This window comes from Aminobacterium colombiense DSM 12261, assembly GCF_000025885.1.
Lineage (GTDB): Bacteria > Synergistota > Synergistia > Synergistales > Aminobacteriaceae > Aminobacterium > Aminobacterium colombiense.
Genome location: NC_014011.1, coordinates 1,843,701 through 1,959,043, shown reverse-complemented (window position 1 = coordinate 1,959,043; position 115,343 = coordinate 1,843,701). Strand labels below are relative to the sequence as shown.

Below are 115,343 nucleotides of genomic sequence, written 5' to 3'. Positions count from 1 at the left end.
GTAAAGTAATAAATACAATAAAACTTCAGCAGGTGTACGGGAAGTCCGGTGAAAAGCCGGCGCGGACCCGCCACTGTGTGCTTGACGATGGGACCAAATACCACTGGAAAGAGTTTTTTCTGGGAAGGGGTTCCAAAGAGTGAAAGCAAGCCAGGAGACCGGCCTGATGAAGAGATGCAAGTTCCCGCGAGGATTCGGGAAGGCTTGTGGAAAAACCCCTCTTAAAATAAAGGGGCAATTTCGCTTTTGAACTCTTAGCCTTTGGTGGCCGTCCTCGGGGACGGCCATTTTCTATTATAGGAGGATGAGAGTTATGAAGCGGGAGCACGTGGATTTGTTCCAGAACTTCTTAACCCCAAGTGGGGTTACTTTGCTTGAGCAAACGGTGAATGCACTAGAAACAAACTGCCCATCTCTTCCAGAAAGAGAAACACACAGCACGATCTTCTCTCCCATAGATCGATATATTTCCTATGTAAATGGATCTTTGAATAGGGATGGAAATATCGTGATTTCCGCAGATTTTCTTGAGAATACGCGTTTACTCATTAATACATTGCGAAGAGATATTGAGGCTGTTTCTGTTCCCCACGAAGAAGATCTTCAACTCAGGAGCGGGGAAAGGGCTCTTTTTGTTGAAGCCCACTTTAATCTTATCAATGCTGCTCGAGATTGGATGAGTGCCGTTGCTTTAGAGTCTTCAAGCGAAATAACAAAGATCTACCTTTTGTATTGTCGAACCTGCCTTCGTTCTTTGAGGCTTCTAGAGCCTTTATGGTCTAGTAGCGAAAAGGAGGCTATTGCATAATGAATTGTCAGAACCATCACTTATCCCCTCTTTTTACACCTCGAAGTATAACCATAGTAGGGGCATCCGCTGACCTTGACAGCTTGACTGGCCGTACGCTGAAAGCAATGCAGCGTTTTGGATATAGCGGTACGGTGTATCCGGTCAACCCTAAATACGACCAGGTGGGGGGGCTCCAGTGCTATCATGACCTCTCTGAAATTCCGGCAGCGACAGATGTGGCGCTCATTAGTATAAAAGCTCATTTGGTGCCGTCTGTGCTTGAGACTTGCGCTGAGAAAGGAATACATCACGCCATAATCTATTCCTCAGGTTTCGCTGAGACTGGGGATGGGTCTTTACAACAACGAATAATAGATATCGCCCGGGAAGGAAAAATCAGAATTCTGGGCCCTAACTGCCAGGGCCTCCTCAACCTGGCAGCTGGAATCCCCCTAACCTTCTCGGGCGCCCTTTATAATATAGAACCTCCCGCGGCAGGGCACATAGCTTTTATTTCTCAAAGCGGGGCATTCGGATTTTCCTCATTTGGAGTAGGTCTCAATCATGGAGTTCGGTATCGATATGTTGTTACAACTGGCAATCAGGCGGATATCGATGCTGTGGAGTGCGCTGGCTATGTCATTCGGGATCCGGAAGTTCGCCTTCTCATGATGTATCTTGAAGGTATTGATGAAGGAGAACGTTTTTTACAGGTTGCCCAAGAGGCAAGGGAACGAAATATTGCCGTTGCCGTTTTAAAGGCAGGACGTTCTCCCTCTGCCCAAAAAGCAGCACGGAGCCATACTGCCGCGTTGACCGGAGACGAAGCCGTATGGAAAGCTATTTTTGAGCAGTACGGCATAATCCAGCTGGAAGACATAGACGATATTATAGGAGTAGGCCAGCTCTTCGGGGCTTCTCCCCGAACGAATGGGAATAGCGCGGCCATTCTCACCACATCGGGAGGAGCCGGCATTGTCATGGCCGATAGCCTGAATGATTTAAAAATGAGCGTTCCGGAATTTTCAGTGACAAGTAAAAAGAGGATAGAGGAAGCGATTCCTGATTTTGGAGCGTCTCGAAATCCTGTGGATATGACGGTTCAAATCTCGGAAAAACCAGAGAACTTTCGCCATGTTCTCGATACGGCCCTTGAGGACCCGGATATTCATATGGTCGTTACAGCCTTATCCATGATTGTGGGAGAAGCGGGTCAAGTTATGGCAGAAGAACTGATTCGGAGTTATCAAGATACGCCAAAGCCCCAGGCCGTGGTGTGGATGATCGATGATGAGCATGGCAAGAATTTCATTGAACAGCTAAAAGGCGCCGGGGTTCCTGTTTTTCAAAGTTTTAGACAGTGTCCCCGCGCTTTAAAGGCCCTTGTGAATTGGGGCAGCGAAGGGAGTTGTCTTCTCACAAGATCGAACTGAAATCGTCTCTTTTGAGTTCTTTCCCCTCACAGTTGACAGAGTACGATGCGAAACGTTTTTTGGCTCGATATGATGTCCCTGTAACACGGGAATATCTTTGTCGTGATATGGAAGAAGCCTTTGATGCAGCCGAAGAGCTCGGCTTCCCAATTGCCCTTAAAGGGATGTCTGGTGAGATTCTTCATAAAACGGAAGCGGAAGTGGTACATCTTGATATTCGATCCTTTGAAGAGTTGCGCCACAGCCTTAAAAAAATACGAAAGAACATGAAAAAGCACGTTTCAGAAGAAAAGATTCAGGGTTACCTTGTTCAGGAGATGGTTAAAGGCGGCATGGAATGTATTGTAGGAATGAAACGAGACCCCATATTTGGCCCTGTTGTCGCAGTTGGGCTCGGCGGCATTTATGTCGAAGTGCTGGGTGATATATCACTGCGCCACGCTCCTGTGAATGAAGAAGAAGCATTGGGGATGATTCAAGACCTGAAAGGATTTGGATTTCTTTCAGGGTCGCGGGGACAACGCCATAGAGATGTTTACGCCTTGGCAAAAATTGTAAGTCAGGTTTCCCAACGTGCTTGTGCAGAGGAAAAATTGCTTGAACTAGATATAAACCCAGTTTTTGTAATGCCTGAAGGAGAAGGAGCCGTAGCAGCAGACGCACTTGTGATTCGAAAAAATGAAAATTGATCCCTTTGATTGCAACATGAAAAACGTTATACTTTTGAAATTGGCGAATGAAATGAAAGGGGGCTGTTTCTGATGACAGCCTCCTTATGGTGTTTAGAGCAGGCTTTTCTACATAAGGAGGGTGATTTTATGAACAACAGAGTCAAAGACGTTCTAAAGCGGGGAGGGGTCGTTATTGGCAGTTTTGTCGGCCTTAATTGCCCAGACCTCGTGGAGATCATGGGACTTTCCGGTTTCGACTTTTGCATTATCGATACGGAACATGGTCCCATGAATCCGGAATCCATACAGCATATGATACGGACTGCCGAGCTTTCGGGAATGACCCCTATTGTCCGAGTCACCCAAGGGGCAGAAACAGATATCTTACGGGTTCTCGATGTGGGGGCCCAGGGAATTCACGTTCCTCAGGTGAACGATTGTGAAAGAGCTAAAAAGGTCGCGGCATGGTCGAAATACTTCCCCGAAGGAACCCGGGGCGTGGCTCTTCCCCGGGCACTGGGATATGGTCTTCGTCCACTGACCGAAGCCATGAAAGAAGTTAATCAGGAGACCCTGGTTATAACTCACTGCGAGAACGTGGCGTGTCTTGATTGCCTTCATGAAATAGCTTGTCTTGATGGAATTGATTTGATCTTTGTCGGCCCCTACGACCTTTCCCAGTCACTGGGCATACCTGGCCAGATAGACCATCCCTTAATGAAGGAAACTGTGGCCAGAGTCTTGCGCATTACCCGTGAGGCAGGTAAACCCGCGGGAATTTTCGTTACATCCGTGGATGAAGCCCTTCGACGCATTGAAGAAGGTTTTCAATACATAGCTTATAGCATTGACATGATTCTGTTCAGCCAAATATGTAAACAAACCATATCTGATTTGAAAAAAAAATGAGTTAAGCAAGCTGTTTTTCTCCGTTTCGTGTTTTTCTAAAGGCTTCTTGTGCAGCCATGACCAATAATTGCAGACGGTTGTCATTGTTTGTCTGGCTTGTCCCAGGGTCGAGGTCAAGGCAGAGCATGTCAAGTTCGGGGTGTAGATGGCGAAGGGCACCTTCTATACCCTTTCCTGTAATGTGGTTAGCGAGGCAGCCGAAAGGCTGTAGACAAAGGATATGGTTCACTCCTTTTTCTGCCATGTCAATGATTTCTGCCGGCAGTAGCCATCCTTCACCGGCCTGATTCGCGAGACTTGCCACGTGTGTTACTTTTCGAGCCAATGCCTGAAGAGGTTGTCGCGGCGACCCAAAACGAAAGTCTTCAAGCACCTCCTCTACTTTTTTCTGGTAATAACCAGTGAGCCGCTCGATAAAGAATTCTTTGACCACGGAGGAAAAGTCTGGCTGGCTTAAATAAGACCGTCTATTAAATGCGTTGCTCTGGAATTTCATAAAAAAGAAGGAAGACAACGGTGGAAGCACAGGTTCTATTCTTTGGGCGATAAGCTTGTCTACAATATAGCCCTGAGCATATTCGTTATAGTTCACAAAAATTTCTCCCACGATACCAATAGAGGGAACACGCTCCACTGCTACAGGCAATGCATTGAAGTTGTAGACAGCATCTTTAAGGAGGTGGATAAGCTCGTAGAGCGAGCCCTTTTCCTTGAGCAAAATGCCAAGACGATTTAAAAATCGCTCATGAAGGATTTTTGCACTCCCTTGAATCTTTTCTCTGGCAGCAGTGGAAAGGTAGAGTGAGGCAAGGATGTCTCCTCCCAGAATGCCGTTGAGAAGTCCCTGGGCTGCCTCTATTTTGTTAACGGAAAATCCTGCTGTCTCAAAATCCTCAACGCCGAAGGTGGGAACATCTACTCCTGGAAAACCAGCAGCTGCTAAAGCTTTTTTAGCTAATGGAACATAATTTGTCGCCCGGCACTGTCCACCTGTTTGTGTCATCAAAACGGCAGTGGTCTCAGGAGCGTATCTTTTTTCCACAAAAGCTTTCAAGACATCCCCTATAAGTACAATGGCTGGATAGCACATGTCATTATGTACAAATTCAAGGCCAATATCGGTAGAGCGCTGATCCTGTGGCGGAAGCACGGAAGCATCAATGCCAAGTCCTTCAAAAAGAGGTGGCAGCAGAGGTGAATAGAGCTTTGAGAACCATGGCACAATAAGTTTTTTCAGATCTGTGGATTCTCTGTGCGGTTTCTTTATAGCAGTCGCTTGAACCTCTGTTTGTCCGAACTCAAGTATGGAACGTACTCTGATACGGGCTGCCCCGAGATTCGCAATTTCATCTATTTTGACAAGGGAGTAGTTGCATCCTCTTGTGCGCATTATATTTTCAAGCTGGTCAATGGTCACAGCATCTACTCCGCAGCCGAAGGATGAAAGGTGAAGGAGGTCGAGACCTTCTTTTGCAGCTGCTTTTGCCCCGGCGTAAAGTCTGTTTGTATAGGCCCACTGGGTGACCACCTGGCAGGCGTCAAGTTTAAGGTCAAAAATATCGCCAGCCAGAAGATCTGCCGGAATCGCGTCGGCACCTAAATCGGCGATAAGTTGTGGAATGCCGTGGTTGATGAGGGGATCCAGATGATAGGGGCGGCACGCTATGGCAAGAACAGGGCGGCGGGCTGCTTTTGCTTCTTCAAGAGCCCTTTGTGCTTCATGCCACATCCTTTGTTCATATTCCCGCTGAGCTTCTCTGGCACGCCTAAAGGCTCTCTCTACTATGGGGCGATCAAGGCCAAGGTCAAGGCCATAGTAAAAAAGCTGTTTATGAAAGAGAAAGGGGTTGCGCAGAGAAAATACAGGCGAGTCAAAGGGGACTCCCAAGTATTTTTCGGGGTTGATAGCACTTCTGATCACATCGCTATAACTACAGACAATGGGGCAGTTAAAGCTGTTGTTTGCTGTTCGGATCTCTCTTCTTTCGTGAACGATAAGGGGCATAAAGATGCGGTCTACCCCCTTTTCTGCCAAAGCCATAATATGCCCATGAGTCAGCTTCGCAGGGAAGCAGATATTTTCGGACATAACAGAAGAAGCCCCCAATTCGTGTAACCTCTCGCTCGACGAAGGAGAGAGCACTACCCTGAAGCCACTTTCTCTGAAGAAGGTACACCAGAAGGGGTATAGTTCATAGGTGTTGAGAATTTGGGGTATTCCAATGACCCCGCGACATTTACCCAACGGTTCTGTGGGGCGGTCGAAAAGGGCCTTGAGCCGAATGTCAAAAAAATTGTGCCCCCGTTTTTTCATTCCGCTATTGCTGAAGATTTTTTGACAGCGGTTCCCTGTATAGAATTTTTGCCCGGACGGGAAACTCAAGCTGGTAACGGAACATCCGTTTCCGCAGCCTTGGCAATTAAAAGTTTTGGCAGAAGGGTCATGCCATGTATCAAGAACATCAAGAATGTTGCGCTGGGATATAGTGTTGTGGTCTTTTTGCCATTGCTCCATTGCATATATGGCAGCTCCCCAGGCTCCCATAAGGCCCGCTTCTACTGGGCGAATCACCTGACGTCCCGTTATTTTTTCCATAGCCCGCAATATGGCGGGATTCTGGAATGTTCCGCCCTGAACAACCACAAGGGGGCCAAGTTCATTATAATCACGCATTTTTAGCACTTTATGAAGAGAGTTTCGAATGACGGAGTATGCGAGACCTGCTGCGATGTCAGCGACAGTCCGCCCTTCGTTAAGGGCTTGTTTAACGCTTGAGTTCATGAAAACAGTACAGCGGGTCCCCAAGTCGCAGGGATGGGTCGACTTGCAGGCCATCTGGGCGAAGGAATCCATTGTCAATCCCAGGGATTCGGCAAAAGTTTGAATAAAACTGCCGCATCCTGATGAACAGGCTTCATTAATTTGGATAGTGTCAAGATTATTTTCTTTTATTCCCATAGCTTTCATGTCCTGTCCGCCGATGTCAAGAACAAAAGAAACGTCAGGGCATAATGTACGAGCCGCCTTGAAGTGTGCCATGGTTTCTACCAAACCATAGCTGAGGTCAAGGGCCTTACGAATAAGGTCTTCTCCATAGCCTGTGCTGGCCCCTTCCGTTATAACAAGATCATGGCGGCCAGCCTCCGCAAGTACTTTTCTAAAATGAAGGAGAGCACGATGAGTTACTCCAAGAGCATCTCCCCGATTGGGTTGATAGTAAGAGCAAACAAGTCTTTTTTGCTGATCTACGCAGATAAGTTTTGTGGTGGTGGAACCAGAGTCTATTCCTAGAAACAGAGGCCCCTCTGCCTTTTGCGGGCATATACAGGGAATACCCCATTTGTTATGATGACGGACCCATTCCTCTTGTTCTGATTCGTCTTTAAAAAGGGGAGGCAAATCCGGTTCTTTTATACAAATGCGCTCTTTTCCTTTCTCAATGTTCCCTATCAGTTCCTGTAGAGAGAGAGGGTTTCCCTTATCATGGAAAAGTGCCGCTCCAAGGGCAGGCAAAAGTCGTGGAAACTCGGGAAGAGTCACGTCCCTTGCGCTGTCGAGAGCGAGGTTGCTGATAAAAGCTTGCCTCAGGGCAGGAAAGAAAGAAAGGGGGCCGCCGGCAAATAGAATCTGTCTTTTTATATTACGTCCCCTTGATAGAGCTGTAATCACATGAAGAGCAATTGATTTAAACACAGAAGCGGCAATGTCTTCAGGTTTTGCACGTTGGGCAAGAAGGGATTGAATATCTGTCTTAGCGAAAACACCACAACGGGAAGCGATAGTATGTATGGCTTTTCCCCTTAGGGCCAGGTCATTCAAAGTATCGAGCTCTATTCCAAGGAGAGAGGCGACCTGATCAATAAATGCCCCTGTTCCTCCAGCACAGGCTCCGTTCATATTCATGTCGGGATTAAGGTTTTCATCGAAGAAAATGATCTTTGAATCTTCTCCGCCCAACTCTATCATCGTGCGGACATGAGGAGCCTTCTGCCGTATATACCGTGCGGCAGCCACTACCTCCTGAACGAAGGGAAGGGAATGGCATGATGCCAGGTTCATACCGGCAGAACCTGTGATGGCCACGTCGAGCAATAAGTTTTGAGCTTTTGAAACGTAAGAACGTAAAATTGACAAAAGAGTACCGGAGGGATCTGCGTTATGACGTTCATAAGCAGAAAAAAGCAGCTTTCCTCTCGGATTACATACAACAACCTTAACCGTAGTTGAACCTAGATCAATGCCCGTGGGAAAAGCTCTTTCCAATCTGTATCACCTGCTTGTAATTAGCTGCGATTATAAGGGTACGCAACATTATATCCTATTGTAGACCTTGTGGAGAAAATTGCATAATTTTTTAAATGGCGTGGCGGGTATTTAGGGGCAGTAGGCGTTTAAAAGCTCCGGCGAGCTCCCTTTCTATATTGTATAAAGCCGCTCTTTTTCACTTTTGAGGTTGCTCTCTCTTTTTAGGAAAGAAACATTGTGTTCTCTTTGTTGAATGTAATCGTTACTTTTTCACCTACTTCCCATTTTCCATCGTTTCGGCTTAGAATATCCGCTTCTATTATTTGGCCTTCCAGGTCAATAAAGTAGGTAGTCATGGCCCCTTTGAACTGATGGCCAAGAATTGTCCCTTCATATGAATCGGACATTTTAGGTTGTTGTAAGAAAGTGATATCTTCAGGATGAACAGCAATCTTTGTTCCGCCTGGCAATGTGATAATATTGCTTCGTCCTATAAAATCCGCAACAAATGAGTTTTGTGCGTGAAAATAAATATTTCGAGGGGTATCTATTTGTATAATCTCTCCTTTCTCCATAACTACGATTCGATCTGAAAGAGCAAGGGCTTCTTCCTGGTCATGGGTTACGTAGATAGCAGTAATACCAATCCCCTTTTGAAGCTGTCTGATTTCCCTTCTCATCCGTATCCTGAGCTTGGCATCGAGATTACTCAGAGGTTCGTCAAGAAGCAGAACCTTTGGCTCTGTCACAAGGGATCTGGCAAGGGCCACGCGCTGCTGTTCCCCGCCGCTCAACTGGTCGATAGATTTGGAGGCTGAATCGGGGAGGCCGACCTTTGCAAGCATTTCATCCCCCATCTGCATTGCTTTCTTGCGGTCTATTTTTTTGAACTTGAGACCATAGATGACGTTCTGAAGTACTGTCATATGAGGAAAGAGAGCGTAGCTTTGAAAAACAGTGGCGGTAGGTCTTTTCTCAGGAGGAAGATGCGTAATATCCTCTCCCTCGAGGATGATGCTTCCTTCATCGGGTTGGAGGAAACCGCCGATCATACGCAAGGTTGTTGTTTTTCCACACCCGCTTGGGCCTAAAAGAGAAACAAGTTCTCCTTCATTTATGTCAAAAGAAAAATCACGAACTGCATAGGAGTGTCCAAATTTTTTATTGAGCTGTTTCAATTGAAGGTACATAACTTTCCTCCGTCTTTTGTGGGTCTGTTGTTTTTTTTCTCAAGAAGAACCATGAAAATCCAACATTTACAATCATGACAACAAGGATAATAACAGAAGCCATTACAGAGCTGACCCCGATATCCCCATTCTGAATAGCATCGAACATTTCTGCAGTAGCGACCTTTGTGTAAGGCGTAACGAGGAAAATGATCCCACCAACAGTAGTCATAGTAAACGTAAAAGTATTAATGAAGCTTACAAGAAAGGCTGGCTTGAGCGAAGGCATAATAATATCTTTAAAAACGTCCAACCCTTTTCCACCCTGATCTCGAACGGCATCCTCAAGTTCAGGATTGACTTGGCTCAGCACAGAAACACCGCTTTTTATTCCTAAGGTTAGCTGGCGGTACACGCAATTCGCAACGATAAGAAACCCCGATCCAAGCAAAGCTTCCGGCATCCAGTTAAAGGCAAGGAGATAGGCAATGCCAAAAAAGGGGCCGGGCAATATAAATGGCAGATCAGCGATAAAATCTATGGTCCGGGTCAAGGGGCCCTTTTGCCTTCCTAAAAACCATGCCAGGGCTGTTCCCATAATTCCGGCAGTGAACGCTGACAGTGTTGCATATTTAATGCTGCGGAGCAGGCAGTGAAGTTTAGAGAGCTTTAATGTCTGGAGGTGGTGGAGGGTTAATGAAAAATTGACGCCCCATGTTTTGACAATGGCCCCGCAAAAGATTGTTCCATACTTTAGAAGTTCAAAAAGAATAAAGCTCCAGGTAACGGTGAAAACCACAGCGTTTACCCACGAGGGCAGACGCGATCCTTGTGTATCTGCTCCTGTTACCCTTTTCGAGAAAAGAGGAGTTTTAGTCATCATTTTTCTATAGATAAGAAAAACAACGAAAGCTGGGATAACAAGTAGAGTTGAAATGGCAGATGCCTTGGGAAGATTGTAGATGCCTATAGCTGTCATGTAAGCTTGCGTGGCCAGGACATTATAATTCCCCCCAATAAACATGGGAGTTCCAAAGTCTGACAGAGAGCGAATAAAAACAATAAGTGCGGCGGTTACAATCCCCGGGCGCGCGAGAGGAAGGGTAACATGGCATAATGTATTCCACTTGCTTCCCCCTAAATCAAGAGATGCTTGTTCCAAACTGCGGTCAATCCCTCTTAACACAGCTATAATCAAAAAAGCAGCAATGGTGGCCAGCTCGATGGATTCCATCATAATAATGCCGTGGGGACCATAAGGACTCCAATGAAGTCCCAATAGTTTCCATGTAATAAGTCCCCTACGGCCAAAAAGCATAATATAGGCCAGAGATGAAACAAATGGAGGGGATATCATAGTTAAAAGGAGCACCATGACGAGGGCCTTTTTGGCTTTAAATGAGGTGTGGGTTATATAAAGGGCACAACACACCCCGATGAACAAAGCTAGAATCGTGGTCCAAAAGCCTACAACGAGACTGTTTTTCAAGAGAGTCCTGTTTATGACGAGCAGATTCCGATAATGCTCGAGGCTAAAAGCCCCATCGAAATAAACACTTCCCTTTAATATGCATACTGTTGGCCAGAGAATAAATACGAGGACACTGGCTGCCATTAAAAGATAGATATAAAAGGGGGCACCTTTCGATGCCCCACCAAAGCTGTCTTTACTGTTCTGCCTTGCTGCCAAATTCTTTCTGCCACCTCTCAATAATGCTCTTTCTCATTTCTCCGGATTTTACAGGGTCAACGACAATGATCTTGGCTTCCTTAAGACCTTTCAGATATTCGGGAGCATCGGCATCAGGTCGAGTCCCCACTTTGGCGGTATTGGCCATCTGCACTTCTTGTCCTCGTTTAGAAAGGCTCCAGTCAACAAAGGCTTTAGCTGCTTCCATGTTTTTTGCCCCCTTCAGAATAGCAATGGGGGAGAGAAAACCGGGACTTCCTTCCTCTGGAAAAACTGAGACCACTGGATAGCCCTGTTCAATAATCTTTACGCCGCAATCGTATGGATCGATGCCAATGGCAACTTCTCCAAGGGCAGCTTTATTGGGAGGAGCAGCTCCACGCTTTGTGTAAAAGGGAATGTTAGAGTCAATCTTTTTTATTAGATCCCAGCCTTTTTCTTCACCGAAAAGCTGGATGAGGTGAAAGAGAACAGAATAATTTGTTCCAGAAATAGAGGGGTTGCTCATGATGATCTCACCTTTATACTCTGGTTTTCCCAGATCAGCCCAGCTTGCGGGCATAGGCAAGTTTTTCTCTTTTGCCACATCTTTGTTAATGATGAAGTCTACAGCGCACACTGAAAGACCAGCCCAGTATCCATTGGGATCTTTGTATTGGGCAGGAATTTTCTCTGCTTCCGGAGATATATAAGGTTCAAGAAATTCCTCTTCCGCGGCCTTTACATAACTATCGACACCCCCACCGAACCAGGCATCGGCCAGGATCTTTCCGTTGGCGGCACGAAGTCTTGTAAGCACTTCTCCTGAAGACATATTCAAGTAATTCACCTTTATCCCTGTGTCTTTGGTGAATTCTGCCATGATCTCATCAATTCCCGTAGCGGCGATAAAAATGCTGATAGTCTGTCCGGCCAGAGGTTTATCGGCACTGGCAAAGGCTGCCGATCCTGCAGCAACAATTAGACAGACAAGTAAAAGTACTGTAAAAAAACGTTTCACCTTTCATCCTCCTTGAGCTATCTCTATGTTTTGGAATAGATTTTATTCCAAAAAGCAATAATACATAAAAGTAACATGAGAGTCAATGTTGTAATGCACAATATGAGGAGAAGAGAGGGGAAACAAAAAGAGGCTCCCTTTGAGTGGGAGCTTCACGTCTAAACACCCATTGCGATGGATCCGCTAATGATGAGAGCCATACCGGCCCAATGGGAGGGTAAGGGATGTTCTCGCATAAAAACAAGAGCGCCTATGGCAGTTAAAAAGGGACTTGATGCGGTGATAGGGGTTGCTACTGATGCAGGGGCGTAGTTCATAGCCAGGGCAAATACGTATCCCCCTAGCCTAGGCCATTATAAAAAGGTTGGGGATTAAGTCCATGGCGACAGAAAAACATAGGGGGATCTCCATTCATTTTTTGAAGAAGATCCTTTTACTTTTGCACTCAATCGCATGTTTAAATCAAATTTGAGAGAAAGATCAGTAGATGTAAAGAGTGGAGCGTTCTTTGTGAGAAATGCTCCACTCCATTAAAAGTTAGTCCCTATAGTTTTTATCTCTTTTCCCAGGCTCCCTCCACGGTTTTCTCAATAAGTGCGTTGTCAGGAATGAATGGAAGGGTGAGATGATAGTCTTCAGCGTATTTTGTGTTTATATCCATAGCAACTTCTATGGCGTGACCGCAGCGACTCCAGGCTCTGCGGGCGACGCCGCCGAGAACATCCCACATCATGGCTGACCTGATGATGTCATCAATTTCTGTTGAACCATCGAGGACCAATCCAAAGCCGCTGTTTATAACTTTGCCGATGCCTACTCCCCCGCCATTGTGCAGGGCAACAAGAGACATCCCCCGGGCGGCGTTTCCCGCGAAGCAATGAGAGGCCATATCCGCACAGATATTACTGCCGTCTTTAATGTTGGATGTTTCTCTGTAAGGGGAATCTGTTCCTGAAACGTCGTGGTGGTCACGGCCAATCATGACGGGGCCGATTTTTCCTTCCCGTACCATTTTGTTAAAGGCAAGGGCAATGTTCCTCCGGCCTTCAGCGTCCTGATAAAGGATCCGGGCCTGGGTACCGACGACGAGTCTGTTTTTTTCAGCGTCTTGGATCCAGATATAATTGTCGCGATCCTGAGGGCGGCGATGGGGATCGATGCAGGCCATAGCGGCATGGTCGGTCTTTGAAAGATCTTCAGGCTTTCCGCTTAGGCAGACCCAGCGAAATGGACCGTATCCGTAATCGAAGAGCAAGGGGCCCATAATATCTTCCACATAGGATGGGAAGATGAAGCCTTCTCTGGTGTCCTGCCCGTTCTTACATATCTCTTTCACGCCAGCATCAAAGACGGCCCTCATAAAAGAGTTGCCGTAATCGAAGAAGTACGTTCCTCTTTCAACAAGGGCCTTGATCAGTTGAAAATGTTTTTTGAGGCTTTTATCCACAAGAGCCTTGAATCTGACAGAATCTGAGTGAAGCATTTCAGTCCTCTCGGCAAAGGTCAATCCTTGGGGGCAGTAACCTCCGTCATAGGGGGCATGGCATGATGTCTGGTCTGAAAGAAGTTCAATATGGATATTGTTTTGTACGGCATATTCCAGCAAATCGACGATATTTCCGTGGTAGGCGATAGAGAGAGTTTCCTTCTTGCCCATGTGTTCTTTGGCCAGGGAGAAAGCTTCCTTTGCGTCATCTGTGATCCTCGATACCCAGCCCTGGTCGTATCGTGTCTGGATGCGAGAGGCGTCCACTTCCGCGACAATGCCAACCCCTCTGGCTATTTCTACCGCTTTGGGCTGAGCGCCGCTCATTCCTCCAAGGCCTGAAGAAACGAAGAGATGTCCCGCGAGGTCATCGTTGTTTCCAAGGCCGAGATGGAGGCGTCCGGCGTTGATAATGGTGTTGAAGGTGCCGTGGACAATGCCTTGAGGGCCAATATACATCCAACCCCCGGCGGTCATTTGTCCGTAGTTGGTGACCCCAAGCTGCATGAGGCGATGCCACTCTTCCTGGTTATCGAAGATTCCTACGAGAAGGCCGTTTGTGAGAATGACCCTTGGCGCGTCCGGTTTTGATTTAAAGAGCCCCATGGGGTGGCCGGATGCCACAACGAGGGTCTGATTTTCTGTGAGTTCTTCAAGATATTTTTTTAGAAGACAGTATTGCATCCAGTTTTGGCAGACTTGTCCTGTTTCACCATAGGTGACAAGCTCGTAGGGATAGAGGGCAACATCGAAATCCAGATTGTTGTCGATCATAACCTGAAAGGCTTTGCCCGCAAGGCACTTCCCCTTGTATTCATCAAGTGGTTTGCCGTAGATGCGTCCTTCCGGTCTGAAGCGGTATCCATAGATTCGTCCCCGTGTCTTGAGCTCTTCCATGAATTCAGGGGCAACTTTTTCATGGAGTTTCTCTGGAATGTAGCGGAGCGCGTTTTTCAATGCGAGCTCCGTTTCTTTTTTTGTAAGGGTCCAGCCCCTATCGGGGGCTCTTCGAATATCTTCCCTGAACTTCGGGTAGTCTGGAAGTTCAGATTCCATCTTGATTGTCATGGCCTGAGCGACCAGATTATTTGTGGATTCCATATAAAATCCCTCCTCTTGGCAGAAAGAAACTTTTAGGCGACCAAAACACCTTTTTTATACACTGAAACAACAGGCGATACTCCGGCGTGGTAGGCAAGGATAGCCGGGGAATCTCCGTCTAAAAGCAGGAAATCAGCTTGTTTTCCCACTTCAAGGCTGCCTACGGAATGTTGCATCTCAAGGGCCCACGCGGCATTTATTGTTGATGCCACAAGGGCCTCTTGTACTGTCATATTCATATTCATAACGGCAAGGCCGAAGACAAAGGGCATGGATTCCGTAAAGCACGATCCGGGATTGCAGTCTGTAGCCAGAGCCACAGGAACATTAAGCTCTATCATTCTCCTGGCTGGGGCATAAGGTTTGCGAAGACTGTAGGCAGTGGCAGGCAGAAGGTTGGCTATAACTTTTGCTTCTGCCATGGCTTTCAGATTTCTTTCTGAAGCGGCGAGCAGGTGCTCCGCAGAAACTGTCTGAAGTTCGGCAGCTAAGCCCGCTCCCCCCGTATCATAAACCTCATCTGCATGAATTCGCGGTTTAAGGCCGTGTTTTTGTGCCGATTGCAGAATCTTTCGGCTCTGTTGAAGGGTGAAAACACCCTCTTCGCAGAATACGTCGCAAAACCTGGCAATTCCCTGTTTTGCTACGGCGGGAATCATTTCATCGGTGAGAATGCTGACAAAGGTGTCAGGGTCTTCTTTGTATTCATGGGGAACAGCATGGGCTCCCATAAAGGTAATGGCCACGTCAAGGGGAGTTTCACGTCTGATGCGATCAATGACCCGAAGCATTTTCAGTTCTGTTTCAGTGTCGAGACCATAGCCGCTTTTTATTTCTATTGTGGTTGTGCCGAAAGACAGGGCAGAAAGCACGTTTTCAAGGGTTGTCTGAAAAAGTTCTTCTTCACTTGCCTCCTTGACAGCTCGGACAGAAGAAAGAATTCCACCTCCAGCCCTAAGGATGTCGAGATATGGAGTGCCGGCAATACGCTGAGAGAACTCCCTTTCCCGTCTGGCGGCGAAACAGATGTGAGTGTGAGGGTCGACAAAGCCTGGGATAAGGCAACATCCTTCGCAATCGATCTCTATGTCCACATCGTAAAGAGAGAGGTCTTTTATTACGGCATGCTCCTCCCCTATTTTTTCAATGAGGCCGTTACGGCATAAAAGGGCTCCCCGAGCTATAGAGTCAACCTTCCCCTGGCTATCTCCTGACAGTGGAGTCTGGCTTGATGCCGGGGTATAAATAGCCGCATTTCGAAAAAGGGAAGTGATCATTTTTGCTCCTCCTCTGCCATGTTGGGGTAACGTTCATGGTTTCTGACCTCTTGTAAGATGGCATCCATTACATGTTGGCGGCTCCCCTCGCTTAAATTTAAAACATACTCTATGAGTTGTGTCATAGTTAAATCCCCCCGTTTCTTAGAGTTGGGATGATATCTGTGCTCCACCTTCCCTCAAAAGGGTAAGAAGCTCTTCCACGTGCCCGTCAAAGCTGGAAGAAAGGCCAGCGATTCCCAGCTGGCAGACAAACTGTCCGTTCCGATCAAATATGGGGATACTCAGGTCGCCCGCATGGATCATCCATTCTTCCTGGCTAAAGGCATATTTTTGTTTTTTGATGATTTCGATCTGATCTTTGAGCTCTTCAGGGTCAGTTGTTGTTTTTGAAGTGAATGGCACAAGTTCTTGGGAAAAAACTGTTTGCTGATTTTCAGGCTTAGCGAAGGCGAGAAGAATTTTTCCAGTGGCTCCGGCATGAAGAGGGATAGCCATTCCCTTATGGGCAACGAATTTTAATGCCGTTGCCGGTTCTACAGAGTGGATGCATCTCCCTTCCGTTCCATTGAGAACAGAAAGAAGAACGGTTTTGCCGGTCTTTGCCGAAAGCTCTTTCATATAAGGGTCGCAGCGTTGAATGAGTTCATGATAAAAGGCGTGCCGGTCAAACGAGAGGAAAAAGCGGATGCCTGTACGAAAATTTTCAGTGATTGGATCTTGGTAGACCCAGTCTTCCTGTTTCAGAGAGCGAAGAAAACGGTGAACAGTGGTGCGTGGAATGCCAGTACGTTCTTCTATATCCCTGATGCTCAGCAGGTCATCAGCCCTGCTAAGAGTTTCCATAATGCGAACAATGCGAGAGATGACATCATGACGGGAAGAAGGTGCCATTCATACTCTCCTTTCTTAGCGGGACAGGTTGTCCCATAATATGTTATTAAAATTTACCCTAATGCAAATGAAAAGTCAACCGAAGAAGATTTTGCTATACTAGACAGAAATGACTGAAAGGGGGAAAGGAGATGCAGTATAGACGTATGCCTGGAATGACAGAAGAACTTTCTATTCTCGGCTTTGGATGTATGCGATTTCCTGTAACACCAGAGGGGAATATTAATGAAGCAGAAGCCACCGAAATTCTGTGTTATGCCATTGACAACGGTGTGAACTATGTAGATACGGCCTGGTCTTACCATAACGAAATGAGCGAACCTTTTGTGGGAAGAGCGCTGCAGAATGGTTATAGAGAAAAGGTTAACCTTGCCACGAAGCTGCCATCGTGGCTCGTCGAAAAACATGAAGACATGGATTTTTATTTAAATGAGCAGCTGCGGCGTTTAAAGACAGATACCATTGATTTTTATCTGGTCCATTCCCTCAACAGACAGCGTTGGGACAATATGGTGCAACATGACGTCTTCTCTTTTCTTGAACGGGCGAAAGCAGACGGGCGCATTCGCTACGGAGGTTTTTCCTTCCATGGAGAGTATGAGCTTTTTGAAGAAATTCTCAATGCCTGGCATTGGGATTTTTGCCAGATCCAGTACAACTATCTTGATGAAAACTATCAGGCAGGGACCAGAGGATTAAAAGAAGCGGCATCCCGGGGCCTTGGCGTGGTTATTATGGAACCTTTAAGGGGTGGAAAGCTGGCCGTAAATGTGCCAGATACCATTCAGGGCATCTGGAAGGAAGCAAGGGAGGAAATGAGCCCTGCTGCCTGGGGATTGCGGTGGGTCTGGAACCATCCGGAGGTGTCGGTGGTCCTGAGTGGCATGAATTCTATAAACCAGGTGAAAGAAAATATCGTGGCAGCTGCGAAGGGTATCCCCGGTGCCTTGTCAGATCACGATCTTGATGTTGTGGCAAGGGTTAAGGAAGAGTATAAAAGGCGGATGAAGGTGGATTGCACGAACTGCCGTTACTGTATGCCCTGCCCTCAGGGAGTGAATATCCCAGAATGCTTCAACCGCTATAACATGGCCTTTATGTTTGATGATGAGAAGATGGCCAAAGATACCTATTTTGTGTTTGTAAAAGACTATGAAAGGGCGAGCCTATGTGTTGAGTGTGGAGCCTGCGAAGAGGTTTGCCCTCAGAATCTTCCCATCCGCCAGCAGTTAAAAGAGGTAGTGTCCCTTTTTGAAAAAAATAAGGAAGAGAAATAGAGTTGCCATCTATAGTTTTGAAGATAAGGCGGAGGAAGCGCTAAGCGCCCCCTCCGCCTTATCTTTGGGGTTTTAAAGAACTGCTTTTACCATTCCTCCGTCGGCAAGTATGGTTTGCCCCGTGATGTAACTGTTTGCCTCTGAACAAAGGAAAACGGCAAGCCGGGCATATTCGTCTGGGTGGCCATATCGGCCGAGAGGTATTTGATTCATGGCTTCACGGCTTATTTCATCTGCGGAAACCCCTCGTTTGACAGCTAAAGCCTGATCGAGCTGGCGTATTCGCTGGGTATCGAATCGCCCGGGCCCAATGGCGTTGATCAGAATATTATAAGGGGCAAGCTCCTGGGAAAGAGTTTTTGTGAGGCCGATAACACCGAGTCTCAGAGTGTTTGATAGAATAAGGTTTTCTATTACCTGCTTAACGGAAGAAGACGTGGAATTCACGATCCGTCCCCACTTTTGAACCTTCATAAAAGGAAGTACCTCCCGGGTGGTTCTAACGTAGCTGAGAAGGTTGAGTTCGAAGGCTTTTTGCCACGCTTCATCGTCAAAGGTGTCAAAGGTTCCTGCAGGAGGCCCCCCCGCGTTATTTACAAGAATAGAAATGGGACCGAGCTTTTCTGTCGTTGAACGTACCAGATTTTTAATCTGCTCTCCTTTGGTTATGTCACATACTGTGTAATAGGGAGTTACGCTAGTGTCATCGGTAAGTTCCTGAACTGCGCGGTTAAGCATTTCTTCGTTGCGGCTGGCCAACATGACTGTTGCGCCTTCCATAAGGAATCGTCGAGCTATAGACTTCCCCAGGCCGCTGCTTGACGCCATAATGAGGGCAACTCTGTTCTTAATACCTAGATCCATAACCATACCTCCTTTTCTCTAAGCCTTATTATAGTATTCTGTAAATTCAGTCTTGAATCAATAGGTAAAAAGCACTTTCAGCATTTTATCGGATTAGGCAAAGTGTTTTTCATGATAAACTGACTTTTACATAATGAAGGATACATTCTTTGAAGGAGAGATTGGTATGTGGAAGCATATATTTCTTGCTGTTCTTGTGACGGGAATTGCCGTTGTCATTTTGATGTGGAATGCTGGAAGCCTATGGGCTCTCCCCCGCCAAATTCCTCTTGAAGATTTCTTTAGAAATCCTGAAAAGGTTTCTTTTTCCCTTTCCCCCAATGGAGGATATTTAGCGTATATGCAACCGTGGCAACGGCGCATGAATGTCTATGTGCAAAAAATTGGATCTCATGATGAGCCTTTGCGCCTCACAGAAGCCACGGCCCGAAATGTAGCCGGGTACTTCTGGAAGGGAAATGATCGCATAATATATGTTCAGGACGCTGGCGGGGATGAAAATTATCACCTCTTTTACGTAGATATTACCGGCAAGAATAAAAAGGAACTTACGCCCTTTCCTAACGTGCGGGTTTCAATTGTCGATGATCTGGAAGATGTGGAGAACGAAATGATCATTGCCATGAATCGGCGGGATTCTCGTCTTTTCGATGTGTATCGAATCAATGTTACCACAGGGGAAATGGGCCTTGTTGCTGAAAACCCTGGGGATATTGCCGGATGGCTGACAGACAATGAGGGGAAGCTTCGGGCGGCAGTAAGAAGCGATGGCGTTCAGACAAGTCTTTTATACAGAAAAACTGAGGATGAACCTTTCCGCACAGTTATAACGACTAATTTTAAGGATTCGGTGAGCCCCCTCTTCTTTACCTTCGATAACCGCTATCTTTATGTAGCCTCTAACCTCCATCGGGACAAGAGCGCTATTTATCGTTATGATCCCGAAACAGGAGCCTTCCTTGATTTGGTTTACGAGCATCCAGAAGTTGATGTTTACAGGCTTCTTCGATCTAAAAAACGCCAGGTTATTACGGGAGTTCGCTTTGTCACAGATAAGGGGCATTACGCTTTTTTTGATGAAGAAAGAGAACAATTGCAAGCAACGCTTGAAGAGAAGCTTCCCGGGTATGAAGTTGGGATAGCGAGCATGAGTCGCGATGAAAATAGAATGCTTGTATATGCGGGCAGTGATCGAACCCTTGGCAGCTATTATTTTTATGATCGTAACACAGGGGATTTCGAAAAACTTGCTGATTTAAGCCCGTGGTTAAAAGAAGAAGAAATGGCGCCGATGAGGTCTATTGCGTACACATCCCGTGATGGGCTGGCCATTCACGGCTATCTTACCCTTCCTGTAGGAGTAGAGCCGAAAAATCTGCCAGTGGTTGTTCATCCCCATGGAGGTCCGTGGGCCCGGGATGTTTGGGGCTTCAGCCCTGAAGTTCAATTTCTTGCCAACAGAGGGTACGCGGTTCTGGAGATGAATTTCAGAGGATCCACAGGGTATGGCAAAAGTTTCTGGGTTGCTGGTTTTCGGCAATGGGGACGTAACATGCAAAATGACATTACCGATGGGGTGAGTTGGCTCATAAAAGAGGGTATAGCCGATGCAGAGAGAGTTGGTATTTACGGCGCTTCCTATGGCGGTTATGCTGTTTTAGCTGGACTGGCCTTTACACCAGATATCTACGCTTGTGGCGTTGACTTTGTAGGGCCATCAAACCTTTTTACTCTCCTCGAGACGTTGCCGCCATACTGGGAACTGGGGCGGCAAATGATGTATGAACAGATTGGCGATCCCGAAAAAGACAAGGATTTACTTCGCTCAGTTTCTCCTGTGTTTCACGCGGATAAAATACGGGCGCCTCTTTTTGTTGCCCAGGGAGCAAATGACCCGCGGGTCAAAAAGGCTGAGTCAGATCAGATTGTGGAAGCGTTGCGTAAGCGCAATATAGATGTAGAATATATGGTTAAAAATAACGAGGGACATGGTTTCGCAAATGAAGAGAACCGCTTCGATTTTTACCGGGCTATGGAAACTTTTTTAAGCAGGCACTTGGGAAAACCCACGAAGTGATGTTCGGTCTGAAGAATTTTTGTGAAACTTGCTGGGACTGCGTTTAAATGGCGTAAAGTCATGTTAGCAACATGGGAAATATCAAGATATCGAGGAGGGGGCTGTGAGAAGCCCCCTCTGTTGCTATTTTCTAGTTCTAAAGTCCGAGGAAATTTGGAAGCCAGGTTACAATTCCCGGGACGTAGGTTATAAGGAGCAGCAAAATTAGTAGCGGAACGAGCATGAGGATGAGATCCTTGAACATTTCCCGGAGAGTCGTTCCGGCAATTTCGCAAGATACGAAAAGACACACGCCCAGAGGGGGGGTGCACATGCCTATTGTGAGGTTCACTGCCACCATTACGCCAAAATGGATAAGGTCTATCCCGAAGGTCTTCACCAGAGGCAGGAAGAGGGGTACAAAGATGGTGAGAGCGCTCGTGGTGTCGATAAAAGTTCCAGCGATGAGAAGGATGATGTTCATTACCATAAGGGCTCCCCATTTTGAAGTAACCACCTGAAGAAGACTCTGGGTGATGGATTGAGGAATCATTTTTACAGTCATGAACCAAATAAAAAGGCTTGCAGTCATGAGGACCGTAAGGATGATGCCGGTGGTAACAGCCGCTTCAATGAATGCCCTGGTGATATCTTTCCATGAAAGCTCCCTGTAGACTATGGTGCCGAGGAATAGGGAGTATGCTACTGCAATGGATGCCGATTCAGTGGGAGTGAAAATTCCTCCCACGATTCCTCCGATGATGATAACCGGCATGAGGAGGGCAAGAATAGCGTCTTTAAGCCCTTTTCGGAGTTCGGCAGCGCTTGATTTTGTTTCCCGCCCAACATAGCCACGTCGCTTACTGATCATCCAGTTTGCGATCATGAGGAACACCCCCATGAGGATTCCGGGTATTATCCCTCCCATGAACAGCTTCGCAATAGAGCTGCCAACGATGACCCCGTAGACCACAAGGGGAATGCTGGGAGGAATGATAGGCCCAATGGATCCTGCGGTTGCCACCAGTGAGGCTGCATATGCTTTAGAATACCCCTTGGAGATCATTTCGGAGATTAAAAGAGCGCCTATGGCTGCTGTGGCGGCGATGGCAGAGCCTGTAACGGCAGCGAATATCATAGATGCGACAATGGCAACCATTCCAAGGCCGCCTGGCCAGTGCCCAACAAGTGCTTCCGAAAAAGTGGTAATACGTTTCGATATCCCTCCCACAGCCATAAGATTTCCTGCAAGGATAAAAAGAGGAATAGCAACAAAAGCAAAGTTATCTACCCCAGTGAACATTCTCTGAACGAGAACCTCCATGGGAAGTCCCGCTCCTGCTAGTCCTATGAGGGTCGTTATACCTAAGGAAAAGGAGATAGGTATCCCTAAGAGAAAAATTCCGAAAAGAGCAGCTATCCAAAGCATATATATCTCACCTGCTCCCCGAATTAGTAAATTTGTCTCTTCCGAAAAGAGTGACAAGCAGTTTTGCTGTATCTAAAAAGAGAAACAGAACCATAAAGGAAACGGCAATAGGAATGATCATATAAATATAACTCATGGGAAAGAGAAGATATGGCGTCACCTGGTCAGCATTTGCTTTAATGAAAGGGATGCTGAAGTAGAGGACAAAACTCAGGAAGATGGACACTACAACATTTGAAAGAAGGTCGAACCAGGGTTTGGCCCATGAAGGAAATACCTGTACAAGGACGTCGATATTCAAGTGGGCCTTCTTAAAAACCCCTACACCCATGCCTAAGAAAATGGAATAGACAAAGAAGATACGAATCACGTCTGTTGCCCAAGGCATGGGAAGCTGGAAGACGTAGCGTTGGATTACCTGTCCAAAGGTTACAATGAAGACCACTGCGAGACTAATTCCTGTGAGGACAGAAAAAATGTTTTCAATTTTTCTCAAAGGGATCACTCCTCGATTTCTCTAAGAAAAAACTCTGGGGGAGAAATCCCCCAGAGCAGAGAGACATTATTTTACCTTCGCTGCTTCGTCCTTGATCTTTTGAACAAGAGCTTCGGGTACCACATCAGCGAGAACTTTATAAAGATCTTCTGTCGCTTTTGCGAAAGCTTCCTTATCAGGATTCTCCTCCACCTGAACTCCGGCCTTCTTTATGATCTCGAAACGTTCCTTATCCATCTCGGCGAGGGTCGCCCGTTGGTAGGCTGCTGCTTCGGCCGCTGCTTCCACCAATATTGCCTGATGTTTCGGGTCGAGACCGTTGAACCATTTCGGATTTGCTATCACAATGGCCGGCTCATAGGTGTGGCCGGTCAGGGAAAGATATTTCTGGACTTCGTAGAATTTCATGGAATAGATTGTAGCTACAGGGTTCTCCTGGCCGTCCACAACTTTTTGCTGCAATGCGGTGTATAGTTCGCCAAAGGGAATCGGTGTGGCAATTGCGCCAAGGCGTTTCATGAACTCGATCCAGATCTTTGATTCCTGCACCCGGATTTTTAGCCCCTTCATATCTTCAGGTGTTTTCACCGGGCGGACGTTGTTCGTTATATTCCGGAAGCCCACTTCCCAGATGGAGAGGTTCTTGAACCCCTTTGCAAGCATGATGTCGGCGAGGTCTTTGCCAACAGTTCCGTCGAGCACTGAGTAGACCTGCTCACGGGTCTGAAAAAGGAAGGGAACGCCGAAAACCTGAAGCTCCGGAACAAACCCTGCCAGGTTGCTGGCTGCTACCGAACTCATTTCGATTGTCCCCATGCGGACACCCTCAGCAAGATCCCGTTCCCCGCCAAGCTGGGCCTGGGGGAAGATGTTTACCTTCAGTTCTCCTCCAGATTTTTCCTCAACTACCTTCTTGAAGTGCTCTGCGCCAATCTGATACTGGTGCTCTAGGCTTCCCGAATGAGCGAACTTGAATTCAACTGTGTTTGCAAATACCGCACCTGACCAGAGTATCGCCGCCATTACGACTAGCGCCAAAAAAAATCCCCTTCTCTTCATTGTCCTTTCCCTCCTATTTAGTTTGTGTATCATAGATCTCAGGAACCCTGTCATTGAAAACTGTTATGAATTTCCGAATTTCTGAAACCGCTTTCAGGTTGAGGGTGACGAACCCGGCCTCTTCCCCTTCACTGCCTTCAAAGAGAATCTCCCCTTTAGGGCCGATGACCATTGATCCTCCGGCAAAATGGGTATTTCCCGTAGTTCCGCATCGGTTGCATGCTACCACGTACATCTGATTCTCGATGGCTCTGGCGCGAAGAAGGGTCTTCCAGTGGTCTACCCTTGAGCTCGGCCATTCTGCACTTACGAAAAGAACCTCCGTTCCTCTCAATGCATAGGTACGGAGCCATTCGCAAAAGCGGATGTCATAGCAGATGACGCATCCGGCCTTTATCCCCTCCAGATCGAAAAGGCAGTCTTTTTTGCCACTGAGGAGGTATTTATCCTCATCCATGAGTCGGAAGAGGTGGACCTTGTCATACCAGGCCACAAGTTCCCCCTGAGGGTTGATAGCCTGCGCCCGATTGGTATGCCCCTCTTCAGTGGAAACAAGAACTGACCCGCCCACAAACCAAACGCCATATTTCTTGGCCAGGTTGCCGAGAAAGGCAGCAGTTCTTTTCCCTTCAGTATCTGCCAGTTCAGTGGCTCGTTCCAAGGCGTACCCTGTATTCCAGAGTTCAGGAACCACGATGGCCGTTGGCACATCTGAAGGAACGTAGGTCTGGGACATCCATCTTTCGATATTCTCACGGTTTTTCTTCTCATCGCCGAGGGCGATGTCAAGCTGCAGTACTCCTACTCTAAGCTTCATTCCATACCTCCTTAGTTGCGGTCAGGCAGAATACGGACAGAGTATTCATGACGAATCTCCCTGTTCAGAAGGGGGTCTTTAAGAGAGAGAACGTATTTTTCGCCATAAATAAGCCCCTCTCCGAGGGTAGGAAGGGTACCGCTAAAGAGGGCAATCCTGCAGGAAGAGCATGGTGAATCCTCTTGAGCCAGTTCAAAGAGCTTTTCTGGCTGTAGCATTTTCCCAAGGGTTCCTTCCTGATAAAGTTTTCCGTCTGCCCAGCACCGGAGTTCAATGCTGTCCCAGTGTCCACGAATTTCGTCCATCCGCCAGAAAGCGGCTCCCACAATCTTCGAACATATTTGTTTGGCTTTTGCCACCGATACTGTTTCAAGGGCCCTATCTGTATGATCGCTTGCCACTGTGACGCAGAGCTCTCCTTCTTCGGTCCGCGCCAGGAACACTTCTACTTCTCCGGAAGTGAAATCTCCCACCACCCACAGAGTATTCGACGAAGAAACCCGTTCTGGCTCCACCCAGTACATTGAGGGAACTTTATCAGGTGCGGGCACTCCTATCTTTCGAAGTTCCTCAACGTGAGCAAGGACACTTGCTTGATCTCTCCCAGTGTAGCCCGCAGCGACACAGGCATCCCATTTCAGGGTCTTTTTTTCGCATACCCCGTTTTCCCTTAATACAGACACATCCATCAGCATGTATTTCCATTCCTCCTTCCATATCATGAAGTAATGGTCTCAATTTTTTTAATCAGTACATCTTCAGTGATTTCAAGATGATCCTGAAGGGCATCTTTAGCGTCTCTTTTTCTTCTTGCAATAAGGGCTTCTACAACTCGCCCATGTTCTCCCAATACAGCTTCGTATCTTTTCTCGTTCATGGCGAGCATGCCAAGCCAGATCATTTCCTCGCTAACACTGTTCCAGAACCTCTGGAGCCTGGAATTTCTTAAAATTTGAAAGAAAATGGCATGGAAGGATTGGTCTGCCAGAATAAAGTCGTGCAAATTATTCTGTGACTCTTTCATGAATGAGAGCATATTGGTCATATGCCGTCCTGTTTGTCGAAAAAGATCACCGGAAAAGATAAGATCAAGAGCATCCCGCTCTAGAAGCCAACGGGCCTGAAAGACCTCTCGTATTTCCACGGGAGAAACAGAGCGAACTTCAATATTTTTCCTGGAATTTACAGTAATCCATCCCTCCTGAGATAAGCGGTGCACGGCTTCTCTCACAGGAGTTCTGCTTACTCCTAACTCTTCAGCAAGGGCCCTTTCCTGAAGCAAGGATCCAGGTGGGAATTCCAGAGAAAGAATCCCTTTTTTAATGCGATCATAGGCTTGTGAAGCGAGATTTTTTTTCTCCATTTGGTATACCACATCCTATAGTTGGTATACCAAAAGAGTAATTTAAGAATTGCGACTTGTCAATATACAAAACAAAAAGAGAGAAAAGGCCGATCTTTTTCGAGAACGGCCTTTTTGCGTGGGATTCTTTTTCGTTAAATGTTACAGGAGCCCAAGACGCTCCAGGGTCTCCTGGGAAGGAACTCCCTTTTCATCCCAGCCCCGCAGCTGATAATATTCAGGAAGCATTTCCGGAACTCTGCTTAACTTCCCCTTTCCTGGCCCTTCGGGGATAGGTTCTTTCAAAAGTCGCGGCGGAAGAGTGTCTTCAGTCTTGGGATCAAGCCCTTCTCTTAAATTGAAAAGGCGCTCGAGGTTCCATATTCGGTCTCCGCACGTCATGATTTCGTCCGCAGAATAGTCAAACCCTGTCCCTGCTTTCAAAAAAGCGGCGTAATCTGCGGCATCAAGAGCAAAGGATGTAAAGAGGCACATTCCCGAAGAATCGATGGCAGCGGTGAGATCGTGAAAGATTTTTCCCCACAAGGGTTTTTTCGAAATATCGTCAGGGTCTAGTTTTTCGGGTGATCCGAGAATTTCTGGGGAGATGAGGTACCCTCGTACGTGGCAAGCTCCACGGTTGCTTACGGCATAAGTCAGCCCGATTCCCTGGATAGCTCTGGCATCATAGGCTGGCATTTCCTGCTTTTTTACTGTCATGGACAGTTCGGGATGTCCGTACATGTCACAGAGACGCCAGGAGCCAAGGGCAAGTTTTTTGCCAAGCCCCTCCCCTTTTCCCATTTTCTCTATCCAATACACGAGGGCTTCTGTATTGCCAAAGGTGAGATCGGGACCGCTTTCAAGCTCCTCCTTTTTGATGTATCCTTTTTCATATAGCTCCATGGCAGCTGCTATGGTGACGCCTGTGCTTATGGTGTCAAGTCCGTATTCATTGCAAGTATAGTTGGCCATTATTATGGGTTCGATAGGCGCGATGCCGCAGCATGCGCCAAGGGCGAAGATACTTTCGTACTCTGGCCCTTCTCCGGCTATATCGTTAACCTTTGTAATACGTCCACAGCCAATAGGACAACCAAAGCAGTGGTAATTGTCTGTTAGATATTTTGCTGCAAGAGTTTCTCCAGATTGTTTATCAGCGTCCTCCATATAGGCTCCTTGCCAGTTGCGGTAAGGGTAGGCCCCGGTCTGGTTGATGATATTCACCAATATGGCTGTTCCATAGGCCGGCAATCCTTGACTTGTGACAGGATGAGCCTTGAGTTTGGCTGCTCTTTCTTTTAACACAGCAGAGAATTCTTCAGAGTTGGCGACATAGGGTCGGGATGTTCCTCGCACGGCGATGGCTTTAAGGTTTTTTGATCCCATAACTGCGCCTACTCCGCTTCGCCCAGCGGCTCTGTTCTTTTCGTTCATTATGGACGCAATGGGGGAAAGATGCTCTCCTGCCGGACCGATGCAGAGGACCCTGGCCTTTGGGTCTTGAATGTCCTCGAGGATTTGATCGGTGGCGATGTAGGTGTTTTGTCCCCAAAGGTGGCTTCCATCCCGAATCTCCACCTGATCATCGCGGATGTTAATGTAGACTGGACGATCAGCTTTTCCTTCAATAATAAGCATGAACCAGCCGGTTTTAGCCAGCTCGGCTCCCCAGAATCCCCCGGAATTGCTTGATGCAATATAGCCGGTGAGGGGGCTTTTGGTAACAACCATATATCGGCCTGCAGCAGGTGCTGCTCGTCCCGTTAAAGGTCCGGTTGCGATGATGAGGCGGTTTTCTGGGCTCAGTGGATCAACATTGGGAGGATTTTCATCGTAAAGGACTTTGGAGGCATAGCCGCGGCCTCCGATATAATTACGAAGGAGCCTTTCGTCCAAAGCTTCTTTTGTCATTTTACGAGAAGACAGGTCTACTCGCAAAATGGCGCCAAAACGGCCTTCCATTGGGTTCCCCTCCTTCTCTCTTCTCTTCACATGAAAAATTACTCTTTTTAAAAGTTCCTCTCTCTTCTTCATCTATCCCTTAAAACGTATTTGTTGTTTTTTTGTCAAGATCCCTCCTTAATCAGAGCATGGGCGGCTCGTATAGATTTTGTTCTTTCCAGTACTGCTCAAAAGTCTCAAAAAGGGAAGTTACCTGGTCACCAAGCTGCTGAGAGATGCTGAGAATGATGCAGTTCAAAACACTCATAGGGGCCGCAAAAGAATCGATAAAAGAAATGGGGGAATAAGGAACAGCAAGTATGTGGAGGGCATGATTTGCCAAAGGACTTGTGTGTTCGTCGGTAATGGCAACGGTTTTTAAATTATGTTCTTGGGCTCGACGGAGCACATCTACTGTCCACGTAGAGTATCTTGGAAAGCTTATCCCTACAACTACGCTTTCTCTAGGGGCATTTACGAGCAATTCATAGGGAGAGTCCAGGGGCATGAGCTTCACTGCCGGCAAAAGCCATGATAGATAGAAGGAAAGGTAATAGGCAAGAGTATAAGAGCTGCGATAACCGGCAATATAGACGGCGGGGGCTTCAACAAAAGTCTTTGCCAGATCGAGAAGCACTTTTTCATCGAGACGGAATTGAGCCATTTTCATGGCGTTAATATCTTTATCCATAGCCGTGCCAAAGATTCCCTTTTTTCCTGATGACCGATATTTTTCTAGACGGGCAAGGGTTGAGAGGTCATCTATCAGCATGTGGCTTATGGATTGGTGGAGTTCCTGATACCCTGAGAGTCCCAGCGTGTAGGCGAAACGTATCACAGTGGCTTCGCTGACTCCCACATGGGCTCCGAGCTGAGAGGCTGTTAAAAAAGCCGCTTCCCGCGGTTTTTCAAGAATAAAGCGCGCTACTTTTCGGTGTCCCGGAGACAATTCGTTGATTTTTGCTGTAATGCGCTCTCTTAACATCAAGGGTTCTCTCCTTAATCATGTTTTTTCATAAAAAGATCTGTGTAAACAGCATAAAAAAACCTAGGTCATTCTTTGTCAATGAATAAACCCAGACTCTTAAGATTGAAAAAAAATGAAGGTTGATATATTATAAGAACATTCTAACATATTTCTAAATTTTAATTTTTAGTCATCCCTGTTTAATAAACCATCTGTTCTTTTCTTCGCACCATGAAGCAGCCACCGAATGAGAGGTCTTCTAAAATTAGCAGAATTTTCCCTTTTTATACAATTAAGAGTGCATTGACGGTTAAAGAAAGACGTGAGGCAGGTAACGTTTTTTTTGTGAAGAGAGGGAAAAGATGAAAGAAAACAAATGGGAAGAAAGAGAATATGCAAGAAGTTGCAGACAGATTTCCCTTCCCTTTGAAGATGGATTAAGTTTTCTGGAGCGAAAAGATGACAGTATGTTTCAGGACTTTTCCATATGGTTCAATGCCAGTCTCGATCATCCCGATCTTCTTTTATCGCTTATCGATGAAGATGGATGTCTCCGTTTTTGGAATAGCACTGCAGAACGAATCAGCGGTTACAGCTCGGATTCTCTTTTAGGCTCCAGAAAATGGCTGTCACTTCTCTATCCGGATAGCGAATATCGCCAGCGGATGCTTTCCTCTTTGCGAATGATAGCCTTGGTGAAGGGAGCTTCGGTAACTGTCGAAACGAAGATTCAGGGGAAGGATAGTCGGTTTCATACGATCCTATGGGTGTGCAGCAATATGACCCCCATGTTGGAAAATCATCTTGCCGGGGTGGTCTGTCTTGGTGTGGATATAACGGCCCGATGGGAGAGAGAAAAGAATTTAACCGAACGTGTGGCTACAATGTCGGCGCTTTTCGATAATATGGCAGATGGCGTTTTTCTTCATGAGGTCGACGAGGATGGATGCCCGGGCCCCTTCATTGAAGTGAATGAAGGAGCCTGCCGTATGCTCGGCGTGAAGCGTGAGGATCTTCTTGCTATGTCCCCCATCAGTATTGATGCCCAGATACAGAGAGAAGAAATGCCTTCTGTTGTCATAGATATCTTTAGGAAGGGACACCATACCTTTCAAACTTTATTGAAAAAGCGCGGTGGTGATATTGTTCCTGTAGAAATTCATTCCCACCTTTTTTCTTTTCAGGGTAAGCCGTATATTCTCTCTATAGCTCGTGACGATTCAGAACGAAGAAAGAACGAAGAGGTGCTTTTGGAAAACCATAAGTTTTCTTCATCCATCCTCGACAAAAGCCCAAATGCCGTGTTTGTAATTGGGCCGGATACCCGCATTCAATATGTGAACGAATCCTTTGTAAGACAGTTTGGTTTTCAGGCAGAAGAAATTGTGGGACGGCCGGCTCCATATCCCTGGTGGCGAAGTGATTACTGGATCAATATGGGCGAACTCCGCGTTGCCATGCACGATGGGATTGTAGGTAAAGAGAAGCATTTTATTCGAAAAGATGGGGAAGAAATATGGGGTGAAATAACTGCGGTGCCCATTCGCGAGGAAGATTCCCGTCTCCGGTTTTGTGTCCTCACATGGAAAGATCTGACTACGTATAAAAAACTGCAAGAAGAGTTGCGTCTTAACCAGCACCAGCTGCAATACTTGTCTTCCGAGCTCTATGTGGCAGAGGAACGGGAGAGACGGCGAATCTCAACCGATCTTCATGACAGTGTGGGTCAAAACCTAGCTCTTTCCCGCATTAAGCTTGAGATGCTGAAAAAGAGAACAAAAGGTCGAGATCACCAGGGAGCTATCGATGACGTTCTTTCTCTTATCAACCGTTCAATTCAGGAGATGAGAACCCTTATTTTCGAACTGAGCCCTCCCATGCTTTTTGAATTAAGCTTTCATGCCGCTGTTGAGTGGCTGGTGGAAAAAATGGAAGAAGAGCACGGACTTTGTATCCTGTTCAAGGATCTTCTAATGTCAGATGAAATTCCCATGGATATAAAGATATTTCTTTTCAGGGCTCTGCGGGAACTTGTAATGAATATTATTAAACATGCGAATACAACGGAAGCTGTTGTTACATTATCCCGATTCGATCCTTGGACAATAACCCTTGAAGTCAAGGATAATGGCGTGGGCTTTGACCTTTCCTCGTTAAGGGAACTGGGGCGGGATCCAAGCAACTTTGGGTTATTGAGCATCCGGGAGAGAGTGAACTATCTTGGCGGTTTTATGCAGATCCAGACCCTTCCCGGAGAAGGGACAAAGATATCCCTTTTTGTTCCTGTAGAGGGAGAGGAAGAAAGGTCTAGTGAAATCGATGAAAAAAGTCAGGATTCTGCTTGCTGACGACCATCAGATTCTTCGTGATGGTCTGAGAACGCTCTTAAATACTCAGGAAGATATGGAGGTCATAGCCGAGGCTGATACGGGCAGAAAGGCTATTGATCTGGCATTATGCCATTGTCCTGATGTTTTGGTTATGGATGTGGTAATGCCCGAACTGAATGGGATAGAGGCGACAAGCCGGCTTAAAAAAGACCTTCCTGAAATTAAGGTCCTGGCCCTTTCAATGCATGCTGACCGCCGCTTTGTCGCTGAAATGCTTAAAGCCGGAGCGTCAGGTTTTTTGCTGAAAGAATGTGCCTTTCAGGAGCTCGCAGAGGCAATCCGTTCAATTATAAAGGGGAAAATGTACTTGAGTCCCAGCATTTCAAAGTGCGTAATCGAAGAATATGTGGGGTTTCTTTCAGGGGATGAAAAGGAACATACAGACTCTGAGTCTGCCTTAAGCCATAGAGAAAAGGAAGTTTTGCAGCTGATCGCGGAAGGCAAGGCAAATCGAGATATTGCCAAAACCCTTCATATCAGTGTCAAAACAGTGGAAACCCATAAGTATAATATAATGCGCAAGATCAACCTTCATTCCGTTGCCGAGCTGACGAAGTACGCTATCAAGAGCGGACTGACACCTATCGACTAAGTGATATCCCTGATCCCCCCAGGAAAATCACTTAGTTTCTCTGGAAAGCTTCTTATGCCTTTTTCAGGCACATAGCCTTTTTCAGCAAGGGGATTACGCAGCCCCTTTCAGTTTTATCCCGATATCCTATTTTAATTAAGTTGAGTAATCTTTACAAAGAGCTATTCGGCTCCAGCTCTTTCGCTGGGAAGGGGGTCGTAAAGGTGCCCGCGTAATGCGGGTTTGCCTGATAAGTTCTTACTTTCCGGCAGCGTAAAAGGGTATATGGGAGATAAGGCTATCTGCAAAAAAAGGGGGAAAGAAAGATGAAAAGACTATTTCTTCTGCTAGCAGTAGTCGCCATGGTGGTCTTTGTGGCAGGTGCAGTTTTTGCCGAAGAGGCCCCCATGACACTGGAAGAGGCGGGCTTTAACGTCAATTGCGATCCTGTTATGTGCACACCTTTCGACACTTTGAAAATCAACTGGAAAGTTATTCCCATCAACTGCCTGCAGATTAAACAGGAAGAGATCTGCATGCAGACCTACATCGGCTGCACATATGGCTGGTGTGATGAGGAGTGCATCTGGTACTCAGTCATGGCGACTGGAACCGATGTGAGGAAAATAGTGGGCAAAATCAATGCTAACATGCCCGATCACGTCTCTCTGTGGGCCAAACTGAACGCTCCTTATGGAACGAGCGCTGTTGGCACACCTCACTGGACAATTCTTTCCACAGAGTATGTGGACCTTGTAACAGGTCTTTCCAAAGTCTGCGGGAACTGGGGCAAGGGCGGACTCAAGCTTTGCGCTGGCCCAGATGCAGAGAAAGCAGCGGGAACCCGTATCCTGACCCTTCTCATTCAGGACGCATAGTGGTTGTACTTTAGGGCGGCGCTGGGGGGCGCTGCCCTTTTTTATCCCTTGAGAAAGGAGATTAAAAATGAGTGGAACCACGGCAATCTCACGAGCTGTTCTTCTTGTGTTTCTCGTTATTTATTCTCCTTTGAGCGATCGTTCAGAGGCCATGGAACTCATTGCCCTGGGAAGTTGGTCTTCTCTTGTTATCGGGGCATCGGCCTCAGGGGGACGAGGCATGAGGGAAAGCGACCCCTCCATTATTTCTTTAGCGGTAGTCAATGCAAGAGGACAGGACGCACAGTGGAATGTAGAGGCGAAACTTGTAGAAGGCACCCTTTTGCCAGAGGGGGTCCAGATCTGGATTCGCCGTACAGACGGCGGCATGGGTGCAGGTTGGGTACGGGGCGGAACATCGTATCAGATAGTAGAACCTGCAGGAACGACTCTTTTCACCGGAGTTGGGGATCGAAATCGTATATGCCTTCAATTGAAAGTTACAGGTATTACGTCAGAAACACCCAAGGGAGTCTATGCTCCCCATATTGCCTTTACGGTGGTGGATCTATGATGAGACAGACAATAAGAAGGGCACTTTTGACGATAAGCGTGATGGTATTTTTTTTCTTTGTCATGGGAACTGGAGTTGTTCTGGCGAGCACTGTGGACATAGAAGGAGATCTGACCTATCGATTTGCGGTAACTCCTGGCCAGGAGATCCGGGGACAGCTTGTTATAAGGAACAACGATAAAGAACAGCCTGTTCAGGTTGCTATCAATCAGTCGGACTATCTCACCTATGCAGATGGCAGAAATGACTATGGCCAGCCAGGGAGCACCAGCCGGTCCAATGCGTTATGGATGGCTTTAACCCCTCGCCAGCTTACTATCCCTCCTTCTGGAACCGGAATGGTTAACTATGTAATTCAGGTTCCTCAGGATCCATCCCTTTGTGGAACCTACTGGAGCATGATTATGGTGGAACCCCTCGATCAATTTATGTTGGAACCACCAAAAGGACTCGACAGTAATATGGCTTTTAACGTTATGACAGTTTTTAAGTATGCCGTACAAATGATTACAGATATTGGGAACACAGGCATACGGAATATTGAATTTGCTGATAAAAAGCTTATAAGTGACGGGAGCAAATCCGTACTCGCTCTCGACATCGTGAATACAGGAGAACGTGTTATCCGCCCCCTGGTGTGGACGGAGCTTTACGATGAGCAGGGAAACCTTGCCGGACGCTTTGAAGGGGGTCAAAGGTGGATTTTTCCAGAATGTTCATGCCGTTTTGAAATACCCTTTCAGGGGGTAAAGGCAGGAGAGTATAAGGCGTTGGTCATAGCGGATGGCGGAGAGGATGAAGCTTTTGGTGCTCAATATGCCCTGGTACTCAAATAAAGAGGGTGGACGCTATGACAAAAATCGGGCAGAAAGGAGTTATTAAGGCTCTATTTTGTTTTGTTTTGTTTATATGGCTGTCTTCGAGCCTGGCTTGGGCTCAGGCGAAAGGATACGGAGTGGAGGTTCGGGCCAGATCGTCACTTCATACAAGTACCCAGCCGGGAAGAATTATCAGCGTAAGCGTTCTTATCACAAGCTATCAGCCAAGCCTTGAAACTTTTATAGAAGAGATAGGTCTTCCCGAAGGATGGCAGCCCCTTATGCCCCCAGGACGTTTCTCTATTCCGGCCAGGGGAAGCGTCTCTCGTGTCGTGGCTTTCCAGATTCCTCCTTCGGCTCAGGCAAAAGATTATGAAGTGGTGTATTCCGTAAAGAGTCGTAGGGATTACGGTGTTCATGACGAAGAGATATTTACAGTGTCAATTCTCGCTGTAGAAGGAACGGAGATCGTTCTGGTAAAAAAACCGGTGGCCATTATAGGAGGACAGCACTATGAGGTTGACCTTCAGCTTATCAATAAATCTAACACGACTCGAACCTACTTTCTCCACCTTCCTGACAGAGACGAAAGGTATCCGGCAACAATTACCCCTACGGAAACCACTCTTGATCCAGGCAAGAGCGCTGATCTTAAATTGAAGGGACGTATTTTCGAGGGAACCACCTCCAGATATCATTTCGTAGAAGTTCAGGCTGTGGCTACCGGGGATGAAGGTCCCATTTCCACATCAGTGATCGTAGATCTTGATGTTATTCCCAGGGGCGGAGGGGAACTTGATATTTTTCATGTTCTGCCCACCGAACTGGTGATCAGCGCTATGGGCAATAGCGAAGGAGACGGCGCTAACATTGAGTGGAGCGGGTGGGGCTATCTCGATGAGGAACGGACGAGATGGATAGAATTCCTTTTTAGAGGACCTGATGTCAACGAGTATGGAATCTATGGCGATATTGACGAGTATTGGCTGAATTACTTTACTGAAACTTTCGACCTGTACCTTGGCGATCAGGGATATCCCTTGTCTCGCCTTACGTCATTAGGGTCTTATGGACGGGGGCTGGGATTTGCCATAAAGCCTGTTGAATTAGGTTGGGGCGGCGGGGCTCACTTTCTCAAAAGCCGCTGGGGCTATCCCGATAAAAAAGAGTTTGGATTCTATATCAGCCAGAAAATAAGAAGCGATCTTGAGGTGCGGCTTAATATGCTCCAGAAAGAAAGGAAAGCCTATGGGAAAAAACCCGACATGAAAGACACGTTATGGACTGTCAGCGCCGAATACAGGCCCTGGGCCCATACCCTTCTTGAACTTGAGTATGGATTATGCGATACAGACAGGGTGGAGGCCCTCGATGACGATAAAGCCTATAGAATTTATTTACGGGGGCGTATGAATGGCAATATCCCCTACTCTATCGCAAGAATTCGTGCAGGCACCGACTTTTGGGGCTATTATCACGATTACGATTATACAAGCGCAACCATAGGTTACCCATTCAGTGACAGGCTGCAGGGAAACATTTCCTGGTATCAGTATAAGGATAACCTGAATCTCAGGCGGCCGGAAGGAACCACTCAGACCTATGAAGAGCTTTTACAGGTTTATTTTGATTATGAGCTGGCCAACGGCTGGTATTTCACAGTAGGATACGACTCTTTTTCAATGGAAGATCGTTTACTGCCGGCCGAATACGACTATTGCGAAGATTCGTGGTGGCTTCGAATTGGGCGAACCATGGATCGCTATAGCTACTCCTTCGAGGCCCGTTATGCCGACCAGGAGGATCGCTTTGGCGGAGAGAGCGGATCGGCTTGGAATTATAATGTTTTCATAAGTTACCAGTTGACTCCAGATCTCTATGTTTCCATTTATGGCGGTTTCGGTGATAACGAAGTTCTTGCCGCTAGTTATCTCATGAGGGCTTCAGATAACCGGGGCATTTCTCTCGTGTGGGATGTAAATCCCACCCTCAAACTCTCTTTCTGGTATACACGATACTCCTATGAGAGAGACTATGCTGATAACAGCGAGCAATACGAATTTATCGCCGAACAGACCTTTAAAAACGAGAACGTTCTTCGGTTTCGTATACAGCGAAACGATTACAGAGGAGATATGGAAACGTCTTACTCGGTGTCCTACGTCATTCCTATTGATATCAAGCTTGCGAAAAAGAAAAATGTGGGAGTGTTGCAAGGCCTTGTCTATGAAACGGTAGATGGAGAGAAAAGGGGAATTTCTCAGGTGGTTCTGAAGCTTGAGGGGGAGACATCCGTTACAGATGAAAAAGGCATGTTCCTTTTCCCTGCCTTGCTCCCTGGAACATATTTGCTGGAAGTTGATCGGGCTTCCGTAGGGAACCGGGTTCCTGATCAGCGGGTTCCTATTACTGTAGAAATTGCCGGATACGGCGAAATAACCTCCATGGACATTGGCATTACTGACGGCGCATCCCTTAATGGCATGGTGGTTCTCGTAGATCCGGATTCGGGAAAAGAGTCGGTATCGTCCATAGAGGGAGAAAAAGGATACGTCGTGGGTGATACATTGAAACAGGATGGAACATTAGAAGCTGGCGGATTGCAAAGCGTTCTCGTAGAAATGGCCAATGGAGACGAAGTGCATCGTAGGCTTACTGATAGTTGGGGACGGTTCCTTTTTGAAGGGTTGCGTCCAGGAAAGTGGGTTTTGAAAATTTACGATATAAATATTCCGTCATCTTATCGCCTTGAAAAACCCGAGCAGACCCTCGAAATTGCTCCTGGAGACAATCTGATCCTTGAGGCGAAGGTGTTGCCCCGTAAAAGAACCATACGGTTTATTGAAGAGGGGCGCGTTGTTATGAAACGTGGCGAGAAGTGAGGTGAACGATTATGAGGAAGCTGCTTGTTTTGATATTCCTTGCAACCTTTCTTCTCTCCTGCGGAGTGTCTGAAGGGGTAGACAGGACTGTTGCCGTTGTGAGCATAAAGATAGAGATAGTGGAACAGAACGCTATTTCCATCCTCCAGCAGCCCCTTTCTTTACATAGTTATATTAATGACAGGGGAGAAACAGCTCAGTTGTTATACACCATAACGGCTACTGGGCAGACATTCCGTAGCGTTACAGGCCGTCTTGAAGGGAGTTTGCCTGAAGGCGTTCAGATCTTCGTTAGGCTTGATTCTCCTATACGAGGCATATCCACAGGACTTCAGGAGCTTGGTTCTCAAGAAGTGGAACTGTTAACAGGTGTGTGGGGAATATACGGTGTGCGGGGAAGCGGCGTGGTTCTTCTTAAAGCCGCGAATGAAGCACCGCGAAGTTTAGGGCATATCAGGATTCGTCTTGCGATCCAGGAAACATAAGGAGGCGTTAGAAACATGGGAGACCTTTATTCTCTTAGAAAGGAGCGAGATTATCTCTCTCGTGAATCTACGCGAAAGAATATGGACAAACGTGAGTGGGAGATTCGTTATTTGAAGATCCTTGAAGATATATATAGAGAGGAACAGAAACTTCGAGGACGTCCTGCGCCAAAGAGAAGAAACCACCGAGACAACAAGCCCTATCCAGATTGAAAATGCAGAGGCCTTCCACGATATAAGGGAAGGTCTTTTCTCTTGTTTTATTGGTTTTTATGTAGAATAATACAATAACGAATGAAGGCTTGATCATTATAACGAGGTGACAACCATGTCTCATGGAGGCGTAATGAAGGCAGTGCTCTTATTCTGTTTGCTTTCTCTCTCATTTTTCCACAGAGGAGCTGTTTATGGGTCAGAATACATGGATGTGGCCGTATCTATTCCTCCCCAGGCCTATTTCGTGCAGCAGATCGGTGGAGCCCGTGTCAATGTCCAGGTGCTGATCCGTTCTGGCGATGACCCCCATACCTACGAACCAAGGCCGGCTCAAATGGCAGCCCTTTCTAAAAGCCTTGTCTATTTTTCTATAGGTCTTCCTTTTGAAGAGCCCTTGCTTTCAAGGCTTGTTTCCTTAAATCCCTCGCTGCGTATTGTGGAAACCTATGCAGGAATTGAACGAATGCCTGGAGATCCTCACATCTGGTTAGCACCTTCTCTTGTTAAAGTTCAAGGGATAGCTATTCGTGATGGTCTCATGGCCGTTGACCCCGGACATAAAGAGGAATATTCAAAAAACTATGATCAGTTTTGTCAGAATGTGGATGAGCTTGACCATACGATAAGGGAGCTTTTAGAAAGGGTGAGAAAAAAGGATTTTGTGGTCGCTCACCCCTCATGGGGTTATTTTGCCAGGGAATACGGGCTTCATCAGATATCTATGGAAAGGGAAGGAAAAGAGCCAAAAGCTTCTGATTTGGCAGCTCTTATTCAATTGATGAAAGAAAGGAATATAAAAAGTATCTTTGTATCACCTCAATATTCAAGAAAAATGGCAGAAAATCTCGCAAGGGAAACAAATGGAACGATCATAGCAATAGACCCCCTCCCCTGGAACTGGATGGACGATATGGCAGAAACAGCGAGGGCTATTGGAGGGAGCCTGCAATGAATCTTGCCCCCGCGGTTGTGTTCGAAGACGTGTCTTTCGGCTATGAAAATGGAACCATGGTATTGGATCAGGCTTCTTTCCAGGTTCCCCAGGGAGAGTTTCTTGTGATTATCGGGCCTAACGGCGGCGGTAAAACAACGTTGTTGAGGCTCATCCTTGGTCTCGAGAAACCAGCTAGGGGGAAAATTGAAGTTTTAGGCACAACGCCGGACAGGGCTGTTACTTCTGTTGGTTATGTTCCCCAGGAAGGAGTACGGGACAAAATCTTCCCCGTATCTGTCTTCGATGTTGTTCTCATGGGACGTCTTGGCATTGGTCGAAGGAAGATATTTACTGAAGAAGACAAAAAAATTGCCATGGACGTTCTTGAACACATGGGCCTGGCAGGAAGGAGAAATGATCCTATGGGGGATCTTTCCCAAGGACAGCGCCAGCGGGTTCTTATTGCCAGGGCATTAGCCTCCCGTCCTCGAATTCTACTGATGGACGAACCTCTTGCCAGCATTGATCCAGAAGCGAGAGGGGTTTTATATGAGGACTTGGCTTCCTTTGCCGGAAACGTCACTATCATTTTAGTAAGCCACGATCTCTCCGTTATTGCCAATGGTGCTACGGCTGTTGCCTGCGTGTGCGGGGATGTGTATTATCATGGGTCAGGAGAAATTACGGAGGAAATGCTGAAAATGGAATATGGCGGCACATGCCCAATAGAACTCGTTGCCCACGGTGTCCCTCACCGGGTTCTGGCCCGCCACGACCATCTGGACAGGCATCGTCATGATTGAACTTCTGCAGTATGAGTTTATGCAAAATGCTCTCTGGGCAGCTTTTTTCGCAAGCATCATCTGCGGCATGATGGGCAGCATTGTAGTGGTGAGGCGCCAGGTTATTGTTGCAGGCGGGATCGCCCATGCTGCCTATGGCGGCGTGGGGCTGGCCTTTTTTCTGAAGATCTCTCCCTCTCTGGGAGCGATGGGATTTTCTCTCGTAATGGCTTTTCTCATCGCGTGGGTCACATGGCGAAGGCCGTGGCGGGCCGACTCTATTATTGGCGTTCTCTGGGCGGTGGGAATGGCAGCGGGAGTTATCTTTATAGACTTGACTCCTGGATATGCTCAAGACCTCATGAGCTACCTTTTTGGAAGCATCCTCTCGGTGTCCCGCGTCGACCTTATCTCTATGGCAGGGTTGATTTTTCTCTCTTTATTGCTGGGTATTCCCTATCACCGGGAATTTTTAGCCTTTGTCTATGATACGGATTTCGCCAAGACCAGAGGAGTCAATGTTGCCCTTATGCATTATGTTACAGTAATTCTCATCTCTATGGCCGTAGTGCTTCTTATTCGGGTGGTAGGCCTTATTCTCGTCATTGCTCTTCTTACCATACCCCCTTCTATTGCCGAAGGCTGGAGCCGTTCTCTTTTTTCCATGATGGCCGCAGCCTTTATCCTGAGTCTGATCTTTTCTGTAGCAGGATTGTGGCTGGCAGTTTTCTTCAACCTTACAGCGGGAGCCATGATTATTCTCGTAGCAGCGGCGGGGTATGCTCTTTCATTGTTAAGAAAATAGAGAGCAAGGGCAGATCCTGTTCCATCTGCCCTTGCGGAGAAGTAGAATTTATCCCTTAACAGCTAGTTTTATTGCCAATTCAGAGCGAAGTGGGCAAAGATGGCTGATCCAATCCAAAGAGTCTCTTCATCTATATCGAACCTGGAGTTATGGTGAGGATAGGTTTGTCCTTTGTCAGGGTTGCTCCCAACATGGAAGAAGAAGGTCCCTGGCACTTGCTCAAGGAAATATGCCACGTCCTCCGCCCCCATAGATGGTTCTGGTATTTCCCGAACGTTATCATTCCCCAGAAGTAAAGCGGCAGAGGCTATGAGTTTATTGGTCATGGCTTCATTGTTAATCACCGGCGGCGGGCCTGGCGTATACTCCACCATTGCCTCACCCCCCATGCTTTCAGCCGTAGATACGGTCAGTTCACGAATGCGTTCTTCAACCATCTTTCGTGTGGCTACGTCAAGAACTCGAACGGTTCCCTCTAGGATACATTCGCCAGGGATGATGTTATAGGCTGATCCTCCAGCTATTCGTCCAATAGTGAGAACTGCCGGGTCTACCGGATTTATCTCCCTGCTGAGAATTGTCTGAAGGCGGCAGATAAGCTGACCAGCCATGGAGATGGGATCCACTGTCAGATGGGGGGTCGCTCCGTGGCCCCCCTTCCCTTTTAGCGTAATAAGGAAACGGTCGGCGGAAGCCATCATTCCGCCGCGGGAATATCCAATCTGTCCGACGGAAAAGTCTTTCCAGAGCAGCCCTGTATGAAGGGCAATGAGTGCGTTAACCTTGGGATTTTCGAGCACTCCGTCATCAATCATGGCCTTGGCTCCTATAACGGTTTCTTCTGCTGGCTGAAAGATGAACTTAACGCTTCCCTTCAATTCGCGGCGATGGTTTATGAGCACCTTGGCAGCTCCCAAAGCCATGGCCGTATGGGCATCGTGGGCGCAAGCGTGCATATTGCCATTGGTGGCGGCAAAGGAAAGCCCTGTTTCTTCCTTTATGGGTAGTGCATCAAGATCGGCGCGAATTGCCAACGTTTGTCCAGGAATGTCTCCTTGCAGAACTGCCGCTACTCCGTGTCCCCCAATGCCTTTTTTAATGGATGAAGAAGGGAACCCCATCCCCTCAAGCGCTTTGACAATATAAGCCTCTGTTTCCGGTGTTTCAAGGCCTAATTCCGGATGAGCATGGATATGCCGTCTCCACTCAACAATTTGAGGCAAAATTCTTTTAGCCTCGTCTTTTATGTTTGCCATGATACAGTATTCTCCTTTCCCGAAGTTTTGAATGTAGAATACAGTGTGGCGCATAAAAAGGGGACGGGCTTTAAAGGTCTGTCCCCAGAGTTTTATTTATGTTTTTTCAGCCACTCAATAGCCATGGTGGACATAACTGCCGGGCCAATCCACAAAACGTCTTCGTCTATGGCGAAACGGGAATTATGGTGGGGATAGATCTGTCCCTTTTCCTCGTTGCAGCTGGGGTGGAAGAAGAAAGTTCCTGGAATTTCCTCAAGGAAGTAAGCGATATCCTCTCCGCCCATGGAGGCATTCTTGATTTCCTTTACGTGTTCTTCTCCAAGAATTTCCACAGCTACCTTGCGAAGCTCCTCGGTGACCTCAGCGTTGTTCATTACGGGGGAAGGGCCTTCCCATCCATAACGTAATTCTATGTCGCCACGCATTCCCCGGGCTACTGTTCGGGCGATTTCCTCAATCCGGCTGGCCATAAATTTTCTGGTCTCAGTGGAAAGGGCTCTCACTGTCCCGCTGATGCGGCACTCTCCTGGAATAATGTTGAAGGCCGTACCGGCGTGGATTTCACCAATGGATATAACGGCTGGTTCCACTGGATTCATCTCTCGGCTCACGATGGTCTGGAGTTCAGAGATTATCTGACAGGCAATGCTGATGGGATCTATAGAGCCGTGAGGATAGGCACCGTGGCTTCCCTTCCCTTTTACCAGAATCTCAAATCGATCCATGCAGGCCATAATGCCGCTGTAGTGATAGCCGATGTCTCCCGGCTTAAAATTCTCCTTCCAGATAGCGCCGGTGTGAAGCCCTATGAGCACGTCAGGGCGAGGATCTTCTAAAGCGCCGTCGTCGATCATGCGCTTTGCGCCGCCGTAACCTTCTTTGCATCCCTCTTCGCCGGGCTGGAAAATAAATTTAACCCTTCCTTCGAGTTTATCCTTATTGTCAGCAAGTATCTTAGCCGCTCCAAGGGCCATAGCGGTGTGAACATCATGCCCGCAGGCATGCATGCAACCGTTAGTGGAGGCAAAGGGAAGATCTGCTTCTTCTTTTATAGGCAGACCATCACAGTCGGCCCGTATGGCAAACACCTTGCCGGGCTTTGACCCCTCCAATACAGCCACTACTCCATGTCCTGCTACGCCCTTTCGGTAGGGAATGCCCATCTCGTCAAGGCGTGCACAAATGTAGGCTTCAGTCTGGACTGTGTCCATTTCAGTTTCGGGTATCTGATGAAGATCCCGCCTCCATGTGACTATCTGCTCCTGCAGCGCCAGTGCTTGTTTTTTCATGATTTCCATAAGGGAATACCCCCTTTAATGTTGATAGTATGTTAAGAATTGCATAGTGGGATGCTATGAGGGTTGCTGTATTTTTAATGAAGCAGTCCCTTTTTATAGAGGATTCGCCCCACGAGAATAGTTCCAAATACAGAGGCTACGATGACAACCCATGTCTGTGTCAAAAAAGGCATCCCAATAGCAGGACCTACAATGCGCAGAAGCATGGGAATAGCAATTCCGACAAAGGCCAGTTTAGGGAACTTAAGGGTAAACTGGCCAAAGACAGCACCGAAAATAGCGGCTACAGTGTACTGTTTAAAGGCAATAGCGATGGGTTCGGGGAAGATGGCCAGAAGGGCTGCTCCTGCCACTGCTGCTAAGGTAGTAAAAAAGAGATTCGTAATAACAGAACCAGCCACACCAAGAGTAGAAACGATCTCTGCTTCAGAGGATCCGGCTTCTACTCCCACTACTTCCTGAGCCACAGCAGAGCAAGGCAGACGAAGGTTGCCTATGTTTCCGCTCAAGAATGAGATGTATGTGCCAGTCAAGCCGAGAACGGGATAATACGATATAGGTTCAACAATGTAGAAGGCGCCAAAAATGGCGGCAATCATGCCCCATGCTTTCAACGCCACGGAAACGGGCGGGAAAACTCCAAATTTGATATACAGGAACAAGTTTGGTAAAAAGCACATAAACGTAGGAATTAAAACAGTGACAACACCTATTTTTATAACTGGTTTTTTCCATATATTGTCAAATTCAGCTTTAGATACCATAAGAAGAATCCTCCTTCAAAACTAAACGAGAATGACGGCTACGGCCATTCCAATAAGCATGGCTATTCCAAGGGTATACTCTCTGAGCCACGTTAGTTTTTTAGCAAGGGTCAGCATTAACACCATGCCCAAAAGCCCTCCGATAGCCGCATAAAGAGGACCGCCGCCGCCAGCTGCACCAGCCTTGAGTCCCTTGTACCCGGCCATTATGCTGTTAGAGTTGAGGAATCCGAAGCAGCCAAGCATGGCTGCCCCAGAAACGATGGCAAGCCATTTGGGGTCGCCTCCGCCAATCTTTTCCCGTACGTCTTCAAGCTTATGGGTGAAAAGGGCCGTTACAAGAAGCCATCCTGTGCCGTTAATAGCCATGGTCCACCATGAGGTGGCAAGGGCCATAACGTCATAATCCGCGCCGCCGAACTTTACACCAAGGGCCTCGGCTCCAACGGTAGCAGCAGTAAGTTCTGTAGGTGCCGCACCGATAATTGAAAGTCGAAGCCAGGTTATAGGACCGCCTACTACTGACATCATGCCTACCATAACGATGAAGACAGCAATAGAAGGGCCTATGGCTGAAATGGCGCCAGCCCGGAGACCCTGAACACATTTTTCTCTGGGAAATCCGATCAGGTCTGCAGTTTTGAAAGAAAGACGAATATAAAGGAGAGACTGAATGAGAACGATAACTACGATTGCGATAGCTATTAACCATACACCCCAGCTATTCGCCGCTTGAAGTACTGCTTCTGGCATAAATAACACCTCCATAAAAATATGAGCGACAGATGTTTATAATGAAGAAAAAAGGAAATAAAAGCCTCCCCATTAGCATTGCGGCATAATGACCCCGATACCGCTATTGATAGAAAGTTCTAAATTTTATTTAAACAACAGAGCTTCTGGGAATTTAATTTAGTTTCCTTTTTCACGAGGTGATTTTATACTATGAAACGGGGTGTTTCATCGTCATTTAAGAACATCAAAGGGGATAATAATATGTTTATGGTTACCATAAAAAAGTGTTTATGTAGAGCGATAGAAATACATAGACAATTAAACGTCCAAATATTTGTCCATATAGTATAGTTTTAATGAAAGCGCAACATTCAGGCGTTGCTCGCTGTCATTAACGTCAAATTCCAGAAGGTCGCAGATCTTTCGAAACCTATATTTCAGCGTATTGTAATGAATAGACAGTTCTTCTGCGGCTGGTTTCAGTTGCCAGTTGCACCGAATGATCGTTTCAAGGGTTTCGATGAGCTGGTTTTTTTTCTTTTTATCATGGTCGATGAGCTTTCCAATATAATCGTAGTAAAAATTAACCGCGTCTTTTATATTGTAGAGATTCCCTAGAAGTTTGTACACACCAAGGTCTTTCCAGAAGATGGAGTGTCCCCTTCCGCAGGTTCTTCGAATCATTTCAAGGGCCTTTCGAGCTTCATCGTAACTTTGATAACAACTGAAAACGCTGTCTTTAACACTTCCCACTCCAACTGTTACAGAGAATTGGGTTTTCTTTAGAACTTCCTGCTGTATGTAGGCTATGGTTGCGTTTAAGTTTTTTTTGAAGACCTCATATTCGTTGAACGGCGACGGAAGGATGAAGACTATAGAATCGCTCATCTCTGCATGGGGAACATTGGGAAATTTCATTTTCACCAGAGAGATAGCGATATAGTAAATGCGCTTCTTTATCTCCTCAAGATTGGATACGGCTTCGTCTATTTGTTGTGCGATTCCAAATTGATGTTTGTAATTGTCGATATCTATGACAACGACTGTCTGGGGTCCTCTGAGATCCCAATTGAAGAGCTTGGCCCGGTTCCAGACCTCCTTTTCAAAACGGACATTTTTGAGAAGTATGTCTTGTACAAATTCATCTCGATATCGTTTTTCAGCTTCGCTTTTTGCGAGTTTTTTCTGGATACAGATAAGAAGGGCCGAGATGGCATGGTAAAGGGAGGTTTCCCAGCTCTTTTGAATGTTTGTGGAATCTACATCGAAGAAAAGATACCCATACACTTTGTCCCCAATGGCTACAGTCCGGTTAGGAACCTTTCGAATAAGCCGGGGCAGGTCAGTTTCCCGAATCAGCTCGATAAAGCTGTCAGATTGAGCGCAGAAATAACTTTGCCCGAAAATGGAGTCCACAAAGGCAATGTCTACGTGAATAAAGTTATGGAGGTTGTTGAGAATAGGATCAACCTCTTCTCCATTGATAATGAGTTCAAAAAAAGATTGACTCACTTTTTCTGAAAAACTGAGTTCATGGGCCTGGGCGTTGACAACCCTTGAAAGGACAGGGTTGATAATATCACTGAATGCATAGTCGATGGGAATATCAATAACAGGAAAATGAAGACGGTCAGCTGTTTCCTTCGCACTTGCCGGGAGAGTCTTTAAAAAACGTTCAAATTTGATGCCGATAGCAGCCATACCCCCGCGGCTAAGACATTCAATTATCCGTGCGAGAGAGTCAGGATCGTCTTTAAGAATGTATCCGGAAGTTATGACAAATTCTCCCCCATGAACCCACCTCTGAATATCCGGGGCGTCGAGAACGGTAACAGTGGTTACATAATTAGTGTCAAGGCCGCTTTCTCCGGCAATAACTTTCATCCTGTTCAATTCGGGTATTCGCAGCATTTGACGTACAGTAATTCCCATAAGAATGACTCTCCTCCTCTACTTATTATTGCCCGTTGGGGGACGTAGTTCCATTTTCTCGTTCCGGATATGTTATTGTTGTATCTTCTTCGCCAGGTTTAATAATCTGTTTTAAAAGATTTTCCATAATCTGTTTTTTCACTTGTTCCCCCGGGGTAAGAGAGCTATCTTTTCCCTCCCCAGTGGGGAAAGATAGCTTTATTTTAATCTCGTCCTCATCTTCAGTTCGTTTTTCATCAAGGGGAGAGGGTGAAGAAATGGACGTTGAGTATGCCGGCTGAGATACTTTTAAGTCATACATTTTAATGTTATTCCACGTCCCGGACAGCGTAAAGCTTGCTTCCCGAAAATCCCGAATTGAGGAATAACCTCCGACTAAACCAGATAAGAACCTTTGAAGAAGCAAGGGGTCAGTGATATTATCTCCTACGCTCATGAGGCCGCTAATGGCTCCTAAAAAAGCATTTAAAGCCTTGAGATTTATGTCCCCTACACATTTTAAGTTGATTGGTTGGTTTCCAAGACCTACAGCGCCGCTGGCTGTGAAATAACGATACGTAGTATCCTCTGGATATGCTGCGACACGGCTGCCAGGGAGAAGGTAGACGCTTCTTCCATCAAGGTTGAAATTTGCGAGGATAGTCTGGTAGCGGATTTCGTCATTAGAACTAATCTTTGTAACAAGGGGGAACTCTGAAACCGCCCCCTCTTTTGCAAAGAGAGAACCATTCCCGAAAATAAGTTTCAATTGTCCCATGGTGCCTGATACATTGAGATTCAAAGTGCCCGTGCCGGTAATTTTTCCCTGGGGCGGCAGCCAGTCTGAAGAGGCTTTCTCAAGATCCATATTTTCAAAATTCAAAAAGCCTTCCCAACGAAATTTATGGGGGTCAAAGGATCCGGAGATGGCTCCCTTGCCGTCGTAGGCTTTTGCTTTCCCATCAGCAATGACAACCCTGCCCTCCGCAGTTGTTTCAAAAGGCAGATCGAGGTTAGAAAGGGTAAATCCGTAAAATTTTACCTTAGGGGATGTAAGTATCCCTTTTCCAGAAATTCCTTTCGATGTAATCTTTCCTTCACATAACAGCTGAAGAGTGCCGAAGAAATGTTGCTGCCCATTTCCATTCGCTGTCAATTTTTCAAGGGGCAGCCCCTCTGGGCCGGAGGAAAGGGAAAAAAGCCATCCGTCTGAAGATGGAGATCCCTCTCCAGTAAGGGATAGATTAAACTTTTTATAGATACTGTCGAGAGAAAATTGAATAACCCCATTTTTTTCAGGTTTCGCCATAAGGGCGACATCATTGAGCGCCAGTCCCCCAATGCGTAGCGTGGGCAATGTCCCCTTGACATCCATTACCGGATTTGAGAAGGGGCCTGAAAAGGCAATTTCGCCAGATACAACCCCATCCACCGGGGTGTTAGGATACCATTGGCTTATGATCTTTTGAATATGGGTTGGTGGAATGGTAATATTGATATCCAGTCCCTTTTCAAAAGACAAGAGCCCTGACCCTGTCAATAAAGAGTCTCCAAGGGCTATCTCAGCCTTTTCAATAGAAAGGTCCCTGAGCGAGCCCGCAAATTCCATAGTTGTGCGATCAAGCAGAAGTCCCATAAGGGAAATTTTTTCCCCATCCAGAGTGGCTGTTATCCCGGGGGAGTTCAAGGGGCCTGACAAGGAGAAAGAACTCGATACTTGTCCCTTCAGAGAAGGCCAATTTGGGGATATTTCCGCAAGGCGTGATAGATGGATTTTCTCAACGTTGCCCTCAAGCTGCAAGAAGGGCGTGTCCTTTTGCATGTTGAAAACTCCTGCACAAGAAAGGATTCCGTCCATTATCCTTGCATTGATTTTTGTCAACGCTAATTGTCCCTTCTCATACCGGCCGGATAAAAGGAATTGTTCAAGAGGAACAGTATCAAATATGGAGTTGCTGGTTCCTTGAATGTTTATGTCTAATGCTGCATTTTGCGCCGGGCCTGTTAATTTCCATTCCAGAGAAACTGGTCCTCTCATTTTGAGAGTTTTTATAGCGGGGAAAACTTGTTCAAGGAACGATGGCTGCAATTTTTCTCCTCGCCCTTCAAAGTTTACATAAGTTTCTTCTTCAGAAAACAGGTTTGTAAGATGCCCCTTTCCCTGTATTGGGGTTTTTCCAAGAAAAGCTGAAAAGGAAGATACCGTTGTTACATTTTCTTTCTGTTCAAAGGCTATAGAAAGTTTTTCCAAAAGATTTCCGCCGAGGCGAATCCGTTCAGAGCCAAATTGGCCTGTTATAAAAAAAGAAGAAGAAGGCCCCAATAATTTTATCGTGCCAGCTACATCTCCTTCCAGAGCCAACGAGCGAAGGGGGGCTTTTGTACTACGGATGTTTTTCAGCGCGAGACGAGATGTTGAAAGAGCAAGATCAAGCATTGGATCTTTGCCGAGAGAAACCGTTCCCTCCCCCACAACCCGGGCTTTATGCCATTCCCCATGAGTTTTGACTGTCAGCGTGTTGTCAGGATTGAACGCCACTGTCCCTGAAACATTTTCTAAGGGAATGCCGGACATGGCTGTGGCCGGGCTGGAAAATGTAACAGTGCCATTTTTGTTGCCGCCTTGCATAGCGAGATCCAAATGGAGCGTTTCCAGAGGACCTTGGGCAAACTTCAACCAAGGAAATACTCCGTACCATTTCGAAGGGACAACATCCTTGCCGGAAAGGTCAAAATGGACAAAATTGTTTTGTGCCAGAATGATAGAACCTGTAATGGGAGATTGAAAAGCTTCTCCTTTAATATCTAAAAAACTTATGTTTTTTCCATCCCACGACCAACGGCATAGAGTTTGAGAAAGATCAAATCCGGCAAGGTTTGCCTTTTCTGCGTAAAGGCCACCTTCTGCGACGAGATTAGGCCACCTTCCTCGTATAATCAGACTCGACGCACCCTGACCGGATAAAGAAACCTCCTGCCCTTTTTCGGAAGATGGCAGAGCTTTCTGTATGTCTGCTAAATATATAGACTCTATTTTTCCCGCAAGACCAATTTCATGTGTAAGGCGTCCTGAGAGGCGGAGAAGGCTATCTTCAGTTTTTGCCGTAAGATTTTGCACAGATATCCCATCTTCTCCATATTTGCCGGTTGTTTCTATCTCAATAAGAAGATCGTTAAACTTGCTTTGGATTGTGGCTTCAAATTGATTTCTTTCTAGATGAAGGTGCCCTTTTTCAAGGAAAACACTACCAATGGGAGAGCCGGTTACCCGTCCTTTTTCCATATCCACTTCCAATAATGGAAGGTTTTGAAGTCTATTCCCTTCTTTTGTGTTCATTGACACCCGTGAAAGGGTATCAGCAAAAATAGTAAAGGATTCAATGCGAAGTTTATGAATTGCCGGGCGTCTTGCAATAAGAGAAGAGAGGGACGGACGGGCAAACATCATTTCTGCTTCATAAATGGGTGAAACAGGAGTGGAAAGAGCGAGATTGTAAATAGTATAGCCAGATACGGGATTCCCTTTTATCTCTCCCACCGAGAGAACGCAAGGAGATTCAGGGCCAAAACTTTTTTCAAGAACGGAGCGAAGAGTTTCAGTTCCAAAGTTTATTCCACTAAGAGCGTATAAGGAAACAGCGCCTATAGCAAACAGGGCTGCTAAGGATAGGAAAAAAACACGTCGTTTCTTCATAGTACACCTCGAATCTTCTCATAAAAAGAAGCAATTCAAATCTTACAATACCCTTTTCCAGGTAATTTGTCATCGGCAAGAGTGCTGACAGAATACTAAACAGATAATTTTAATAATTCAAATAAGAGCTGCCCACATATAGGGTCTTCTCTAATTTTTTGATGGTGTGGATAAGTGGATAAGATAGTGGAAAACCCGTGGATTTGTCAACTGTTTAATGAGATTATATGGGATATGTGGATAACTTATCTCTCTGTGGAGAGTTTTTTTAATGCCACTAGACAAAAGCCCTTTAAAAATTAAATTTAATAATTTGTAAAGGATCGCTAATGATCATTTCACTTCCACTGTAACTAGTTTCAACTTTTCCCATAACAGTTAGATTTGCCCCTTTACCCAAGTTAAGATGACGGAATTTGTGTATGTCGCTTTTATAAATGACGAGAAAAAAAGCCCCGTCTTTAAGGAGTATTTTTGAAGGTGTGGATTGCATAGAATCAACGGTAACCGAAGCAAATATAAAATTTCCCTTCAGAAAGGGAAGGAATGTCCATATTTCCTTCGAAGTAAAAAGCCTGTTTGAGGCTTGTCCCCATAGTCCGGCCTTTTCTCTTCTGGCATGGGCAAGGGCCCTTTGAATGCAATGGGTATATTTTTTATTGGGAGGAATAATTAAAGGCATAGCCGCTCCTCTTCTGACAAGCTCCTCGTTAATGAGAAACATCCCTTTGCTGGAATGGCACCAAACATAGGCGAGGAGCCGGCCGTAACGGTCTCTTTTTTCAACATCGAATTCCAGTAAGATATCTCCGAGCTCTAGGAGCTGGCCGTTGAGGCGGCATGCCCTTTCGCTGAATTCCTCTTTTCCATGAAAAGGATGATGGAGTTCCGGCGTATCTATAAGCAAATATCGAACTCGCTCTACTTTCCCACTAGGAAGGGAGACAGTGATCGTATCACCGTCAATGACATTTAAAACGGTAACGGGAATGAGATTGGGCGAAGTATCTGCAAATAGAATAACGCTTTTAAATAGAACAAAAAAAAGAAAAAGAACAACACCTTTTATAAAATTCTTGTATGCCACGAGTAATACACCTGCCTGATTATATTGGGGCAAAATAATCTTTATTTATTTGGATATCTCCTTTGTAAGGGTTATGATATCAGAAAGATATCTGTTTGTTATCGTTAGGAGGATAGCCAGTGTTCCAGCATTTAAATGAAAATATCGTTGCTGAAATAGCGGAACATAACAGAAAAGCTCTAGAAACATATATAGATGGACTGGTGTCATTCTCTGGCAGAGTCCGCCTTACAGGGCCTCAGGATAGAGAGACCCTTTGGTCGGAACATATTCTCGACTGTCTTTATTCAGTTCCCCTCCTCCCCCAGGAGGGAGATATTATCGATGTAGGGACAGGCGGCGGGCTGCCGGGGATGGTGTGGGCCATTTGCCGGCCGGATTTACATATCACCCTTCTCGATAGCGTTAAAAAAAAGTGCGTGGCTCTTGAAGAACTATCGGGTCTTCTCCACTTGAAGAATGTTACCATCATCTGCTCCAGGGCTGAAGAGTTCGCTCTGTCCCGGAGAGAAACATTTTCTCTGGCAGGCGCCAGAGCTGTCAAGGGAGCTGGAGTGTTGCTTGAATATCTCTCCCCTTTTGTTGCTCAGGGCGGGAAAGCCCTTGCCTTTAAGGGACCATTATATAAAGAGGAAATAGAACCCCTGGCTGGTCAGGAGTATCGTCTCGGCCTTTCGGCTCCTGATATTTTCTATTACAGCCTTAACGGGAAGGAGCATTTTCTTTTAACATGGCAAAAAAAGAAGCCATGTCCAAAAGAATTTCCTAGGAAAACGGGAATGGCAGAAAAGAAATTCTGGTGGAGGTGACATTGTGCTTTCTATAGCTGTAACGAACCAGAAAGGTGGCGTTGGCAAAACAACAACGTGCGTAAATCTTTCTGCAGAACTGGGGCGTTTAGGTTACTCTGTTCTTGCTGTGGACATGGATCCTCAGGGAAATTGTACGAGCGGCCTGGGCATAGAGGCGAGGGCTATTGAAGTAAGTTTGTATGATGTGCTATTGGGGGGTGCTTCCGCACAAGATGCCCTAATGGCTACTTCTTGGCAAGGTGTTTCTCTTCTCCCTGCCACAATCGATCTTGCGGGGGCGGAAGTTGAGCTTGCCTCTGTCATAAGCAGAGAGACCTGTCTTCGAAGGCATATGGCGAATCTTAATCAATTCGATGTTGCAATTATAGATTGCCCTCCTTCCCTGGGGTTGTTAACAATCAATGCTCTTGTCGCGGCCCATAAGCTGGTTGTCCCCATTCAGTGCGAGTACTACGCCCTCGAAGGCGTTGGACAACTTGCCCATACTATAGGGTTAGTGAGAGATTGTCTTAATCCTGATTTGGCTGTTGATGGGGTTCTTCTAACAATGTACGATTCGCGAACCCGTCTTGCCAATGATGTTGTTGAGGAAGTTCGCAGGCAATTTGGTGAGATTGTCTTTTCTACCATTGTTCCCCGTAATGTAAAATTATCTGAAGCGCCAAGCCACGCAATGCCAATTGCCTATTATGAGCCAACATGTACAGGTGCCAAGGCGTACATGAACTTTTCCATGGAGGTTGCGGAGCGATGGTTGCAGCAAAAGGAAAGGCATTAGGACGGGGTCTTGGGGCCCTTATTCCTGGGGCGGGCGATCTTGCTGGAGAAAAAGGGAAGCAAAATGCAACAAGCCTTCCTCTCTCTCTTCTGCAGCCCAATATTAACCAGCCGCGGAAAACATGGGATGAAGAAAAATTGCAGGCCCTTGCCGACTCTATCAAGACCCACGGCGTTATCCAGCCGCTTGTTGTTCGAAAAATAAAAGATGGATACCAGATTGTTGCTGGTGAACGGCGATGGAGAGCTGCGCAAATGGCCGGATTGAACGAAGTCCCGGTTTTTTTCTTCGAGGGTACAGAAAAAGATGTTCAGGAAATTTCTCTCATTGAAAATATACAACGGGAGGATCTTTCACCTCTGGAAGTTGCACGGGCCATTCGAGAACTGCTTCAAACCTTTGAGCTCACTCAGGAAGAGCTTGCGGGGCGCATAGGCTGGAGCCGCACCCTTCTCACGAACAAATTACGATTGCTGCAGCTGCCTGAACGGATTCATCAGATGATAGAGAATGGAAGCATAACAGAAGGTCACGGAAGGGCTCTTTTGGCTCTTGAAACAGAAAATCAGATGGAAGCTCTTGCTCTTCGCGTAATGCGAGAAGAAATGTCAGTCAGGAAACTGGAGAAACTGATACAAGAAATTAAAAGAACAGATTTTATTCAAAATAAGACACCATATTCAAAGATTTCTTATTCTTCGCCGTTTATGCAATCCATGGCTGAACGTCACGGAATCAAAATAAAGGTGACGGGAAATGGAGTTAAGAAAAAGCTATCAATTGACGGACTCACAATAGAACAGATTGAAAGGCTGGAAACGCTTTTGGAGGACTCAGCTTCGATTTTATTTCCCGGGAAATAAAAAGGGGGAATTACCATACTAAAAAGAGCTTCTGATCTGATCAACTTCGGAAAAGTCATATCTACAGCTCTCATAATAGCAGGCTATATCGTCTTGGGTTATATTATAGGGAAAAAGTTAACATCTAGAGGATACCCAGCAATGGTAATAGTAGTGTGTGCAACTATAGGGGCCGCTATTGGGCTCTGGCAGGGCTGGATAACATTGCGCCCTTTATGGAAAGCTAATAGCAAAGGTAAAGATAAAAAAACTAAAGGAAGCTAGGTGTAATATTTACATTTACGATTCTCACAAATAATGTTTCACGTGAAACATTATTTGTATTTGTCTATGGGGGTGTTTTTACGTTGGAAAGCATTTTTGCACCATGGAGAATGACATATATAGCAGATGCAGACAAACAAAAAACGTGTATTTTTTGCGAGTTCCCTAAAAAAAACGAAGATGAAAAAAATCTTATTCTCCATCGAGGGACAATGTGTTTTGTCATCTGTAATGCTTTTCCCTATAATCCTGGGCACCTTATGGTTGCTCCTTATCGCCATACGGCAGTTTACGAGGAGTTATCCGATGAGGAGCTTTTAGAAATGCATCGCCTGGGCGGAGTTTGTTTGAAGGTGCTCAAAAAAGTGATGCATCCTCAAGGGTTTAACCTGGGTATAAACCTAGGCAAGGTTGGCGGTGCTGGTTTTGATGGACACCTGCATCTTCATATTGTCCCCCGCTGGAATGGAGATACTAATTTTATGCCAGTGCTCGCTGAAACACGTGTTATAGCAGAGAGTCTAGAACAAACATATAAGAGATTAAGGGATGAGTGGCCTTTGAATGATTGTTGATGAGTTCTGGGAGCCAGCCGAAAATATAAGTGCCGAAATAAAAATAAAACGCTCTATTTTTATAGCCCATATTTCTGTCGCACGGACCGAAGAAGATGCCCGCCAGTTTGTTACCCATATTTCACAAAAGCATAAGCAAGCCACCCATAATTGTTGGGCCTACCGTATAGGGGTCGACCCGCCACACGAATATTCTTCTGATGATGGAGAACCGAATGGCACAGCCGGGAAGCCGATTTTAGGCGCTATACAGCGGTTTGACGTAACAAATACAGTTTTAGTGGTAACAAGATATTTCGGCGGAATCAAGCTTGGAGTCCGCGGGCTTATAGAAGCTTATGGTGAGGCTGCATCCAACGTTCTGGAAAACGCTGGCAAAATAAGAGGGCGCCTGGGAAGCCGCTGCAATATACAAATAGATTACCCTTCTTATAGCGCGTTCTTATACCAGTTAAAGGGGTTGGGGGTCGAAGAAGGCTCTTGTAATGTGACATTTGAAGAGGACGTAAGAGTGAGTTGCTTTGTTCCCCTTTCCCTATGGGGGAGAGTAGAAGCATTTCTTTGTGAAAGTCAAAATAGATCCTTTATAAAAGGATGGAGCAGAGAATAGAAGGTCAGTACAGGTCAACATCTTGGCACTCTTTATAGCCAAAGATTGCTTGAAGGCGGCGCTTTACACCTCCTATGTCAACCCATATAATAGCAGGGTTGACATAGGAGGTGGTTTTATGAGGTTTTCAGTTCGCGCAATGGTTCTGGCTTCTCTTTTTGCCGTGTTGATGGTGGTGAGCGCTTATATCCGTATTCCTTTTCCCTTTGTCCCTATGACATTGCAAACGTTATTTGTTTTTCTTTCAGGAATGCTTTTGGGGCCGAAACTCGGCAGTTTATCTCAGGTACTATATTTTTTCCTTGGATTATTAGGGCTGCCTGTTTTTGCTGGCGGTTGCGGCCTTCAGATTTTTGTGTCTCCCACCGTTGGTTTTATATTGGGCTTTATTGTTGCTGCCTATGTTGTTGGCCGTATAAGTCATGACGACACATTGCCTCTTTTTTTCCGGTACGGTGTAGCGCCCTTTCTTGGTATTACCCTGATTTACCTTTTAGGATCGGTTGGTCTCTATTTCAACTTAAATGTAGTGGCAGGAAAGAGCATTAGTTGGCTGAAAGTGCTGCAAATAGGGGTTTTCCCCTTCATCACGGCGGATATTCTAAAAGGCGTGGGTGCGTCAATGCTTTCGTGGAAGATTGTTCCGATTCTTAATAGATCTGGAATCTTGCAAAAATCTTCAACTCAGATTCGCCATAAAAGAGAATCAAGAGGTTGATCAAAGCTGACCTATTGGGTTTGATGTAATGCTTTCTATATATTGTTTCACGTGGAACTTTCTTTTTGCGCCGCTGTCATTCATATATCGGATTTTTCCAAATATTTGCCGCTCTGGCCAGGCTCGATCATGGACGCCGCCAATGCTCCATGCGATTCCTGCATAGCCGTTAGGGTCTCTGCCGTCTATTTCATAGCAATCGTTGAGATAAATGGCTGCCTTCATGGCTTCTTCAGGAGATTTGCTCCATTCGAGTATCTTTTTTGCCCAGTACATGCGCAACCAGCTGTGAAGCTTACCGTGGAAAAGAATGTCTAACTGGCAGGCGTTCCATAATTGATCATGGGTTTTGCCGTGTTCAAGTTCCTCGAGGGTATATGTAAATTTTCGAGGGTCCCATCTGTGCTCATCCAGGGTTTTCTGGGCCCATTGGGGGAACCCTTCAAAACAGTCGTAAGAAGGGGTATAAAAGCAAAAATTATCGGCTAATTCTCGTCGAACTATCAGTTCTTCTAGAAAACTGTCAACAGAATCCCGTATTGATTCGTGATTCTCCCCATGTTTTTTTATGACAATGGCCACTCTTTGAGGGGCTATTTGACCAAAATGTAAGAAGGGGGAGAGTTGGGAGAGAACATTATTAGTAGGGTCGTTACGCAACTCTTTATATACGCGCAATTTTTTTTTGATAAATTTTTGAAGGCACTCCATCCCTGCAGTGTAACCAGCTTTACCTCCATAAAGGGGCAGCGTTTTTTGGGGATAATGATATTTGGTAAGCATTTCCAATGGGGCGGCAGTCTTCAAAGCTAGTGTTTCATTATAAGGATGGCGGATCAAAGAGGGGATAGGCGTAAGAAAATCTGGCACTTTTTTTAAAATCCTCGGTCTGAAAGTGCGGGCGGAGTACTCTTTTTTTGTCGATGCCTCCCAACACGGAACAATGTTATGGGCGTCTATTTCATAAAAGGGGATAGCAATATCCTTTTTTATCTGTTCTACCCACTCTTTTTTAATTCTTAGAGGGCTGAAATCAGTGAAGAGGGCTGATACATCAATTTTTTTTATTAAATTCGGAAGAGAAAGAGGCGCTTCCTGTTCTAACAGAATAAAGGGAATGTTTAAACCTAAAAGCCCTTGCCTTACTTCGTGCAAACCATGGAGCATAAAATGATATGCTCGGTATGAAGCCGATAAAAAATGAGGGGTTAAACAAAAAACTACTAGAAGGGGTTTTTTATTTAATAGCGCATACTTTTGCGCCTCTAGTAATGCCCAGTTATCTTCCACTCTTTGGTCACGATTCATCCAGTATGCAACAGGTCCCTCTCCCGGTATGCCATTTTGAAGTATTCGCCCACGTTCTTTCACTAGATCACCTTCTTCAAAAAAATTTTTCAAAGGCCTCTCTTTTTGCTGTTTTCGATTTTCTTGAATATGCTATTATCCAGCATAGAAGGGTGGCGTTTGTCTTGTTTGCATATGTAGCACTTGCAGGTCGAATCGTTATGCTTGGTTTCGAGAGGATCGTAGTAAAAAAATTGGGAACAGGAGCTAATCCCAAGGCCGCTTTAATGCTTTTTGTCGGCTTAGCCGCCTTATTTCTTCTGCCATTTGCCGTAAATACGGTTTATGGCGGCCATATAGATTGGGCTTTTATTAAATATGTTGCGGCAAGCAGTCTAATCTATGCTTTAGCCTTTCTTTTATACATTCGTGCCCTTTCAGAAGGGGAGGCCTCTCTTGTCGCTCCCCTTTCTAATTTTAACATTCTGTTTTTGCTTGTCCTTTCCATACTTTTCCTTTCTGAATCCTTTTCTTTTGTGAAAGGAGCCGGGCTGCTGGTCTTGCTTTACGGAGCAACCTTTCTGAACAGGCAGAGAAACATGTACTTATCCCTTAAGGCGTTACTCGCTGACAAGCCTTGTCAAATGATGATGGCTTCCTCTTTTTTAGTTGCAATTGGCCGTATTATTGACAAGGGTGGCGCCGCTTCCACATCCCCTGTCCTTTACTCCTTTTTCCTTTACTTTTTTGTAGCTCTCTATTTAGGCCTGCTGATGTTTTTAAGAAAGAACTTAAAGGAGGTTTTTGTCCTCTTTAAAGATCGTCCCTGGATTTCTCTCGCCAGTGGCTTTATAAACGCCTACGCCTATTTATGCCTCCTTATCTCCTTCAAATCTATTGAAGTAAGCATTGCGGAACCCCTTTCAATGTTGAGCATGGTTGTTACCGTCATGCTGTCATCAATTATTTTGAAGGAAGACATTCGTTACAGGCTTAAGGGAGTGTTCTTCATGTTTATCGGGGCGAGTCTGCTTTGTATGGCATGATAAGAAAAAAGAGGCGAGAGGAAATAAGTTTCTCCTTTTTCGCCTCTTTTTACAATTTTTCTATTCGAGCCACTCAACAATGGACGAAAGATACACTTGATGTAAATGTTTTGTTAACTTGCCAGGAACGCCATTTCCAATAATTTGATCCCCTATTCGTACTACCGGCAAAAGTTCCTTGACTGTTCCTGTAATAAAGGCTTCTTCTGCCTCTGGGAGTTCTGTCAAGAGAGGGCATCGTTCTTCAACCTGGATGTTTCCCCGCCTGGCGAGCTCGAGAACGATCTGCCGCGTTGTTCCTGAAAGGGCTCGACTGGTGGGTGCTGTAATGAGGTGTCCGTTTTTTATAAGAAAAAAAGTACTATGGGATCCCTCTACAATTTCCCCTTCAGGACAATAGAGGATTTCGTAGGCTCCTTTAGAGTCTCTTTGCCCAGTGAATGAAAGCATATAGTTTATGCTTTTTGTGCTTGGCAAATATCTCTCTGCATTAATTGGATGTAAGGCGACCCCCTTTTCATAGAGTATTGGATCTGGTTTTCGGATTTCTTCAAAGATCACAAAATATCTTGAGGAACTGAAAAGATGATCCTTTCCAAAAGAGTCCCCTCCGGTAATATACGGGCGAACCATGGTCTCACAGCCCATTTTTTTAATTCCCTCCCGTATAATTCGGGCCATTTCATCAAGAGTGGCAGGCATCACAATAGAAGAAGCGGTGGCTGATCCTTCAAGACGTTTCAGATGAGGAGTCAACATAAGAGGTCTTCTCGAGTGAGTACTTATGGTTTCAAAAACTCCGACGCCACGTTGAATAATAAGGTCTGTTACAGGGAGCTTTGCTTCCTCTAAAGGAAGAAATTTTCCATCGATATAACAAAGATTCATAAAAATGTCACCTCTTTCAATCTCTGACACCGTTTGCAAGTATATCGTGAAATTCTTTATTGTGCATTAGTTTCTTGAAGAGGGTCGAAAGTGGTATGATTACACAGTATATGAGAACCTCAGGGGGGGAAAGCTCCTGCTTCTTTTTTCCAGAAGTAAAAGAAAATGTAGGATAGCAGCCTTTCTCGTGGATAGGACAGGTAAATTTCGTTTTTTTTTGTTTGTCCTGCTGATGTTTTTTTGTTTTTCAAAAGTGGCTTTTGCAGAGGAAACCATACTTGTTCTTCATTCCTACCATAACGGATACCCATGGACTGATGCCATAAGTCGAGGAATAGCAAAGGTCTTTGATCAGCGAGACAAAGAAGTCAATATTTATGTGGAATATCTTGATGCTAAACGTGCCAGTCCCAATCGTTTCACCCTCTTTCTGGAAAATAGCCTTCGTTTAAAATACAAAAAGAAGCCGCCAGATATTATCCTTTGTGGCGATGATGATGCTTTTATCTTTATGAACCACGCGGGGCGGCGCCTTTTCCCCAAGGTCCCTGTTGTATTTTGCGGAGTTAACAGCAGAGAGTCCCTGACGGAAGAAATAGACAGCCTCACTACCGGTCTCATAGAACGGCTTGACATAGAGGGAACCATAAATCTGGCTTTAAGGTTATTCCCTGTCACAGAAAACGTGGCGGTCATCAGTGACTTGTCTTTAACTGGAATGTGGATCATTAACCAGCTTCGAGAAAGCATGAAGTCCTATGAAGGAAAAGTCAACGAAATTAACCTTATGGGTCTAGGTCCTGATGACTTAAAGAAATCGTTACGAGAACTCCCTCCCCAGACTATTATTCTGTTACTGTTATATGCCCAGGGCGGTGAGGGAGAATATTATTCTCCTGACGAAATCCTTGCCATAATACAGGATGCTACTGACCTGCCCATTTTTTCAGTATTGGAGATGATGATCGAGAGGGGAACTCTCGCCGGGAGTGTTCTCAGGGGAGAAGCCCACGGAGAACGAGCGGCTAAACTGGCTGTTGAAATCCTGGATGGCAAGGCTCCCTCATCTATCCCAATCAGAGAGGATGTGCCGGTGTCCATGGGCAACTACACCGGGCTTAAAGATTTGAAAAAATCCCTTCAGAGCCTTCCAGGGGATATGATCCTCTTTGGTGAACCAGAAACTTTCTTTTACCGGCATAGACGGCTTATCGCTATTAACGTGGCTATCACATCCGTTCTTGCCATTCTCGTCATTGCTCTCCTCTGGAATGACAAATTGCTCAAAAGGGAAGTATTGAACTTACAGTCCGAAACAGAGCACCTGGAGAAACTTTTTGAAAACTCCCCCCATGGAACCATTCTCATTAATCCAAGAGGAGAGATAATGAGGGCCAATCGCGCTTTTCTGCGGATGTTTGGATATGGTCGGAAAGATGTTAAGGGAAAGGATGTGGATTCCCTTTTGGCAAAAGCAGGAGACCTGCTGCGCCACGCCCAGGATTTGACCATAATCACAGGTCTGGGCGGTGTGGTTTCGGGGCGGGAAAGTTTAAGACTGCGTAAAGATGGTTCCCTTCTTCCTGTTATGATTTCTGGGTACCCTCTTGTAACGAAAGGCATGTATCGAGGGAGTTATGGAATTTATACTGATATCTCCGCCCGCAAGAACAATGAGGGAGCTATTCGTCAGCATCTCAGGGCAGAAGAAATTATCTCGTCCCTTTCAGCGGCTCTTGTCAAAGAAAAAGATTTTGAGCAGACGATTCTTTCTTCTCTCCATGACCTGAGACTTTTTTTTCGGGCTCGATATATGTCCGTTTTCCTCTTTGACAGGCCAGATAAAGGAAGAGGAACAGCTTTTATTCGTTATGAAGGAGAAAAAGAAATGGGCAGGAAGGTTTTTCCCCTTACCTTTGGGGAAACTGAACCTCTTAGACGAACGATCCAGTCTCAGACCGTGTTTTTTTTAGAAGGGAAAAGTCCCTTTACCTGGGACACAGAAGAAAAGAAGCAAATACTTGAAACTACACCTGACGAAACAGTTATTCTCCTTCCTCTTTTGCGAGATGAAGCCATGGCAGGATGTGTCTGTTGTGTTTTTGTGCGGGAAAAGGGAAATGACCATGAAGAACATATATCTGAAGGCCTTCTTGGCATCTATTCACTTTTGTTAGGTTCTGCTCTCTCGCGCTACGAAACAGAACTGGCCCTGGAGAAAAATTTACTTTTGTTATCAAAGACATTCAAGGAAACTTTTCATCTCATGAGCCGTCTCCTTGAGATAAAAGATCCTTACACTGCGGGACATCAGCAGAAAGTAGCATACCTCGCCAAAGCAATTGCCGAAAGGATGGAGCTTCCCCATAACAGGGTAGAAGCCGTATTTTATGCGGCTCTCGTGCATGATATCGGAAAAATCCCTGTCCCCTCATCTATTCTTAGCAAGCCCGGACGTCTCAGCGAAGCTGAGTTTGCCATTATTAAGAACCACGCCCGTTTTGGCGCGGAAATATTATCTGCAATAAATTTCCCATGGCCTATCGCAGATATTGTTCTTCAGCATCATGAGCATGTTGACGGTACAGGGTATCCCCATGGCCTGAAGGGTGACGAGATCTCCCTTGAAGCAAAGATTGTTTGTGTTTCTGATGTGGTGGAGGCCATGTCCTCTTTTCGGCCCTATCGGCCGGCTCTCGGCATAGAGGAAGCCCTGGAAGAGATACAGAAAAAACGGCAAATATGGTTCGATAGCAGGGTTGTTGACGTATGTCTTCATATTTTTAAGGAAACAGGAGGAGAGTTTTGGAAAGAAATCACAAAGTCATCCCATAATGTATAATGTAATTTGGTAAAAAAGTATGGGGCAGAGCACCTTTAGAGGGAGGTCGTTCCATGGTATTTCAAGTGTTAGCCATCAATCCTGGCTCCACAAGCACTAAGATCGCCTGGTTCTATGATGAAGAAGAACAGTGGAGAGAAACGGTTCGCCATGATCCTGAAGAACTGGCTCGTTTTGAAGCCATTGCCGACCAATTTGAATTTCGCCTTGCTACGATTCAGGCTGCCGCTTCCTCTCACGGTTCATCTTTCTATAGTCTCAGTGCCGTTGTAGGGAGGGGTGGGCTCGTTGAGCCGGTACCTGGCGGAACCTTTATTGTAAATGATGCTTTGCTGGAACGCTTGCACGTTGGAAAACCCTGGGAACATGCTTCTAATCTAGGTGGAATTATTGCGGATGCCATAGCTTCTCCCCGTAATATTCCCGCTTTTATTGTGGATCCTGTTGCTGTTGATGAAATGAATGACGTGGCGCGTATTACCGGCCTTCCGGAATTGCCGAAGATCTCTTTAGGGCACGCTCTCAACATAAAAGCCACTGTCCGCCGGGCAGCGAAAGACCTTGGGCGAGGTTGGGAAACACTGAATGTTGTAGTAGCCCATATCGGCGGAGGCTCCACTGTTTGTGCCCATTGTCAGGGACGGATGATCGACCTCAATAGCGGGAACGATTTTGGCCCCTTTTCTCCGGAACGGGCTGGAGGTTTGCCTGCAGGGGATTTGGTTCGCCTTTGCTTTAGCGGAAAATACAACGAAAAAGATTTGCTTCGAAAGATGGTGGGTAAGGGGGGTCTCATGGGCTATCTTGGAACAAGTGACGTTCGCGAAGTAAAAAGTAGAATTGCTGAAGGGGATAAGGAAGCAAGACTTGCCTATGAAGGAATGGCCTATCATTTCGCGAAAGAAATAGCAGCCCAGGCTGTTGCCATGTCCGGCGATGTAGATGCCATACTTATAACAGGCGGAGTTGCCTTTGATAGTGATTTCATAGCGTTGCTCCAGAGTAGGGTCCAGTGGATTGCCCCAGTGCTTGTATATCCCGGCGAGGACGAGATGAAAGCCCTGGCGGAGGGCGCTCTACGGGTCTTATCTGGCGAGGAGGAACCTAAAGATTATGAACAGTGTATTGCAGGAGGTAGAAAACAATGATGCATGATCTCGACTTTCTGCTCGAAAAATGTCAGGCAGGCAAGCGGATGAACCTTGCAGTGGCCTGCCCTTATGGAGACGATGTTCTTGGAGCGGTTTGTGAGGCTCACGGAAGAGGGCTGGTCAACGGTATTCTTATTGGGGATTCAGAGCAGATAAAGAAAAAAGCACAGGAACATCATTTTGATATTGAAGGCCTCACTTTTGTAGAAGAGAAAGACGACTATTCCGCTACTGAGAAGGCCGTTCAGATGGTTTCTTCACAAGAAGCAGATCTCCTCATGAAGGGACTGGTAAAAACGGCAGTTCTCCTTCGGGCAGTCCTGAACAAGGAATGGGGGCTTCGAACGGGGTCGTTGCTCTCTCATTTGTTTCTTTTCGAGATTCCCCTCCTTAATCGGCGGATCATAGGCTTGTCCGATGGAGGTATGAACATGTACCCGGACCTGAACGCAAAAGTTGGCATCATCGAAAACGCGGTAGAATGTTACCATAAAATAGGGGTGGATAATCCTCTTATCGCAGCCTTAGGTGCGGTAGAAGTTGTGAATCCTGACATGCCTGCGACTCTCGACGCGGCAGCGTTAACTCTTATGAACAGCCGGAGCCAGATCAAGGGCTGTACTATCGACGGCCCTTTTGCCCTTGACAATGCAATCAGCGAAGAAGCTGCCCAGATTAAAGGAATCGAATCTCCAGTTGCGGGAAAAGCAGATATGCTGCTTGTTCCTACTATCGAATCTGGAAATCTCATAGGAAAGGTACTGTTATATATGACTGGCGGTCGAGGTGCAGGTGTCATTCTTGGCGCACGGAAGCCCATAGTTCTTACCAGTCGTTTTGATTCAATGGAAACGAAACTGCTCTCTATCGCTCTGGGAGCAGTCGTCGCCAGTAAAGAGTGATTTTATATTAAATAAATCTATTAAGGAGGTTTTTTACTCTCATGGAACAAATTCGTTCTTTGTCTCAACTGCTTGAGTATGCGAAAAAAATAGGTGCAGAAAAAGGGCCCAAAAAAGTATCAGTAGCCATGGCTGAAGATGCAGGCTTGCTTTCTGCTATAGAGGAAGCCAGGGTTGCCGGTTTTGCTGAGGCTATCCTTGTGGGGCGTAAGGAAAAAATGGAAGAAGCGGCGAAAGCTGCAGGAGTGGACCTTTCCAATTACGAAGTAGTGGATGAGCCCAGAGGTGAAACAGCAATGGCTATGACCTCTGTTGAAAAAGTATCTTCCGGCCAAGCCCATATTTATATGAAGGGGCAGCTTCACACCAATAACTTCCTTCGAGGCATGCTTAATAAAGAAGTAGGGCTTCGCAAAGGCAAGAATACCATTTCCCATTGCTATTTTCACTCTGTGGAAGGATTCGACAGAGTATTTTTTGTGGCTGACGCTGCCTTTAATATGTATCCTGACCTTTCTGCCAAGGCGGATATCCTTCAGAATACGGTGAATTTTGCACGCGCCTTTGGCGTACAGGAACCAAAAGCCGCAGTCCTTGCAGCCGTGGAAGTTGTCAATCCAGACATGCCCTGCACCCTGGAAGCAGCAGCTCTTACGGTTATGAACCGCCGTGGCCAGATCAAAAACTGTATCGTTGACGGCCCCTTTGCCCTTGATAACGCAGTGAGTGAAGAGTCTGCCAGAACGAAGGGTATTGTTTCTCCTGTAGCGGGGAATGCCGATGTCCTTCTAGTTCCTGACATTGAAGCAGGAAACATGATGGTTAAGGCCCTCGTTTATTTCTCCAAGAATGAAACAGCAGGCCTCATTCTTGGTGCAGCGGCTCCTGTCATTCTTACAAGCCGGGCCGATACGCCAAGGGCCAAAATGCTTTCCATCGCTGCAGCAGTGGTCCTCTCTTCTTTTGAAGAAAGATAACTTTCGTGATTAAGGAGCTGCATTGCGCGGCTCCTTTTTCATATTTTGATAACGGAAGGGGAAAACTATGAAAATACTAGCGATTAACCCTGGTTCTACGAGTACTAAAGTTGCTCTTTTTGAAGACGAATCACAACTTTGGAGCGATACCCAGCGGTACGATGTGGAAGTTATCAAACAATTTTCCTCCATTCCAGACCAGGAAGAATTTCGTCTTGTTGAAATAAAAAAAGCACTGGCCGCCCACCATACTGACCTTACATCCCTGGATGCTGTTGTAGGGCGTGGGGGGCTGTTAAAACCCATACCTAGCGGAACCTATATTGTCAGTGAGCCCATGTTGGAAGACTTGCGTTCATGCCGGTATGGTTCCCATGCCAGTAATCTTGGAGCCCCCCTGGCCTTTCGGCTGGCCCAGCAGGGAAGCTGTAATAGGTCTTATATTGTTGACCCTGTTATCGTGGATGAAATGATACCTGAAGCCCGTCTTTCGGGCCTGCCTGAAATAAAGCGGAGATCGATTTTTCATGCCCTAAACCAGAAGGCAGTAGCACGACGGGCTGTAGCGGAACTTGGCAAAGAACCTGGCAGTTGTAACCTTGTGGTGGCGCACATGGGGGGAGGCATATCAGTGGGAGCTCATGATTGCGGCCGGGTTGTGGATGTCAACAATGCCCTTGATGGAGAAGGGCCCTTTTCACCGGAACGGGCTGGATCCCTTCCATCCGGCGGGCTGGTGCACCTTGCCTATAGTGGTGAGCATGATCTGAACGGTCTTTTAAAACGGATCGTAGGAGGCGGCGGCCTTGTTGCTCACCTCGGGACCAATGATTTGAGGGAAGTTCAAAGAAGGATCGATGAAGAAGGGGACGAAAAAGCAGCCCTTCTTTTTGAAGCTCTTGCCTATCAGGTGGCAAAAGAAATAGGGGCCTGCTCAGCTGTTTTGAAGGGGCGGGTGGATGCCATCGTTTTGACAGGAGGATTAGCCTATAGTGATAGACTCGTCGGGAAAATACGCCAACGCATCTCTTTTATCGCGCCGGTGCTGGTCTACCCGGGAGAAGACGAAATGAAGGCCCTTGCCGAAGGAGCACTCCGGGTTCTTCAGGGAGAAGAAAAAGGCAGAGAGTACAGGTGAGACCTCATCAACGCTCACAAAATGGATTTTTAGGGGCTGTTTTCAACAGCCCCTTTTTTATTGTTTACAAAAAAATGAAACTGTGATACCATCATTTTGGTTTCGCACAATAGATTATAAATCCATGGAGTGGAACAAATGACACAAAATCAGAGTCAAATACGAGTTATTGATCGGGCTTTTTCCATTCTGTTCTTTATGGCCCGCCATAAAGAACCTATAGGTGTTACTGATGTAGCACGAAATGTAAATCTCCCCAAGGCAACGGCATATCGTATTCTTGATAGCCTTATAACGCAACGGATGGTGACAGAGCGGGAGGGTCTATACGAAATGGGCCCTGCCACGTTGTTTTTGGCCGATGCCTATCGCTCTCAAGTGGCTTTCTCTGAAATCGCAAGGCCCTTTCTTGAGAGGCTTAACAGAGAAACAAAAGAAACGGTTCATCTTTTCGTTTTTGAACATGGGGAGTTCTTTTACCTCGATAAACTTGAAAGCCCGTATCAGGTGCGAATGCATTCCCGTGTGGGTGTCAAGGGGTCTTTGCTCCATCTCTCCGCGGGGAGAGCCCTTCTTTCCGCCCTTCCCCAGCAAGAGGTCAGTCGTATATTAGGGGATGAGGCGACGCCCGATGTATTTAACGAACTGGAGGAGATTCGCAAAAGAGGATTCGCTATTGATGATGAGCAAAATGAAAAAGGCCTTCGTTGTGTGGGGGCTGTTATATTAGATAGCTATTCCCGACCTGTGGGAGGACTGAGTGTTTCTGCGCCCGTATATCGTTTCAGCTATGAAATGATCGCTAAATATGGCGAGACGGTTTATCAAACTGCCCAGGACATTGGCGCCGCATTACTTCACTATGAACGTGAAAGAAAAATTAAAAAATAGAGCCTTATCGGCGAAGGAGGAATATGAAATGATTAAAACCCCCAAACTCGTTATGATTCCAGGACCAACTCCGGTGACCCGCTCGATTCAAGACCAGATGGGTCGAGAGACAGTAGCTTTTGGCGATCCTTTTTTTGTTCAGGACTATAAAGATGTTCTGGCAGATCTGAAAGAGCTTTGGAAGTGCAGCGGAGAGGTTTTTGTCGTTGCCGGTTCAGGAACCCTTGCCATGGAAATGGCTATTGCCAACATAACCAAACGAGGAGATAGCGTTCTCATTTGCTCCAACGGTTATTTTGGCGACCGCTTTATAGATATGTGCCAGAGAAAAGGCCTTGAAGTTGATGTTCTCTCAGCCAAATGGGGCACATCTGTTACCGCGGAAGAAGTTGAGAAAAAACTATCTGAGAAGAAATATGATGTGGTTACTGTAACCCACGTGGAAACGTCCACTGGGGCGGCGGCTCCTATCGACGCCATTGGGAAGGTTGTAAAGGCTCACGGAGCCCTTTATGTAGTAGATGGTGTCGCGGCTTCGGCTGGGGCCGAGGAATATATGGACCCCATGGGGATCGACGTACTCCTTAGCTGTACTCAGAAAGCTTTTGGAGTTGCTCCCGGCCTGGCTATCCTCTGGGCAAGCAAAGAGGCTGTCGAAAAGAGACGTTCTCTCGGAACCATCCCTGAGTCCTATGCGGATTTTGAAAAATGGCTTCCCGTTATGCATGATCCTTCTAAGTATTGGGGAACCCCGGCGATCAACCTTGTATGGGCCCTGAAAGAATCGATCCGAATTATCAAAGAAGAGGGCATCGAAGAACGATATAATCGCCATCTTCGTCAGGCAGCTCTCGTTGATGCCGCTCTTGAAGCCATGGGATTCAGGGTTGCCGCGGAGAAACCTTTCCGCGCTCCCACCCTTTCCGTCTATCTCTATCCAGAAGGCGCCAATGTGAATGATGCCGAATTTAGAACCGTATTGGCCGAAGAAGGGGCCCAGACAGCAGGATGTCTCGCGGATTTTGCAGGAAAAGGCTTCAGAATGGGACATATGGGCAACGTTGACAAGCATATACTTGTTTCGGCAGTGGCAGCGGTGGAACGGGCAGCAATGCGTTGTGGCATAGACATTGAGCCTGGCAAGGGCCTCGGTGTTCTGCAGAAGGGTCTTGCTGAAGAGCACTAAATCACATAAGAAAACAAAATACTTTTTACGGTAAGGGGTTCCCTTTAAAGGGAACCCCTTTTTATATATGGTCATATTGACAATTGTGAAAGGAGTAGCTATGATAGCGCTATTGTTTCATTTACAGAGATAGCGTCTTACTATGCAAGACGCATTGCTCTATATTTTGAAAAAAGGAGACAAGACCATGGAAAAAGATCGATACCTGAATCAATCAATTATCCGGGCCCTCCGTATTCTTGAGCTTTTCGCACAGCGGGAAGAACCGCTTGGTGTCACTGAAATAAGCCGTTTGGTAGGACTCCATAAAAGTACAGTTCATCGCCTTGTCATTACCCTTGAAACTTCAGGGTGGCTACTTCGTATGCCGGAAACAGATAAATATCGTATTGGCTTGAAGCTTATAGCCGTTGGCAAAAAGGCCGTGTCCGATGCGAACTCCATAACAGCCATTCATCCCATCCTTGAAAAATTGACGCAAATTACGGGGGAAACATCAATTTTAACAATGGTTATGGGAAATCAGGCCATTTGTGTCGATAAGGTTGAAACATCTCAACGTCTTATGATCTCATCTCAGGTAGGCCAGAGTTCTCCACTTCACGCAGGGGCTACCGGATTCGCTGTTCTTATTGGCATGCCTGAAGAAGAGGCCTTTAGAACTCTTTCCCACGATCTGCCTCTTCCTGTCTATACAGACAAGACCCCAACGTGCATGGAGGAATTGAGAGAACGTTATAAAGAACGAAGAGAGAATGGGTACGTTATCGCTTCCGGCGAGGTTGACCCAGGGACTACGGGTATTGCGGTTCCTCTTTATTTCCCCTACGAGCGATGTTACGGAAGCCTTGGCGTTGTTTTGCCTGACTATCGTGCGGACGAAGAAAAGATTCAAAGAGTTCTTGCTGCTGTTCAGCAAGGAGCCTGCGAGGCTCGAAAACGCCTTGATTGGGGATTTGAAGGGCCATGCAAAAATATGTAGATTGTGTTATCCGAAATGGAAACATTTTTTATAACCACACCCTTTTTCACGGGAGCATAGGGGTGGATGAGGGTCGGATCGTCTATATAGGAAAAGATAATTTAATTGTCGGTAAGAAAGAAATGGATGCGGACGGAGATCTTGTCCTTCCGGGAGGAATCGATACCCATGTACACATTCGAGAGCCTGAAATGTGTCAAAGAGGAACCTTCCAATCTGAAACAGCAGCAGCTGCTGCTGGAGGCATTACCACAATCTTTGAAATGCCCATTTCCGCCCCTCCCCAGTATTGTCCGGAAATACTTCAGAAGCGAATAGATACAGCCTCCGCTCAATCCTATATAGATTTTGCTTTTTACGGTGCCGCCGGCCGGGAAACCCAATATTTCAAGGCTCTTGCGGAGGCCGGTATTATCGGTTTCAAAACATTCCTCTTCTCTCCCTTGCCGGGACGGGATCAGGAGTTCAGAGGAACATGCATGGATGATGATGGTGCTTTGTGGCAAGGAATGAGGGCTGTTGCTGAAACAGGTCTTACCCTTGCCGTTCATGCTGAAAATGATGCTATTATCCAGCGATGTACAGCTGCACTTCGTAACGGGGGAAGAAAAGATTTTGCCGCTCATGGCCTATCCCGTCCGCCCCATGCGGAAGTTCAGGCAGTCGAAAAAATCATCCGCTATGCTTCCTTGCTCAATATTCCAGTGAGCTTCTGCCACGTTTCGTGTCCCGAGAGCCTTTTGATGATCAAGAAGGCCAAGGCAAAAGGGCAGCGCATCTTTGCTGAAACATGCCCCCAGTATCTGTTTCTTAATGAAGAGAGTGCCCTTGGTTACGGTCCTTACGCAAAATTCAATCCGCCTATTCGCTCTCGATGTCATCAAGAAGAAATGTGGCCATTTTTACTTGATGGGACAGTGGATTACGTGGGAAGCGATCATGGGGCCTTTCTTTTTGAAGAAAAAGAAAGGGGATGGGATGACATTTTTAACGCACCAGCAGGTTCTGTCGGGTTTGAGGTGCGCCTTCCCCTTCTTATGACAGCGGTGAAAGAGAAAAAAATCTCTTTGGCTAAAGCTGTTGATCTCCTATCACGTCAGGCTGCACAAGTTTTTGATCTTCATCCGCAAAAAGGTTCCCTCTTGCCCGGAGCCGATGCAGACTTAATTATCGTTGATGTAAAAACACCTTTTATAGTGAAGTCATCAGATTTTCTCACCAATGGCCGAGAGATCGCAAGGCTTTATGAAGGACAGGCCCTATATGGAAAGGTTCTTCACACCATGGTCAGGGGGCGTTTTGTCTATAGCCGTGGATATCTTTGCGAGTCAGGCGCTGGGTGGGGGAAATACATAAACACATCTTTATTACAAAGGAGGGGAAGTTGTTTCTCATGGTAAAAGTTGATCTTGTCGTTCGTAACGCCCAAGTATTTACAGGAGGGGAGCTCTTCTCTGGCGGCATTGCCGTTAAGAATGGCACTATCGTTGCGATTTGCCGAAACGAGCTTCTTCCTGACGCAGAAACAGTTATCGATGCAGAAAACAATCCTGTACTTCCAGGGGTCGTCGACCCCCATGTCCATGTAAGGGATCCCGGACATACTGAAAGAGGGAACTTCGAAACAGAAACCAGGGCTGCCGCTCACGGCGGCGTAACTACGTTCCTGGAACATCCTATTTCATGTCCTCCTCCCTACTCTCCTGAGATCCTCGAGGCGAGGGTCAAGTCTGCTGAGCCTCAGTGCTTGGTTGACTACGCCTTTTTTGGAGCGGCAGGAGCCGATTTTCCTCAGGAGGTTGGCAGGGTAGCGGAAGCAGGCATTGTCGCCTTTAAGACTTTTCTTCATGAAGCTCCAGAAGGGAGAGAGGAAGAGTTTAGAGGGCTGACCATGGCCAACGATGGCGCCATTCTCGACGGCTTCAAGGCAGTGGCGAAAACAGGGCTGATCTGTACTGTTCATGCCGAGAACAATGACATTATTCAGCGCCTGATTCAGCAGTTTCGCAAGGAAGGGAAAGTCGGATTTCCCTACCATGCTCTTTCCCGTCCGCCAATAGCCGAAATTGAGACAGTGGAAAAACTGCTTCGTTTCGCCCGGGAAACAGGAGTTCGAATTAGTTTCGCCCACATCTCCACTCCTGAAGCAATGGAACTGGTAAAACAGGCAAAATACGAGGGACAGGAAGTCTACCTCGAAACGTGCCCCCATTATCTCTTCCTCTCAGATGAGAAGTTACTAGAAATTGGGCCTTTTGCCAAGGGGAATCCGCCTCTTCGCAGCAAAGAATCTATGAAAAAGCTCTGGGATTACATTAACGACGGAACAGTAGACTTTATTGGCAGTGACCATAGCCCCTTCCTTCTTTCAGAAAAAGAGAAGGGCCTTACAGATATTTTCACTGCCGCCGCAGGTTCTCCGTGCATTGAGCTTACATTGCCTCTCATGTTGACGGCGGTGCGGGATGGCAGGCTTACCCTTCCCAGGGCAGTGGAGCTTTTGAGTGAAAATGCGGCTCGGATTTTTGGCCTTTTTCCGAAAAAAGGAGTTCTTCGGCCGGGGGCAGATGCCGATTTTGTTGTAGTTGACATGAAAACGCCTTTTGAAGTTTCAAATGAGAATCTATTGACCCATGCCAAGGCCATAGGGGTTCAATATAATGGTACGAAACTTGTGGGGCGTCCTCTTCATACAGCTGTTCGGGGACGTATGGTTATGAAAGATGGCGTTGTCGACCCAGAAGCTAAGGGGTGGGGACAGCGTCTCTATCCTCAGAAATAAGGAGGAAACTATCTCTCATGCGAATACTCATTATCAATCCCAATAGCAGTTTAGAAATGACGGAAGCCATTCATAAAAGTGCTTGTGGCTTTGCGAAAGGGGATTTCGAGGTCGTAACTCTTCACATACCCGAGTCCTCCCCATTTGTTGCAACCTATGAAGACCACGCCAGGGCCGCTTCCGGAATGATGAAGATCATTCGGGATAATAACGATGATTTCGATGCTTTTGTCATCGCCTGTCATGGAGATCCGAACCTTGACTTAATGAAAGAGATCTGTGACAAGCCGGTTGTTGGTATCGCAGAGGCATCCATGAAAATGGCCACTATGCTGGGAGACCGTTTTTCTGTCATTTCCCCCGTGGAACGCAATATTCCGAACAAGAGAGTTCTTATAGAAAAGTATCATCTTGAAGGGTACCTTGCTTCTATAAGAGCACCTCAAAAGGAAGATGAGGGGAAAAACGAGGAGCAGCGTCTTATGGGAGCGGCACGGAAGGCCATTGATGAAGATATGGCGGAAGTGATCGTGTTGGGCTGTGCCGGTTTTGCCGGACTTGACAAAAGTATGGAAAAAGAACTTGGTGTTCCAGTGCTTGATGGAGTGGTCTGTGCTCTGATTGTAGCATCAGGTATGGTTCGTTACGGTGTTTCCACAAGCAAAAAACGCCGCTATAATCCGGTGTTTTAATTTTTAGAGAAAATGGAGGGTTTATCATGAAACGGCAGATGTGCAAACTCATTACAGGTCTTCTTTTGGCGCTCTTTGTTGCAGGATCTCACATGGCAGTCGCGGAAGCTAAAACTCTCAGTTTGGGCCATACAGGGCAAGAGGTTAATATCTTCAGCCAGGCATCAGTTAAATTTGCCGAGTACGTTAATGAATACTCCGATGGCAAAATCGAAGTCAAGGTTATGGGAGCCGGGGCTCTGGGAGATAACAGGGAAGGTATTGAACAGCTTCAGCTTGGTGTTACCGATTTTTGGGTAATTTCGACAGGATTGTTGGCGCCTTTTACAAATGCTGTCGCTCTCTACGATCTCCCTTATCTTTTTAAGAGCGCTGAAGCAGGCATTGCTTTCTTTAACAGCGATATCGCTATGGAAATCATTCAGCCCCTTGAAAACAAAGGCATTAAAGGCCTTGGATATATGACCCAGGGATGGCGTCATATCCATAGCAACAAACCTGTTCGGAGCCCTGAGGATTTGGCCGGCATGAAGATACGGACCATGTCCACTCCTATTCACATCGAGCTTTTCAAAGCCCTTGGAGCGAACGCAATTCCTATGGCATTTTCCGAAGTCTTTACATCTCTGCAGCAGGGAATTATTGATGGTGGAGAAAACCCCTTTGAAAATATCAAAGCCCAGGGTTTTGATAAAGTTCAGAAATGCATAACCATGGATGGACACGTTCTTGACCCTATGGTTCTTGTCATTTCCCTGAATACGTGGAATTCCCTGTCTGACAGGGAAAAAGAGGTCATCCAAAATGCGGCCACAGAGGCCTGTAAATGGGACCAGGAACATGTTCTGGCCGCTAACCGCGCAATTATGGAAGAGTTTAAGGCAGCCGGTTCTCCTGAAATTATTGAACTGACAGCAGAAGAGCGTCGGGCCTTCCGCGAAGCTTCACAGCCTATATATGACGCATACCTGCCTGAAATAGGCGAAGACCTTTACAAAAAAGTAGTGGATTTCCAAAAAGATTTTGAAGAGGTTCCGCCACAAAATTAATGGAACTGCAGAGTAAGAAAAGGGTGGGAGGGGCCATGATATCCTCCCGCCCCATGGAAAAGGTTCTCGAGGGGGTAAGGCTGTGAAAGCGCTGAAATTAATTGACAAATATCTGGAAGAAGTCATTACCATTCTTCTTTTTTCCATCATTATCGTTGTGGGGATAGAACAGGTAATAACCCGGTATCTCTTTAGCTTTGTACATTCATGGTCTGAGGAATTGATGAGAGTTTGTTTTGTGCTGCTTTCTCTCGTGGGTTTTTCGCTGTGCGAAAAGAAATTGCAGCATGTGAGGGTTGAAGTTATCAAGCTCATTCTCCCTCCCCGCTTGCTGGTAGCGGCGAATGTTTTTTCCTCAGCGGTTTTTCTTATATTTTGTCTTTTGGTTACCCATTATTCTGTGAAAATTACTGCTATGCAGTTTAAAAGTTCCCAGATTACTGCGGCCATGGGTCTGCCTACGTGGACGTACTTTGTTTTTGGTCCATTCTTTTTCGGTCTGATGGCATTTCGTATTATTCAAAAAGAAATTCTGCCGCTCTTCAGGCCCCAAAAAGAATCCCGGATGATGTAAGGAGGGGCCATAATGCTTCTTTTCTATGTGTTCGGCACAATGTTTCTACTGTTGTTCCTTGGCGTACCTGTAGCTGTTGCTATAGGAGGAAGCTGTCTCGTCTTCACTCCGTGGCTCGTTGGCGGTATAGACAGAGTCATGCTTTTGGTAGGGCAGCGGATGATAACAACGGCAGATTCTTTCACTCTTCTTGCCCTTCCTTTCTTTATTCTTGCGGGGACCCTCATGTCCAATGGAGGCATATCACGAAAATTAACTGATCTTGCAGAAGCCATTTCGGGGGACTACCCGGGCGGCCTTGCGATCTCAGCAGTGGTCGCCTGCATGTTCTTTGCGGCCGTTTCGGGTTCAGGGCCGGCAACTGTGGCGGCTATCGGAGCTATTATGATTCCGGCAATGAACGCCCGCGGATATGATAAAGGGTTTTCCGGCGGCCTTCTTGCCGCAGCCGGCGGCATAGGCGTTCTTATCCCCCCAAGCATACCCATGATTGTTTATGGAGTAGTAAGCGGAGTATCGGTTACGGACATGTTCATCGCGGGAGTCTTTCCTGGCATTCTGGTAGGCATTGTGCTTATCATCGTGGCCGTGACCATTTCAAAAAAACGCAACTATGTCGGGGAGCCGCGTGATGGAGGTTTTGGATGGGTCATGGGCAAAATATGGGATGCAAAATATGCCCTTCTCATGCCAATCATTATTCTTGGCGGCATTTATTCCGGTGTGTTTACTCCCACCGAAGCAGGGGTAGTGGCCGTTGTCTATGCTATAATTCTCGGAGGCGTTACTGGTGGACTTTCCCTTAAAGGTCTTTGCAATGCAATGATCGAAGCGGCGGTTATCACAGCTTCGTGCATTATTCTTATGGGTGCTGCCGGTGCCTTCTCAAAATTCCTTTATATGAAAGATCTGCCAGGTATGATTGCCAATATGATCTTTTCAGTTACCACCAATAAGTTTATTATCATGATTCTTTTTAACATCCTTTTCTTGCTGGGAGGCATGTTTATTGATACTCTTTCAAATATTCTTATTTTTGTCCCTCTTTTGCTTCCCATTGTCAATCAGATTGGTATCGATCCCATCCATTTTGGGATTTTCGTAACGGCGAACCTGGCTTTAGGAATGGTGACACCTCCCATGGGTGTAGACCTCTTTGTTGCCGCAAACATTGTGAAAACACCTTTCGAAAACATCTTGAAGGGAGCCATGCCTTTCATTATTGCGAATTTCGTAGCGGTGTTGATCATTACCTATGTTCCGGCTATTTCTCTTTGGCCTCTCTGGATATTTAAATAACTAAAATCTTATAAGGAGGAAAGCGATATTATGTCAGACATTCGAGGAATTTTTGCCCCAGTGGGAACCACCTTTGATGGTGATGGGAACCTTGATCTTCAGAAATATGAAGAGAACGCCCGGAAATTTAGCCAAACTGGCCTCGCCGGACTGGTTATTCTCGGGAGCAATGGCGAGTTTGTCATGTTAAATATGAAAGAAAAGGTGACGTTGGTCGAAACTGCGAGGAAAGCGGTTTCTTCCTCAATGAAAATTATTGCTGGAACGGGATGCGAGTCTCTCCGCGATACCATAGAACTGACGAAACGGTGCGCCGGGGCCGGTGCGGATGCCGCTCTTGTCATCACGCCGAATTTCTTTAAAAGAGACATGAACCCACAGACTCTTGAAAAGTTCTTCGTTGCTGTGGCTGATGCCTCCCCCATGCCCATTATGCTTTACAACATGCCCGGAAACGCAGGGGTAAATATTCCTTCTTCCCTGTCAATCGCCCTTTCCGATCACCCGAATATTGTGGGGATTAAAGACAGTTCCGGAAATATCGTGCAGATATCAGAAGTTATCGCAAAGACAAGAAATAAGAACTTCTCTGTTTTTGCCGGGTCGGGAAGCTTTCTTCTTCCTACTCTAATGCTTGGCGGTGTTGGGGGAACCCTCGCGGTGGCTAACGTTGTTCCGGAATATTGCGTTGCCATTTACAATGCCTGGAACAAAGGGGAGATTGATAAGGCCCGGGAACTTCAGCTTGGGCTCCTTGAGCTCAATGCTGCTGTCACGGCCCGTTTTGGCATCGGAGGCATGAAGTCCGCTATGGAAATGGCCGGATACTGGGGAGGAAATCCACGTTTGCCAATTCTTCCCGCCACAGAAGAAGTGAAAAATGAAATTCGGAGGATATATGACGAAGCATTAGCCCTTTTCTCCCGTGTCGAAGGGGGAGAGTGTGGTTGCTAACCGTCCAGGAAGGGCGCTTCTTAAAAGAATTTGAAAAACTTGGTGAAATAGGATGGGTTCCTGGAAAAGGTATGGATCGACCAGCCTATTCTGCCTCATATAATGAAGCGAGGGAGTACCTCCACACCCTTATGAACGATGCGGGGATGGAGACCAGAATTGATGGGGTAGGCAATCTCTTTGGCCGATACGATGGAAAAGAGAAAGGCGCGAAGAGCTTTCTCGTCGGATCTCATCTCGATGCTGTTCCTGGCGGGGGGAAATACGATGGTGCCTTGGGAATCTTGGCCGGAATAGAAGTTTCGCGGAGGATTCGAGAAGAGCGCGGGCCTCTTCGTCATCCCCTCGAAGTCGTGGCATTTACGGCCGAAGAGGGCGGCCCCCTTGGCGGAACTTTTGGAAGCAGGGCCTTTACAGGGCTCGTGTCCAGGGATGTACCCAATGATATTTTATCTTCTTTCGGTTTATCTCACGAGGTGATAGAAAAGAGCCGGGGTAAAAAAGAAGATTATCTGGCCTATCTGGAGCTCCATATAGAACAGGGACCAATCCTTTGGCGGCGAAACATTGCCATTGGAATTCCCACAGGTATCGTGGGTATTACTCGCTATAAGATCGATATTTGCGGCCAGGCCAATCATGCAGGAACCACACCAATGGAAGAAAGGCGTGACGCCATGAGATCTGCCTCTCTTCTTTTGGCAAGATGGTTTACGTGGGTAGAGCAACGGCTGCGGGAAAAGAATGATTTTGTCTGTAACGTGGGAGTCTTCTCTCTATTTCCCGGCGGGGCGCCCATTGTCCCGGAAAAAGCGTCTTTCATACTAGAACTCCGTTCCTTGCGGGATGAAGTTGTAGATAAGGTAGCCAAAACCTTCAGATCTTTTCTTGAGGAAATGCCTTCTTGCCGGGGATCCATGGAGCTTATGGTAGAGAAACCAGCTGTAGAACTTGACAGGAACCTTATTTCAGCCATAGAGATAGCTGCTCAGAAGCGCGGGTTTTCTCATCAGCTGATACCCAGTGGGGCATCTCATGATGCCAGTCCCATGGCTCATTTTGTGCCCACAGGCATGATCTTCGTTCCAAGCATTGAAGGGGTCAGTCACTCTAAAGAGGAAGCCACTGCTCCAAAAGATATAATTTGCGGAGCAAACACCCTTCTTGAAACTCTTTTGGAGCTTGATGGCAAAGACTGATATAATCCGGTCCTTAGCGTTGAAGAGGCTTGAAACTACTTGTTTCGGGCCTCTTCAACAAGAGTAATGCCTGCGCTTGATCCAAAGATGGCGGCTCCTGCGTCGAGAAAGGCCTGGATGTGCTCCAGACTTCGAACGCCGCCAGAAACTTTAATTCCCTTTTGACCATGAAGGGCTTTCGCTGCTGTTCGCACTTCCTCTATAGACGTATCTTTTCCTGAAAAACCGGTTCCAGTCTTTATGAAATGGATATTCTCATGATTTAAAGCTATTTTGCATACATGGGTGATTTCTCCATGGGTAAGAAGAGGTGTCTCAATAATAAGTTTAAGCGTTTTTCCCTCCGCAGCCTTGCAAAGCTCTTGCATTTCTTTATCAATTGCGTGCCAGTCTCCAGACTTTATGTAGTTGATGTTGATAACAGCATCAATGTCGGAAAGGGCGGGGCCGAAGCTTTTATATGTTTCAATCTCATGACACTTTAGGGCTGTGGAGATGTACCCCAGGGGAAAGCCCACTACAGCGGAAAAGCGGCATGAGATATTTTCCGAACAAGAATAGCGAAGAGATTCTTCAAGGGCGAATGGCGGAATGACAAGTGTCCTGAAATTGTAAGGCAGGCTCTTTTTAACAAAAGCCAGAATCTCATTAAAAGACGCTGTTTGTTTTAACAATGTGTTATCAATAAGGCTTGCAACAGAACAGTAATCCATTATGATCCCTCCTGACCCTTTTCGTCCCATCCACTATATCATTTTTAGCAAATATTATTCTTTTGACGGGGTCTTCCTGTCCATGTAGAATAAAAAAGCGCCTTTAAGGAAAGGGTAGCCGAGAGGAGGACCTCATGGTTCAAATAGAAAATGGAAATATAGCAGCGGTGCACTATAAGGGCACCTTAGATGATGGCACAGTGTTCGACACATCCGAAGGGCGGGATCCTTTGAAGTTCACTGTGGGGTCTGGCCAGGTGGTGGAGGGGTTTGACAAGGCAGTGTTGGGAATGTCCGCAGGAGAAACGAAGACGGTTACCATCCCGGCAGCCAAGGCCTATGGCGAGTATGACCCCAATTTAACAGCGGAAGTTCCTCCGGAACACATACCAGAAGATTTGAATCCCAAAGCAGGAGAAGTACTGCAGGTCCAGACGCCAGACGGCCATGTGTTCAACGCCCTAGTGGTAGACGTAACAGAGAAAGGAATGGTTCTCGATGCCAACCACCCCCTGGCGGGGAAGGCGCTGACCTTTGAAATAACAGTTGTTGATATTGAAATGTAAAAAATAAAGCCCCCGGTGAAAACGTCGTTCCCTTGGGGTTTTTTCTTTACAAGAAGACCCTACAGCCAGAGGTGAATATTTCCGGGGCTTGAGTCAAAACATTTTCCATTGTAAAGTAAAGACATAAGGTAAAAAGAGGAATATGACTTCCTCAAATCCAGCCACAAGGAGTGATGTGCATATGCTGACGGAGAACATCGTTACGGTGGCCGGGACTCTGCATCACGTCCAGGGGAACAGGGTTCTTCAAAGTAGGTTGGGTGAGTATGTGACCTTCTCGGTAAAACAGGAGACCCCTTGGGAGGATGGGAGCACCCGGCGCGATTTTCTGCTTATGCGGGCGTATGATCCTGAACTGCGATTGTGGATATTGGGCCGGAAGGAGGGCACGCCTGTAAGGGTGGAAGGTGATGTTCGTTCGTCACTTGGCAGCGGTGAAATGTATGTCCTTGTTCGGAAAATAGAAGAAGCATAAGGGAGGGGAACGGTGCCTCCCTTTTTTCGTGGCTTGTCTCCTATTGGCGAAAAAGTTCTGTTCGTGGTATATGTGTTCTCCATACGAAGCCAGTAAAGGGGTTGGAAAAGGCAAAATGATTGAAAATACTGTTAAGATTTCGGGAAGACTACATTTTATTGAGGGTGTACAAGAACAAATCAGCCGTATGGGAAAGTATGTAGCTTTTTCGGTGAGGCAGGACACGCCATGGGAAGACGGGAGCATTCGCCACGATTTTCTTCTAATGCGGGCCTTCGATTCCGATATTAAGGAATGGTTGCGAGACAAAGAAGAAGGAACGCCAGTTCGCATCGAGGGAAAGATACGCTCTTCTGCCGGAAGTGGCGAGATGTATGTTCAAGTGGAGAAGATCGAAAAAATAACAATTTGCTAGGTGCATGCAAAAGAAAACCGAGGGAAGGACCTTCCCTCGGTTTGAGTATGCGGCGTGGTGAGAAAGAAACACAGATCTATCGTATTATTTTTACGAGGGCCTGGAGGGCCTTTTCATAGTCTGGCTCGTGGGTCGCTTCGGGAACTATTTCAATATACCGAATCACGTCATCTTTATCCGCAATGAAAACGGCCCGGGCAAGAAGACGAAGTTCTTTGATTAAAACCCCCCAGTTCATGCCAAAGGATGCATCTCTGTGGTCAGAAAGGGCTACGGCCCTCTCAATTCCCTTCGTCGAGCAAAACCGTTTTATGGCAAAGGGAAGGTCCATGGAGATGTTTAAAACGGCTACATCATCAGGCTGGTTGGCCGCATCTTCATTGAACCAGTGGATCTGCAGGTCGCAAACAGGGGTGTCAAGTGATGGTGTTACAGAAATTACTTTGATTCGCCCCTCAAAGTCTTTTAGTGTCTTAGTAGCCAAGGTTTGGTCCAAGACGGCAAAATCCGGAGCCTTATCGCCTACAGAAAGGCTTTCCCCAATCAGAGTGAGAGGTTTCCCCTTCATAGTAACAATTCCCGTTCTCTCCATATGATCACCTCCAAATAGTTTATGCCGGTATAGGAATCTTATCATATAAAAATTACTGTACTAAGATAAAGTAGTGGCATAAAAAATAAAAAAGTGTAAAATAAAAACCAGGTGAAATAAAAATAACCAAAAAATAACTTAATATACTTTAAATACATGGCGACATGACGCAATATTCAAAGCGGAGGATGGGAAATGATCGTAGCACAACGTATCCCGGTATGGGATATTCCTTGCTGTTCTGGTGTAATAGTTGAAGATGTACTTTCCCCCAGGGGAGCTTTATTAGTTCCTAAAGGGAAGAATCTTTCAAAAATGGGCGATTCCCGTTTTTCCTTTGCTGCGACTCTTGAGTATCAAGGCATTTCTTATGTGACCGTAAAAGAAAGCGTGGATTTTGCCCTTGGAGAAGTGCTTGAGGTTCTCGAAAGCCTCCGGATTCCTTCAGATCCAACAGATTCAGTGTTAGCCCTTCACACTGTTCGTGAAGTTGAACAGATTTTTACTGCCATTGCCGCCGGCGAATCTTCCAAAATGTATTTTGTTCCTCTTTTGCGGGTAGGAAAGCTCTTAGCTCAGTGTATTATTCGCAATCCACGCATTCTTCTTTCCCTTGGCAACGTGAGGGAACAGGACCATTATACCTTTGTCCATTCTTTTAATGTAGCACTTCTTGGCGGGTTTCTAGCCTACCGCCTTTTCCCTGAAAACAGAGAACTGGTTAAGGCGGTGACAACGGGAGGCCTTCTTCATGATCTTGGCAAGGCCAGATTGCCTCTTTCTATTTTGAACAAACCTGGCCGTTTGTCTGAAAAAGAGTTCAAGGAAGTAAAAAAACATCCGGTCTATGGTGCCCAAATAGCCCGGCAGCTTGACATAAAGAACGAGAATATTCTTGCTGTTATCGAGTCTCATCATGAGAGAATGGATGGTACAGGGTATCCTTACGGGCTGAAGGCCGAAGAAATACCCCTTGCCGCCAGAATTGCGGCTGTCGCCGATGTATTCGACGCCCTTACCACAGTTCGTGTTTATAAAGGGTCAGTTCCTTTGCACAAGGCCGTTTCAATTATTCTTGAAGAAGCAGAGTCTCAGTTTGATAAAACTATTGTAGCGGCCTTTCTTGACGCTGTTGGCATGTACCCGCCGGGAACCATGGTTCAGCTGTCAGATAATCGAGTTGGAATGGTGCTGACTTCCGGAGAGAAGAACGCCGCAAAACCGAGAGTGCTTCTTAAAACAGACGAAGAGGGAAACAAATATGAGGAACATGCTATCGTTGACCTTTCTGAAAACCCTCATATATTTATTCATATCGCTCTTGATCACATAGGAAAACGCAAGGATTCCCTACCCATTCAAGGTTTTGATAAACCCTTTGATCTCTCTAAATAATTTAAGATAAGGCAACCGGAAATACTTGCTTTTGTTGGCGTGGAAGGCAGCGTTTCGGGAGTATACCAGCCAGCATCCTCTATTTCCTTGCCATCAATATGAATGACGCCAGATTTCCATTGAGCGGTAAATCCCATCATGAGGGAGTGGGGGAAGGCCCAGGGCTGGCTTCCAAAATATTGAATATGCTCTATCTCCAGACCAACTTCTTCCATAACTTCACGGGCAACGGCTTCTTCAAGCTTCTCTCCGGGTTCAACAAAACCAGCTAAAATGCTATAGCGTCTGGGAGGAAAGTGGGGGCTTCGGGCGAGGAGGAGCTTCCCCTCTTTTTCCACTGCTACCGCAATAACTGGTGATATCCTCGGGTAGATTAGAAAATTGCAGGCCGGACATTCCATGGCACGGTCCACCTTATGTTTCTGCAAGGGGGCGCCGCAACAACTGCAGAAGCGAGTTGTCCGATACCAGTACATTATTTGAAAAGCCTGCCCTGCCACGGCAAAAAGCTCTTCTCCTACTCCTTCATAAAGCCCCCTCAAGGGAACAAAATCCATGGATTGAGGGGCCTGTATGCCCTCTGGAACTTCTGCCCAATGGTGTCCATTCCCTTTTGGGATGCCAACATCTCCCTGACGAATGAAGGGAAGGGTGAAATCGCAGCCTTCAGAAAAGGTCGGTATAGAGAAGAAAGAGTTCTTTTTTACAAGAACCCTATCCTTCTGAAATATAAATAGGAACGACTTGTTTTCATCATTCATTGTTGCTGCTCTTCCTTTCTTGAAATGTCTTCTTTTATTTTATGCCCCACCGAGCCGCGTTTTCCCACGTAGGTATGCGCCAGACTTTACAGTGAAGTTCCCGCAGCTGTTCAGGGTCATTCAATAATTCCATTTTCTCTTTGGATGTGAGTTCCTCTGGTCCTTTCTCCAGCGCCTTTGCCTGGAGGTCTTCCCGTCGTTTGCGGATAGAAGGGGCTGCTATGCGATGGCGAAGAATCAGAGACGTATGGAGGTCAAGAACCTTTGGATCCACTACTGCCCGTACAAATCCCTTTTCCAGCGGAAGGGGAAGAGGAAAGTACGACGATGGCTTTTCCGCATTTTGGTCAATCTTACGGAGCTCCCTTGGTTCATCCGTTTCTTCCGGTGTGATGAGCAAACGGGCCTTCTGAGCCCTTAGCCCCATGGAAACACGGCTGGTCAGGGCCGAAATAGGGATGGATATGGCCATTGGTCCCAGGATAGGCGACATCCACCAGAAGAAAGAGGGATTGAAGATATACAGAATGCTTCCCCAAAGCAAAGCAACAAGAGTTTGATCAATGTGATATTGAAAAGCGTCATTCCAGGTGGTGCCTCGATCGGAACGGGTTTGTGTTCCCCAGCCTGTGGTCCGTCCGGCCAGAGTCATAATAACAAAACGGCTATGGAATGCCATGCGGATAGGAGCAAGAAGGGTAGAAGTAAGGGTCTCCAAAATCATACTGGCCCAGAGATGAAAAGTCCCTCCATAGAGGTGGGCTTTTTTCTCGTGAAAAACAATGTAGGCAACGCTGAGAAATTTAGGCAGAAAGAGAACTATAGCAGTGGAACCTAAGAGCGTAATAGCCCACTGGGGATACCAGACCGGCCATTGAGGAAAGAGGGACACCCCAGCTGAAGGGAAATATTTCGGTTCAATGATTACCTCTGCTACAGCCTCAATAGAGCTTAAGATCAAAAAGACAAGCCATAGCAGGGCAGAGCCGTATGACATGACGCCATTTATAAAAAGCGCTCTGTGAACGGGGAAGAAACCATGGGTAAAGATAAGCCTGAGGTGTTGCAAATTCCCCTGACACCAACGGCGGTCGCGTTTAAGTTCATCAAGCAGGGTGGGTGGTGTTTCCTCATAACTTCCTTTTAGGTCATAGGCGAGCCAGACGCCAAATCCTGCCCGGCGCATAAGAGCAGCTTCTACGAAGTCATGGCTCAAGATCTCTCCCCCCAAGGGCCCCTTTCCAGGTAACCGGGGGAGCTGGCAATGTTCCATAAATGGCACGACCCTTATGATAGCATTGTGCCCCCAGTACTGAGCATCGCCAAGAAGCCAGAAATGAAGTCCAGCGGCAAAGACAGGGCCATAGACCCTGTTGGCGAATTGTTGCACTCTAGAGATGAGGGAATGTCGTTTAACAGCAGAAGGCGGTGTTTGAAGTATCCCCACATTAGAATAAAGCTCCATGGCCTGTACCATTCGGACAAGGGTTTCTCCCGCCATGATACTATCGGCGTCGAAGACGATCATGTAGCGGTAGCTTTTTCCCCATCGTCGGCAAAAATCTGCTACATTGCCGCTTTTCCTTTTCACATTGCTCTTGCGGTGGCGGTAAAAAATCGAACCGAAGGCGTTTTCTTCACGGCAGACCTCATGCCATGCAGTTTCCTCATGAATCCAGATGTCCGGGTCTGTAGTATCGCTAAGAATGAAAATGCGGAACATGTGGTCGAGCTTTGTCTTTCTCAGTTCCTGAAGGGTTGTCCGCACTCCTGCCATGACCCGGTTTACATCTTCATTGTAAATGGGAACAAGAATGGCGGTAAGAGCGTCAGGATCTTCGATATGGAGGGGTTTTCCCTTCAGTGCCTGTGAAAATGAAAAGGGGTCTTTCTGGCGGATTAATACAAAGAAACCGAGCATGGCTGTCCAGAATCCAATAGAAATCCAGGCGAAAAGAATGCCAAAGACCGTCACAAGAGCAGCTTCTACAAAAGTAGTTCCTTTATAAGGAAGAATTCCTGCCATGTATCGGGTTGCCATGATGGTGGGGAGAAGAATACAGGCTAAAAGCAAAATCCTTCTCCAGCTGGCGGCTCGAGTCCATTTTAATTCAACAGGCTTTGTGGTCATAATAGATGTGCCTCGTTTTTTAGCGGGATCGCGACGGACCGAAAAGATTCCGGGCCCATCGCAGAATAAATTTGTTTAAAGCCGTGAGCCAGGGAGTGCGATCAAAGTTTTTCGATACCATTGTGCCTCTGGTCATGGGGGGGACTGAAGAAATATGCTCCCCTTTCGCATTTCGCACGCCAAGGTCGATCTTTTGTTTCACGATGCAGCTTTCAAGAGCATCCATAGCTTCCTCTATACTTGATGCCTCTGATTGTTTGAGGGCATCTAACGCTAATTCCAGCCCTTTAAAAGGCGGAAGATCCATGGCGCGTACATAAAGAAGAATGCGGTCTCTTACCACTTGCCAACTTTCCATTCAGTCTCTCACCCTTTCCTACCTAAGGCCTAAAATCATAGGTCCATATTTCAGTGAGGGGCTCAGGTATGTTTTCACCTTTTTTAAGGAAGGCTGTAAGTTTTACTATAGGTTTTCGGTCAGGAACGATACTCTTCAGCTTTTCTACAGGGACAGCTATTTTGAAACTGAGCCTCCATCCTGTTGTCGCAGGGTTTTTCAGAAGTTGCCGTTCTATAAGAAAGGCATCTCCTTCCACGGTGATGTCGCTGGCCAAGCCGGTTTCGGCCGGTATGGCATTAAGCTCTTTGCCTTCGAAGTCAATAATAAAACGATAGACCCCTTCTTCTTTTTCTGTGACGAGGCGGGTATGGGCAGCTCGGGCAGGCTTGTCTTTATCCATGTGGGGAGTAAGCCATTTCATGCTGTAGGCGAAAGAGAGCTTCCCGTTGGGTTCGGGAACCCAATAGGCTACGATATTGTCGTTTATCTCGCTATCAGAAGGTATTTCAACAAGCTCCACATGCCCTTCCCCCCAATCGTTCTGGGGGGTAATCCACAAGCTTGGACGCTTTTCATAACGTGCTTCAAGGTCGAGATAGTGATCAAAGTTCAAGTCTCTTTGCATCAGACCGAAGCCCTTTACGTCAACGTCTTTATACCGGCTTATGAGCAAGCGGGAGGGGTTTGCAAGAGGACGCCAAATCCATTTCCCCCCGTTGGTTTCCATTAAAAGGCCGTCGGAGTCATGCACCTCGGGTCTGAAATCCCCAGGCCGGCCATTTTCGGTTTCTCCGTAGAAGAACATGCTTGTGGAAGGAGCGATACCTATTTTGTTCATATCCTTACGCTTGAAAATGTTGCATGTAACATCCATTTGCGTCTCTTCTCCCGGCGTGATGGTAAATTTATAGGCCCCTGTGCAGCTTGGGCTATCAAGCAGGGCGTAGACGATTAAAGACGAAGAGCGGGATGTTGGTTTCACAAGCCAGAATTCCTTGAACCAGGGAAACTCTTCTCCGGTAGGAGAGGCAGTGTCAATAGCCATTCCCCTGGCAGAGAGGCCGTATTGCTGATTCTTTGCCACAGCCCTGAAGTAGCTGGCGCCAAGAAAAACAGCCACTTCATCATCATAGCCTGGCCTGTTGATAGGAAAATGTATTCTAAAACCAGCGAACCCAAGATTTGGCGGAAGCTTTTTAAGATCTATTTGATTCTGACCGTAATCGAACAGGTCTGTAGAAAAAGGAAACTGTACAGCCTTTCCTTTATCTACGATATTAATTTGGACTGCCCGGTCATAAAACATGCCAAGATGGAAAAATTGAAGGGAAAAAGGAAGTTTCTCCTCTTTCCAAAGGGCCTTTTCAGGGCGGAACCGAATATCGCGCCACTGATCATAGCTTAATTCCATGAGGAGTTTAGGTACGGAGCCCCTGGGATCTTCAAAAGGCCTTAAAGCCAGGCCTTCTGCCTTGTGGTTTACGAAGGCAAGTCCAACCTCTTCCTGAACGGCGCAAAAAAGAGGTATAGGAACGGTAAGAATGTTGATGAGAAGTGTCAGTGATACGAGATATCTCTTTGGGTGAGACAAAAATCTCCTCAGGAACATGTAACGTCACCCCTTGTTCGAACTGTTATGGTGTTCGATCTCCTTCAACCTGCTTAAGATAAAGGGCATTTAATGCCATTTTGTTGATCAGAGAGTAAGTCATTTCTTTTTCTTCCTTCGACATGCCCTCTAGAATTTTGGACATTAAGTCCTCTAAAATTTGCTCAACGAATGGTATCACATTTTTACCCTGAAGAGTAAGAAAAACGAGATTCGCTCTGCCATCAATTTTACTTCGTTTTCTTTGAATATATCCAAGGCGTTCCAGCTTTTTTAGAGATCTTGCTGTAGTTCCCTTGTCAAAACCCAGTTCATTGCTCAGCTCTTCCTGTGTTTGGCCGTCACAGCGGCGCAGCATCAGCAAAAAAGAGTAATTACCACAGCCAAGACCGAGAGGTTGAAATGCCCGATCGAAAAGACATTGCATTTGCCTGTATAAACATGAGATCCACCGGCCGATATGGGGTTGCTGGGTCATTGGTTTTGTTCACTCCTTTCCATTTTAAGAGCTCCTAATTGTCGGGAAACAAGAGTTACCGTAACAAGAAAGGCAAGAGCATCCGCAGTGGGGAAGGCTAGCCATATGCCCTTTAAAAGGAAAAATCGCGGCAGAATAACCACGCAGGGAAGAAAGAAAATAACCTGTCTGGTCAAAGACAAAATAAGGGAAGCCCTGCCCTTTCCGAGGGCCTGAAACATGGACGAACCTGTAATTTGGAATCCCACAAGAAAGTAAGCCGTGATCACAATACGCAAAGAAGCACTTGCTTCTTTGATGAGAAGAAGATCTGTAGTGAAAAGCCTGACAACTTTTTCCGGGAAGAACATCCCGACCATAAAGGCACAAAAGGCAATGCATGATGCGGCTATAATTGCAAGGCGCGCGACATCTCGAGCGCGGTCGTACCGTCCTGCCCCATAGTTGAAGCCAAGTATGGGCTGTAATCCCTGGGAAACTCCCACAATGGGCAGAAAAGAAAAAGAGAGTGCCCGATGCAATATGCCATATACAGCTACTGAAATATCACTGCCGTAATGGATAAGGCTGTTATTGATAAAGACTATGATCATACTCCCTGAGGCCATGCGTACAAATTCCGCTGCCCCTACAGAGAGAATCTCTTTAATGTATTCCAATTGGGGTTGTCCATAGCGAAGGGCAAGTACAAGAAAGCTGTTTCCGGATAACAGAAAATAGTAACCCATCCAGCAGGCCATGGCTATCTGAGAGATCACGGTGGCTATGGCAGCCCCGCGAATGCCCATATTAAGCACAAAGATGAAGATAGGATCTAATATCATGTTCATGACAGCAGATATGATCATACTGATCATGGCAACCCTGGCATTGCCTTCTGACCGGGCCGCGTGGTTCAATGACATGCCAAATCCCACAAAGGGCAGGCCCATCAAAATGACCTGTAAATATTCTTCAGCGTAAGGAAGGATAGTAGGACTCGCGCCAAAAAGACGAAGGAGACGCTGTTGAGCAAGGGAACCCGTAATGAGAATGGTGGTGCTGAATATTAACGAGAGAAAGACCATGTTTCCAAGAGCCCTGTTCGCCTTTTCATATTTTTTGGCCCCAAGGCTGCGGGAAATAATGGAAGCGCCTCCTACCCCAATGGTAACGGCAAGAGATGAGGCCAATAATTGAATGGGAAAAACAATAGTCGTTCCCGCAAGGCCAAGAGGCCCCACACCCCGGCCTATAAAAATAGCATCGACTATATTGTAGGATGCCTGAACCAACATCCCTATAACCGCGGGGACGGAGAGCCGCCAAAGCAGCCGTCCCACCCGTTCTTTTGCAAGTAATTCACGCCGATCCATACTCATCCCTCCATGTTTATAAAACGAGAGATTAGTATAGAAGATATTCGTTGCATATGCAACTATTTTCCGGTGTCGGCCGTATGTTTCTTTCGGTTGACCTTGAACGCGTACATCCTCGAATCTGCTACTTTGACGGTTTCTTCAAGGCTGTCTGCGTCAGAAGGACAATGGGCGATACCATAATCAGCGAAAATAGGTGAATTTGCCCCGGCAAACCTATGCTGCATAATGCGGTTATAGAGACGTTCCATAATCTTTTTTGCCTTTGTTAAGGAAAGATCTGCAAAATAGATGAGAAATTCGTCTCCCCCTGTGCGGGCTACGTAATCTGTCTGCCGTAACCCTTCTCTGAGTATAGCGGCTATTTGCACAAGGGCTCTGTCCCCTCTGGCATGACCATAGGTATCATTAATCTTTTTAAAATTGCCAAGGTCAATGACGGCGATGGAGGCGCTCCCTTGGGTATGCTGAATGCGGGCATCCTCCTCGTGAAGGCGCTTAATCATATACCGGCGGTTCCAAAGTTCTGTCAGTGGATCTATCATGGCATCCCGTTCTGTTTTTTTAACCATGGCGTTAAGGGCCATGTTGACCCTTTCGAGCTCAAGGGTCTTCTCTTTTAAGTGAACATGTATTTTTTGCCGGCGTTCGTATTCAACTATAAAAAGAAAGATCGCAACAGAGAGAATCAGAACGACAATGCCTAAAAGGGTTCTGAAGCGGTTTTTTATGGCCTCTTCACGCCATTCCAGCATAGAAGCAGGGATCATTGAAACAATCTTCCATTCATAATCACGGGCTTCCTGTGTAAGAGCCATGGAGTCAAGGGGGCCTATGGTGACAAAGGTAAAAAGACCATCTGATGATTTGACCTGCCCCTGTTTCTGGGAGTAAATCGTTTTTGCTTCCTCGGGGTAAAGGGTAAAGAAATTCCTGGTTCGGTTCTTTTGAGTCTGTATCTCTTTTTCTATTTCCTGGTTCGAACTTTCCAGCCAGAAACCGTCTTTGTTGAGGAGCATAATATTTCCCATGGCAGAAGAGGAATAAAGGGTATCTAACAGATCACGAGCCAGATAGTTGATGATCAAAACACCGATCTTAGTATTGTTTCCTGCAAAAATAGGAGTTGCTATATGGAGCAGGGGCTTTAAGGAACCTTCCATCTCTTCATAGTTCAGATGAGGATTAAGAGGAGAGAGGTACACCTGGTTTCTTTCCAGTTTGATAGAGTGATTGAAGCAATGTTCCTCTGAACTTTTATCCCTTTTATGCGGAGGCACAATGACAGAGCTTCCATCCCTTTTTTCAATATGGATGAACTCCTGTCCAAACATGTCGATAATGCGGATTTGGTCATAATAGACCTTGTTTTCGATGAAAGAGCGAAAAAAATTTTCAATATATCCTTGCTCATGAGGTGATAATACGCCGTCAACCCATACATAGCTTGCTACGTGGTTTAAAAAGAACAGATCGCTAAGGACGGTATCCATGCGTTGGCGAGCAATTTCAAGGCGTGAGAGGCTGCTTTGGTATTCCAGACTCTCGAGCAGCTCCTGCTCTTGGGCGATTTCCATAGAATAGAAGCGCCCCATGAGCCATATCGTTGCTAGGAGAATAGGCAGTATCCATAGAGAGCGACGCAAGATGTTCCCTCTCATTTCTGTGGAGAGGTTGCTATTTGTATAATTGGGCAAAGAATCACACTCCTGAAAGGAAGAATATTGCTCTTTTAAGAAAATGATAAATTATTAAAAATAATACATGAAATTAAAAGGTATGGGAAGGGGGGGTAAATCTTTTTGCGGCTTGAATATATTTTATAAAAAAGGGGATTCCCCTGGTAGATGGAATCCCCTTGTATGTGTTCTTTATAACCTCATGTCGCCGGGGCGGATCTTTTTAACCTTCAGCAGAATAAGACAAAAAAGAGTGCTGAGGAGAGCAGGGAGTAGAAAGTGAAGGGTCACGATTCCCACCCATCCGGAGCCTCCCATGGTTGCTATGGTTCCAAATTGTCCAACCAGTCCGCTTGTTCCCATTCCCGCGCCCACCTTATTGTTTTCCATCTTAAAGACCATAGTGGCTACTGGTCCGAGAATGGCGGAAGCAAGGGTGGGAGGAACCCATATCCATGGATTGCGGATAATGTTGGGAATTTGAATCATGGATGTACCTAGCCCCTGGGAGATAAGTCCTCCCACACCATTATCCTTGTAGCTCTGGGCGGCAAATCCAATCATCTGACAGCAGCAGCCTACAGTGGCAGCTCCGGCGGCAAGGCCGTTGAGCCCCAGGGCTATGGCGAGAGCGGCACTGCTAATGGGAAGGGTAAGAATAATGCCCATGAGTACAGAAACCAGAATTCCCATAGGAAATGGATGGAGGCGCGTTGCCGTGTTGATGAGGGCTCCCAAAAAATTCATTCCCTGAGCAATCCATGGCCCGGTCAAATATCCCGCCAGCCCCCCGGCGAGGATTGTTGCGGCGGGGACAAGAACGATATCCACCTTCGTTTTCCCAGCGATGAGCTTGGTGACTTCTGCTCCCACAAGGCTCCCCACCAAGGCTCCCATGGGTTCTCCTATAGTTAGAATAGCCCCGTTGTCTGTAAAGTTGATAGATCCGGCCCCTATTGCTGCAGCAATTGAGGCAGCAAATACCCCCAATGGCGGTGATTTGACGCTAAGAGCGACGCCCGCCCCTATAGCTGGAGCCATAAGAAGTTGTGCTATTTTACCGAAGTGCTCAAGAATGGGAATAGAAAGAAAAGCGCCTAACTGTTTGAGGATAAGCCCAATAATGAGAGAAGCAAACAAACCCAGTGCCATTCCATTAAAAACATTGATAGCGTAGGAACGAAGATTTTTATTGCTCAACATGGAACAACTCCTTTACAAGTGTCTTGTCACTTGTAAAGGAGTATATAGGTTTTAACTCAATCCATCAAGTACCCTTTTTTCTTTAAAGCCGCGATTATCTTTTGAAACGTTGCATCATTAGGTACTTCCAATGTGTGAAAATGGGCGCCTCTTGTCAGGATTGATAAAGGTTCCGCCTTTGTCTGAATAACCTTTTCAATGAACTCTTCCACGTCCTCATGGTTTCGGAGCATGAGGTTGCCTATTATCTCGCCATATACGGGATGTTCTACCATGACATCAATAACAGTGGCTCCATTATCCACCATAATATCAAGTTCTTCTTTCATCTCTTTGATTCCAGTATGATTGCACATAATTGATCTTAGTGAGGAGGGTTGGTGTGGTGAAAGCATCATATATCCTTGGGGCGTTGCTATAATGTTATGCCCTTCTGCCCGCAACAGGGCTATATCCTGAACAATCACCTGCCGGCTCACATTGAAGGTTTCCGCAAGCTCGTTTCCCTTCACTGCTGATTGACTTGTATTGAGAATGTTAGAAATTCTCTTTCTCCGTTCAGGTCCCTTCACTTTTTATTCCTCCCCTATGGGTCAACTCAGATATTATAGCCTATTGGCAACATTCTTCGCAGAAGGGGCTTTACAAAGAATGCGGAGGGTCTTAATGTGAATGCATCAAGGGGGCGATTTAATTGTTCTGTGGATCGGAGCTCGCATCGTGGAGAAAGCGGATTATTCTTATACTCCTTACCTACTTTGCTATTTTTTCTTATTCTCATACTTTTTTCATGTTGCCGCCTTTTTTGAAAAAGGCCGGTCTGGAGCCTCAGCGCATTGGCTGGATCATCAGCGCTTTTTATCTTGCCGCTACACTATGCCGTCCCACCGCGGGGTGGTTTATAGACCGTTTCGGAATACGGAGAACCATGGTTGGGGCCTCGAGTATCTGCGTTGTTTCCGCCCTTTTGTTGGCTTTTACCGACCATACGCCTGGAATCCTCTATACTATTCGTCTTTTTATGGGAGGCGGTTTCAGTGTTTTTGTAGTCTCCACAACAACCTACCAATCCCTTGTCATTCCAGAGCGAATACGAGGTTCTGCCTTTGCTATTACAAGTATTGGGGGGGTAATGACAGCTTTTACCATTATTCCTCTGGCTGAACTTTTTATTAACCGGGGCTGGGACCTTCCCTATCTGCTCATGGCTTCCGCGGCATCCCTTTGGGCAATGTCCATGGCCTTTCTTCTCCCCCCTGTCCAGCAGGATTTTTCTTCGAACAAAACTCAAAAAACTTCTTATGCGGCTCTTTTCAAGGAAACGCCCATAAAATTTCTTCTGATTTCCTGTGTTTTCCTGGGACTTACGGATGCGTCCATTGCCTATGTATCAAGTCTTGCCATTGGCAGAGGTCTCAACCCATCAGTCTATATGGTGGCTATTTCCATCGGAGCGATTATTATCAGGCTCTTTGGCAGTGGGCTTTATGAGAGGGTACCGCGAACGGTCATAGCAGCTCCATCCTTTGGGGCCATGGGACTGGCCCTTTTCGGCGCTTCCTTCGCCGCTTCGAATTTCATGATCGCCTTCTTTGGTTTCCTCTACGGCGCTGCAGTTGGGTACGGATATCCCACTCACCTCGCCCTTATTGGAGATATGATTCCTGAGCGATTCAGAGGGAGGGCATCATCCATGGTGTATTTTTCCATGGATATCAGCTGGACCCTTCTGCCGGTCTATATTGGATATGCATCAGCCTTGGCAGGAATCTCGTGGGCGTTCAGGGGCTTTTCTCTCTTTGCTTTCGGGGCATCTATCCTGGTTTACTTTTTCCTTTGGAAAAGGATCGGCCAGAAGAAGGGCATACATCTCCATTGATCTTCTGTCCCCGGCAATAACGCGGGCCGTTTCCATCATGTCTATATTATATTCTTCGTGCATGGGAAACTGATCCTGGGGCCGGCGGCATCTGGCCAGGGGCATGATGCAGTCCTCAGGCGGGCAGAGAGGACACTGAATGGGCAGTTTGAACATGACAGCCTGTGAAAAACGTTTTGAAAAAGCTCCTTCAAGCTTTTTCATGGCCAGCCATATGGCTATTCTCCCCTTTCTTTCCACTTCTCGTTCTTCTCTCTTCAGCACTGGAAGGCCGATAAGGAACAGGCGGCGGAATTTTTCTACAAAGAGTCGGCTTTCTTGTATGGATCTCTGGACAAAATAGCCGCTGCTCATAGGACATGTGCGGTTTATGTTGCCAGGGCACTCGCCGCACCATTGTCGGGTTCTTTCATGAATAACCACATGGTCCCTGTTTCCTTCTAAGATCCATAGCCCCATCTCTTCAGCGAGAGCCTTTTCTTCCTCGAAAAGAAAGAAGGGTTTTCCTTTACCATGGAGGGGCATGGCCGGGGGCTCGAGCTTCAGCGCTTTTTGAACAACCGGCAGAAGATCGGTGACATTGCAGCTGTAATAGAGAAAAGGGGCTTTCAACGCGGAACGCAAGGCTGCGACGTCATGAACATTAACAGCCCTTCCGCCTATAAGGACGGGAATGGATTGTTTAACGGCCCAGGATATAAGAAAGTTCAGCTCATTTAAACATTCCTCTTCAGGACAGGAAAGGGCTAGAAGGCTAAAGGTTTTTCGAGAAAAGGCTTCTTCCAGGGTTTGGACAGTGATGTTTCCCCCCAGATCTATAAGGCAATACCCCTCTTCTCGCAGCTGCCTGGCAATAACATCTTTACCTATAGAGTAGCGGGAAGGAGCAACTGTTCCCAAACAAATTGTTACCATAGGGGCCCTCCAGCAAAAATCCAAATCCATGAAATAAGAAGAGATGTTAAAGTAACAGGTATGCCAATACGAGCGTGGTCCCTCCATGAAATAGCGAGTCCCAGATCCCTGGCCCCATTGATCACAATAATGTTGGCGATACTCCCTACGACGATGAGATTTCCTGCGAAGGTGCTGCTTAATGCCAGGATCGGTCCTGCCAGGGGGATCTTTGAGAGCGGAAGAAGCAGCATGACGGCGGGAACATTAGAAACCACATTAGAAAGGATGGCCGATATCCAGAAAAGCCAGCTTCCGTGCTGGAGAGAGATCCCTGCCATGTGCAGGCCTTTTTCTATGGCTGCGAGTCCTCCACTTTTTGCGAAAGCACCGTTTATAATAAAGAGACCTATGAACAGAACGATCAGTTGCCAGTCTACAAGGTTAAGGGCCTTGCGAGAGGCCATGGTACGGCTTGTTAACAGAATAGCCGCGGCACCTAGCGCTACCATGTCACGGGGCAGAGGGGCGAAAAGAAAAAGGACGACCACAACAGACAGAACAAGAATCCCCTTTGCAGTCTGCCAGCCCAGGAAAGGAAGGTTTACCTTCTGCGGCAGAGGAAGGGTTTCATGCCAATGTTGTCTATACAGGAAACAGACTATGCCCCAGAGAACAAAAAGAGATACAACCACTGGTATGAGGGCGAAAAGCATATAGGGTCCAAAGGGAAGAAGAAGGCTTTGACCGATAAGCATGTTTTGAGGATTGCCGATAAGGGTCAATGCCGATCCTATATTTGCGGCACAGGCCAGGGAGAGTAAGAAAGGAAGAGGATTTAGTCCCTTCTTGATGCAGATTTCTCCTAAGACAGGGGTCATGGCAAGGCATATGATGTCATTGGAAAGAAGGGCGGAAAGAGCGCTTGAGACGATAATAACCACGGCCAAAAGCTTTTGAGGGGGACCTTCGAGGTTTGCTGCCCTTTGGGTTATTATTGTATAAAATCCCCCTAGCCGTAATTGAGCGGAAATAATCATAAAGCCAAAAAGAAGCATTACTGTGGAGATATCCACAGCCTGGAAAAGGATCTCTGGGGGGAAAGGACTTGCAATAAGCAATATAATGGTTCCAAGCAGCACGATGCCGGTTCGGTCGAGAGCCAATGATGGAAATCGTCCGACGATCATGCCAAGATAGACGAGAATGAAAATAATATAAACAAGTCCCTTTCCTAGAAATATTGTTGTCATCATAAATAAAAGTCTAACAGAAGAAGGAGGGCAGTGGAATGGGCCTTCAGCGGGATTTTGCGTTTCTTCACTGTGCAGACCTGCACCTGGACAGTCCCTTTCGGGGGGTACGTTCTTATTCGCCGGCAATTGCGGGCATGCTGCAGGATGCGGTCTTTAAATCCTTTGAAAGAGTAGTTGACCTGGCACTGCGGGAGCGAGTGGATTTTGTGCTCCTTTCCGGAGATCTGTATGATAGCGCTGATAGAAGCCTCAGTGCCCAACTTGCCCTTAGGCGGCAGCTTCTTCGTTTAAGCCAGGCTGGAATATTCGTGTATATGGTTCATGGGAACCATGACCCCCTTTCTGGAGATCGGGCAAAATTAAGTCTCCCAGAGAGGGTTTTCCAATTTAAGGGTGAGGTAGAGGTCCGTCCCTTATACGGAAAAAATAATGCCCTTATCGGCCACATAGCAGGATATAGTTACCCCACTGGGGATGAAAGGGGCAATGTCGCCATTCAAATGGCAAAAGCCCTTGAAAGCAGGAAGGGATTTAATGTCGCCCTTCTTCACTGCAATGTAGGGGGCATGGAGGGCCACGAGAATTATGCCCCATGTTCTATTGAAGATCTTCGGGATTCTTCTGTGGATTACTGGGCTTTGGGGCATATCCATCGCCCCATGATTCTATCATGTGAAAATCCACTAGTGGTCTACCCGGGAACAATTCAGGGGAGGAGTGTAAGGGAAACGGGCCCTCGCGGATGCTACCTTGTGACGGTATCGGCACAGGGCTTCATCTCTCCGATTTTCTATCCTACAGATAAAATTCGCTGGTGGGAAGAAACCCTTGATATTTCCTCTGTGGAGGAAGAGCAGGTTCTCATGGATGCCCTCGAAAACCTTAGGGGAAAATACCGTAAGGAAGCGGAGGGCAGGGGCATTATGCTTCGTGTGACATTGACGGGAAATACGAGTCTTTACAGGCGATTAGGCCGGGATGAATTCATGGAAACCTTGATAAGGGAACTCAATAGGGAGGAAGAGGCCTTGTCCGACTTTGTATGGATTGAGGCCATCCAGAATAAAACCTGTCCTGATTATGCCATAGAAAACCTTCGGAAGACCCAGACCTTTGTGGGGGACTTTCTCAGAGAGATGGATACCGTCCGATCTCAGATACACGACAATGAAACACTTTTTGCACTTATGGATGAGGGCTTGGGGAATGGGAAATGGAGGCGCGGCGACCTGGAGCCCTACCTGCAAACCCTGGAAAGGGAAGACATTGCTCAAATTCTTGAAAAAGCCGCTATAAAGGGATTGGACGGGCTGCTTAAGGGGGAGAATGACCCATGCGTTTCATAGAGTTCAAAATCCGTAGTTTTGGTCTCCTCGAGAACATGGAAGGACATTTTCCTGCAGGTCTGTCTCTTATCCTTGGAGATAACGAGAGCGGTAAGACAACCCTGATGAGCTTTTTGCGATATAGCCTCTTTGGGTGCCCTGACGGACGTTCCAGCCGTAATCTATATGCCCCTCCCCACGGAGGAAAGCAAAAGGGAAGTTTAATTATTGAATCCCTCAAGGGCGAACGGTTTAGCCTGGTCATGAACGGCAGAAACTCAACTTTTTCAGGTGCGCGGAATGGAACAAGCCTTGAGGATCTTCTGGGATATGTGGATCGGGAAATGTATGAGCGTATCTTCTCCGTAGGTCTCGAGGATATGCAAAAGATACGTCCTCTCAATGATCGAGGAATACAAAGTCGTTTTTTTTCTGCAGGCGCCGGACTGGGTACAGCATCTCTTCCCACATTCCTTGCTTCCCTTTCCAATCAGGAAAAGGCCCTTTACAGAATTCAGGGCGGGGCCAGGTCATCTGCGGAGATCAATGTTTTCCTAAAAAAAATACAGGAGACAAAAGAACAAATAAAACTTCTCCAGCAACAAAAAGACGAGTATCTGCAAAAGAAAGAAGAATTGGAAAAGACAGGTCATCAGATAGAATCGGCGCGAAAAAACTTAGAAGCCATCCGTTACGATCTTTCCTTGATGGAATGGGTTGAAAAGGCCAGGTCTCCCTGGGTGGAAATGACGGAAGCACAGAGAAAGCTTGAAGAGATTGGTGAAGTTCTCTTTTTCCCAGACGAAGGTCTTCTGCGATTCAAAAAAATTCATGAGGAAGAAGGGGCTAGAGAAAGAGAACTTGAGGAACTGGTCTTCCAATGCCGAAACTTAGACAAGCAGCTTCAGGCCTTCCATATTCCCTCTATTCAGAAGGTCCTTGAACAGAAAGGCGCCATTCGGGCACTGGCTCAGAATCGAAATCGCATCGAAAAAGAAGAAGAAATCATTCAGAATCTCAGTTTAGATATTCTGTCGATGAAACAGCGTCTTGACCGTGAGGTACGGGAAATCCATCAGTCATGGACTATTGATGACCTGGAATCCCTTGATTTGTCTTTTGGCGTTTCCCAAAAAGCAGGGGATTTAGAAAAGCAGAAAGAAGATTTTCGCAATCAGCATGTCATACGTAATGAAACTTGCGAGCAGGCCCGAAAAGCCAGAGACGAAGCAAGGTCCCTGCTTAAAACACGAAAAGAGCATGTTGAGAAGATGGAACGAAATGTCTCCCCACTGTCAGTTCAGACATTGAGAGAGAAGTGCGGATCGTTACGCCAATTCTTCACCCGTTGGCATCAGATTCAAAATCAGATAAAAGAAAATGAAATGAATCTTGACCTTTTCCGGCAGAAAAAAGAGTTGCAGTGGGGAGGGGCAGCAGCAGGAACTTTAGGTTTAGCTTTTCTTGGAGCGGGCTACAGGACAGGAGACATATTCTTTTTGAAGACAGGGATAACAGCCATAGCTGCAAGCTTAGGTTTTATAATCGTGGATTTTTTCCAGAAAAGGAAGTTCTTCAATGAAAAAGAAGAGCTTCTTTGCCGCCTAAGAAAAAATCTTGTAGAAACAGAGGAAGAGCTTAGCCATACAGTGGAAGGCCTGGCGATAGAGTGCCCGAAGGATTATCTTGAGCTGGAGAAAGCAGAAATGTATATCGATGACTGTATTGACGGTATTCGTGAGTACGACCAGGCTCTTCAGTCCCAAAGGGATGCGGAGGAAGAACTGGGTCGCCGCCAAAGGAAACTCGAAGATTGCGAAAGCTCCCTCAACAGTATAAAAAAGCTTTTAGATCAAACTGATGCAGAGTGGAAAAGCTTTGTAGAGGAGAAAGGATTCTCCGCTTCATTGAAAGTAGAACATTGGACAGAATTTGAAAGCCTGGTCAAACAGCTTCGCGGCCGGCTTGCTCAGATAAGGGATATGGAAAAGCAGCTCTCCTCTTCTCAGGAGTATATATCAGCTAAGGAGGAGGAAATCCATTCTCTTTTCCGCTCACTGTCTTTAGGTCCATGGAGCAAGCTTAGTCTCGTCTCTCCTATCGATATTCTCACATCCCGCCTTGAAGAAGCAGAGGAGCAGTGGAACCAGATAACCATGATCCAACGAGAGAAAAAACGGAACGAGGAGATATACGAAAGAGCCCATAAGGCATGGAATGAAAGCAGAACGCTAAAAAAGGAATTGTTTGAGCAGGCGAAGGTTCACGATGAGCCGTCTTTTTTAGAGCTGGGTGAGAGATGGCAGCGCTGTAACGACCTGAAAAAGATCATTGAAAACCACAGGCTCTCTCTTCTTGCCATAGCTGGCGGAAACGAGAATCTCACAAAAGTTTTGGAGGAGCTCCCTAAAAGAACACCAGCAGAGTCGCAAATCCTCATAGGTGAGAGTAAAGAGCAGGAGCAGCTTCTTTCCCAGCAACTGGAGGAGCTGAATGAAGAGCGCGGTCATTTGAAAACCCGCATTGATGAACTGGAAAAAGACAAGGAATTAAGCGCATTGTTTTTAGAACGGGAGAAGCTGGAAGAAGAGCTTAGGCTCGCTCTTAAAGAATGGCTCGCCGTGGTGGCATGCCGCTGCGTTCTCGAGCAGACCCGTCAAAAACATGAACAGGAGCGACAGCCTGAAGTCTTTAAAAAGGCGGGGGATTTCCTTGAACTTATGACAGAAGGACGGTACTCCCTTATCTCTACAGCATCGGAAGAAGGGGGGTTTTCAGTAGAGCTTGAAGAAAAGTCGGGATTCCTTCGCAAAAAGGAAGATGTCTGGAGCAGCGGCCTCGCTGACCAGGTATATCTTTCTATCCGTCTGGCCCTGGCAGAGCTTTATGGAAAGAGAATGGAGCCCCTTCCCCTCATACTCGATGATGTTTTTGTTCGCTTTGATGAGAGGCGCCAGATTGGGGCGGCCAGGGTTGTTCTTGATGTAGCGTCAAGAGGGCAGATCCTCCTCTTCTCGTGCAGAAGGGATATAGAAGATGTGTTCCTCGAGGCAAGGGATGGCATGGCGCATAAATTTTCAACATATGAGATGAAAAACGGCAAAATTTTTTCTGTCCAACCGTGAGCAGCGAGGGAAAAGGCCTCTTCTCAGAGGGTCGTTTCCCTCATCTGTTCTCTATACGGAAATATCATTTTTTACTAAAAGGCCGCCTAATTGCTCAAGTTTAGGCCTTGCGTCGTCTGCTTTAAGCTGTCCCAGCTGGAATACCAGGGCATCGATAATGGTTAGGAGCGTTACTGTAGAGTAGTGATTCGTGTTCTGCGGGGCGAGTAGTACGGCAGAAGCCAGCGGTGCCGCGACATTCGAAAGATTGTTAGTTATCAATATAACGGGTATTGAGCGGCTGCGGACATATTTTACGGCATTGATAGTTCGTTTCGTATAGTGGGGACTCCCGGCCATTAAGGCGATAAATACGTCATCTTCAGTCATGTCATAAAGTTCATCAAAAAGATTGTCTGATCCGGAACCGTCGGCAAGATAAATATCTTTAAACAGTTGGTGCAAAAGGGCGTGAAGGTACACTGCGAGCCCCCGAGTTGAACGAAGTCCCAGAATGTAGATTCTGGAAGCATTTTGAAGGATTTGGATTGCTCGAGGAAAACTTTCGGCCAAATGCTGACTGTAGAGTGTCTGTAAGCTTTGAATATTTTCTTTAATAACGTGATCGAGAACGTTTAAACCGGAGTCTCCAGCTATGTTTTTCCGCAAACGATCGAGAGGAGGAGGAGTTGTAGAGGTAAGAACATGCTGAATCTCTTCTTTCATCTCCGTATAGCTTTTAAAACCGAGGCTTCCCGCAGTCCGTATCACAGTGGCATTACTTGTTTTTGTGGCCAGGGCTACTTCTTCCACTTTCATAAAGGCTGCCTGTTGGTAATGGGCGAGGATATAATCGCAAACGTTTTTTTGTTGTGAGGGCAACTTAAGGCTCGTTTCTCTCATATGTTCAAAGAGGTCTTTTTCACTGCTTTTTTTTTCAATAGAAACATCCTGTTTTCTATTGTGCATTCTGTCCCTCCTTTCTAGAAGGCATAATGTATACATTTACACATTCTCTGTATCCTCAGTTGACATTCTCTCCCCTTAAAATTATAGTGAGTATATTCTGAAATTCAATATATCACTTTTAAAATCTTTGATATCCATAAATATCAAAAGATAGATAAGTCCCTATAGGTGGAAAAAACTGCTCAAAGTTCCGTTGGTCAATCGAAGGCCAAGGGTTTTGTCTCTGTAATTTTAGGAGTTTATTAATCCATACTCTAAATGAAGGGGGAAAAAGCATGCGAAAATATGCAAGAGGTTTTGTGGTTTTTCTAACACTAGTACTGGTTTTAGGGATTTCTGTATCAGCTATGGCGGTAGAGCGCTACTCTTTCGCTACAGGAGGAACAGCGGGGACGTATTATCCTATCGGTTCGGCAATCGCATCTATCATCACAAAATACGTGCCTGGCATCGAGGTTACAGCAGAGTCAACCGGCGCTTCCGTGGCGAATCTGAAAATGATCCGCGAAGGCAAGGTAGAGCTTATGATGGGTGCTTCAAACACCAGTTTTGGAGGATACAGCGGCCAGCCCCCATTTGAAAATGAGCCCGTGGAGAATATTCGAGGTATTGCCTGTCTTTATCCTGAAATTTTCCAGTTTGTCGTATTAAAGGGGTCTAATCTGAAAACCGCCAAGGATCTTGCCGGCAAGAAGGTTGCTGTTGGGGCTCCTGGAAGCGGAACAGAACGGACGGCAAAAATGGTTCTTGAGGCTCACGGACTGGATTACGATAAATTCTCTCCTCAGTTCCTCAACTTTGGCGAAGCCATTACAGCCCTGAAAGACCGCCTTATCGATTGTGCGGTAATAGGCTCAGGCATTCCCACATCAGCGGTTGTTGATGCTTCTACAACCCTTGACATCCAGCTTCTTACCCTTGATGCAGACATAATGAATGAATTTTTGAAAGAGCGCTCCTATCTCGCAATGATCAATATCCCTGCAGGAACGTACCGCGGTGTTGATGAAGATGTAGCGGCTGTAGCAAGCCCCGCACTGTTTGTCGCTCGCGAAGACCTTCCTGAAGACACTATCTATCAGATAACAAAGGCTTTCTTCGACCATCTTGATGTCGTTGCAGACTCTCACGTTCAGGGTAAAATGATCAGTTTTGAAACTGCGCTAAGCGCTATGTCTATTCCTCTTCATGCCGGTGCCGCAAAATATTATGAAGAAAAAGGCGTAGATGTAAGCAAGTGGGTTGTTAAATAAGCGAAAAAACGATTAGAAGAGAGGGGTATGCCCTTGTACCCCTCTCTTCTTAATTGAGGACGGTAAAAATGAGAAAGAGGGTTTTAGCAAGTCTCTTTTTTTCAGGTGCAGTAGTGATTTTGTATTTTCTCTTCTTCTCTCCCGTACTTGTTTTGAGTGTAAAAAATTACAAAACAGATCAGATATTGTATCGACAGAAAATACTGGCTGGTTATTCCTTCGCCACCTGTATTCGGCATTCAGTTCATTTGACACCTGTATATGAATTTTACAGGGTTGACGGGAGCGGCAGCATACTGGTGGTGGAAACAAGGCTTCAGGATCTGGGATGGGGTGTTCCTTCCACATGTGACCAGACGGTTCATTTTGAAAATGGTTATATGGTTATTCAAGGGCTCAATATACCTCTGGATCTAGTTCCTTTCAGGATTAGCTATATAGCTGAACCACGCCTGCTTTTAGATGGCGGCCGGCGGGAAATTGATTTGAAGCTATATTTTGACGATATGGAGCGCATGGACGTATTGGTCGAAAAAATATCGTATTTTCAGTACTTAAGACGAGGTGAGTCCGATGTTTTTCAAGAGAAAAAAACAGGAAGAGCTTACTCCTGAAGAAAAACTTAAAGAGCTCAACGAAAAATTTGAAAGAAAGAGGAACTTGACAGGTATTTCCGCACGAATTTGCAGCATTTTGGCCATATGCATGTCTTTATATCATATGTATTCGTCCGGAGTGCATATGCTTCCTCAGTTTCAGCATAGAGCCATACACCTGGCCTTTGCCCTTGCTTTGACATTCTTTATTTTCCCGGCAACGAGCAAACAGAAAGACAAAATTCCCCTATGGGATATTGGGGCAATCCTTTTTTCACTGGGAGTGGGTGTCTATCTTACCTTAGACTACATGAATATCGTTTTTCGAATGGGGGATCCCGCAACAAGAGATATTATCATAGGAGCCATTATGATCTTTATAGTACTGGAGGCAACCCGCCGAACTATGGGTTGGCCTCTTGTCATTGTTGCAGTGAGCTTCCTTCTCTATGCTTTTTTTGGGCACCTTATTCCCGGGACCCTTGGCCACAGGCAATATGAAGTAGCGCGAATTATAGAGCATATGTTCTTGACAAGTGAAGGAATATATGGGGTAGCTATTTATGTAACGGCTACATTCGTGTTCATATTCATACTTCTGGGCTCTTTTCTTACCGAGACCGGCGGGGCCCAGGCTTTTATTGACCTGGCCTTTTCCATTACCGGCCGGTATCGCGGCGGCCCTGCTAAAGCTGCGGTTGTTGCAAGCGGCCTTATGGGAACTATATCGGGAAGCTCTTTTGCCAATGTGGCTGGAACAGGAACTTTTACGATTCCACTCATGAAAAGTGTAGGGTATAAGCCTGAATTTGCTGGCGGAGTAGAGGCTTCCGCTTCCACGGGCGGTCAGATTATGCCGCCCATTATGGGAGCCGCGGCTTTCGTAATGGCAGAAATGACAGGAGTTCCTTATGGAAAGTTGATTATCCACGCAGCTATACCAGCCATTTTGTATTATGTTGCTGTTTTTATTATGGTTGACATGGAAGCGGCCAAGCTCAAGCTTTATGGAATGAAAAAGAGTGAACTCCCTGTTTTTTCAAAAGTATTCAAAGATGGTGCTTTTTTACTTCTGGCCCCCCTAAGTATTGTCTACATGCTTTTAGCAGGGTACTCGCCAATAAAGGCTTCTGTTACAGCTGTTCTGATCGTTATTATTACGAGCTCTTTTAGAAAGGCTACGCGGCTTTCATTTAAGTCCTTTTTGAGAGCGTTGGATCTGGGGGCGAGGGGTGCCCTGAGCGTAATCGCGGCATGTGCTGTGGCAGGTCTCATTGTAGGAACGGTAACATTGACAGGGCTGGGGCTCAAGTTTGCCGATTTCATTATCGTTTTGTCTGGAGGAAGCCTTTATTTAGCTTTATTCCTCACCATGATCGCTTCTCTTATTATGGGTATGGGTATGCCTACCACGGCTCTCTACATTATTTTGGGATCCATGGTAGCGCCGGCTCTGGTAAAGCTGAATATACCTGTTGTTGCCGCTCACCTCTTTATTTTTTATTTCGGCTGCATGGCGTCTGTCACCCCTCCTGTGGCTCTCAGTTCCTATCTGGCTGCGGCCATTGCCAGAGCGGATTCTGTTAAAACTGCATTGCAGGGGCTTAAACTTTCTTCATCTGCATTTATATTGCCCTTCGTTTTTGCCCTGTCCCCCCGCATTTTGCTTCTGGATACCACTGTCGGGGCTGCCATAATGGCTACTGTTACCGCAACTTTAGGGGTTATGGCCCTGTCTGCCTGTCTGGAAGGATACTTTATGGGAAACCTTTCCCTCTTTGTGAGGGTTGTTGCGGGAGTTGCGGCTATTTTCCTTATTGATCCAGGCTGGAAAGGCGATATTGTCGGTCTGGTTCTTCTTTCAGCAATTATTTTTCTCCAGGTCAATGCCCGCAAGAAAAAGCGGGATCTAAAAGGTGAGGTGGATCCACTTGAATAGAGTTGCTGTCCTCGGAGCCGGAAACGGCGGATTAAGTATAGGGGCTTTTTTATCACTGAGCGGATGTAGCGTACAGCTTTTTGATAAATTCCCAGCGGCGATCGAGCAAATCAGAGAGGCTGGCGGCGTTACCCTTAAAGGGGTTTCTCGTACCGGTTTTGCTAAGTTTGACATGATAACCACAAATGTAGTGGAAGCCATAGAGGGTTGCCGCATGATCCTTGTGGTCACTCCGGCCTTTGCCCACAGGGAACTGGCAGAGACGATGGCCCCCTATCTTGATAGGGGACAGAAAATCGTTTTGAACCCGGGTCGAACTGCCGGAGCCATAGAGTTTCATATGAGAGCGAAGGCTATCAATCCCAAAGCAGATTTTGTAGTGGCAGAGGCTCAGTCCCTCATTTACGCCTGCCGTAAAACGGGACCTGCAGAAGTCACTATTTTCAAGGTTAAAAATGAAATGGCTTTGGCTGCTCTTCCCGCCACGAGAACAGAGGAAGTGCTTCAGGAACTGAAGCCTTTCTACCCTCAGTTCATCGCGGCAGAAAATGTTCTCGAGACAAGTCTGCTTAATATTGGGGCTATTTTTCATCCTACACCCGCCTTGCTCAACATCGCAAGAATAGAAAACAAAGAACTTTTTGAGTATTACATGGATGGCATCACCCCTTGTGTAAGCAACGTTTTAGAGCGGATCGACGCAGAGCGTGTGGCTGTTGCCAAAGCTTTTGGCGTAAAGACGATGACATGTATTGAATGGCTTGAGGATGTCTACGGGTCTCCCCATACAGACAGTGATTCTATTTATGAAGCCGTACAGAAACAGGACGGCTACCGAGGCATCGAAGCCCCTCAAAATCCTTTCGCCAGGTACATTTCTGAGGATGTCCCCATGAGCCTGGTTCCCCTGGCAGAGTTTGGACGCATTACCGGTGTTCCTACTCCCACCATGAACCTGATGATTGATCTTGCCAACCTGATCCATCAGAAGGATTATCGGGCAGAAGGAAGAACTCTCGCCCGTCTGGGGCTAGAAGGGGTTTTTCTTGATGATTTGAAAAAGTTTGTCGCAACAGGTACGCCGCTGCCATAAAGAGAGAGTAAATATAGGGGGAAGGGCGAAAATGCTCTTTCCCCTATTGTTTATTTGGGAAATAGCGGTCCCAGTGCAGAATTTTGCCACGGTGCGGTTTCCCCTTCTGCTTGAGGTGGAAAATGGGCCTCCCACCGCTCACGGCGTGCAATGGAAGATGTTGAGCCACCTTTGTCCCATACATAATGGAAAAGCCGGAATGAGCGCCCTTCACGGCATATCCGCAATAGCCCATTGAGAGCAGGGCCAGATGGCTTTCATAATCTTCTATAGGAACCTCAATGTGGTCGTGGGTATAGATGCAGGGAGCGTTTTTGAGGTTTTTGTGAAGGATGAAGCGTAGATATCCTCCATACTTTTCTTTGAGATCCACAATGTGGAAGCCGGACCGAAGAACATTCCTAAGGCTGAAAACGTTAAGAGGAGAAATAGTGCAATGGAGGTGATAGCGTTCGGGATAGAGGATCCCTTCTGCCTTAAGAAAAGTAAAATGCTGAATATAGTTGCCGCGAAAGTTTTTTTCAGTGATGCAAAAATCCATTACCGCCGCATGTTCTTTTTCTGCCAACGGCAATCGCAGGTCTGCGAGGGCTTCTTCCATATATTTCCCTTCATAGGAAACAGCGCGCATGGCCACCAGGCGGTTTCCAGAAAAAATTCCAATAACGAACCCTTCTCCCCTTATACTTTCTTCTATTGTGTGAACTGCGCAGAAAATATTTTCATCGCCAATTTCCTGAGCGATCTTTTCATGAAGGGCAAGAGCTAAAGGAGTTTCCCTTTCAGAAAGCAGCCTCATATGGCATAAGATGTTCTTTCGAACTCCTTTTTCTTTTTTGACCAAAAAAAACTCTTCATTCAAAATATGATCCATACAGCCACCTCTTTCTTATAATAAAATGAAAGTAGGAATACTTTGAATCATGGAACGATTATACATGAAAATTATAAAAGTCAAGAAACTTGTGAGGGGCATATGGCTGGAATTTCCTGTCTTAGGATAAAAAAAGGAAGAATAAGGAGCCAAAATATTTCTGACCATTATTGACAATAAGTAATGGGCGAGTGTAATATATTGGTCAACAAAGGTCAAAACTGGGAGGGATAAAGGATGAAAAAAGCTGTTGGTATTGATCTTGGAACGACCAATTCTGTTATTGCAGTGGTAGAGGGCGGAGTTCCTACTGTTATCGCCAATTCAGAAGGAAGCCGGACAACCCCGTCTGTAGTCGCCTATACCAGAGATGGGGAGCGTTTGGTGGGAGCTATGGCAAAACGGCAGGCGACCTTAAATCCCGATGGAACCCTTTTTTCTGTGAAGCGTTTTATAGGGCGTACTTACGATGAAGTAACATCAGAGATGAAAATAGTTCCCTACAAAGTCAAGGAAGGACCGAACAAGGCGGTACGATTTGAGGCCTGGGGCAAAGAATATGCTCCAGAGGAGATAAGCGCCCAGGTGCTGAAAAAATTGGTCAGCGACGCGAGTTCGTACCTTGGGGATGCCATTACAGATGTTGTCATTACCATACCGGCATACTTTAACGATGCCCAGCGGCAGGCAACGAAAGACGCGGCATCCATTGCCGGCTTAAATGTGCTCAGAATCATCAATGAACCCACAGCTGCGGCTCTTGCCTACGGCCTTGAAAAACAGAAAGAGCAGAAGATTCTTGTTTTTGATTTGGGCGGCGGAACCTTTGACGTTTCCATCCTCGATATCGGCGAGGGGGTTGTCGAAGTGTTGGCCACTTCTGGTGATACCCACCTCGGCGGTGACGATTTCGATAAAGTTCTCGTGGATTATATCGCAGATGAATTTAGAAAAGAAAATGGCATTGATTTGAGAAAAGATCGTCAGGCCCTTCAGCGGCTTTATGAAGGGGCGGAAAAGGCGAAATGCGAGCTTTCCGGGAGAACGTCTACAGAGATCAGTCTGCCCTTTATTACTGCTGACGCTACTGGACCCAAGCATCTAAGCATGAATCTGACCAGGGCTAAATTAGAGCAGCTTACGGAACCGCTAGTGAAACGATGTCTTAAGCCCATGCAAGATGCTCTTGCCGGAGCCAAACTGTCTGCTTCGGATATCGATGAAGTTGTTCTTGTGGGAGGGGCTACGCGAATGCCCGCTGTACAGGCCATTGTTAAAGAGTTTACAGGGGGAAAAAATCCAAATATGTCTGTTAATCCCGATGAGGTCGTGGCTATGGGAGCGGCTATCCAGGCTGGTATTTTAAAGGGTGAAATGAAAGATGTTCTTCTTCTCGACGTCATTCCCCTGTCTCTTGGAGTGGAGACCATGGGAGGCGTTATGACAAAGGTCATCGAGAAGAATACCACCATCCCTTATAAAAAGACTGAGACCTTCACAACAGCTGAAGACAACCAGCCGGCGGTGGACATTGTCATTCTCCAGGGAGAGCGGGAAATGGCTGCGGATAACAGAGTTCTCGGTAATTTTAAATTAGAGGGCATACGAAGGGCCCCTCGAGGCATTCCTCAAATAGAAGTGACCCTCGATGTCGATGCTAATGGAATCCTGAAAGTTTCGGCACGAGATAGAGATACGGGAAAAGAACAGCAGATTACCATAGCCGGTTCTACCAACCTCGATAAAAAAGAGGTGGAACGGATGGTGCGGGAAGCTCAGGAGCATTCTGCGGAAGACCGTAAAAAAAGGGAAAGGGCTGATGCTAAGAATGAACTGGAAACCCTTACATACAGACTGGAGAAAGAACTGACTGAAAAAGAAAGCATCCTTGAGCCGGCCCAAAGATCCAGGGCCCGTAATTTGCTGGAGGAAGGGAAAGATCTGCTCAAAAAACCTGATGCAACAGTCGAGAGCATGAAGGTAAGCATATCTGAACTGCAACAGGTCCTTCAGGTGGTAGCTTCCGCTGAACCGGGCAATCAAAAAGAAGGTCAAGGGGAAGGCAGCCAGTCTGAAGATGTGGTGGATGCTGAATTTACTGATTCAGGCCAGGGGAGCGATAGTTAAGGAAAGTAGGTATGGTCAGGTGGTCCTCTGTTACAATATGGTATACCTAGCCGGTCTTTTCGTAGAAACAGATAAAGTGGATCGGGGGTAAGGAAAGATCTAAATATCTTAGGAGGGACTTTTATGCTCAACCGCGCTATTGATGGGCTGAAACACCATATTGTATCAGCCGTACAGGAATCTATTCGAATCCCCAGCGTTGCGGGGACTCCTGAAGAAAATGCTCCTTTCGGGCGGGAGGTCAGGCGCGCCCTTGACCATACACTGACCCTGGCAGAAGAGCTTGGCTTCCGAACGAAAAACGTAGATAACGTGGCAGGGTATGCCGAATGGGGAGAAGGGGAAGAAATGGTTGCAGTTCTCGGCCATCTCGATGTGGTGCCAGAGGGAAAAGGCTGGACCTGCGATCCTTACAGCGGAGAAATCCATGACGGAAAGATATGGGGGCGGGGGGTTCTTGACGACAAAGGCCCTACGTTGGGAGCGCTATTTGCGCTGAAAGCCATTAAAGATCTTCAAATTCCCTTAAAACGGCGAATTCGCATCATCTTTGGAACCAATGAAGAATCAGGCAGTCAGTGCATGGCTCGCTACGTCAAAACTGAAGATCTGCCAGCAGCTGGATTCACTCCCGATGCAGAGTATCCCATCATCTATGCCGAAAAAGGGGTTTTGACAGTAACGTGTAAAGCTTCTTTCGAAGGAGATGGCCCGGTTGTCATCTCTTCCCTCAATGGCGGGGTGGCTCCTAATGTTGTGGCTGCGTCAAGCCAGGTTATCCTTCGGGCTCCAGCCGAAGAGAGAAGACGCCTCGCATCCATAGTGGATTCCTGGAATGGACCTGATAGAAGCGGATATAAGATAGTCGAAGACACCGCTGAGGGAACCCTTGTAATAGAAATTCAGGGAGTACCTGCCCATGGAAGCACTCCAGAGCTTGGTGTGAACGCTCTTCTCTGTGTCAATGATATTCTTTCAAAGATCAATTTGGGAGGCTCCCAGGCTTCTTTTGTACGTTCCCTTAACGGTATCATTGGCTTTGAAACAGATGGAAAATCCCTTGGCGTTGCCATGAGAGACCGTATTTCTGGACCGTTGACCGTCTGTCTTGGGACAATGAGCAGCAACGGACCTGAAGTTGAATTTACCTTAAATTTGCGCTATCCCGTAACGAAAAAAGAATCTGATGTTATGCCAATTCTCGAGAAAACCCTCACTAATGCGGGCATAACCATTACGAAGGTGAAACATGCAGCTCCTCTCTATGTAGATCCAGAAACTGAACTGATCAAAACTCTTAAGAGGGTTTATGAAGAACAGACGGGCCTTCAGGCCGATCTTCTTGCTATTGGCGGCGGCACCTATGCAAAATCTATGCCTAATGTAGTGGCTTTTGGCCCCATCTTTCCAGGTCAGTCTTATACGATTCACGAAGAGAACGAGTGTTGGGCAATAGAGGATCTGATGAAAAATGTGAAGATAATGGCTCAGGCCATGGTAACGTTGGCGCGTTAGGCGATGAAGTAAAGGTAGAGGAAACTCCATCTTACGAACTGATAAGGAGGTGCCCCTGATGGAACGAGAAAAATACGTTATTATCGGTGGCGATGCGGCGGGAATGTCAGCGGCAGGGCAGATCCGAAAGTTGCAGCCCAAAGCTGAGATCGTAGCATACGAACGCTCTCCCCATACATCCTATTCAGCATGCGGCATGCCCTATTACATAGCCGGCCTGGTGGAAAAAGAAAACAAACTCATTGTTCGGACACCTGAGGAGTTTATGTCTAAGCAGAACATACGGGCCCTCGTGCTTCATGAAGTGCTTAGTGTGGATATTCAGGATAGAACTGTCAATGTTTTGGATTTGAAAACAGGGGAAGTTTTTGCCGATACCTTTGACCATCTGCTTTTTGCTACAGGATCTCAACCTATCCGTCCGGCTGTAGAAGGCCTTGATGGAGAGGGAGTTTTTCAGCTGAGCGTTCTGCAAGATGGTATTTTGCTTCATCAATTTATTGAAGAGAGACAGCCTCAGCGTGTAGTAGTGGTTGGGGGAGGCTATATTGGCCTTGAAATGGCCGAAGCCTTTTGTATGAGGCGGATGAAGGTGAGCCTGGTGGATCGTTCGTTTCAGGTCATGAATACCTTCGATATAGACATGGCGGAGCATATAGCTCAGGCCATTCGCCACGTGGGCACCGAACTCTATCTTGGTGAAACGGTGAAAGCCATTGAAAGAGACAGCGGCCGGGTTAAAGCAGTTATCACAGACCAGCGCGCCATCCCCGCAGATATGGTTATTCTTGGTCTTGGCGTGCGTCCCAACTCGAAACTTGCCAAGGAGGCAGGCCTTCCTCTTGGCGCAAAGGATTCAATTCTTGTAGATCAGGCCATGGCAACAGAAACAGAAGGTATTTGGGCTGCCGGTGACTGTGCCCAAACATGGCATATGGTAACAAACCGCCCCTTTTGGATCGCCCTTGGATCTGTGGCCAATAAAACGGGCAGGGCCGCAGGCATAAATATGGCAGGGGGAGAGGAACGTTTCCCCGGAGTCATAGGAACAGCAGTGAGCAAGCACTGCGAGCTTGAGGTGGCAAGAACAGGGGTCTCTGAGAAAGAGCTGGAGGACCTTGATTTTAATTACGACACGGTGACTATTAAAAGCAAGACCCAGGCGGGCTATTATCCTGACGCTGGGCAGATCCACGTAAAAATGATTGCGGAAAAGCCGGGAGGACGCATTCTAGGTGCCCAAATCGTGGGAAATCATGGTTCTGCGAAGCGTATTGATGTGGTTGCCACAGCAATAGCAGCACGAATGACTGTACGTGAGCTTGTAGATCTTGATTTGGGATATGCCCCGCCATTTTCCCTTCCCTGGGATCCAATACAAATAGCTGCCCGCCAGTTGATATGATTAGAAGTTAGGCCATAAGAAAATGGGCCCTCCCATCGAGAAGGACCCATCCTCTTATTTATTCAGGACTGTGAAGAATTAAAAGTTCTATTATCTCATTCCATTGGCAAGCCTCTGGTTAAACATCCAGCGGGATAGCTCCTGACGAAGGTTGAGCATCTTTTCATGGAGTGACAAGGCTTTCTCGCGATTGACCTGGGGCTGTGCAAGCTCTAGTCGCAATTCCAAATGGGTTCTTTTCATCTCATCTCGTTTGTTCAGAATATCCTGAGGAATATTCCTCTGATCAAAAGGAAGGTTGCTTGAATTCCTAAATCCCATCCCTGGTTGTGTTCTTCTCATCATGTGATGGCCGAAACTCTGATTTTGAGCACTGCCATAGGCCATATGACCTCTTCCTCCATATCTTCTGCCAGTGTTGCCGCCGCCATGGGCCCACGCTGAACCTGCGAAGGTTAAAACAAGAACTGCTATGACAACAATAAAGAAACTTTTCTTCATCACTAAACTCCCCCTTAATTAAATGGTATCCATATTTTAAAACCCTGGGGGAGTTTGCATATCGTGAGAAAGGACAGTGAGAATTTCGGCATTTTTACTGAATTTCTACCGCAATTCGTAAGGGCAGGCCAGGAAAAATTTGTCTAGAGAAGATTAGAGATCTTCTATTACATGAAATCCTGCGGTTTCAATTTTCTTTTTCTCGCAGACCTGGCGAACAGCTTCTTCTTTATCACAAGGGTAGCTGCAGGCAAGACCGCAGCTAGCAGAAATCTGGCGGGGAACGGGGATAATCTTTACGTCCATTCCCTCTTTTCGACACAGTTTTTCGAACATGAGGGCCATACTGGTGACATGAAAGGTTACAAGACACTTCATAAAAATGTTTCCTCCTCGTGTTTAATGGAATCCTGAAACTCGCAATCTACTTTCTACACTAAAGCAGATAACGTCATAATATCATGAAAGTATTTTCTTGACGGCATAGATAAATCATGGTAAGAAGAGAGCAACTTTTTATGTGAGGTTGTTGTTTTAATGAAAAAATCTTTAGTTCGTGAATTTTTTTCTTTCTTTTTTGCCTATTGGTACCCATGCGAGGAGGCCCTATAAGCCTGCTGGCGCAGGTACTTTGTGCGCTTCAAGGCCAGGACCTCCGAAGACGGGGTCCTGGCCTTTTTTATTTAAATAAATTCCTAAAGGAGGAATAGAAATGAATGCAGTAACAGCACTTTTAGTCATAGCAGTTGTTTACGCTATCGGTGATTTTGTAGCTCAAAAAACAAAGGCTGTCTGTTCCATGCTTTTTGTTTCCGGCATTATTTTCATGGTGGGGTTCTGGTTTGGCATTCCCGCAACACTCTTTGAAGATGCTGTTATAGTCAAACTGGCTATTGCCCTTATTCCCATGTTGATGATCCATATGGGCACTTTGATGAAACTTCGAGATCTCAAAGAGGAGTGGAAGACCGTCATTATAGCTCTCGGAGCTATCGTTGCCGCCGCGGCTGCCCTCTTTATCATCGGTTCGCCCATCATAGGCAAAGAGTATGCTGTTCCTGCCGCAGGCCCTATTTCAGGCGGGGTTGTAGCGACCCTTATTATGAGCGAGGCTGCCAAAGCCAAGGGGCTTGAAACAGTGCTTGTTTTTGTTACATTGCTCCTCGTTCTTCAGAATTTTGTGGGTCTTCCTGTTGCTTCTGTCTGCCTTTCCAGAGAAGGCCGGCGCCTTCGTGAAATTTTCAGGAGGGGCGAAGGTCTTACAGCTGATAAAGGAAGCAAGGCCAAAAGCAACCCAGAGGAGCCCACATGGAGACTTTTTCCTGCTACCCCCAAAGATTTGCAAACGCCTTTTATACTCATTATGAAGGCCATGCTTGTCGGCTGGCTCGCTGTTATGTGTGCCAAGGCCCTTGGCGGGGTAATAAATCAATTTGTTATGGCCCTTATCTTTGGAATTGTTTTTTACGAAATTGGTTTCCTTGAGCATAAAATTCTCGACAAGGCCAATTCCACAGGCTTGGCCCTTTTCGCCCTTTTAGTGCCTATATTCATGAGCCTGAACAAGGCAACCCCCCAGATGGTGGCGTCTCTGATTTTTCCCATCGTCGTAGCCTTCGCAGTTTCCGTAGTCGGTATTGCCATTGTCGCCTTTGTCTCATCTAAGATCTTTGGTTACACCTGGGAAATGTGTCTGGCTGTGGGGGTATGCTGCCTCTTTGGTTTCCCCGGAACATTTATTGTTTCTCAGGAAGTGGCCAATGCCGTGGGAGAAACATCAGAGGAAAGGGATTTTATACTCACGGGCATTCTTCCCAAAATGCTTGTATCCGGTTTTACTACAGTGACCATTGCATCTGTCTTCCTTGCGGGATTCCTCGTGAAATTACTTTAGGTCAAAGGAGCTATTATTATGAACACAGAAAAAATCCACGCCCTTGCATCTGAAGTTGAGCAGAAAGTTATAGAGTTCCGTCATGAACTTCATGCTCATCCAGAGCTGTCGTGGAAAGAAGAAGAAACATCAAAAAAGATCGAATCGGTCTTAATAGACCTTGGATATGAAAATATCCGTCGAGGTTTTTATGGAACAGGGTCGGGAGTCATAGCGGATATAACAGGAAAGGAAGATGGCCCGGTCATTGCTATCCGAGCTGACATCGATGCCCTTCCTCTTCAGGAAGCTGTGGATGACCCCTGGAAATCCACTTGTGACGGGGTTATGCATGCCTGCGGACACGACGCCCATGCGGCGATCCTTCTTGGGGTGGCCCATGTTCTCGCTGCCCTTAAAGAAGAACTGCCCGGCCGGGTCCGCCTCGTCTTTCAGCCGGCGGAGGAGGCGGGGGTTAATTCTGGTGCTCCGATGCTCATTAAAGAAGGCGCGTTGGCTGGAGTGGACGCAATTTGCGGGCTTCATGTCTGGAGTACCCTTGAGGCGGGAAAGATAGGTTTTCGCAGTGGCCCCATGATGGCCTCTGCCGATATATGGGAGATCGAAGTAAAGGGGCGGGGAGGACACGGATCAAGGCCCCACGAGGCCATAGACCCCACTATAGCCGCGGCCACCATAATTACGACGATTCAAACTGTAGTGAGCCGTGAAATAGACCCTCTTGAGACAGCGGTTCTTAGCGTTGGAAAGATTGAGTCGGGAACAGCAGTCAACATTATTCCAGAGACAGCCCGTATCCAGGGCAATGTGCGCACAACAAACCCTCAAGTCAGAGAAAGCATGGGGGGGCGGATCAGCCGTATTGCTGAAGGAATTGCCGCAGCCCTTCGATGTGAGGTCAAGGTCGATTTTATACCTATCTATCCTGTCACGGTCAACGATGCGGCCATGGTAGGCCTTCTTAGGGAAACCACAGGTGAACTTCTGGGTGAAGAAGCCCTTGAGGAACTTCCCATTATCATGGGATCTGAGGATTTCAGCTTCTATCAGCAGAAAGTGCCAGGAGTGCTATTCTTCCTCGGGATGGGCGATCCATCAAAGGGAACGGATGCTCAGCACCATAGCCCCAATTTCCGAACAAACGATAGCGTGTTGCCCAATGGAGTGGCCCTCCTTTCGTCTTTGGCCTGGCGTTTTCTTGAAACTTTTAATAGATAAGAGAGAAGGCATGAGAAAAATTTCCGATTATAATAGAGTGTGAATATATGCATCATGATAAGAAAGAGAATAGAGGTGGGAGAGTATGATGAAATGTCTTCATGAGTCTTTCAGAGGTTGTGAGATAACAGATCTTGATACCCCTTCATTACTTGTGGACCTGGATGTTATGGAGAGAAACATAAGCTGGATGCAGCAAAAGGCCCAGAGAGCAGGGGTCAATCTTCGCCCTCACATAAAGACCCATAGAACGCCGGATATAGCAAAAAAACAGCTGGCTGCCGGCGCTAAAGGTATTACTGTGGCAAAGCTTGGCGAAGGAGAGGTTATGGCGGCAGAAGGGATTGA

100 protein-coding genes, 1 pseudogene and 1 riboswitch (1 of these 102 only partly in view) are annotated in these 115,343 nt (G+C 46.5%); of the genes and pseudogenes, 57 read left to right on the top strand and 44 right to left on the bottom strand.

What is annotated here, in order from left to right; all coding sequences use genetic code 11:
- The first annotated feature begins 13 nt into the window (after positions 1–13).
- A riboswitch (cobalamin riboswitch) is annotated at positions 14–181 on the top strand.
- A 132-nt stretch (positions 182–313) separates the two neighbouring features.
- The 4 genes from AMICO_RS09625 to AMICO_RS09610 all read left to right on the top strand — a co-directional run bounded on the left by AMICO_RS09625 (position 314) and on the right by AMICO_RS09610 (position 3,803).
- The gene (locus AMICO_RS09625; RefSeq protein ID WP_013049267.1) at positions 314–808 is read left to right on the top strand and encodes a hypothetical protein; all 495 of its coding nucleotides are present in this window, start codon (positions 314–316) and stop codon (positions 806–808) included.
- Positions 808–2,223 (top strand): acetate--CoA ligase family protein, encoded by a 1,416-nt coding sequence (locus AMICO_RS09620; protein WP_041459401.1) that lies wholly within the window; start codon positions 808–810, stop codon positions 2,221–2,223. The genes AMICO_RS09625 and AMICO_RS09620 overlap by 1 nt, the downstream gene beginning before the upstream one ends.
- Positions 2,199–2,912, top strand: coding sequence for an acetate--CoA ligase family protein (locus AMICO_RS10335; RefSeq protein WP_041459400.1), 714 nt, complete (start codon positions 2,199–2,201; stop codon positions 2,910–2,912). Before AMICO_RS09620 ends, AMICO_RS10335 begins: the two co-directional genes overlap by 25 nt.
- A 129-nt stretch (positions 2,913–3,041) precedes the next feature.
- Positions 3,042–3,803 (top strand): HpcH/HpaI aldolase family protein, encoded by a 762-nt coding sequence (locus AMICO_RS09610; protein ID WP_013049266.1) that lies wholly within the window; start codon positions 3,042–3,044, stop codon positions 3,801–3,803.
- Between the two features lies 1 nt (position 3,804).
- Here AMICO_RS09610 and AMICO_RS09605 read toward each other — a convergent pair whose 3' ends face one another.
- The 9 genes from AMICO_RS09605 to AMICO_RS09575 form a co-directional block, all read right to left on the bottom strand.
- Positions 3,805–8,067 (bottom strand): acyl-CoA dehydratase activase-related protein, encoded by a 4,263-nt coding sequence (locus AMICO_RS09605; protein WP_013049265.1) that lies wholly within the window; start codon positions 8,065–8,067, stop codon positions 3,805–3,807.
- Positions 8,068–8,270: 203 nt separating this feature from the next.
- Positions 8,271–9,239, bottom strand: coding sequence for an ABC transporter ATP-binding protein (locus AMICO_RS09600; protein WP_013049264.1), 969 nt, complete (start codon positions 9,237–9,239; stop codon positions 8,271–8,273).
- Positions 9,211–10,908: an ABC transporter permease gene (locus AMICO_RS09595; protein ID WP_013049263.1), complete on the bottom strand. Its 1,698-nt coding sequence runs from the start codon at positions 10,906–10,908 to the stop codon at positions 9,211–9,213. The genes AMICO_RS09600 and AMICO_RS09595 overlap by 29 nt, the downstream gene beginning before the upstream one ends.
- Positions 10,886–11,908 carry an ABC transporter substrate-binding protein gene (locus tag AMICO_RS09590; RefSeq protein ID WP_013049262.1) on the bottom strand — a complete coding sequence of 341 codons (1,023 nt, stop codon included), beginning with the start codon at positions 11,906–11,908 and terminating at the stop codon, positions 10,886–10,888. The genes AMICO_RS09595 and AMICO_RS09590 overlap by 23 nt, the downstream gene beginning before the upstream one ends.
- 158 nt (positions 11,909–12,066) lie before the next feature.
- Entirely contained in the window at positions 12,067–12,231 is a 165-nt protein-coding gene (locus tag AMICO_RS10075) for an EamA family transporter (protein ID WP_274531984.1), read from the bottom strand.
- 230 nt (positions 12,232–12,461) lie between these two features.
- Positions 12,462–14,495, bottom strand: a complete 2,034-nt coding sequence (locus AMICO_RS09585; protein ID WP_013049261.1) for a urocanate hydratase — start codon at positions 14,493–14,495, stop codon at positions 12,462–12,464.
- A 32-nt stretch (positions 14,496–14,527) separates the two neighbouring features.
- Positions 14,528–15,772 (bottom strand): imidazolonepropionase, encoded by a 1,245-nt coding sequence (hutI, locus tag AMICO_RS09580; protein ID WP_013049260.1) that lies wholly within the window; start codon positions 15,770–15,772, stop codon positions 14,528–14,530.
- Positions 15,769–15,897 carry a hypothetical protein gene (locus AMICO_RS10395; protein ID WP_013049259.1) on the bottom strand — a complete coding sequence of 43 codons (129 nt, stop codon included), beginning with the start codon at positions 15,895–15,897 and terminating at the stop codon, positions 15,769–15,771. The genes hutI and AMICO_RS10395 overlap by 4 nt, the downstream gene beginning before the upstream one ends.
- Before the next feature lie 19 nt (positions 15,898–15,916).
- Positions 15,917–16,666 carry an IclR family transcriptional regulator gene (locus AMICO_RS09575; RefSeq protein ID WP_013049258.1) on the bottom strand — a complete coding sequence of 250 codons (750 nt, stop codon included), beginning with the start codon at positions 16,664–16,666 and terminating at the stop codon, positions 15,917–15,919.
- Positions 16,667–16,797: 131 nt separating this feature from the next.
- Here AMICO_RS09575 and AMICO_RS09570 point away from each other — a divergent pair, with 131 nt between their 5' ends.
- Positions 16,798–17,943 (top strand): aldo/keto reductase, encoded by a 1,146-nt coding sequence (locus AMICO_RS09570; RefSeq protein ID WP_013049257.1) that lies wholly within the window; start codon positions 16,798–16,800, stop codon positions 17,941–17,943.
- Between the two features lie 72 nt (positions 17,944–18,015).
- Here the strand turns inward: AMICO_RS09570 and AMICO_RS09565 are convergent, their stop codons facing one another.
- A complete protein-coding gene (locus AMICO_RS09565) occupies positions 18,016–18,807 on the bottom strand; it encodes an SDR family oxidoreductase (RefSeq protein WP_013049256.1) in 792 nt (263 codons plus the stop codon).
- Positions 18,808–18,973: 166 nt separating this feature from the next.
- On the opposite strand from AMICO_RS09565, the gene AMICO_RS09560 reads away from it, so the two are divergent.
- On the top strand, positions 18,974–20,884 hold the full coding sequence (locus tag AMICO_RS09560; protein WP_013049255.1) for a S9 family peptidase: 1,911 nt from the start codon (positions 18,974–18,976) through the stop codon (positions 20,882–20,884).
- A 136-nt stretch (positions 20,885–21,020) separates the two neighbouring features.
- Here AMICO_RS09560 and AMICO_RS09555 read toward each other — a convergent pair whose 3' ends face one another.
- The 8 genes from AMICO_RS09555 to AMICO_RS09520 form a co-directional block, all read right to left on the bottom strand.
- On the bottom strand, positions 21,021–22,292 hold the full coding sequence (locus AMICO_RS09555) for a TRAP transporter large permease (RefSeq protein WP_013049254.1): 1,272 nt from the start codon (positions 22,290–22,292) through the stop codon (positions 21,021–21,023).
- A 7-nt stretch (positions 22,293–22,299) separates the two neighbouring features.
- Positions 22,300–22,797, bottom strand: a complete 498-nt coding sequence (locus AMICO_RS09550; protein WP_148211367.1) for a TRAP transporter small permease — start codon at positions 22,795–22,797, stop codon at positions 22,300–22,302.
- Positions 22,798–22,854: 57 nt separating this feature from the next.
- Entirely contained in the window at positions 22,855–23,847 is a 993-nt protein-coding gene (locus AMICO_RS09545) for a TRAP transporter substrate-binding protein (protein ID WP_013049252.1), read from the bottom strand.
- Positions 23,848–23,860: 13 nt separating this feature from the next.
- Positions 23,861–24,664: a carbon-nitrogen family hydrolase gene (locus AMICO_RS09540; RefSeq protein WP_013049251.1), complete on the bottom strand. Its 804-nt coding sequence runs from the start codon at positions 24,662–24,664 to the stop codon at positions 23,861–23,863.
- An 11-nt stretch (positions 24,665–24,675) separates the two neighbouring features.
- Positions 24,676–25,359 (bottom strand): DUF2848 family protein, encoded by a 684-nt coding sequence (locus tag AMICO_RS09535; RefSeq protein WP_013049250.1) that lies wholly within the window; start codon positions 25,357–25,359, stop codon positions 24,676–24,678.
- Between the two features lie 23 nt (positions 25,360–25,382).
- Positions 25,383–26,027 carry a GntR family transcriptional regulator gene (locus AMICO_RS09530; RefSeq protein ID WP_013049249.1) on the bottom strand — a complete coding sequence of 215 codons (645 nt, stop codon included), beginning with the start codon at positions 26,025–26,027 and terminating at the stop codon, positions 25,383–25,385.
- 141 nt (positions 26,028–26,168) lie between these two features.
- Complete coding sequence (locus AMICO_RS09525) at positions 26,169–27,971, bottom strand: aldehyde ferredoxin oxidoreductase family protein (RefSeq protein ID WP_013049248.1); 1,803 nt, start codon at positions 27,969–27,971, stop codon at positions 26,169–26,171.
- Between the two features lie 121 nt (positions 27,972–28,092).
- Positions 28,093–28,935: a MurR/RpiR family transcriptional regulator gene (locus AMICO_RS09520; RefSeq protein WP_013049247.1), complete on the bottom strand. Its 843-nt coding sequence runs from the start codon at positions 28,933–28,935 to the stop codon at positions 28,093–28,095.
- 344 nt (positions 28,936–29,279) lie between these two features.
- Between AMICO_RS09520 and AMICO_RS09515 the strand changes: the two genes are divergently transcribed.
- The 11 genes from AMICO_RS09515 to AMICO_RS09465 all read left to right on the top strand — a co-directional run bounded on the left by AMICO_RS09515 (position 29,280) and on the right by AMICO_RS09465 (position 40,231).
- Positions 29,280–31,265 carry a PAS domain-containing sensor histidine kinase gene (locus AMICO_RS09515; protein ID WP_013049246.1) on the top strand — a complete coding sequence of 662 codons (1,986 nt, stop codon included), beginning with the start codon at positions 29,280–29,282 and terminating at the stop codon, positions 31,263–31,265.
- Positions 31,237–31,899 (top strand): response regulator, encoded by a 663-nt coding sequence (locus AMICO_RS09510; protein WP_041459399.1) that lies wholly within the window; start codon positions 31,237–31,239, stop codon positions 31,897–31,899. Before AMICO_RS09515 ends, AMICO_RS09510 begins: the two co-directional genes overlap by 29 nt.
- A gap of 305 nt (positions 31,900–32,204) precedes the next feature.
- On the top strand, positions 32,205–32,756 hold the full coding sequence (locus AMICO_RS09505; protein WP_013049244.1) for a hypothetical protein: 552 nt from the start codon (positions 32,205–32,207) through the stop codon (positions 32,754–32,756).
- 67 nt (positions 32,757–32,823) lie between these two features.
- Complete coding sequence (locus tag AMICO_RS10005; RefSeq protein WP_013049243.1) at positions 32,824–33,309, top strand: hypothetical protein; 486 nt, start codon at positions 32,824–32,826, stop codon at positions 33,307–33,309.
- 41 nt (positions 33,310–33,350) lie between these two features.
- Entirely contained in the window at positions 33,351–34,145 is a 795-nt protein-coding gene (locus AMICO_RS09495; protein ID WP_169302824.1) for a hypothetical protein, read from the top strand.
- 14 nt (positions 34,146–34,159) lie between these two features.
- Positions 34,160–37,009, top strand: a complete 2,850-nt coding sequence (locus AMICO_RS09490) for a carboxypeptidase-like regulatory domain-containing protein (protein WP_013049241.1) — start codon at positions 34,160–34,162, stop codon at positions 37,007–37,009.
- Positions 37,010–37,020: 11 nt separating this feature from the next.
- Positions 37,021–37,494, top strand: coding sequence for a hypothetical protein (locus AMICO_RS09485; RefSeq protein ID WP_013049240.1), 474 nt, complete (start codon positions 37,021–37,023; stop codon positions 37,492–37,494).
- A gap of 15 nt (positions 37,495–37,509) precedes the next feature.
- Positions 37,510–37,707, top strand: a complete 198-nt coding sequence (locus AMICO_RS09480) for a hypothetical protein (RefSeq protein WP_013049239.1) — start codon at positions 37,510–37,512, stop codon at positions 37,705–37,707.
- Positions 37,708–37,822: 115 nt separating this feature from the next.
- The gene (locus tag AMICO_RS09475; protein ID WP_013049238.1) at positions 37,823–38,662 is read left to right on the top strand and encodes a metal ABC transporter solute-binding protein, Zn/Mn family; all 840 of its coding nucleotides are present in this window, start codon (positions 37,823–37,825) and stop codon (positions 38,660–38,662) included.
- Complete coding sequence (locus AMICO_RS09470) at positions 38,659–39,447, top strand: metal ABC transporter ATP-binding protein (protein ID WP_013049237.1); 789 nt, start codon at positions 38,659–38,661, stop codon at positions 39,445–39,447. The genes AMICO_RS09475 and AMICO_RS09470 overlap by 4 nt, the downstream gene beginning before the upstream one ends.
- The gene (locus AMICO_RS09465) at positions 39,440–40,231 is read left to right on the top strand and encodes a metal ABC transporter permease (protein ID WP_013049236.1); all 792 of its coding nucleotides are present in this window, start codon (positions 39,440–39,442) and stop codon (positions 40,229–40,231) included. The genes AMICO_RS09470 and AMICO_RS09465 overlap by 8 nt, the downstream gene beginning before the upstream one ends.
- A 68-nt stretch (positions 40,232–40,299) precedes the next feature.
- Here the strand turns inward: AMICO_RS09465 and AMICO_RS09460 are convergent, their stop codons facing one another.
- The 7 genes from AMICO_RS09460 to AMICO_RS09430 all read right to left on the bottom strand — a co-directional run bounded on the left by AMICO_RS09460 (position 40,300) and on the right by AMICO_RS09430 (position 50,979).
- Positions 40,300–41,487 carry a M20 metallopeptidase family protein gene (locus AMICO_RS09460; RefSeq protein ID WP_013049235.1) on the bottom strand — a complete coding sequence of 396 codons (1,188 nt, stop codon included), beginning with the start codon at positions 41,485–41,487 and terminating at the stop codon, positions 40,300–40,302.
- Positions 41,488–41,579: 92 nt separating this feature from the next.
- Positions 41,580–42,788 carry a M20 metallopeptidase family protein gene (locus AMICO_RS09455; protein WP_013049234.1) on the bottom strand — a complete coding sequence of 403 codons (1,209 nt, stop codon included), beginning with the start codon at positions 42,786–42,788 and terminating at the stop codon, positions 41,580–41,582.
- Positions 42,789–42,862: 74 nt separating this feature from the next.
- Positions 42,863–43,552 (bottom strand): hypothetical protein, encoded by a 690-nt coding sequence (locus tag AMICO_RS09450; RefSeq protein ID WP_013049233.1) that lies wholly within the window; start codon positions 43,550–43,552, stop codon positions 42,863–42,865.
- A 21-nt stretch (positions 43,553–43,573) separates the two neighbouring features.
- Positions 43,574–44,305: a DUF5058 family protein gene (locus AMICO_RS09445; protein WP_013049232.1), complete on the bottom strand. Its 732-nt coding sequence runs from the start codon at positions 44,303–44,305 to the stop codon at positions 43,574–43,576.
- Between the two features lie 300 nt (positions 44,306–44,605).
- Positions 44,606–46,219, bottom strand: coding sequence for a PucR family transcriptional regulator (locus AMICO_RS09440; RefSeq protein ID WP_013049231.1), 1,614 nt, complete (start codon positions 46,217–46,219; stop codon positions 44,606–44,608).
- A gap of 25 nt (positions 46,220–46,244) precedes the next feature.
- On the bottom strand, positions 46,245–49,892 hold the full coding sequence (locus tag AMICO_RS09435) for a translocation/assembly module TamB domain-containing protein (protein ID WP_013049230.1): 3,648 nt from the start codon (positions 49,890–49,892) through the stop codon (positions 46,245–46,247).
- Positions 49,893–50,184: 292 nt separating this feature from the next.
- Complete coding sequence (locus tag AMICO_RS09430) at positions 50,185–50,979, bottom strand: thermonuclease family protein (protein WP_013049229.1); 795 nt, start codon at positions 50,977–50,979, stop codon at positions 50,185–50,187.
- A gap of 119 nt (positions 50,980–51,098) precedes the next feature.
- On the opposite strand from AMICO_RS09430, the gene rsmG reads away from it, so the two are divergent.
- From rsmG to AMICO_RS09400, 6 genes are all read left to right on the top strand, one after another.
- Positions 51,099–51,788 (top strand): 16S rRNA (guanine(527)-N(7))-methyltransferase RsmG, encoded by a 690-nt coding sequence (gene rsmG / locus AMICO_RS09425; protein ID WP_013049228.1) that lies wholly within the window; start codon positions 51,099–51,101, stop codon positions 51,786–51,788.
- 4 nt (positions 51,789–51,792) lie between these two features.
- Positions 51,793–52,569: a ParA family protein gene (locus AMICO_RS09420; protein ID WP_013049227.1), complete on the top strand. Its 777-nt coding sequence runs from the start codon at positions 51,793–51,795 to the stop codon at positions 52,567–52,569.
- Entirely contained in the window at positions 52,542–53,432 is an 891-nt protein-coding gene (locus AMICO_RS09415) for a ParB/RepB/Spo0J family partition protein (protein ID WP_013049226.1), read from the top strand. Before AMICO_RS09420 ends, AMICO_RS09415 begins: the two co-directional genes overlap by 28 nt.
- Positions 53,433–53,779: 347 nt before the next feature.
- Positions 53,780–54,271, top strand: coding sequence for an HIT family protein (locus AMICO_RS09410; RefSeq protein WP_013049224.1), 492 nt, complete (start codon positions 53,780–53,782; stop codon positions 54,269–54,271).
- Positions 54,261–54,881: an IMPACT family protein gene (locus AMICO_RS09405; protein WP_013049223.1), complete on the top strand. Its 621-nt coding sequence runs from the start codon at positions 54,261–54,263 to the stop codon at positions 54,879–54,881. The genes AMICO_RS09410 and AMICO_RS09405 overlap by 11 nt, the downstream gene beginning before the upstream one ends.
- Before the next feature lie 118 nt (positions 54,882–54,999).
- Positions 55,000–55,599: a biotin transporter BioY gene (locus tag AMICO_RS09400; protein WP_013049222.1), complete on the top strand. Its 600-nt coding sequence runs from the start codon at positions 55,000–55,002 to the stop codon at positions 55,597–55,599.
- Here AMICO_RS09400 and AMICO_RS09395 read toward each other — a convergent pair whose 3' ends face one another.
- Positions 55,600–56,970, bottom strand: coding sequence for a deoxyribodipyrimidine photo-lyase (locus tag AMICO_RS09395; RefSeq protein ID WP_013049221.1), 1,371 nt, complete (start codon positions 56,968–56,970; stop codon positions 55,600–55,602).
- Positions 56,971–57,071: 101 nt separating this feature from the next.
- On the opposite strand from AMICO_RS09395, the gene AMICO_RS09390 reads away from it, so the two are divergent.
- Positions 57,072–57,932, top strand: coding sequence for a DMT family transporter (locus tag AMICO_RS09390; RefSeq protein ID WP_013049220.1), 861 nt, complete (start codon positions 57,072–57,074; stop codon positions 57,930–57,932).
- 60 nt (positions 57,933–57,992) lie between these two features.
- Here the strand turns inward: AMICO_RS09390 and AMICO_RS09385 are convergent, their stop codons facing one another.
- Positions 57,993–58,820: an aminotransferase class IV gene (locus tag AMICO_RS09385; protein ID WP_013049219.1), complete on the bottom strand. Its 828-nt coding sequence runs from the start codon at positions 58,818–58,820 to the stop codon at positions 57,993–57,995.
- 232 nt (positions 58,821–59,052) lie between these two features.
- Here AMICO_RS09385 and AMICO_RS10000 point away from each other — a divergent pair, with 232 nt between their 5' ends.
- From AMICO_RS10000 to AMICO_RS09305, 16 genes are all read left to right on the top strand, one after another.
- The gene (locus AMICO_RS10000) at positions 59,053–61,662 is read left to right on the top strand and encodes an ABC transporter substrate binding protein (protein ID WP_169302823.1); all 2,610 of its coding nucleotides are present in this window, start codon (positions 59,053–59,055) and stop codon (positions 61,660–61,662) included.
- A gap of 53 nt (positions 61,663–61,715) precedes the next feature.
- Positions 61,716–62,810 (top strand): butyrate kinase, encoded by a 1,095-nt coding sequence (buk, locus tag AMICO_RS09375; RefSeq protein ID WP_013049217.1) that lies wholly within the window; start codon positions 61,716–61,718, stop codon positions 62,808–62,810.
- Positions 62,807–63,715, top strand: coding sequence for a bifunctional enoyl-CoA hydratase/phosphate acetyltransferase (locus AMICO_RS09370; RefSeq protein WP_013049216.1), 909 nt, complete (start codon positions 62,807–62,809; stop codon positions 63,713–63,715). Before buk (AMICO_RS09375) ends, AMICO_RS09370 begins: the two co-directional genes overlap by 4 nt.
- A gap of 41 nt (positions 63,716–63,756) precedes the next feature.
- Entirely contained in the window at positions 63,757–64,692 is a 936-nt protein-coding gene (locus AMICO_RS09365) for a bifunctional enoyl-CoA hydratase/phosphate acetyltransferase (protein ID WP_013049215.1), read from the top strand.
- A gap of 67 nt (positions 64,693–64,759) precedes the next feature.
- Positions 64,760–65,830: a butyrate kinase gene (gene buk / locus AMICO_RS09360; protein ID WP_013049214.1), complete on the top strand. Its 1,071-nt coding sequence runs from the start codon at positions 64,760–64,762 to the stop codon at positions 65,828–65,830.
- A 138-nt stretch (positions 65,831–65,968) separates the two neighbouring features.
- Positions 65,969–66,721, top strand: coding sequence for an IclR family transcriptional regulator (locus tag AMICO_RS09355; protein ID WP_013049213.1), 753 nt, complete (start codon positions 65,969–65,971; stop codon positions 66,719–66,721).
- Between the two features lie 28 nt (positions 66,722–66,749).
- Positions 66,750–67,907 (top strand): pyridoxal-phosphate-dependent aminotransferase family protein, encoded by a 1,158-nt coding sequence (locus AMICO_RS09350; RefSeq protein WP_013049212.1) that lies wholly within the window; start codon positions 66,750–66,752, stop codon positions 67,905–67,907.
- 142 nt (positions 67,908–68,049) lie between these two features.
- Positions 68,050–68,889, top strand: coding sequence for an IclR family transcriptional regulator (locus AMICO_RS09345; protein WP_083775819.1), 840 nt, complete (start codon positions 68,050–68,052; stop codon positions 68,887–68,889).
- Positions 68,874–70,289, top strand: coding sequence for a dihydroorotase (locus AMICO_RS09340; protein ID WP_013049210.1), 1,416 nt, complete (start codon positions 68,874–68,876; stop codon positions 70,287–70,289). Before AMICO_RS09345 ends, AMICO_RS09340 begins: the two co-directional genes overlap by 16 nt.
- Positions 70,283–71,671: an allantoinase AllB gene (allB, locus tag AMICO_RS09335; protein WP_041459396.1), complete on the top strand. Its 1,389-nt coding sequence runs from the start codon at positions 70,283–70,285 to the stop codon at positions 71,669–71,671. The genes AMICO_RS09340 and allB overlap by 7 nt, the downstream gene beginning before the upstream one ends.
- Positions 71,672–71,688: 17 nt before the next feature.
- Complete coding sequence (locus tag AMICO_RS09330; protein ID WP_013049208.1) at positions 71,689–72,363, top strand: aspartate/glutamate racemase family protein; 675 nt, start codon at positions 71,689–71,691, stop codon at positions 72,361–72,363.
- A 26-nt stretch (positions 72,364–72,389) separates the two neighbouring features.
- Entirely contained in the window at positions 72,390–73,412 is a 1,023-nt protein-coding gene (locus AMICO_RS09325; RefSeq protein ID WP_013049207.1) for a TRAP transporter substrate-binding protein, read from the top strand.
- 82 nt (positions 73,413–73,494) lie between these two features.
- Complete coding sequence (locus AMICO_RS09320; RefSeq protein WP_013049206.1) at positions 73,495–73,986, top strand: TRAP transporter small permease; 492 nt, start codon at positions 73,495–73,497, stop codon at positions 73,984–73,986.
- 12 nt (positions 73,987–73,998) lie between these two features.
- A complete protein-coding gene (locus tag AMICO_RS09315; RefSeq protein ID WP_013049205.1) occupies positions 73,999–75,285 on the top strand; it encodes a TRAP transporter large permease in 1,287 nt (428 codons plus the stop codon).
- Between the two features lie 30 nt (positions 75,286–75,315).
- The gene (locus AMICO_RS09310; protein WP_013049204.1) at positions 75,316–76,239 is read left to right on the top strand and encodes a dihydrodipicolinate synthase family protein; all 924 of its coding nucleotides are present in this window, start codon (positions 75,316–75,318) and stop codon (positions 76,237–76,239) included.
- On the top strand, positions 76,233–77,438 hold the full coding sequence (locus AMICO_RS09305; protein ID WP_013049203.1) for a M20 family metallo-hydrolase: 1,206 nt from the start codon (positions 76,233–76,235) through the stop codon (positions 77,436–77,438). Before AMICO_RS09310 ends, AMICO_RS09305 begins: the two co-directional genes overlap by 7 nt.
- A 35-nt stretch (positions 77,439–77,473) precedes the next feature.
- Here AMICO_RS09305 and deoC read toward each other — a convergent pair whose 3' ends face one another.
- On the bottom strand, positions 77,474–78,151 hold the full coding sequence (gene deoC / locus AMICO_RS09300) for a deoxyribose-phosphate aldolase (protein WP_013049202.1): 678 nt from the start codon (positions 78,149–78,151) through the stop codon (positions 77,474–77,476).
- A gap of 134 nt (positions 78,152–78,285) precedes the next feature.
- Between deoC and AMICO_RS09295 the strand changes: the two genes are divergently transcribed.
- The 3 genes from AMICO_RS09295 (at position 78,286) to AMICO_RS09285 (ending at position 79,607) form a co-directional block, all read left to right on the top strand.
- Positions 78,286–78,717 (top strand): FKBP-type peptidyl-prolyl cis-trans isomerase, encoded by a 432-nt coding sequence (locus AMICO_RS09295; protein ID WP_013049201.1) that lies wholly within the window; start codon positions 78,286–78,288, stop codon positions 78,715–78,717.
- A 181-nt stretch (positions 78,718–78,898) separates the two neighbouring features.
- On the top strand, positions 78,899–79,192 hold the full coding sequence (locus tag AMICO_RS09290) for a hypothetical protein (protein WP_013049200.1): 294 nt from the start codon (positions 78,899–78,901) through the stop codon (positions 79,190–79,192).
- A gap of 28 nt (positions 79,193–79,220) precedes the next feature.
- The gene (locus AMICO_RS09285) at positions 79,221–79,607 is read left to right on the top strand and encodes an OB-fold nucleic acid binding domain-containing protein (RefSeq protein ID WP_052292820.1); all 387 of its coding nucleotides are present in this window, start codon (positions 79,221–79,223) and stop codon (positions 79,605–79,607) included.
- Positions 79,608–79,683: 76 nt separating this feature from the next.
- On the opposite strand, the gene tpx is transcribed toward AMICO_RS09285, so the two are convergent.
- Entirely contained in the window at positions 79,684–80,199 is a 516-nt protein-coding gene (gene tpx, locus AMICO_RS09280; protein ID WP_013049198.1) for a thiol peroxidase, read from the bottom strand.
- Positions 80,200–80,394: 195 nt separating this feature from the next.
- On the opposite strand from tpx, the gene AMICO_RS09995 reads away from it, so the two are divergent.
- Complete coding sequence (locus AMICO_RS09995) at positions 80,395–81,594, top strand: HD-GYP domain-containing protein (RefSeq protein WP_013049197.1); 1,200 nt, start codon at positions 80,395–80,397, stop codon at positions 81,592–81,594.
- Here the strand turns inward: AMICO_RS09995 and nudC are convergent.
- From nudC to AMICO_RS09230, 9 genes are all read right to left on the bottom strand, one after another.
- Complete coding sequence (gene nudC / locus AMICO_RS09270) at positions 81,558–82,355, bottom strand: NAD(+) diphosphatase (protein ID WP_013049196.1); 798 nt, start codon at positions 82,353–82,355, stop codon at positions 81,558–81,560. The two genes, AMICO_RS09995 and nudC, sit on opposite strands and share 37 nt — an antisense overlap.
- Before the next feature lie 34 nt (positions 82,356–82,389).
- Positions 82,390–84,486 carry a glucans biosynthesis glucosyltransferase MdoH gene (gene mdoH / locus AMICO_RS09265; protein WP_013049195.1) on the bottom strand — a complete coding sequence of 699 codons (2,097 nt, stop codon included), beginning with the start codon at positions 84,484–84,486 and terminating at the stop codon, positions 82,390–82,392.
- Positions 84,487–84,505: 19 nt separating this feature from the next.
- Positions 84,506–84,844, bottom strand: coding sequence for a hypothetical protein (locus tag AMICO_RS09260; RefSeq protein ID WP_013049194.1), 339 nt, complete (start codon positions 84,842–84,844; stop codon positions 84,506–84,508).
- Between the two features lie 22 nt (positions 84,845–84,866).
- Positions 84,867–86,435, bottom strand: a complete 1,569-nt coding sequence (locus tag AMICO_RS09255) for a glucan biosynthesis protein G (RefSeq protein WP_148211363.1) — start codon at positions 86,433–86,435, stop codon at positions 84,867–84,869.
- A 25-nt stretch (positions 86,436–86,460) separates the two neighbouring features.
- Positions 86,461–86,913 carry a MarR family winged helix-turn-helix transcriptional regulator gene (locus AMICO_RS09250; RefSeq protein WP_013049192.1) on the bottom strand — a complete coding sequence of 151 codons (453 nt, stop codon included), beginning with the start codon at positions 86,911–86,913 and terminating at the stop codon, positions 86,461–86,463.
- Positions 86,910–88,268, bottom strand: a complete 1,359-nt coding sequence (locus AMICO_RS09245) for an MATE family efflux transporter (RefSeq protein WP_013049191.1) — start codon at positions 88,266–88,268, stop codon at positions 86,910–86,912. Before AMICO_RS09245 ends, AMICO_RS09250 begins: the two co-directional genes overlap by 4 nt.
- 62 nt (positions 88,269–88,330) lie before the next feature.
- Positions 88,331–89,968, bottom strand: a complete 1,638-nt coding sequence (locus tag AMICO_RS09240) for a sensor domain-containing diguanylate cyclase (protein ID WP_013049190.1) — start codon at positions 89,966–89,968, stop codon at positions 88,331–88,333.
- A 174-nt stretch (positions 89,969–90,142) separates the two neighbouring features.
- The gene (locus AMICO_RS09235; protein ID WP_013049189.1) at positions 90,143–91,153 is read right to left on the bottom strand and encodes a PTS sugar transporter subunit IIC; all 1,011 of its coding nucleotides are present in this window, start codon (positions 91,151–91,153) and stop codon (positions 90,143–90,145) included.
- A gap of 56 nt (positions 91,154–91,209) precedes the next feature.
- Positions 91,210–91,725 carry a transcription repressor NadR gene (locus tag AMICO_RS09230; RefSeq protein ID WP_013049188.1) on the bottom strand — a complete coding sequence of 172 codons (516 nt, stop codon included), beginning with the start codon at positions 91,723–91,725 and terminating at the stop codon, positions 91,210–91,212.
- Between the two features lie 122 nt (positions 91,726–91,847).
- Between AMICO_RS09230 and AMICO_RS09225 the strand changes: the two genes are divergently transcribed.
- Positions 91,848–93,032, top strand: a complete 1,185-nt coding sequence (locus AMICO_RS09225) for an MFS transporter (RefSeq protein WP_013049187.1) — start codon at positions 91,848–91,850, stop codon at positions 93,030–93,032.
- A gap of 33 nt (positions 93,033–93,065) precedes the next feature.
- Here the strand turns inward: AMICO_RS09225 and AMICO_RS10330 are convergent.
- Positions 93,066–93,491 (bottom strand): annotated as a pseudogene (locus AMICO_RS10330) (DUF2284 domain-containing protein); the annotation flags it as partial.
- Positions 93,492–93,940: 449 nt separating this feature from the next.
- Positions 93,941–95,182: an ArsB/NhaD family transporter gene (locus AMICO_RS09210; RefSeq protein ID WP_013049185.1), complete on the bottom strand. Its 1,242-nt coding sequence runs from the start codon at positions 95,180–95,182 to the stop codon at positions 93,941–93,943.
- 35 nt (positions 95,183–95,217) lie between these two features.
- On the opposite strand from AMICO_RS09210, the gene AMICO_RS09205 reads away from it, so the two are divergent.
- Together AMICO_RS09205 and AMICO_RS09200 are read left to right on the top strand one after the other, a co-directional pair.
- Positions 95,218–96,528: a metallophosphoesterase family protein gene (locus AMICO_RS09205; RefSeq protein WP_013049184.1), complete on the top strand. Its 1,311-nt coding sequence runs from the start codon at positions 95,218–95,220 to the stop codon at positions 96,526–96,528.
- The gene (locus AMICO_RS09200; RefSeq protein ID WP_013049183.1) at positions 96,516–99,632 is read left to right on the top strand and encodes an ATP-binding protein; all 3,117 of its coding nucleotides are present in this window, start codon (positions 96,516–96,518) and stop codon (positions 99,630–99,632) included. The genes AMICO_RS09205 and AMICO_RS09200 overlap by 13 nt, the downstream gene beginning before the upstream one ends.
- A 51-nt stretch (positions 99,633–99,683) precedes the next feature.
- On the opposite strand, the gene AMICO_RS09195 is transcribed toward AMICO_RS09200, so the two are convergent.
- Positions 99,684–100,580, bottom strand: a complete 897-nt coding sequence (locus AMICO_RS09195; RefSeq protein ID WP_013049182.1) for a MurR/RpiR family transcriptional regulator — start codon at positions 100,578–100,580, stop codon at positions 99,684–99,686.
- Positions 100,581–100,855: 275 nt separating this feature from the next.
- Between AMICO_RS09195 and AMICO_RS09190 the strand changes: the two genes are divergently transcribed.
- From AMICO_RS09190 to AMICO_RS09175, 4 genes are all read left to right on the top strand, one after another.
- Complete coding sequence (locus tag AMICO_RS09190) at positions 100,856–101,833, top strand: TAXI family TRAP transporter solute-binding subunit (protein ID WP_013049181.1); 978 nt, start codon at positions 100,856–100,858, stop codon at positions 101,831–101,833.
- Between the two features lie 68 nt (positions 101,834–101,901).
- Entirely contained in the window at positions 101,902–102,447 is a 546-nt protein-coding gene (locus AMICO_RS09185) for a DUF1850 domain-containing protein (RefSeq protein ID WP_013049180.1), read from the top strand.
- A complete protein-coding gene (locus tag AMICO_RS09180; protein WP_041459392.1) occupies positions 102,407–104,368 on the top strand; it encodes a TRAP transporter permease in 1,962 nt (653 codons plus the stop codon). Before AMICO_RS09185 ends, AMICO_RS09180 begins: the two co-directional genes overlap by 41 nt.
- On the top strand, positions 104,361–105,461 hold the full coding sequence (locus AMICO_RS09175) for an NAD/NADP-dependent octopine/nopaline dehydrogenase family protein (protein WP_013049178.1): 1,101 nt from the start codon (positions 104,361–104,363) through the stop codon (positions 105,459–105,461). The genes AMICO_RS09180 and AMICO_RS09175 overlap by 8 nt, the downstream gene beginning before the upstream one ends.
- A 43-nt stretch (positions 105,462–105,504) precedes the next feature.
- Here AMICO_RS09175 and AMICO_RS09170 read toward each other — a convergent pair whose 3' ends face one another.
- Positions 105,505–106,335, bottom strand: coding sequence for a hypothetical protein (locus AMICO_RS09170; protein WP_013049177.1), 831 nt, complete (start codon positions 106,333–106,335; stop codon positions 105,505–105,507).
- A gap of 237 nt (positions 106,336–106,572) precedes the next feature.
- Here AMICO_RS09170 and dnaK point away from each other — a divergent pair, with 237 nt between their 5' ends.
- The 3 genes from dnaK to AMICO_RS09155 all read left to right on the top strand — a co-directional run bounded on the left by dnaK (position 106,573) and on the right by AMICO_RS09155 (position 111,382).
- Positions 106,573–108,462 (top strand): molecular chaperone DnaK, encoded by a 1,890-nt coding sequence (dnaK, locus tag AMICO_RS09165; protein WP_013049176.1) that lies wholly within the window; start codon positions 106,573–106,575, stop codon positions 108,460–108,462.
- A gap of 123 nt (positions 108,463–108,585) precedes the next feature.
- Entirely contained in the window at positions 108,586–109,977 is a 1,392-nt protein-coding gene (gene pepV / locus AMICO_RS09160; RefSeq protein ID WP_013049175.1) for a dipeptidase PepV, read from the top strand.
- 58 nt (positions 109,978–110,035) lie between these two features.
- On the top strand, positions 110,036–111,382 hold the full coding sequence (locus AMICO_RS09155) for an FAD-dependent oxidoreductase (RefSeq protein WP_013049174.1): 1,347 nt from the start codon (positions 110,036–110,038) through the stop codon (positions 111,380–111,382).
- A gap of 90 nt (positions 111,383–111,472) precedes the next feature.
- Here AMICO_RS09155 and AMICO_RS09150 read toward each other — a convergent pair whose 3' ends face one another.
- Together AMICO_RS09150 and AMICO_RS09145 are read right to left on the bottom strand one after the other, a co-directional pair.
- Positions 111,473–111,883, bottom strand: coding sequence for a hypothetical protein (locus AMICO_RS09150; RefSeq protein WP_013049173.1), 411 nt, complete (start codon positions 111,881–111,883; stop codon positions 111,473–111,475).
- Between the two features lie 153 nt (positions 111,884–112,036).
- Positions 112,037–112,261 (bottom strand): putative Se/S carrier protein, encoded by a 225-nt coding sequence (locus AMICO_RS09145; protein ID WP_013049172.1) that lies wholly within the window; start codon positions 112,259–112,261, stop codon positions 112,037–112,039.
- Between the two features lie 334 nt (positions 112,262–112,595).
- On the opposite strand from AMICO_RS09145, the gene AMICO_RS09140 reads away from it, so the two are divergent.
- From AMICO_RS09140 to AMICO_RS09130, 3 genes are all read left to right on the top strand, one after another.
- Positions 112,596–113,777, top strand: coding sequence for a hypothetical protein (locus AMICO_RS09140; RefSeq protein WP_013049171.1), 1,182 nt, complete (start codon positions 112,596–112,598; stop codon positions 113,775–113,777).
- 18 nt (positions 113,778–113,795) lie between these two features.
- Positions 113,796–114,995, top strand: a complete 1,200-nt coding sequence (locus AMICO_RS09135) for a M20 metallopeptidase family protein (protein WP_013049170.1) — start codon at positions 113,796–113,798, stop codon at positions 114,993–114,995.
- A gap of 85 nt (positions 114,996–115,080) precedes the next feature.
- A protein-coding gene (locus AMICO_RS09130; RefSeq protein WP_013049169.1) for an alanine racemase crosses the window boundary here: on the top strand, positions 115,081–115,343 show its 5' end (the start). Its footprint extends 871 nt past the window's final position; the window shows 263 of its 1,134 coding nt (coding positions 1–263); its start codon is at positions 115,081–115,083; its stop codon lies off the right edge, out of view.

Excerpts from the sequence above, each read along its gene's own strand:
- AMICO_RS09475 (WP_013049238.1), top strand. The coding sequence starts at position 37,823 with ATGTCTCATGGAGGCGTAATGAAGGCAGTGCTCTTATTCTGTTTGCTT.
- AMICO_RS09610 (WP_013049266.1), top strand. The coding sequence starts at position 3,042 with ATGAACAACAGAGTCAAAGACGTTCTAAAGCGGGGAGGGGTCGTTATT.
- AMICO_RS09460 (WP_013049235.1), bottom strand. The coding sequence starts at position 41,487 with ATGGCAAACATAAAAGACGAGGCTAAAAGAATTTTGCCTCAAATTGTT.
- AMICO_RS09170 (WP_013049177.1), bottom strand. The coding sequence starts at position 106,335 with ATGGATCATATTTTGAATGAAGAGTTTTTTTTGGTCAAAAAAGAAAAA.
- allB (WP_041459396.1), top strand. The coding sequence starts at position 70,283 with ATGGTAAAAGTTGATCTTGTCGTTCGTAACGCCCAAGTATTTACAGGA.
- AMICO_RS10005 (WP_013049243.1), top strand. The coding sequence starts at position 32,824 with ATGAGTGGAACCACGGCAATCTCACGAGCTGTTCTTCTTGTGTTTCTC.
- AMICO_RS09405 (WP_013049223.1), top strand. The coding sequence starts at position 54,261 with ATGATTGTTGATGAGTTCTGGGAGCCAGCCGAAAATATAAGTGCCGAA.
- AMICO_RS09135 (WP_013049170.1), top strand. The coding sequence starts at position 113,796 with ATGAACACAGAAAAAATCCACGCCCTTGCATCTGAAGTTGAGCAGAAA.
- AMICO_RS09480 (WP_013049239.1), top strand. The coding sequence starts at position 37,510 with ATGGGAGACCTTTATTCTCTTAGAAAGGAGCGAGATTATCTCTCTCGT.
- AMICO_RS09515 (WP_013049246.1), top strand. The coding sequence starts at position 29,280 with ATGAAAGAAAACAAATGGGAAGAAAGAGAATATGCAAGAAGTTGCAGA.
- mdoH (WP_013049195.1), bottom strand. The coding sequence starts at position 84,486 with ATGACCACAAAGCCTGTTGAATTAAAATGGACTCGAGCCGCCAGCTGG.
- AMICO_RS09625 (WP_013049267.1), top strand. The coding sequence starts at position 314 with ATGAAGCGGGAGCACGTGGATTTGTTCCAGAACTTCTTAACCCCAAGT.
- AMICO_RS09435 (WP_013049230.1), bottom strand. The coding sequence starts at position 49,892 with ATGAAGAAACGACGTGTTTTTTTCCTATCCTTAGCAGCCCTGTTTGCT.
- AMICO_RS09350 (WP_013049212.1), top strand. The coding sequence starts at position 66,750 with ATGATTAAAACCCCCAAACTCGTTATGATTCCAGGACCAACTCCGGTG.
- AMICO_RS09520 (WP_013049247.1), bottom strand. The coding sequence starts at position 28,935 with ATGTTAAGAGAGCGCATTACAGCAAAAATCAACGAATTGTCTCCGGGA.
- AMICO_RS09535 (WP_013049250.1), bottom strand. The coding sequence starts at position 25,359 with ATGCTGATGGATGTGTCTGTATTAAGGGAAAACGGGGTATGCGAAAAA.
- AMICO_RS09250 (WP_013049192.1), bottom strand. The coding sequence starts at position 86,913 with ATGACCCAGCAACCCCATATCGGCCGGTGGATCTCATGTTTATACAGG.
- AMICO_RS09455 (WP_013049234.1), bottom strand. The coding sequence starts at position 42,788 with ATGGAAATCATGAAAAAACAAGCACTGGCGCTGCAGGAGCAGATAGTC.
- AMICO_RS09540 (WP_013049251.1), bottom strand. The coding sequence starts at position 24,664 with ATGAAGCTTAGAGTAGGAGTACTGCAGCTTGACATCGCCCTCGGCGAT.
- buk (WP_013049217.1), top strand. The coding sequence starts at position 61,716 with ATGGTATTTCAAGTGTTAGCCATCAATCCTGGCTCCACAAGCACTAAG.
- AMICO_RS09235 (WP_013049189.1), bottom strand. The coding sequence starts at position 91,153 with ATGTTGAGCAATAAAAATCTTCGTTCCTACGCTATCAATGTTTTTAAT.
- AMICO_RS09155 (WP_013049174.1), top strand. The coding sequence starts at position 110,036 with ATGGAACGAGAAAAATACGTTATTATCGGTGGCGATGCGGCGGGAATG.
- AMICO_RS09355 (WP_013049213.1), top strand. The coding sequence starts at position 65,969 with ATGACACAAAATCAGAGTCAAATACGAGTTATTGATCGGGCTTTTTCC.
- AMICO_RS09325 (WP_013049207.1), top strand. The coding sequence starts at position 72,390 with ATGAAACGGCAGATGTGCAAACTCATTACAGGTCTTCTTTTGGCGCTC.
- AMICO_RS09295 (WP_013049201.1), top strand. The coding sequence starts at position 78,286 with ATGGTTCAAATAGAAAATGGAAATATAGCAGCGGTGCACTATAAGGGC.
- AMICO_RS09180 (WP_041459392.1), top strand. The coding sequence starts at position 102,407 with ATGTTTTTCAAGAGAAAAAAACAGGAAGAGCTTACTCCTGAAGAAAAA.
- AMICO_RS09260 (WP_013049194.1), bottom strand. The coding sequence starts at position 84,844 with ATGGAAAGTTGGCAAGTGGTAAGAGACCGCATTCTTCTTTATGTACGC.
- AMICO_RS10395 (WP_013049259.1), bottom strand. The coding sequence starts at position 15,897 with ATGACACAACTCATAGAGTATGTTTTAAATTTAAGCGAGGGGAGCCGC.
- buk (WP_013049214.1), top strand. The coding sequence starts at position 64,760 with ATGAAAATACTAGCGATTAACCCTGGTTCTACGAGTACTAAAGTTGCT.
- AMICO_RS09530 (WP_013049249.1), bottom strand. The coding sequence starts at position 26,027 with ATGGAGAAAAAAAATCTCGCTTCACAAGCCTATGATCGCATTAAAAAA.
- AMICO_RS09485 (WP_013049240.1), top strand. The coding sequence starts at position 37,021 with ATGAGGAAGCTGCTTGTTTTGATATTCCTTGCAACCTTTCTTCTCTCC.
- AMICO_RS09245 (WP_013049191.1), bottom strand. The coding sequence starts at position 88,268 with ATGGATCGGCGTGAATTACTTGCAAAAGAACGGGTGGGACGGCTGCTT.
- AMICO_RS09510 (WP_041459399.1), top strand. The coding sequence starts at position 31,237 with ATGAAAAAAGTCAGGATTCTGCTTGCTGACGACCATCAGATTCTTCGT.
- AMICO_RS09205 (WP_013049184.1), top strand. The coding sequence starts at position 95,218 with ATGGGCCTTCAGCGGGATTTTGCGTTTCTTCACTGTGCAGACCTGCAC.
- AMICO_RS09385 (WP_013049219.1), bottom strand. The coding sequence starts at position 58,820 with ATGAATCTTTGTTATATCGATGGAAAATTTCTTCCTTTAGAGGAAGCA.
- AMICO_RS09370 (WP_013049216.1), top strand. The coding sequence starts at position 62,807 with ATGATGCATGATCTCGACTTTCTGCTCGAAAAATGTCAGGCAGGCAAG.
- AMICO_RS09600 (WP_013049264.1), bottom strand. The coding sequence starts at position 9,239 with ATGTACCTTCAATTGAAACAGCTCAATAAAAAATTTGGACACTCCTAT.
- AMICO_RS09210 (WP_013049185.1), bottom strand. The coding sequence starts at position 95,182 with ATGATGACAACAATATTTCTAGGAAAGGGACTTGTTTATATTATTTTC.
- AMICO_RS09995 (WP_013049197.1), top strand. The coding sequence starts at position 80,395 with ATGATCGTAGCACAACGTATCCCGGTATGGGATATTCCTTGCTGTTCT.
- AMICO_RS09185 (WP_013049180.1), top strand. The coding sequence starts at position 101,902 with ATGAGAAAGAGGGTTTTAGCAAGTCTCTTTTTTTCAGGTGCAGTAGTG.
- AMICO_RS09560 (WP_013049255.1), top strand. The coding sequence starts at position 18,974 with ATGTGGAAGCATATATTTCTTGCTGTTCTTGTGACGGGAATTGCCGTT.
- AMICO_RS09450 (WP_013049233.1), bottom strand. The coding sequence starts at position 43,552 with ATGGTATCTAAAGCTGAATTTGACAATATATGGAAAAAACCAGTTATA.
- AMICO_RS09545 (WP_013049252.1), bottom strand. The coding sequence starts at position 23,847 with ATGAAGAGAAGGGGATTTTTTTTGGCGCTAGTCGTAATGGCGGCGATA.
- AMICO_RS09415 (WP_013049226.1), top strand. The coding sequence starts at position 52,542 with ATGGTTGCAGCAAAAGGAAAGGCATTAGGACGGGGTCTTGGGGCCCTT.
- AMICO_RS09200 (WP_013049183.1), top strand. The coding sequence starts at position 96,516 with ATGCGTTTCATAGAGTTCAAAATCCGTAGTTTTGGTCTCCTCGAGAAC.
- AMICO_RS10000 (WP_169302823.1), top strand. The coding sequence starts at position 59,053 with ATGTTTTTTTGTTTTTCAAAAGTGGCTTTTGCAGAGGAAACCATACTT.
- AMICO_RS09525 (WP_013049248.1), bottom strand. The coding sequence starts at position 27,971 with ATGGAAGGCCGTTTTGGCGCCATTTTGCGAGTAGACCTGTCTTCTCGT.
- AMICO_RS09570 (WP_013049257.1), top strand. The coding sequence starts at position 16,798 with ATGCAGTATAGACGTATGCCTGGAATGACAGAAGAACTTTCTATTCTC.
- AMICO_RS09345 (WP_083775819.1), top strand. The coding sequence starts at position 68,050 with ATGCAAGACGCATTGCTCTATATTTTGAAAAAAGGAGACAAGACCATG.
- AMICO_RS09255 (WP_148211363.1), bottom strand. The coding sequence starts at position 86,435 with ATGTTCCTGAGGAGATTTTTGTCTCACCCAAAGAGATATCTCGTATCA.
- AMICO_RS09575 (WP_013049258.1), bottom strand. The coding sequence starts at position 16,666 with ATGGCACCTTCTTCCCGTCATGATGTCATCTCTCGCATTGTTCGCATT.
- AMICO_RS09585 (WP_013049261.1), bottom strand. The coding sequence starts at position 14,495 with ATGGAATCCACAAATAATCTGGTCGCTCAGGCCATGACAATCAAGATG.
- nudC (WP_013049196.1), bottom strand. The coding sequence starts at position 82,355 with ATGAATGATGAAAACAAGTCGTTCCTATTTATATTTCAGAAGGATAGG.
- AMICO_RS09470 (WP_013049237.1), top strand. The coding sequence starts at position 38,659 with ATGAATCTTGCCCCCGCGGTTGTGTTCGAAGACGTGTCTTTCGGCTAT.
- AMICO_RS09555 (WP_013049254.1), bottom strand. The coding sequence starts at position 22,292 with ATGCTTTGGATAGCTGCTCTTTTCGGAATTTTTCTCTTAGGGATACCT.
- AMICO_RS09340 (WP_013049210.1), top strand. The coding sequence starts at position 68,874 with ATGCAAAAATATGTAGATTGTGTTATCCGAAATGGAAACATTTTTTAT.
- AMICO_RS09505 (WP_013049244.1), top strand. The coding sequence starts at position 32,205 with ATGAAAAGACTATTTCTTCTGCTAGCAGTAGTCGCCATGGTGGTCTTT.
- AMICO_RS09330 (WP_013049208.1), top strand. The coding sequence starts at position 71,689 with ATGCGAATACTCATTATCAATCCCAATAGCAGTTTAGAAATGACGGAA.
- deoC (WP_013049202.1), bottom strand. The coding sequence starts at position 78,151 with ATGGATTACTGTTCTGTTGCAAGCCTTATTGATAACACATTGTTAAAA.
- AMICO_RS09195 (WP_013049182.1), bottom strand. The coding sequence starts at position 100,580 with ATGCACAATAGAAAACAGGATGTTTCTATTGAAAAAAAAAGCAGTGAA.
- AMICO_RS09190 (WP_013049181.1), top strand. The coding sequence starts at position 100,856 with ATGCGAAAATATGCAAGAGGTTTTGTGGTTTTTCTAACACTAGTACTG.
- AMICO_RS09465 (WP_013049236.1), top strand. The coding sequence starts at position 39,440 with ATGATTGAACTTCTGCAGTATGAGTTTATGCAAAATGCTCTCTGGGCA.
- AMICO_RS09445 (WP_013049232.1), bottom strand. The coding sequence starts at position 44,305 with ATGCCAGAAGCAGTACTTCAAGCGGCGAATAGCTGGGGTGTATGGTTA.
- dnaK (WP_013049176.1), top strand. The coding sequence starts at position 106,573 with ATGAAAAAAGCTGTTGGTATTGATCTTGGAACGACCAATTCTGTTATT.
- AMICO_RS09400 (WP_013049222.1), top strand. The coding sequence starts at position 55,000 with ATGAGGTTTTCAGTTCGCGCAATGGTTCTGGCTTCTCTTTTTGCCGTG.
- AMICO_RS09310 (WP_013049204.1), top strand. The coding sequence starts at position 75,316 with ATGTCAGACATTCGAGGAATTTTTGCCCCAGTGGGAACCACCTTTGAT.
- AMICO_RS09490 (WP_013049241.1), top strand. The coding sequence starts at position 34,160 with ATGACAAAAATCGGGCAGAAAGGAGTTATTAAGGCTCTATTTTGTTTT.
- AMICO_RS09365 (WP_013049215.1), top strand. The coding sequence starts at position 63,757 with ATGGAACAAATTCGTTCTTTGTCTCAACTGCTTGAGTATGCGAAAAAA.
- AMICO_RS09150 (WP_013049173.1), bottom strand. The coding sequence starts at position 111,883 with ATGAAGAAAAGTTTCTTTATTGTTGTCATAGCAGTTCTTGTTTTAACC.
- hutI (WP_013049260.1), bottom strand. The coding sequence starts at position 15,772 with ATGATCACTTCCCTTTTTCGAAATGCGGCTATTTATACCCCGGCATCA.
- tpx (WP_013049198.1), bottom strand. The coding sequence starts at position 80,199 with ATGGAGAGAACGGGAATTGTTACTATGAAGGGGAAACCTCTCACTCTG.
- AMICO_RS09565 (WP_013049256.1), bottom strand. The coding sequence starts at position 18,807 with ATGGATCTAGGTATTAAGAACAGAGTTGCCCTCATTATGGCGTCAAGC.
- AMICO_RS09140 (WP_013049171.1), top strand. The coding sequence starts at position 112,596 with ATGAATGCAGTAACAGCACTTTTAGTCATAGCAGTTGTTTACGCTATC.
- AMICO_RS09495 (WP_169302824.1), top strand. The coding sequence starts at position 33,351 with ATGGTATTTTTTTTCTTTGTCATGGGAACTGGAGTTGTTCTGGCGAGC.
- AMICO_RS09620 (WP_041459401.1), top strand. The coding sequence starts at position 808 with ATGAATTGTCAGAACCATCACTTATCCCCTCTTTTTACACCTCGAAGT.
- AMICO_RS09290 (WP_013049200.1), top strand. The coding sequence starts at position 78,899 with ATGCTGACGGAGAACATCGTTACGGTGGCCGGGACTCTGCATCACGTC.
- pepV (WP_013049175.1), top strand. The coding sequence starts at position 108,586 with ATGCTCAACCGCGCTATTGATGGGCTGAAACACCATATTGTATCAGCC.
- AMICO_RS09145 (WP_013049172.1), bottom strand. The coding sequence starts at position 112,261 with ATGAAGTGTCTTGTAACCTTTCATGTCACCAGTATGGCCCTCATGTTC.
- AMICO_RS09440 (WP_013049231.1), bottom strand. The coding sequence starts at position 46,219 with ATGGGAATTACTGTACGTCAAATGCTGCGAATACCCGAATTGAACAGG.
- AMICO_RS09315 (WP_013049205.1), top strand. The coding sequence starts at position 73,999 with ATGCTTCTTTTCTATGTGTTCGGCACAATGTTTCTACTGTTGTTCCTT.